Here is a 115,343-nt window from a genome sequence, read left to right on the forward strand (position 1 = left end):
CAAGCAGATGCGCATACAGATCAGCCGTTTTGTATCTTTCCGGTGGAAAAATATAATGGAGATCCGGTACTGTGTGACACCTCTTAATTTCTCCGGGGAACTCACTTTTGTTACCGGAATTGAGGGAAATGTGGAAAACCACACCAGAAAGACCAACCCCATTGTGGATTATGGTCCTTTTGGGCGCAGGCTGGAGCCGACGGCTGTGAAGGCGGACGGGGACAGCATTTACTATGAGGCAGTCACCAGGAACAGCCGTCTCACCGCAGCCTGCGGATGTATGCACCATCTGGAAGGGGCACCATATGAGGTCAGCGCCTGCAAAGAAGAGCTGGCTGTGTCCCTTACCTATACCGCTGCGGCAGAGCAGGGAGAGACGGTCTGTCTGGAAAAATATATATGCTACAGTTCCGACCTGGATATGGATAGAGAGGAGCTGGAGACGTATACCGGGAAAATGCTCCGGTGTGCCGCCGCTGCAGGATATGTGCAGGCGGAAAAAGAGCAGATCAGCTACATGAACCGATACTGGGAAAAGGCCGATGTGGTAGTGAAGGGGGATGAAGCCCTGCAGCAGGGAATCCGTTTTAACCTGTTCCACATCATGCAGTCAGCCGGGCGCGACGGAAGAACCGGAATGGGGGCCAAGGGACTCAGCGGTGAGGGATACGAGGGGCATTATTTCTGGGATACGGAAATGTATGTGTTCCCTGTATTTGTCTACACAGACCCTGAGATCGCTGCGCATCTGCTGGATTACCGCTACGGCACATTGGATAAGGCAAGGGCCAGAGCCAGGATACTGGGGCATGATAAAGGCGCTCTGTACCCATGGAGGACCATCAACGGGGAGGAGGCATCCACCTACTATCCCCTGGGAACGGCTCAGTATCATATAAACGGTGACATTTCCTATGCCCTATGCCTCTATCTGGATGTGACAAAGGACAAAGAATTTTTCCTTGAAAAGGGAGCGGAAATGCTCATAGAGATGGCCCGGGTATGGGCAGATGTGGGAAGCTTTGCGGAATGTAAAGGCGGAAAATACTGCATCTGTGATGTGACAGGCCCGGATGAATATAACGTGCTGGTAGATAACAATTTCTATACAAACCTGTTGGCAAGGGAGAGCCTGCGGGCTGCCCTGAAGGCTGTCAGGTACCTCAGGGAACAGGAACCGGAGAGATACGAAAGCCTTGCCGGGAAACTGGATTTTGCCTGGGAGGAGACAGATTTGTGGGATAAGATCATTGAGAATATGTATTTCCCATACGATGAGAAGCGTCAGGTCTATCCCCTTGATGACGGATTTATGATGCGCAAACCGTGGGATGAGTCTAAGATCCCGCCGGAAAAAAGGGCATGGCTGTATGAAAACTATCACCCGCTGTTCATTATGCGCCACAGGATGTCAAAACAGGCGGATGCCATTCTGGGCATGTATCTGTACAGCAATCTGTTCACTGAGGAAGAGCTTAAGAGAAATTATGATTTCTATCAGGAAGTAACACTGCACCACTCTTCCCTTTCCACCTGTATCTTCGGGATCGTAGCCTGTGAGATCGGTTATTACGATGAGGCGTATACCTACTTCTCCCAGTCTGCCAGAATGGACCTGGATGACTACCACAACAACTTCTACGCGGGTATCCACGCTGCTAATATGGCAGGAACCTGGCAGGCAGTGGTAAATGGGTTTGCAGGGCTGAGGACCAATGACGGCACACTGCGCTTTAAGCCGTATCTGCCGGAAAAATGGGAGGGATATCAGTTCTGTATCGGCTATCAGGGCAGCACCCTCAAGGTGGAGATTGGAAGAAACGGGGCTGACTTTACCCTGCTTGAAGGAAAGCCTGCAGTCTTCTATGTAAACGGGAGAGCGTGCAGTATCAAAGAGGAAGGAGGTACCTGGCATGAAGAAATATAAAGCAGTATTTTTTGACTGGGACGGTACTGCGGTCTTTTCCAGGACAGCGCCTGTGGATCAGGTTGTTGTTCCCATGAAAAAGCTGCTGGCAGAGGGCGTGAAGCTGGCTGTCATAAGCGGCACCACCATCAATAATATCGGAGGAGGAAAGCTCCATGAATATTTTACCCCGAAGGAGAGGCAGAATCTGTTCTACGGTCTGGGCAGGGGGGCTTATAACTATCATTTTACGGATGACGGACGGCCCGAAGTCTTCTGCAGTCTTATCCCGGATAAAGAACTGATGCTCAGGATACACAGGGCGTGTTACAGGATCCATGAGCGGCTGCTCCAGGAGTTCGATTTTAAGACAGACATCGTATTTTCCCGGCCAAATTACTGCAAGATAGATATTCTTGTGGAAAATGACAGGAACGGGCAGTTGTTTTTCCAGGAGCACGAGCTTGACAGCCTGAATCAGACCCTGAAAGAGCACGGGATCGGTGATCTGAGACAGCTTATCCGCATGGCGGAGGAGATTGGCAGGGAGGAGGGATTATCCCTGTCAGCAACCACGGATGCCAAATACCTGGAGGTGGGATTGTCCAGCAAAAGCGACAATGTAAATGCTATCCTGGAGCGGCTTGGCACTGCGTGGGGCATTCAGGCTGAGGACTGTTCTTTCTGGGGGGACGAGTATATCGGGCTCTCAGAGGGACTGTTCGGCAGTGACAGCTTCATGATCACAGAACGGACCATGGCAGGGGATTTCTTTGACGTGTCAGAGGCACGGGGAGAGCGCCCCGAAAATGTGCAGGTACTGGGAGGAGGTGTGGAACAGTTTATCGGCTTTTTGGAAGCCCAGAGTAATTTATAATTAAGACAGGTTAAGAGGATGAAAGTATGAGGAGATTAGGAAAAAGAATTCTGGCGGGCATCGCTGCCTGCTGTATGGTCTGCACCACTATGCCGGAGATTCCGGTGTGGGCGGACGCAGAGGGAACTACCTATTACGTGGACCAGGACGGGGGGAACGATGATGCGTCCGGTACCAGTGAAGCGGAGGCCTGGTCCTCCCTTGACAAGATCAACAGTGTTACATTTCAGCCCGGCGACCGTATTCTCTTTCAAAAAGGAGATGTGTGGACAGGGCAGTTAAGTCCCAAGGGGTCCGGTGAGGAGGGAAATCCCATTGTCATCGGCGCTTACGGTGAAGGGGATGAAAGGCCCAGGATCGACGGCAATAACTGGTGCGGGGAAGACGGGGATGACCTGGAAAACAGGATCTTTAACTCGGCTGTCTACTTCTACAACCAGGAATACTGGGAGATCACATCCCTGGAAGTGACCAACAGAATACCCGGGGACAACCCGGATGACCACATTAAGAAGTACGGGATCCTGATCATGGGAGAGGACGCGGGGACACTGCGCCATATGTACTGTCAGAATCTGTATGTGCATGATGTAGTCTCACACCCCATCGGTCAGCAGGCCGGCATCGGGCGCGGCGGTATCATTTACATTATCAGGGGCAATCAGGTACCTACCAATTGGGATGATATTGTAGTGGAGAACAACTATGTCGGGCCGAATATCAACCATTACGGCATCAACTTCCTGTCCACATGGGGAAGCAGTCAGTTCCAGCACGAGAGCGGCATTCCGGACAGCGAGTATGCAGGTCAGAGGGTCAACAGCACCAATCTTGTGATCCGCAACAACTACTGCAAGGATATCGGAAACGCGGCGATCTGTCCCTCCGCCTACAGCAATGCCCTTATAGAGCACAACACCTGTGACGGCTGCAACAGCGGACCTAACGGAAACGTGCCGGTATGGTGGGAGAACGGTGACTGTACCGTGGTGCAGTTCAATGAGGTCTTCGGTTCAGGTGCATCCAGCAGCAAGGAGGATTCCCAGGCATTTGACGCGGATGTGAACGCGAAACTGAATTATATTCAGTACAACTATACACATGACAACCCGTCAGGCGCATTTTTCGAGTGTGCCCTGGGGACAAAATACACTACATATATCCGTTACAACATCAGTGAGAATGACGGATGGGGGACCAACGTATACGGCGGCGGGGCTATTGTGACCCTGGGCGGATATTCCAGCGGAAGCGGAAATAAGATGTATGTGTATAACAATGACTTTTACCTCAGTGAAGGCCATGACAGCTATATCACCAACAACTGGGACCAGCAGCAGTTAAACGATGCGGACTTCCAGTTTAAGAACAATATCATTTACAGTGACGCCCAGTCCAAAGGCTGGAGTGAATGGTTTAAGGGCAGCGTGGACAACAATGCTTACGGCGGCACGGACCAGAATATCAGAAGAGCGGATGATGAAAATGCATTGGAAGTTAAAGCTTCTGATTTTGAAGATCTGGGAACAGCAGGCGCCGGAGTGGACGGGTTTAAGCTGAAAGAGACTTCCGGCTGTATAGGCACGGGAGCGCTGATACCGGATAACGGCGGACTTGACTATTTCGGCAACCCGGTATCCTCTGACGGATACCCCAATGTCGGCGCTGACAATAGTTTTGCTGAGATTGGCGCGCAGAATGCGGGAATCGACTTCGAGGACCGTCCTGAGGAGGAGACAGCACTTACAGGCTCCTACGCAGACTGTGATTTCCGGGAGGGATGGCTTACCGCACAGACAGGAAGCTCCAAAGAGCTGTACGGGGACGGACAGAGTACGGTATATAAGATCAGCCTTCCGGACAATAAGACCCTCAAATCCTTCCAGGCACACTGCTCAGGAAGCGCTCTGGTGAAGATCGGGGGCAATGGATATGAGAAGACATTCAACATTACAACACTGAAGAATACCTATGAACTCCAGATTCCATCTGCTATCAAGGAAATGACCGTCACTGTCAACTCCCCAAAAGGAAGCAGTGATGTAAAGTTTGACAACCTGGTTTTGGAGGATGCGGAGTATGCGAGATACAACCTGGCACTGAACCAACCCGCTTATTCAGATGGGAACGACCAGTACTCACCATCCTGCGGAAACGACGGGGATGAGGGAACCATGTGGGTACATGCAGGGGATGACCTGGACGGCTATTGGTTCGTGGATTTGGGACAGGATTATGATCTGTCGGATTTTGAGCTGGTGTTTGAACAGGATGAAGAGAATGCCTGGGGTTACACCATAGAGGCAGCACGTGATGGTGAGGAGTACTTTGAGGAACAGCCTATTTATGACGCGTCAGAAAATACAGATGGTTCCAGAGTGCAGACCGGAAGCTTTGAACCGGGTACTTCCTATCGGTTTATCCTGATCAGACTGACAAAATTCCCGGGGGATGACTACTGGCCCGGATTTGCGGAATTTAAGGTTTATGAGAGGGACAACAGTGAGCTTGACAAATCCGCTTTGACAGATCTGATCCTGAAAGTAAAATACATGCAGCAGGGAAATTATACAGATGAGTCCTGGCAGAATCTGATGAATGCACTGGAACAGGCAAAAGCAGATTTTAACGCGGCAGTTACACCGGAGCAGGTGGATGCAGCCATTTATGCACTTCAGGCAGCAGTGGACAGTCTGGATGAGCATACAGACGGCAATCTGGCACTGAATAAGCCGGTGACATCATCTGCGGAAGAGTATGCGCCTGCATCAAACGGCAATGACGGAAGCACAGATACTTTATGGATCGTAAACGGTGACGCTGTGGAAGAACTGCTACCTCAGTGGTGGCAGGTGGATCTGGGCAGTGAGTTTGTACTCAGCAATTACCAGCTTGATTTTGAAAAGGACGAGGCAGAGGGATTCTGGCAGTACAGAATCGAAGGCTCAAAAGACGGAGAGAATTTTGATGTCCTGGAAGATAAGACAGAGTCCGAGAGCGGTATCCGTACGGAAACAGGTGCACTGACATCTGCGGAGAGTTACCGTTATGTCAGAGTGGTTCTCACAGGATTCCCGGAATACGACGGTGCGGACTACTGGCCTGCATTTGCGGAATTCCAGGTATTCGGGCAGGAACCTGCAGAGCCGGAAGTGGATAAAGAGCTTCTGAAGGCGAAAGTGGAAGGTGCAAAGGCCTTGAACCCGGATAAATATACGGAGGAGAGCTACGGCGTCCTTCTGGATAAGATTACCGAGGCGGAAGCAGTGATCGAAGACGATGAGGCAGCGCAGGAACTGGTGGACCAGAAATGTGATGAACTGCAGGCTCTTATCGATGCCCTTGAAGTCAAAGTGATCGAACAGGTGAAGAAAGACAGGCTTGCTGCAATGGCAGCGGGATGCAGGGAGGCTGATCCTGAACTATATACGGAGGAGAGCTTCCGGAACCTTACCGATGTACTGGCTCAGGCATCCGAAGCACTGGAAGAGACCTGGTATACCCAGGAGATGGTAGATAATATTTCAGCTCTTCTGGAGGAGGCCGTAAATGGTCTGGTACCGGCAGAGGAGGTTTCAGCGGAGGACACGGCAAGGGACCTGGCGAAGATGAGACTGGCCCAGGCAGCAGCACTTGATACAACCCTCTATTCAGAGGAAAGTCTTGAGAAGATCGCGCTGCAGAGCAAAGCACTCAGCGATGCCCTGGAGAATCCGGAACTGACGGCTGAGGAGATCAACAGCCTGACAGCACAGCTTACAGCGGCTCTGTCTGAACTCACAGATAAGGAAGAGCCTGCGGAAGTTGACAGAGAGAAGCTGAATGCCAAGATCATTGAGGCAAAGGCTATCGAACAGGGTGATTTTACAGATGAAAGTTATGGAAATCTGCAGAATGCCATAATTGCAGCCGAGGGCGTATACGCGGATGAGAATGCCACACAGGAACAGATTGATGAGCAGGTAGAACTGCTGAAAAATGCCATATCCGCACTGGAGAAGAAACCGGCAGAAAAACCGGATGATCCGGATGATCCGAAAGACCCGGAAAAACCTAGTGACCCGGAAGATCCGCATAAACCAGGTACCACACCAACGACACCTACGACACCGGGGGATAACGGCAGTGACAAACCGAAACCGCCTGCAAAACCGTCCGGAAGCGGACAGGGAAATAAGAATACCGGCACCAACAACAATGGAAGCGGCGCAAAAGGTACTTCCGGCGGCAGTAGTGTGAAGTCACCCAAGACAAAGGACGAGGCAAGGACAGGAATGTTTGCAGGTCTCTTTGCAGTATCGGCGGCAGGTATCATTGTATTGGAAATGAAAAAGAAAAGAAGCAGAAGATAACAGAAGGAAACGGGAAACCGGGGCAGCCAAACCATAGAGGGGAGGCTGTCCCGGTCTTTCTTATTTCTTCTTTTTTTTGTTCCTGGCCTTCTTTTTCCGGTGTCTTTTGATCTTAATGATAAGCAGTACAATATAGAAGATAACGGCTGACAGCAGGAAAATGAGTGCCGGATACTTCCACGTGGGCATGTTCCGGAAGTTATATTTAAGTTCCTGGAAGAATTCACCCAGGGAACTGGAAGAGGTCTTGGGTGTTCTTTCGGCAGACGCGCTGTCCGCGGTGTTATTCTGTGCGGCTGCCCCGGCTGTATTTGCTGTATTGGCAGGAGAGTCTTTGACCGCATCCAGGAATTCCGGCAGGGTGAGGGTCGGACAGACCTCTGCATGGCTTGTTGAGAGGAGCTGCTCGCCCAGATAATACTCTGTGGTCTGTATCTTCTTTTCCACGGAAGTCTTACGGGTCAGTTTCTCCACTGGCAGGTCTGTCGGCAGGTCCGCTGTTGCGGTATCTGTAAAACGCGTCATCGTTTTAGCTTTGGTCAGGTTATAGAGATAATGCTCAATGGGCAGGGGCTTCAGACATTCAACCTCCCCCTTCTGGGCAAGAACTATCTTATGAAAATTGGAAAATCCGTAGTCTAAAAGTGCCGCGGTATCCGGATACTGATAGACGGCATTGTCGGCCAGGACCACAGAGATCAGGTACATGCCGTTTCTCTGGGCATATGTCACAAGCGAGTTTCCGGCATCGCTTGTGTATCCTGTTTTTCCGCCCAGACATCCATCGTAATGCATGTCACCGGATACCAGCATCTTGTGATGGTTGTTCAGCCAGCGTTCCTCGTCTGTGATGTTGGTCTTTGGCTCAATGTAGTATTCTGTTCCGATGATCTTGCGGAAGGTCTCGTTTTTAAAGGCTTCTCTGGCAATATTGGCGAGATCCCGGGCTGTGGTGTAATGTTCCGGGTCATGAAGGCCGTTGGCATTGACAAAGTGGGTGTTTTTGCATCCGAGCTTCTCCGCTCTGGCGTTCATCATATTTACAAAGTCAGGGATACTGCCGCCCACAAACTCAGCTACGCCGGATGAGACCTCATTGGCGGATGCCAGCAGGATAGCGTACAGGCTCTGTTCCATGGTAAGTATCTCGCCGGGCTTAATGCCGATGTGCGTGCTGCCGGGTTCTATGCCATTTACAGCCTCAGCCGAGAAGGTGACCTGGTCTGTCAGAGCGCTGTTCTCAATGGCGATCAGGGCTGTCATGATCTTAGTGGTGCTTGCCGGGTACCTCTTTTCGTCAATACCCTTGGCGTAGAGTATCTCCCCTGTCTCTGCATCCATAAGAATGGCGGTTTCCGCAGCTACCTGCGGGCCTGTGGGCCATCCCGGAAGCGTATCGGACTGGACTTCCCAGTTATAACTGTCCGGCGGCGCATTTGGATCCTTTGGTGCCTCGGCGGCATCTGCAGGTGAGTTTGGGTCAGCAGGTGCCTGCGCTGCGTTCTGGGCAGCTCCGTATACTGAGGCCTGCCCGCTGCCGAGAAGAAGGCAGGAGGCCAGGACTAGGGCATTTATCCATAGTTTGGTTTTTTTCACAATAAAATCCTCATTTCTTAAAGGCTTTATTTATTATAAGAGATTTTATTCGCGGTTACAACCCCTTTCCTGCAACAAAGGTGTTGACAAATAGGTTCATAAGTGCTATGGTTAATTACACAAGTAATGAACTATATAACTAAGGCGGTCATAGATATTTTCCAGAAAGGGAGTGAGATGCTTGCAGGAACTATTGAGTCAGGAGAAGTCCATATATTTGCAGATCAAGGAAATGATAGAAAACGATATTATCCGGGACATTCTGCTGGAGGAAGAGCGGGTGCCGAGTACAAATGAACTGGCGAAGCTCTACGCCATCAATCCGGCAACAGCGGCAAAGGGTGTAAATCTTCTGGTGGATGAAGGTATTTTGTATAAGAAAAGGGGGATTGGAATGTTTGTAGCATCAGGAGCAAAGCAGGTAATCGTGAGGAAGAGAAAAGAGAGATTTTTTGATGATTATATCAGAAGCCTTCTGACAGAAGCGGCAAGCCTGGGAATCACCAAAGAAGAATTGATCGATATGATAGCAGCAGGAAAAGGGGAGGATGCAAAATGAGCGTAATGACATTAAAATGTGAGAATCTGGTAAAACAGTATAAAGACAAAAGGGCACTGGACAATGTGAGCCTTACATTGGAGAAGGGAAAAATATACGGCCTGATCGGACGAAACGGCGCGGGCAAGACCACGCTTCTGTCAGTTTTGACCGCCCAGAATCCGGCCACACACGGAACTGTCACATTGAACGGACAGCCGGTCTGGGAAAATGAGGCGTCCCTGTCCCATCTCTGTTTTTCAAGGGAGATCAATGCCAATATGAATGCCGGAGGAATCGGCGCATTGAAAATAAAAGAGTATCTGAAAATGGCAGAGACATACATGCCTCACTGGGATAAGGAGATGGCAGAGCATCTGCTTGACATTTTCCATCTGGACCGGAAAAAAAGGATCTCCAAGCTGTCAAAAGGTATGACATCCATGGTCACCATAATCGTGGCACTTGCCAGCAAAGCGGATTTCACATTGCTGGATGAACCTGTTGCAGGGCTTGATGTAGTGGCAAGGGAACAGTTCTACAGGATACTGTTGGAGGAATATACGGAGACAGGGCGTACCTTTGTCATCTCCACACATATTATTGAGGAAGCAGCAGACCTTTTCGAGGAAGTTATCATTCTGCATGAAGGCAAAATGGTACTGAAGGAGAATACCCAGGAACTTCTGGAAAGCTGTGTACATGTAAGCGGCAGGGAAGAGGATGTGGATGCCGCGACAGCAGGACTTACGAAATACAGAGAGGAGACCATTGGAAGGAGCAAAAGCGTCACCGTAAAACTGGAGCCGGGCCAGAGAGTGGAAGCTGCAGACAGTGTCAGTGTACAGCCAATGAATCTTCAGAAAATATTCGTGGCGATGTGCGGCGGGGAGGTATAGAGATGAAGAAGTGGAGACTGTTCATGGAATGGGCACTGCAGGTTATAGGCATGTCTGTCGTAGTGGTTCTGGGTATGACAGTGCTGACCGGGGGGCAGATATGGCTGGGATTTTCAAAGGCATCCGGCGGGCGTATGGTATCTGATCTGCCTGTTAAGATGATGCTTGTCACGGTATTTGTATCGGCGGTGACGTCCTCCGGTGTGTATACCAGTTATATACCTGCGGGTATGTGCCTGAACTGCAGGCGGAAAGATGCTTTGATGGGAATGCAGATCATGAAGCTGGTAGTTGCGGTACTGATGTCTGCCATCACTTTATTGCTGGCGGCAGTCGGAGACTGGCAGTTTGTCAGAGGAAATACGGCTGAGGCACTGGAGATTCTGGCGGTCGCATTCTGTGCTTTGATCCTTGTGACATCCGTGGGAGAAGTCGTGGGGCTCGTCTATCTGCGGTTCCGGAAGATAGGAATGATAATCATGGTTTCCTTTTTCGCCATCGGCGGAGGCGCCCTGGGAGCAATTGTAGCCATGAATATTAAGGACATCCGTTTTGATTTTAAATTTACGAATGTGCTTATATATACAGCCGCAGCTACGGCAGTCGTATGGATTTTGGATATTATTATTTCAAGACGCCTGCTGGAGAGTCTTGAGGCGCAGTAGAGGAGGGATATCATGTGGAAATCAATAAAGGAGCAGATCAAAATAGAGGTCTGCGACATGAGAGTTTATCTGGCTCTGGAGGCAGGACTGTGTGCTCTGGGTATGGTTATTATGGCCTGTGTGCACATGTTCGGCAATGAGGAGAGTTATTTCCCTCTGGGCAGTATGATAGCGGCAATCGCTGTTCTGTGTCTGATCATATTCGGAAATATATTCAGCCTGTGCATGGGATTTGATATGGCGGTCAGCATGGGAAAAACAAGAAAGCAGTATTACCCGTCAGCTATTATCGTATATTTTCTCATGACACTGGTGCTCTTAGCAGGTCTGTTTCTGCTTCTGCGTGTGGAGACGGCCATATACGGTGTGCTGCTTCCGGGGAAAATAAAAGAAAATATACCGATCATGACAAAGTTTACAGTGCCCTGGATCTTTGGAGGGGCCGCGGCTTTAAACGGCTGTGCCGCTCTGGGAGCGGCCATTGTACGACAGTTCAAAAGAGGAAGGGTCGTCATTCTGGCCTTCTGGCTGCTTGGCTGCTGGACACTGCCCGGTGCTGCAGAGGGCAGGGACAGTAACGTCATGAACCGTATCGGAATTGCATGGGGACAGTGGTTCGGAGGATTTCAGACCTGGGCGCAGATCAGTATGATGGTGGGGGCCGGAGTTGCTTTGTGTGCGGCTGCGTATCTGATTTTCAGGAAACAGGCAGTGCAGTGGTAGGAGTTTACAGCAGGTGTATCGTTGGAGAAACGTACACCTGCTGTTTTTATTATTCATACCAAAATAGTTTAAAAAACCCAAAATAGAAGATTATAGAATCCAGGGGTATCTGAATGCCTATGAATCCGAGTTTGCAGAAATGTCGGACGTGGCAAAGCCAGAGGATTTCGCAGAATACAAGACAGGTGTAAACCAGATAGATGGGACCGGAGCGGGTATATAAAAAAGAAGGGTTTAAAAAGGCCCGAAAAGAGAAAAATTATCAGTTTATGGAGCAGTCCTGGAAAGAACAGCGGAGGTGTGCAGAGGCGTGTGAAAACCTGCTTGAGCAGTAACGGAAGATCCTGGAAAAGGACAGGGAGAAGAAGCGAAAGGAACGGTCTGTATGCCGGGATATTACATAGCAGAAACAGATTATTATGGACGGCGGACAGGAGAGTTGAAAATGGATTCTCTTACCTTTGTGAAGAAAAAATACGGGCTGCATATATTTAAAGTGAAAAAAGTATAGTCTATTCAGAGAAGGAGTGATAAGTTTTTTCAGGCAGGGTCTGCCAGAAAACAAAAATCACAGAAAATTCCACACATCCCATGACATTTTCTTTGCTAGCTATTTATAATCCTGTCTTTAACAATTTGAGATGAAAACAGCCTCGCCAAATGCCCATAGAATAAGCATTTGGCGAGGTTTTGCTTTCAGTGATGAACCGGTAGTCCGTTATGAAGCCACAAGTTTCGTGTAAACCATAAACCAGAAAATGGTCTGGAAGTTCTTTATGATAGTGGTACCCAGCCTAATGAAAACGTGATATAATGAAAATGATTTTGGAATGGAGGTACGAGCATGGCAGTAAACTATAATAAGTTGTGGAGGATTTTGACAGACAAGAACATGAAGAAGATTGAAATGCAGTACAAGACCGGAATCAGTGGAAATATTTTGGCCCGGATGGGTAAAAATGAATATGTTTCCATGCAGACAGTAGAAAAGATCTGCAGAGAATTGAACTGTACCCTTGATGAGATGATGGAGTTTACCGATGATAAAGCGTAAGGGTTGCGGATACACAGCACAGAGCTATTATACTAATTGTGCGATATATAAGATGTCGTAAAAGGAGGATGAGGGAATGGGCTTAGGGAGCTTTCTAAAAAATCAGTTTATTGATGTTATTGAGTTTGTTGATGATTCCCCCAACAAGCTGCTTGTGCATAAATTCACCAGACAAGGGGACGAAATTAAGCAGGGCGCGCAGCTGATCGTAAGGAACGGACAGGCCGCAGTTTTTGTACATCGGGGGCAGATCGCAGATGTATTTGAACCGGGTAATTATAAATTAGATACCAGAAATCTTCCGCTTTTGTCAGCACTTGCAGCATTACCGTATTTATTTAATTCACCAATAAAATCGGATTTGTATTTTATTAATACTACGCAGTTTATCAATAATCGATGGGGCACGAAAAACCCGATCATAAAGCGGGATGTTGATATGGGGATGGTGAGGATAACGTCTTTTGGAAGCTTTTCATTTAAGGTGACGGATCCCAAGACATTTATGACGGAACTTTACGGTGCACGTAATCTAAATATGACATATGATATCATTCAGTATCTGGTATCTTTTGTAGGAGAGTCTATTGCCCAGTGCCTGGGTGAGAGCCCTAATTCCGTCTTGGACCTTGCAACGCATTATGGGCAGCTTTCTGCTATGATCACTCCTTATGTAAATGAAAAGGCAAAGGTGTATGGCATTGAAGTAGTGCAGGCAGTCATTGAAAATATTGGGCTTCCAAAAGAAGTTGAAAAATTGATTGATGAACAATCCGGTATCGGTTTAGCAGCACGGGATATGGATACTTTCGTCCAATATCAATCAGCCCGGGCAATCAGAGATGCTGCTCAGCAAAAAGGCGGTTTGGCAGGAATCGGTGCAGGTATGGCGGTGGGAAGGACCGTGGCGAAAAATATTAACGAGAGCCTTGATAAGCCGTCAAAGAAGAGCGCAGTGGAACAAGATGGAGATGACAAGAAAATTTCAAAAATCCAGAATGCGGGAAGTGTTGCGGATAAACTTGTAAAATATAAAGAGCTTTTGGACAAGGGGATTTTGACGCAGGAAGAATTTGATGAAGTAAAAAGTATGCTGTTAAAGGAGATTTAAAGGGATGGGTGATATTGAAGAACTTGAGAAGTATAAAAAACTTTTCGATGACGGGGCTTTAAGTGAAGAAGAGTTCCGCATGCTGAAGCAAAAGCTGCTGGGTCTTAAAACAGATGAGGAAAAAGAACTTGAGAGACAGCAGGAACGTGAGAGGGCTCTTGAAGAGATAGAGCAGATGAAAGCACAACGGGCGGCTATACAGTCCGAGGAAGAGCAGGCTGTCCAAGAACAAAATACCGAAGAACAGGCTGATGGGCTGAACCATGAAGCGCAGGAGCGTGAAGCAGGATGTGCAGAGGAATCAGTGCAGGCAGGACAGAAACGAGAAAGCAAATATCAACAGACATATGAAGTTGAAAAAGCAAAAGAACAAGCACGTTTAGAGGCTATACGGGAGGCTGAACTAAAACTCCAGCAGGAGAAGAGGGAAAAGATTCAGAGCACAGCCAAGGGTGCCGCATCATTGGGCATAAAAATATCACTTTGGTTTATCACAGTATTTTTTGTATTGATGGCAATTAGTTGTTTTTCATTACAGTATTTTTTGACAGGTATCGTCTCGCTGCTTATAGGAATCATGGCTTGTCCGAAAATTTCTGTGAAATGTAAAGGGATTACACAGTTGCAGCCAGTATTAAAATATAAAAAGATTATTGTCATTGTACTTGTGATCCTATGGATGGTATTAATAAGTACAAAGGCTTAAGGGGGGACTTTTGTGAAATGCGAATCATGTGGAGCGCCTGTTGAAAATGGAAAATGTACATATTGTGGACGGGATTATTCAACTCCCCCTCCAAAACCTCAACAGTCAAATACTTCAAATAAATATGTAAAACCGGCGGGTCCCAAGGAAGGTTCTGCCCGGACAAGTGAAAAATATCAATATACATCTACCAGTACCCAGCCAAAGTCCAAGAAGAAATCCGGATGTGGGACAATCATTATCGTTCTTATTGTTTTGGGTATCATAGGTGCAATCTTTGGAGATTCAGATGATTCAGACTCGAAAGATACATCATCTGTGTGGGCTGCCGGGATAACACCTATAGATGATTTTAAATATTATCTGGATGGTGGCAAGGTGTATTTGCAGGATTATACAGGACACGGGCACAAGGTGAGGGTTGGAAATTCATATGAGATTGACGGAAAAGAGTATGCTGTTGCAGACACAATTGAAGATTTGTTTTGCCGGAACCGTGTAGACAGTATCATTCTTCCGGAAGGAATCGTTACTATGCCTAAGAATACATTCAGCAGCTGTGGAGCAGAATATCTATATCTTCCAAAATCGCTGAAAACTACAGATGAGAATAATGGTTTCTATACATATTTACGCGATGTTAAAAAAATTTATTATGGCGGCAGCGAAGAGGAATGGGCAGAGTTGACCAATAATGCAGAGCGAGTGGATATTGATGCAATAGAGATTATTTATAATGCTGATCCGGATGATTTGAAATAATATCCATTGGCAGAGGTAACGGAAAGACAAAATTGTTAGAAAATCCCCCATATCCCTTGACATTTTCTTCTATATCTATTTATGAGGATTTCAGACCTGGGCGCAGATCGGTATGATGGTGGGGGCCGGAGTTGCTTTGTGTGCGGCTGCGTATGTGATTTTCAGGAAACAGGCAGTGCAGTGGTAGGAGTTGCAGACTCTGTAATTAGGATGATTGTGGAAACATCTCCTTTTACAGGGTCTGTTTTTGCGTTATAATAATACATATCAGGAAAATTCTGCAATGACAGGACAGAGCTTCCTTTCTCTGTCTGTAACGCTGTATTGTGAATATTATATAAAAACAGCAATCTAAATACAGGAATAATAACGAAAAAAATATAAATACAGAAATCCTATTGACATTTATATGTTAATTTCGTAAAATGACAACGTAAGACAAATGGAGAATTAAAACAAGATGAAAAAAGCGACGATTATTGATGTAGCCAATGCCTGCGGCGTATCCATGAAAACAGTATCAAGGGTGATCAATAACAGCCCTAATGTCAGTGATGCGACCAAGAAAAAGGTCTTTGCTGCCATGAAAGAACAGGGATATCAGGTGAATATCCTGGCAAAGGGACTGAAGGGAAACCGTACGAATATTATCGTGGTTTTTGCTGACCGTCATCATGAGGAACATTTAAGCATCTGGCATAATATCATGCTGAAGCATCTGTTCTCTTATGCGAAAGACAGAAACATGAAGATAGTCCTTTCTCCGTCCAACAGTGAAAAGTTCGAGGAGGATGAGACCGACGGTTTCTATCTGATGGCAAGCGGTATAGCAGACGGCGCCATACTGCTGGAGAATATTCTCAATGACCCGCGGGTGGATTACTTTGAAAAGCATAACATACCGTATGTGGTATTTGGTGAGCCTGAGAATCCGGATGTTCCTTCCGTCAGCCTTGACAATTTTGATGTGGGCTATAATGGAGGCAGATATCTGATAGGCAGGGGATACAGCAAGATAGCACTGCTGATAGGCGAACAGAAATTCCTGTCCACCCAGCTCCGCATAGAAGGCTTTGAAAAAGCCATGTATGGAACTGGTGCCCAGTATCATATCTTTACAGGGATCGATACCGTGGAAAAGGCTTATCACAAGTCAAAGGAAGTCCTGGAGGAGTATGATATACAGGCATTCTTCGTATCCGGTGATGAGAGAGCACTTGGTGTCTACAGAGGGATATATGAGAAAGGCATGAGGATACCGGAAGATGTGGCTGTTCTTGGGATTGATAATATAACATTAGGCGAATTTTATTATCCTCCTATTTCCACTGTCGCTCAGGATTTCAAACAGCTTGCAAAATGCTGTATTGATTTTGTGGTAGGAGAGATAGAAGAAGGTAAAAAAGAGGATGCAAGAAAGATATTTAAATTTCCGACAGAGATTATTGAAAGAAAATCTACATAATACCATAAAAAAGGAAGGAGATACTTCCTTCCATAATGACAACGTTGTCAGAAAGGAGAAAAATATGAACCTGGAAACAAAGGCAAGACAGAGGCTGGCCGTCATCTATAAAGACGACGGAAAAATAAGCGAAGCCTGGGACAAAATTTCCCGTCAGCTGCAAAAGTATCAGCCGGCGGAAGAAAAAGGAAAGAAGTTAACCCAGAGAGATAGTATTTTGATCACATACGGAGATACTATCACCAAAAAGGGAGAACCGGGTCTTCAGGTACTTCATAAATTTTTGGAAGATTTTGTGGGGGATGCGGTGACGAATGTACATCTGCTCCCAATGTATCCCTATACATCAGATGATGGATTTTCTGTGGTGGATTACAGAAGCATCAATCCGGAACTGGGTGACTGGGAGGATATATCCGCACTATCTGAAAATTACGGGCTGATGTTTGACGCGGTGATCAACCATATATCCAAAAGCAGTGAATGGTTCAGCCGTTATCTGGAATGCGAGGCACCTTACAGAGATTATTTTATCACCTGTGATCCAAATGCGGATTACAGCACAGTGACCAGGCCAAGAGCACTTCCTCTTCTGACGGCCTTTCACACAAAGGAGGGGGAAAAGCATGTATGGACAACCTTCAGTGAAGACCAGATCGACCTGAATTTTGAATGTCCCGATGTGCTTGCGGAGGTTCTCGATATTCTGGTCATGTACGCAAAGGCAGGGGCAAAATTTATACGGCTGGATGCCATTGGGTTTATGTGGAAACAGCTTGGAACAACCTGTATGCATCTGCCGGAAACACATGAGCTTATCAAACTCATGAAGGATGTGCTGCAGGAATACGCACCGGGCACAAAACTGATCACAGAGACAAATGTTCCCCATGCGGATAATATCAGTTATTTCGGCAATGGGGAGGATGAAGCTGATCTGGTTTACCAGTTTCCGCTGCCGCCGCTCACCATGTATTCCCTCTTAAAGGGAGATGCATCCATTCTCAGTTCCTGGATGGCAGGCCTCAAACTTCCAGGCAGCAGGGTAACATATTTTAATTTTCTCAGTTCCCATGACGGAATCGGGGTGAGACCCACTGAGGGAATCCTGAGTGACGAAGACAGACAGTTTCTTGTGGAGGCGGCTCTTAAAAACGGAGGCAGGGTTTCTTATAAAGATAACGGAGACGGGACCAAAAGCCCTTACGAGCTGAATATCAATTATCAGGATGCCCTGGCAGGACCCGATGAGTCAGACGAGGAGCGGATTGGAAAATTCCTGGCAGCAGAGACTATTTTACTTTCCATGCAGGGTGTTCCCGGTATTTACATCCACAGCCTGCTGGGTTCCAGAAACGATTATTCCGGTATGACCACATCGGATATCCCCAGAAGGATCAACCGGGAGAAGATAGATTATGATTATCTGAAGCAGCAGTTAGACGGAAAGACAAACAGAAGCAGGATCTTTCATGAAATGCGCAGAAGACTCCGGATCAGAAACGGGGAGAGCGCATTTTCACCGGAGGCAGAACAGGAGGTCATGGACCTGGATCCGAGAGTTCTGGCACTGAAACGTGAGAACAGGGAAACAGGAGAGATCATTTACGCGCTGATAAATGTATCCTCCCATAATGTTGAACTGAATCTTCCGCACATCTGCGGAAAGGACCTGCTCTTTGATAAAGAGATACAGGAAAAAATCAGCATGGTACCATACGGTACAGTCTGGCTGAAGAAACAGTGATTGTTGCAGAAAGGCGGCGTCCGAATTGTTTTAAGACGGTCTTTTTGACACAAATAAATAATGAGAATTCAAAAAAAGGAGAAAAAATTATGAAGAAAAAAGCATTGTGTGTATTACTGGCAGCAGCCATGGTTTCCACCTTTACAGCAGGCTGCGGAAGCAGCGGAAGCGGCAAAGAAGAAGCGAAAGGTGACAGCAAAAGCGGTAAGGTAAAGATCCAGTTCATGCACCAGCAGGTAGAACAGGAACGGCAGGATGTGGTGCAGGCGATCATCGACGATTTTGAAAAGGAAAATGAAAATATTGAAGTGGAGTCCATCCCGGTAAATGAGGATGACTATGATTCCAAGATCGTAGCTCTCGGAGGAAGCGGCGAACTTCCGGCCATCATTGAATACAGCCAGGACCAGGCAAAAACAAGTGTGTCAAACCAGTTCACAAACCTGGACGCAGTGAAAGAAGTCATTGACCAGAAGGGAGAGGATTCCTTCTACGAAGGCGCGCTGGATGTGACAAAGACAGAGGACGGAAGCGGATATGTAGGTGTTCCGATCTGCAGCTGGGTACAGGGAATCTGGGTCAACACAGCGATGCTTCAGGAAAAAGGACTGGAGCTGCCGGAAAACTGGGATGATATCCTGGAAGTGGCTGCAGCATTCAATGACCAGGCCAACAAAAAATACGGCATTGCTCTTCCCACATCAGAGTCAGCCTTTACAGAGCAGGTATTTTCACAGTACGCTCTGTCCAATGACGCAAACGTATTTGACAAAGATAAAAATGTTACGGTAAATACACCGGAAATGAAAGAAGCAGTGGAATTCTACAAAGAGCTGGCATCTTACTCCATGCCGGGCTCCACAGAAGTTGCAGATGTAAAAGATGCTTTTGTCGGAAAGAACACACCGATGGCAATGTACTCCACCTATATTTTAAACGCAGTGAAGGAAGCCGGATTTGCTGAGAACCTGGCACTGGTTCTGCCGAACAAGAAAGAGCCTGTTTCTTACGGCTGTATCACAGTTCTGGGTATTGCTGACGGTATGGAGGACGCAGAAACAGATGCTGCCAAGAAATTTGTCTCCTTCCTTCTGGAAAAAGAGAATAATATCAATTGGCTGAACATGGCACCGGGCGGAATCCAGCCGGTATTAAAAGAAGTGAGTGATGATGCTGCCTACACCGATATGGAAGAGCGTAAGGCATTCGCAGGATTAAACGATGATATCGCAGCAGCGGTTGACAGCCTTCAGCTCTTTGGTACTGTTGACGGAAAGAATTTTACAGAGATGGGCGATGTGACAAACACAGGTGCTATCAGCAAAATGATCAACAATGTGGTTGTACAGAACGCTGACATTGATAAAGAACTTGAAACTGCACAGGAAGCAGTTGAAAAACTGATCAAATAAAGGAAAAGAGATGCTGTGCGGGCGGCGGACTGTCCGCCTGTACAGCAGCCTTTGATAAAAGCAGAAAGGGGAAAGGAATGAAGTCCAAAAAGAAAAAACTGGGCGGAAATGATACCAGATTTGCTTATGCCCTGCTGGCACCAAGTCTGATCCTGCTGGTATTGCTGATAGGTTATCCTATGATTTACAATATTGTGATCAGTTTCCAGGATGTGCCCATCAATCCCAGAATGGCGTCAGAGTTTGTGGGTCTTGATAATTTTAAGGCTGTATTTCAGGATAAAAGCTTCTACCAGTCCGTATTTGTCACCCTGATCTTCACCGTTCTGGTAACTGCAGTAAGTACCGCGTTCGGTCTGGCTATCGCAGTATTCATGAACCGGGAGTTTGTGGGTAAAAAGCTTGTAAATTCAATTATTATTCTGTCTTACGTGGTTCCGGCTGTGTGTCTTATTTTCGCATGGCGTTATATGTTCAACAATATTTATGGTATCATTAACTATATCATAGTGGATGTGCTCAAGCTGGCAGATGAGGTTCCGTTATGGTTTGACCAGCCGGCAAGTGCGTTTATCCTTGTCACTATATTTGCTATATGGAAATTCTATCCGTATGCATACATGTCCTTTGTGGCGATCCTGCAGTCTGTGGACAAGAGCCTGTATGAGGCTGCTGATATGGATGGAGCTACCTCATGGCAGAAGTTCCTGGCAGTTACATATCCTGCCATCAAACCAACACTGGTAACAGTAGTCAGCCTGAGGACAATCTGGGTATTCTACATTTATACGGAAGTATATCTCCTGACAAAACAGGTAAATGTACTGGGTGTATACCTGTACGATATGGCTTTTGCCACACATGATTTCGGCAAGGCAGCAGCCATTTCCATTGTATTGTTCGTGGTGATCTTCAGCCTTGTTATGCTGATCAGAAAGAAGGTGCTGAGAGTTGAAGAAGATTAAGAGAAAAACATTAAAAGAGATATTTTTCTATGTGAGAGTAGTATTGCTGGTTGTGATCCTGCTGTTCCCATTCCTCATCATGCTCAGCGTGTCCATAAAATCCACAGCGGAAACCATTGCGTATCCGCCTACGGTCATTCCGAAGACATGGACCTTCCAGCACTTTATTGATATTTTTGATCCGGGTATTTTCCCGTATCTGAAATACTTTGGAAACAGTCTGTATATTGCCCTGACGGTCTCCGTACTGGCTGTATTTCTGGGGATCCTGGGTGGGTATGCGCTTTCAAAGCTGAAATTCAAAGGAAAAAAGGGAATCAGCGAAATGTTTTTCCTGGTTTATATGTTTTCCGGGATTCTGCTTATCGTTCCCTTGTTCCGTATGCTCTCTGCCATCGGGTTAAAGAACAGCAGAGAGGCTGTAATTGTGTGTATGATCATCCAGACACTTCCCACAGCCATCTATATGACAAGAAGTTATTTTGACACTATACCGAAAGAACTGGAGGAGGCAGGAAGAGTGGATGGCCTCAGCAAGATGGGCATTATCTTCCGCATCATTGTTCCGCTTTCTATTTCAGGACTGATATCTGTATTCGTTTACGCATTTATGATCGCATGGAATGATGTGCTTTTTGCATCCATATTCATTGACTCCCCGGATATGATGACGATACCGATCGGACTCAACTCCCTGTTCAATACACCGGATTACGTATGGGGAAGAATGATGGCGGCATCTTTGGTTACTTCGCTCCCTGTAGTGATCATGTATGGATTCAGCCAGAGACTGATCAAGGGCGGCAGAACTGACGGCGGTGTAAAAGGTTAAGGAAAAGAGGAGAACTGACATGAAAAAATTAGTGGCTACAGCACCCAGAGTTGCTGAACTGAAAGACTATACAGACAGAGAGATAAACAGTAATGAAGTAAAGATAAAGGTGGAGTTCGCAGCTCCCAAACATGGCACTGAGCTGGCGGATTTCCGCGGCACCACTCCTTTTATTGATGGGAAATTCGATGAGGAGTGGAGGGTTTTCACAGAGCGGGGTGAAGATGAACCCAGAGGTATTGAATTTGGAGACCTGGCACTTGGAAATATGTTCGTTGGAACGATCGTAGAAAAGGGCGCAGATGTTACAGAGTATGAAGTGGGTGACCGCGTATGCTCCTACGGACCCATTAAAGAGACCCAGATCGTAAATGCAGTGAACAATTACAAGCTCAGAAAAATGAGTAAAGAGGCATCCGCGAAGAATGCGGTCTGCTATGACCCTGCACAGTTTGCGCTGAGCGGAATCCGGGATGCGGATGTTCGCCCGGGCGACCGTGTTGTGGTGATCGGGCTCGGCGCCATCGGACAGATTGCCCTGCAGTTTGCGGCAAAGATCGGTGCCACCACAGTGATCGGTATTGACCCCATTGCGAAGAGAAGAGAAATCGCAGAAAAACACGGCGCACATTACACCATTGATTCCATGAGCTGCGACGCCGGAATGGAGATTAAGAAGCTGACAGATAAAAAGGGTGCTGATGTTATTATCGAGACAAGCGGTAATGTACATGCCCTGCAGTCCGCGCTGAAAGGTCTGGCTTATAACGGAACCATCGCCTATGTGGCATTTGCAAAACCATTCCCTGCAGGCCTGTGGCTTGGGCAGGAGGCACACTTCAATTACGGCAAGATCATTTTCTCCCGTGCCTGCAGTGAGCCGAACCCGGAATATCCGCGCTGGGACAGACACAGAATCGAAGATGTGTGCTGGGAGCTTCTTATGAACGGTTATCTTGACTGTGATGACATTATTTATCCGGTAGTACCCTTTGACAAATGCGCGGAAGGATTCTGCTATTACGTTGACCAGCACCCGGAAGAGAGCATTAAACTGGGTGTAGACTTTACAGGGAGGGAATAATATGCTGTTAGGAACACAGGATAAGGATTTTTTTCCGGAAGACCTGATTGAAAAATTCAAATTCGTAAAAAATATGGGATTTGAATGTTTTGAGATAGACGGAAAAGTGCTGACAGACAATGTAGAAACAGTAAAACAGGCCATTAAAGAGTCAGGTCTTCCCGTGTCCAGCGCCTGCGGCGGCTACAGAGGCTGGATCGGGGACTTTATAGAGGAGCGCAGGGAGAATGGTGTGGAGGATTTAAAAGAGATCATCCGTGCCTTGAAGGAAGTAGGGGGAACCGGTGTTGTGGTACCTGCTGCCTGGGGTATGTTCACTTTCCGTCTTCCGCCGATGGTATCTCCCAGAAGTCATGAAGGGGATGTAAAGGCTATTTTGAAATCACTTTCAGAGCTGGAGCCTGTGGCAAAGGAGAATGGGATCTACATTTACCTGGAACCTTTGAACCGTTATCAGGACCATATGCTGAACACCCTGCAGGATGCCATGGATATTATACGCAGGGGCGGCTTTGAGATGGTCAAGATCACGGCTGACTTTTATCATATGGCCATCGAAGAGGATGATATCTCCCGCTCTCTTACAGAGTTCAGGGATGTGATCGGACATATCCACATTGCGGAGAACCACAGATATCAGCCTGGTACCGGGTCCATTGACTGGAACAGGCATATGCAGACTTTAAAGAATATAGGATATGAGGGCGCTGTTGTAAATGAAGGAAGGATCCGCGGGGATGATCCGCTGGAGGTATATCAGAAATCCGTTGATTTTATGAAGCAGTTTCTGTAAAAAACACCGCCGGCGTCTCAGGATGCCGACGGTGTTTTCTCTGCCCTCAAGAGGAGGATAAAGATGGATAAATTGAAAATGGCAATCATTGGTTCCGGCCAGATTGCCAGGGTGACACATATACCAAATTATCAAAGCATGGAAAATGTAGAGCTGGTGGGAATTTGTGATACCAACCCTGACGCTGCGAAGGCAGTGGCAGAGCAGTTTGGGATTACGCGGTATTTCGGAAATCATCTGGAAATGCTGTCTGAGCTTCGGCCGGATGCGGTGACAATCTGCGTGCCCAATAAATTCCACTGTCAGATCACACTGGACGCGCTGGAGGCAGGCTGTCATGTATTATGTGAAAAGCCACCTGCCATAACTGTTCAGGAGGCACAGGCCATGGAAAAAAAGGCGGAAGAAAAGAAGCTGCTTCTGTCTTACGGGTTTCATTTCCGGCACAGTGAGCAGACTGCATTTTTGAAAGAGAAGATTCTGGCGGGGGATTTTGGTACCATTTATAATACGAACGTGCAGTGGCACAGAAGAAGAGGAATTCCCGGCTGGGGTAATTTTACCAATAAAGCTATGCAGGGAGGCGGCCCGCTGATTGATATCGGGGCACATATGCTGGACTGTGCGCTCTATCTTCTGGGGTATCCGCAGATTTCTTACGTGTGTGCTTCTTCCAGTGACAGAATCGGAAAAAGAGGCGGCCAGGGCCTTATGGGAACATGGGACGGTGGACGCTTTACCGTGGAGGACGGACTCTTTGGGTTTATACATTTTGCTGATGGAACCAGTATGAGTCTGGAAACATCCTTTGCCATTAATATGAAAGAACGTGATCTGAGGAAAATACAGTTATACGGAGATAAGCTGGGCGCAAACGTATTTCCTCTTGAAATATACGGGGAAGAACAGGGACAGCTTACGGACAAAAGTTTTCCGTTCATGGAGATGAGGGACTGGCACAGAGACAGTGAGGAGAACTTTGTAAAAGCCTGTCTTGGCAGGGAGCCGCTGCTGGTCACAGCCGAGCAGGGGACATATGTTCAGCGTGTGATCGGGGCATTATACAAAGCAGCCGAAAGCGGCATGCCTTATATATGGCAGGAATAGCTGACGGACGGCTGACAGATGGGAGAGGAAGAGACAGAATGATTCACTATGCGATTGAAAAACAGGGCGGAGAGATCTGGCTCAGACAGAAGAAATACGAACCTCGTTTTGCTTTGAAGACAGAATCTGTGTTTGCACAGTGTAATGGATATATGGGTGTCCGGGCTTCCCTTGGCCTCCCCTCTCTGGATGGGAAGAAGGGGATGTTCATAGCCGGACTCTACAACAGGGCCTATGAGGAGGAAGTTACGGAACTTGTCAACTGCCCTGATGTGACAGGCTATGAGCTGGTGCTGGACGGGGTGCCGGTGCTGCCGGATAGCCGCTGTCTTACAGAGTTTGAGCGGAAATTTAATATCCACACAGGAGAGCTGGTGATCACATCTACCTATGAACTGGAATCAGGCGCAAGCTTCTGCCTGACAGACCGCCGGTTTGCCTCCATGGAAAATGAGCATCTGTTTGTACAGAGTATCGGAATCACCATGCAGAAGGGATGCATAAAGCACGGCGGAATCTGTACCGGAATCGACGGACAGCAGACCAACAGCGGTGTGTCCCACTTTAAGAAGGTGAACTGCCGGGTGTACGACAGAAAGTATCTGCATGTGGAGGGATATTTGGAGGAGGATACACTGAGTATTCTGGAAGGGGTAAGTTATACCGGAGAAGAGGAGGAGGCTGTGTTTACCCTGAAACGAAGAGGGATCACCGGCAGATATTTCTTCAGTATTCCGGATGGAGGAACCTGGGAATTTACCAAATATGTCTATATCCAAAATGAAAAAGACTCTCTTGGCCTGGACAGGCAGAAGAAGCTGCTGGAAAAATGCAGTGAGGCAGGGTATGCAGATGTCTTTTTAAAGCATAAGAAAATAATGCAGGATATCTGGAGACAGGCCCGGATTGAGATTGACGGGGCCAGTCCGGAGGAAGAGGCAGCAGTCAGTTTTGCCCAGTATCATCTGCTGGGAATGATGCCCTGGCACAGTACAGACTGCAGTATTGCGGCAAAAGGACTCACAGGTGAGGGGTACAAGGGACATGTGTTCTGGGATGCGGAGATTTTTATATTACCGTTTTTCCAGTATGTATTTCCGCAGGCAGCCAGAAATCTGCTGGAATTTCGGTATAAAGGTCTGGACGGAGCCAGGGAAAAGGCAGAGGCATATGGTTACAAGGGCGCCATGTATCCCTGGGAGGCAGCCGTAACAGGGCGGGAAGAGACACCGCTCTACGCAGCGCTTAACATACATACAGGCAAGGCCAACAAAGTGTGGTCCGGAATCAAAGAGCATCATGTGACAGCGGATATTGCCTATGCGGTATGGCAGTATTACAGTGTTACCGGGGACAGAGCATTTATGGAGCGGTTCGGTTATGAGATCATTTTTGAGACGGCTTCTTTCTGGGTATCCCGGGGGCAGTGGGATGAAAAAAGACAGGCTTATGTGATCTGTGACATTATCGGGCCTGATGAATATACGGAACACGTGGATAATGACGCATATACCAATTATATGGCGCGCTACTGCTGCAGACTGGCCTCTGTTCTGGCCGAAAAGCTCTGTGCGGAGAGTCCGGATCTGTACCGTGAGCTGGACCGCCGTCTGGGGATGGATAGGAACAGAAAGAGCTGGGAAGAGTTTGCGGACAGGCTGTACGTTCCTGTTCCCAATGAGGAGCTTGTCATCCCCCAGGATGACACATTTCTCTCTAAAAAACGCATCCCGGATATTGAAAAATATAAAAAGTCTCAGATCAAACAGGCAGTCCTCCTGGACTACTCCAGGGACGAGGTGGTTGATATGCAGGTGCTGAAGCAGGCGGATGTGGTTATGCTCCTGAACCTGTTTCCATACATGTTCTCTAAAGAAGTGGTAAAAAAGAATGTTCTCTTTTACGAGGAGAGGACTATACACGACTCTTCTCTGAGTTACTGTGCCCACGCACAGGCCTGCGCTGCCATCGGTGAGACGGAACTGTCCTGGGAGTTCTTTAAAAAGTGTATGGTCATTGACCTGGATGACAATCCAAATGATACAACGGATGGTATCCACGCTGCTTCCCTTGGGGGAATCTGGAGTTGTGTGATCTTTGGATTTGCAGGCATCAGTTTTTCTGACGGAAGGCTGAATGTTTCTCCGCGGCTGCCAAAACACTGGAAGGAGATGCGTTTCTCTGTGAAGGTATATGGGCATGAAATAGATGTGAAAATAAACCGCCGGGAAGTTCTGCTGGAAAGCCGTGAGAAATTTGTGCAGCCTCTGTCTGTGCTGGTGAATGATGAAATATATACTCTGACAGATACCCTGTCAGTGAAGTGCAAAGACAAAGAGGAGGACATATGCGCATGAGAGCAGTGATTTTTGATCTGGACGGTGTTGTAGTGGACACCGCAAAGTATCATTATCTGGCATGGAGAAAACTGGCCGCAGAGCTGGGCTTTGTATTTGACGAGGCAAATAATGAGCGTCTGAAGGGGGTCAGCAGAATGACATCCCTGGAGATCGTGCTGGAGACCGGAAAGATACAGAATCTGTCCATGGAGGAGAAAATAGCGCTGGCGGACAGGAAGAACGGGTACTATCTGGATATGGTGTCCACTATAGATGAATCTGAGATACTGCCGGGCATACCTGCGTTTCTGGAAAGACTGAGAGCGGAGGGTTATAAGATCGCCCTGGGCTCCGCCAGCAAAAGCGGCGGCATGATCCTGAAAAAGCTGGGTCTTATGCCATTCTTCGACGCAGTGGTGGACGGAAACCTGGTGGAACGTGCAAAACCGGACCCCCAGGTGTTTACAAAAGCGGCTGAAATGCTGGGCGTACCTTGTAAAGACTGTGTGGTGATAGAGGATTCGGCGGCAGGGATCGCTGCAGCGGCAGCAGGCGGAATGAAAAGTGTGGGAATCGGCAGCAGTGAAATTCTGGGAAATGCGGACATCGTAGTGCCGGATACGGCAGAACTTCCCGGATTAGACCTGCCGAAATAGCCAAAATCACAGAAAATCTCCCATATCCCTTGACATTTTCTTCTCTATCTATTTATAATGAAATTTGATAAAGACAAAGACGATGATGGAGACAGTATTCTGCAGGAGAAAACCACAGCGAGCCGGGGAAGGTGCAAGCCCGGTATGAGTATCAGCAGAAGAATATCACTCCGGAGCCGCTGCCTGAAATATAAGTAAGGGATGCCGGATTTCCCCCGTTAAAAGGAACGCGTATGATAGTATGTGTAAGAGGTGGTTAAACGATAGCTGAGGCTTTCGTCCTGTTGCAGGGCGGAGGCCTTTTTTATATCCCCCAGGCACAGAGAAAGGAGAATAAGACATGTATCAGAAAGTCCCCACAAACATGAATTTTGTGGAAAGAGAAAAAAACATCGAGAAATTCTGGGAAGACAATGAAATTTTCAAAAAGAGCATGGAACACAGAAAAGAAGGTGAGACCTACACTTTCTATGACGGCCCGCCCACAGCCAATGGCAAGCCTCACATCGGCCATGTTCTGACACGTGTTATCAAAGATATGATCCCGAGATACCGCACCATGAAAGGCTGCATGGTACCGAGAAAGGCAGGATGGGATACCCACGGCCTTCCGGTAGAGCTGGAAGTGGAGAAAATGCTGGGTCTGGACGGCAAGGAACAGATTGAAGAGTATGGTCTGGAACCATTTATCAACCACTGCAAGGAATCTGTGTGGAAATACAAGGGAATGTGGGAGGATTTTTCGGGAACTGTAGGCTTCTGGGCAGATATGGATAATCCCTATGTCACCTACCATGATGATTTCATCGAGTCCGAATGGTGGGCTTTAAAACAAATCTGGGACAAAGGCCTTTTGTATAAAGGATATAAAATCGTTCCCTACTGCCCGCGCTGCGGAACCCCGCTTTCCAGCCATGAGGTAGCCCAGGGATACAAGGACGTAAAAGAACGCTCCGCTATCGCCCGTTTCAAAGTAAAAGGCGAAGACGCATATATTCTGGCATGGACCACAACACCCTGGACCCTTCCGTCCAATGTGGCACTGTGTGTGAACCCAAATGAAACCTATGTAAAAGTGACATCCGGGGAATACACCTACTATATGGCAGAAGCCCTGCTTGACAAGGTTCTGGGAGAAGGAAATTATGAGATTCTGGAGCGCTATACAGGAAAAGAGCTGGAGTACAAAGAGTATGAGCCGCTCTTCCCATTCGTAGAACTGAAAAAGAAAGCATACTATGTTACATGCGATACTTATGTAACGCTGACAGATGGTACCGGCGTGGTTCATATTGCACCTGCTTTCGGTGAAGATGACAGCAAGGTGGGAAGGGCATACGACCTGCCGTTCTTACAGTTAGTAGATGAAAAAGGTGAGATGACCGCAGAGACTCCATGGGCAGGCACGTTCTGCAAAAAAGCAGACAAAGAAGTGCTGGTCGACCTGGAAAAACGCGGTCTGCTGTTTGACGCGCCTGTATTTGAGCACAGCTATCCCCACTGCTGGAGATGTGACACTCCGCTGATCTATTATGCAAGAGAGTCCTGGTTCATCAAGATGACAGCCGTGAAGGAAGACCTGATTCGCAACAACAATACGATCAACTGGATTCCGGAAAGCATCGGCAAGGGACGCTTCGGAGACTGGCTGGAAAATGTACAGGACTGGGGCATCAGCCGCAACCGCTACTGGGGAACCCCGCTGAATGTGTGGGAATGTGAATGCGGACATATGCACTCCATCGGAAGCAAAGAAGAGTTAAAGGCAATGTCCGACAACTGTCCGGATGACATTGAGCTGCACAGGCCATACATTGACAATGTCACCATCCGCTGCCCGAAATGCGGCAAAGAGATGCATCGTGTGCCTGAGGTGATTGACTGCTGGTTTGACTCCGGTTCCATGCCTTTTGCACAGCATCACTATCCATTTGAAAATAAAGACCTGTTTGAGCAGCAGTTCCCGGCAGATTTCATCTCCGAGGCTGTGGACCAGACAAGAGGATGGTTCTACTCTCTGCTGGCTATTTCAACCCTGATCTTCAACAAGGCTCCGTTTAAGAATGTAATCGTGCTGGGCCATGTGCAGGATGAAAACGGGCAGAAGATGAGCAAATCAAAGGGCAATGCCGTTGATCCGTTTGAGGCTCTGGATACCTACGGGGCTGATGCCATCCGCTGGTATTTCTATGTAAACAGTGCGCCCTGGCTGCCGAACCGTTTCCACGGCAAGGCTGTACAGGAGGGACAGCGTAAATTCATGGGTACCCTGTGGAATACTTACGCGTTCTTCGTGCTGTATGCGAATATCGACAACTTTGACGCTACAAAATACAAACTGGAATACGACAAGCTTCCTGTTATGGATAAATGGCTGCTGTCCAGGCTCAATACCCTGGTGAAAACCGTGGATGACAACCTGGCAAACTACCGCATCCCTGAGACAGCCCGCGCGCTGCAGGATTTTGTGGATGAGATGAGCAACTGGTATGTGAGAAGAAGCCGTGAGCGTTTCTGGGCAAAAGGTATGGAACAGGATAAGATCAATGCTTATATGACCCTGTACACAGCCCTTGTGACCGTTGCAAAAGCAGCAGCACCTATGATTCCGTTCATGACAGAGGATATTTACCAGAACCTTGTGAGAAGCATTGACAAGGACGCACCGGAAAGTATCCATCTGTGTGATTTCCCGGAATGCAATGAGGCGTGGATCGACGCTGAACTGGAAGAGAACATGGAAGACCTTCTGGAAATCGTGGTAATGGGCCGTGCATGCAGAAATGCGGCAAATATCAAGAACCGCCAGCCAATCGGCAAAATGTTCGTCAAGGCCCCATTCCAGCTTTCCGACTTCTATAAAGAGATTATTGAGGATGAACTGAATGTGAAGAAGATGAACTTTACAGATGATGTGAGAGATTTCACATCTTACAGCTTCAAGCCTCAGTTAAAGACCGTGGGACCAAAATACGGCAAGCACCTGAACAGCATAAGAGCAGCCCTTTCCTCCATCGACGGCAATGCAGCCATGGATGAGCTGAAGGCCGGCGGCGAGCTGAAACTTGACATTGACGGTCAGGAAATAGTATTATTAGAAAGTGACTTACTCATTGACACTGCGCAGATGGAAGGATATGTTTCCGAATCAGACAATGACATCACGGTTGTACTCGATACAAACCTGACTCCGGAATTAATTGAAGAGGGCTTTGTGAGAGAAATTATCAGCAAAGTCCAGACCATGCGTAAAGAGGCTGGTTTCGAGGTAATGGATAAAATCAGAATTTCCCTTACAGGAAACCAGGTGATTGAGGGCATCTTCCGCGCTCACGAGGCGGACATCAAGGCAGAGGTACTGGCAGAAGACGTCAACTACAATGAAGTAAGCGGCTATACAAAGGATTGGAAGATCAATTCTGAAAGCGTGACATTAGGTGTGGAGAAGATTTCATAAGGAATCTTCCCGGCCGGTCAGTTCCGGAGGAGGAGAAAATGTTAGATAATAATTTCAAAAAAGAAGAGTTTAAGAAAAGCGTCAGGGAAAATGTAAAGATGCTTTACAGAAAGACCATTGAGGAAGCAAGCCAGGAGCAGATTTTCCAGGCAGTTTCCCTTGCGGTCAAGGACGTTATTATTGACAACTGGTTATTGACACAGAAGCAGTATGAAAAAGATGACCCGAAGATTGTATACTACCTGTCCATGGAGTTCCTTATGGGCCGTGCGCTGGGCAACAACCTGATCAACCTGTGCGCATACAATGAAGTGAAAGAGGCACTGGAGGAACTGGGATTTGACTTAAATGTGATCGAAGACCAGGAGCCGGACCCGGCCCTTGGAAACGGTGGTCTGGGAAGACTGGCAGCATGTTTCCTGGATTCCCTGGCAACTCTGGGCTACTGCGCTTACGGCTGCGGTATTCGTTACCACTATGGTCTGTTCAAACAGAAGATCGAGAACGGATTCCAGGTGGAAGTACCGGATAACTGGCTGAAAGACGGATATCCATTCGAGCTTCGCCGTCCGGAATACGCCAAAGAAGTAAAATTCGGCGGATATGTAAAGGTAGTATATGACCCTGCCACAGGCAGAAACAATTTCGTACAGGAAGGTTACCAGTCTGTACTGGCTATTCCATACGACATGCCTATCGTGGGTTACAACAACAAGATCGTCAACACCCTGAGAATCTGGGATGCACAGGCCATCAGTGAATTCCAGCTTGATCTGTTTGACAAGGGTGACTACAGAAAAGCAGTTGAGCAGGAGAACCTTGCAAAGAATATCTGTGATGTCCTTTATCCCAATGACAATCACTATGCAGGTAAAGAGCTGCGTCTGAAACAGCAGTATTTCTTCATCTCCGCAAGTATCCAGGCTGCCATTGAGAAATTCAAAAAATCTCACAGCGACCTGCATGATCTGCCGAAGAAAGTTACCTTCCAGTTAAATGATACCCATCCGACCATGACTGTGGCGGAGCTTATGCGTATCCTTCTGGACGAGGAAGGCATGACCTGGGAGGAGGCATGGGAGATCACAACCCATACCTGCGCTTACACCAACCATACCATTATGGCAGAGGCACTGGAAAAATGGCCCATCGAGCTGTTCTCCAAACTGCTTCCCCGTATTTACCAGATCATTGAGGAGATCAACCGCAGATTCATCCAGGAGATCAACAATAAATATCCGGGCAATCAGGAGAAAGTCCGCAAAATGGCTATCATCTATGACGGCCAGGTCAAGATGGCACATCTGGCTATCGCAGGCGGTTACTCCGTAAACGGTGTTGCAAGGCTGCACACGGAAATCCTGAAGAAACAGGAGTTAAAGGATTTCTATGAGATGTATCCTGACAAATTCAACAACAAGACAAACGGTATCACACAGAGACGTTTCCTGCTCCACGGCAACCCGTTGCTGGCAGACTGGGTAACAGACCATATCGGAGACGGATGGGTGACTGACCTTTCACAGCTCTCCAAGCTGAAAGTATATGCAGATGACAAGAGAGCACAGCAGGAGTTCATGAATATCAAATATCAGAACAAGGTGCGTCTTGCAAAATATATTCTGGAGCATAACGGCATTGAGGTGGATCCGCGTTCTATCTTCGATGTACAGGTAAAGCGTCTGCATGAGTACAAACGCCAGCTTATGAATATTCTGCATGTGATGTATCTGTATAACCAGATCAAAGAGCATCCGGAAATGGATTTCTATCCGAGAACCTTCATTTTCGGCGCAAAAGCCGCAGCGGGATACGTGCGTGCAAAACTTACGATCAAGCTGATCAACGCAGTTGCAGATGTGGTGAACAATGATAAATCTATCAATGGAAAACTGAAAGTAGTATTTATTGAGAACTATCGTGTATCAAATGCGGAGATGATCTTCGCTGCAGCCGATGTGTCTGAGCAGATATCTACTGCAAGTAAAGAGGCGTCAGGAACCGGTAACATGAAGTTCATGCTGAATGGTGCGGTTACTATCGGTACTATGGATGGTGCCAATGTGGAGATCGTGGAAGAAGTGGGCGAGGAGAATGCGTTTATCTTCGGTCTGTCCTCCGACGAGGTTATCAACTATGAGAACCATGGCGGATATGATCCCATGCAGTATTTCAACAATGATCCGGATATCCGTAATGTGCTGATGCAGCTGATCAACGGAACGTATTCCAATGGTGACTTTGAGCTGTTCCGGGATATCTATGATTCACTGCTGAATACAAAGAGCAGTGACAGGGCAGATACTTACTTTATTCTGGCTGACTTTAAGGCTTATGCAGAAGCACAGAAGCGTGTGGAAGAGGCTTATAAGGATGAAGCGGGATGGGCTAAGAAGGCGCTGCTGAATACGGCATGCTCCGGTAAGTTCACGTCTGACAGGACGATACAGCAGTATGTGGATGAGATCTGGCATCTGGATAAGGTTACGATTGATAAATAGAGATAGTGTTATCCTGGTGAGTGCAGGGTGATGAGGTGAGGGGGCTGTCCTGATGAATTGAGAGGTTCATGAGGGGCGGCTCCTTTTTGTGTGGGGTAAAACCGGACGCCGGGTCTGGCCATAAGCTTCCCTGTACGGACGGGAGCAGAGAACTTCCGAGCTAACACGCAACCCGCACTAAGTTCATCGCCTTAGGGCTCTTCACTAAGTGCTTGCTAGCGTGTGGATCTCGTAAGATTCTCTAAGCGCTCCTAAACGCCCGTACAGGGAAGCTTATGGCCAGACCCGGCTGTGCGTTTAGGCGGGAGGTGTAAGCAGTTCGATGCGGGACACGATATAGAACGCTGTTTGTGTCAGACGTTTACTTGCCGTTATCGGTTTAAAATACGGGTAGAATACTGACAAAATAGAAAATATTAAAATGATTTCTGAATTTGATGATAAAATATATCTGACATGTAATAATTGGTGTATTTGTCAAAACTACGTGCCAATCATTTCTTTTGACATCCTTTTTGGTCTATGGTACACTGAAAATAATTATGGAGAAATATACCCTACCGTAATAATGTCTGAAGACTACTCGAAATTGAAGAATATACTAACAGAGGTGAAAACAGTGGACAAGAACGAATACCGTGCCAAGCTGGACGTGATCAACGATCTGGTTGACAGGCAGGACTATAAGGGGGCTCTGGAAATTGTCGATACGATTGACTGGCGCAGGGTGCGAAGTGCAAGAACACTCTGTATGGTCGGCGAGATTTATGAGGCGAATAAACGGTATGAAGACAGCCGCAGGCTGCTCATACTGGCACATCAGAGGGCACCTATAGGAAAAACAGTAATATACCGGCTGGTTGAGCTGGCAATCAAAATGGGGAATTTTGATGAGGCAGTGGAATATTACAACCAGTTTGTAGAAATCTCCCCGAATGATAACTCACGTTACATATTAAAGTACAAAATCTACAGAGGAAGACGTTCACCCATCCAGGAACAGATCGCAATTCTGGAAGAATACAAGGGACGTGAGTATACGGAGCGCTGGTCTTATGAGCTGGCAAGGCTGTATGCCAAGGCCGGTATGAAGGACAAATGTGTGGAAGAATGCGATGACCTGATTCTCTGGTTCAGTGAAGGCAAATACGTGATAAAAGCCATGGAGCTGAAAATGAAATATGCTCCGCTTTCTCCAAGCCAGGAGGAGAAGTACAGAAATCGTTATGTGGAACCGTCACCGGAGAGCGCCGCGGCAGCCGCAGCAGCTACAATAACCGCAGCCACACAGGCGGCTTCAAAGCTTGTCAGCCAGTCCGTGGGTACAGGAATTGCAGAACAGAATACAGATGAAATGCCCCATATCGAGTCAGTCCGCTCCAGGGCAACCGGAAAGGCACCGGAGGAAGTATCCGTATTTTCACCGATTCTGGAAACAACAGGGGTTTTACAGGATAAAATTGCAAAGGGTATCCGGGATGTATTCTCCGGCGGCCCGAAAGTAGAAGAGCCGGAGGCTGAGACAGATGCGCCGGCAGAATCTGCCGCAGATGATATACAGAGCTACGGCATGGAAGATGACACCAGGGATTACGTGGTAAAAGAACTGGAACCGGACAAACCTGCATCATCCAGCATCACACCTGCAGCCATGAAACAACCGGTATCAAGACCTGTCGAGGCGCCGAAAGAGCCTGTCCGGGAGGTTGATTTGGACGCTATTCTGGCTGAGACAGCAGGAGAACTGGCACAGGCAGTCGCAAAGGTATCCGAAGGGGTAACACCGGCAGTTGAAGCCGTGGCCGAAACAGCGGCAAATGCGGCAGAAAACACGGTGATGCCGTCTGAGATATCGGCAGAATCCAATGCGGCAGATGCAGAAAACGATAGAAGTGAACCACAGCCAATATACGAAGCAGATCAGGAGCAGCAGCCGGTTTCAGAAGCAGTGGAGGAGCCGGTAAGAGAATATACGATCGGCTCACAGCCAACGGTTCCGGATGGGGAAGCTGCCCAGTCTGAACAGACAGTTTATGAACCGGCTCAGCCACAGCAGACGGAAGCAGGATCATTCCAGGCTGAACAGGCAGCATATGAACCGGCTCAGCCGCAGCAGGCGGAAGCAGAATCATTCCAGGTTGAACAGACAGCATATGAATCAGCTCAGTCCCAGCAGGCGGAAGCGGAATCATTTCAGGCTGAGCAGACAGCATATGAACCGGCTCAGCCGCAGCAGGCGGAAGCGGAATCATTCCAGGCTGAGCAGACAGCACCGGAATCCCCCCAGTTTGACCAGGCAGTACCGGAGTCAGTTCAGCCCCAGCAGGCGGCCCCGGAACCCGTCCAGCCAGAGCTGGAGCAGCCGTCCATGGAATCCATCATGGCAGAGGCGGCCATCACCTCAGAACCGGACGATTTAGAAGGCAGAACCATCGAAATACCGGTAGATGAAGTGAAAGCAGGACTTGGCGGCATGACAATAGATCTGCAGAAAGCCCTGGAGTCAGCAGTTATGGAGCCGGAGACAACGGCACAGTCCAAGAGCGCCGCGCAGCCGGGAGATTTTGCACAGCCAGGAAAAGCTGACCGGTCTGAAAGTTTTGAACAGCCTGAATATCCGGAGGATGAATTGGTCCAGACAGTTGCTGAAGACAAGCGTATGCCTAAAGAGGCATCCATGTCTCCTGCAGGGACTGCCACAGAATCCATACTGAGACATCACCTTACCCCGGAAGAACAGAAACGTCTCTTCACTTACTTTGCCCCCATACCGGGCCTGACCCAGCAGATTACAGAAGCACTTGACATTGCACAGGAGTCTGCCTGTGAAAGGACATCAAAATCCGGAAATATAGTGATTACAGGACGCGAAGGTGCAGGCAAGACCCGCCTGTCAGAGGGCCTGATAAAAGCCATCTGCAAGGAGCGCCATATGGAAGGCGCCAAGATCGCGTATCTGGATGCGGAGAAGATGAATGAGAAGGACCCGGCCTATGTAGTTGACAAGCTGGCCGGCGGCTTTCTGGTAGTGGAAAACGCTTCATCATTAAAAGCGGATGTGATAGAGAAACTTTCCAAGGCCATGGAATTCAGGACAAACCGTCTGACTGTTATTTTGGAAGACTTGAAGCCGGGCATTCAGAGCCTGGAGAAGACGTATCCGGAGTTTATGGAGAAATTTGATTCCCGCGTAGTCATTCCGGTATTTACCAATGACGAGCTGGTATCCTTTGCAAAGACATATTCCAAAGAGATGGGATACAAAATTGATGACATGGCTGTTCTGGCCCTGTACACCTTGATTGGTGACAACCAGGACGAAGACGATCCCGTATCAGTGGGACAGGTAAAAGAGATGATGGACAACGCAATCAAACGTGCCTCCAGAGGCGGAAGACGCCCGGGCAAAAAAGTGGCAAAACGCCACCTGGATGAGAGCGGACGCATTATGCTTTACGAAAAAGACTTTGATGTATAAAATAATCCCCGGCAGCGAATTGGAGTGTGTAAACTCCGGCCTGCCGGGGAACATTAAATTATGACGGGAGATGAAAAGATGACAGCCCCATACCTGGGAAATCCGAAAAGGACCATAGAGGTCCTGCAGAAATATGATTTTGTTTTTCAGAAAAAATACGGGCAGAACTTTTTAATCGATACCCATGTACTCGACAAAATAATAGATGCCGCACATATTACAAAGGATGACTTTGTGCTGGAGATAGGCCCCGGTATCGGAACCATGACCCAGTATCTGGCACAGGCCGCCGGAAAGGTATATGCGGTAGAGATCGACAAGACGCTGATTCCTATTTTGGAAGATACGCTTCAGGAATTTCCGAATGTGACCATATTAAACGAAGACATTCTGAAAGTCGATATCAAAAAACTGGCAGAGGAGCACAACGCTGGAAAACCAATCAAAGTTGTGGCGAATCTGCCATATTATATTACGACGCCGATTATCATGGGATTATTTGAAAGCGATGTTCCTATTGCATCCATCACGGTTATGGTGCAGAAAGAGGTAGCAGACCGCATGCAGGTGGGACCGGGAACCAAAGACTACGGCGCCCTGTCTCTGGCAGTCCAGTATTACGCTGATCCGTACATTGTGGCAAATGTGCCTCCAAACTGCTTCATGCCGAGACCGAAAGTGGGAAGTGCGGTCATACGCCTGACACGCCACAGAGAACCGCCTGTGGACGTAAGGGATGAAAAGCTCATGTTCCGATTGATCAGAGCCTCCTTTAACCAGAGGCGGAAGACACTGGCTAACGGACTGAACAATTCTCCGGAGCTGTCATTTTCCAAAGAGGAAATACAGCGCACCATAGAATCCTGCGGTTTTCAGGCCGGTATCCGGGGAGAGACACTGACGCTGGCGGACTTTGCGAGACTGGCAAATGCCCTTGCAGACGGAAATACCGCAAAAGAATAACAACGGCGGTATCAGCAGATCTTATTGCCGTTTGCCATCAGCTTGAATTTCATGCCCAGCATTTCCGAGGCCCGTTTACACATGAGCATACGCTGCATGAAAATCTCAAAGTAATCCATAATGGAACAAATCTCTTCATCCAGTTCAATATTGAGCTGGATGATTTTTTTATCCATATGAATGGAGAGTGCGGAGGAGATGGCAGCATAATTGACTCTGTCGTGCTTATCGAAATTTTCCCGTATGGGGTTGCGCACTCGGTTGCGGCGCACATCTGTCTTGTCAGCCAGAATGACAGCCGCGGAGACCGGATCTACAGCGCTGCCGGTTCCCTCATCGTGCTGACCGATGGCGCTTATGATCACTGCAGTGTCCCTTGGCGAAAGTTTATATTTTTGAAGAATGTGCATAGCCATAAGCGCACCGCTGTGGGCGTGGTCGCTGCGGTTGATACAGTTTCCCACATCGTGAAGGAGTCCGGCCACTTTTGCAAGCTCCACTTCACGCTTTCCATATCCAAGTTTTTTCAGTATTTTTCCTGCTGTCTCAGCAACCTTGACGGCATGCCGGCAGGAGTGCTCCGTGAAGCCCAGGACACCCAGGCTGTGATTGCCCTGTTCCATGTATGCTTTCACTTCTTCGAATTTCTTCAGTTCCTTATAAATATTTTCATTCATATTTCTTTTCTTTTACCCTTCTGACGGCATCTGTAGCCGGGTCAGAATGTTCGCATTCATCTGCTGTGAGGGTGATCTGACAGCAGAGCGGATTTCCTTTCATATATTCTTATGCAGAGCTGAGGCCATTAGTCCTCTCATCCGGAAAAGGATGGTCAATCTGGTTCGGGTCTCCCGGCAGGATGACCTTCGCTCCTCAGCAGCATTAAATTCTTCAGCCGCCTGACGGATTCTCTTGCGCGAGCGCCTTTTTCCCTACTGCTTTCTGATCCATCCAGCTCCTTCAGTGCTTTTTTCATCATACATTCATATAGGAAACAGTTCTATCATCCCATTGTTAAATCCACAGACAGTTTTTGTAAAACAGGACGTCCCGGCCTGCTTTACAGGCATTTAACGAAGAGCTTACGAAAACAGGATGGATGAAAAGACGAAAATGCAGTTTAATAGGCATTGTCAGCAGCAGCGCTGTACATGAAAGGAAAGGAGAATACATTTCATGTTAGAACTTCAGAATGTAAAGAAATCCTATGACGGGGTCACCATTTTGCAGAATATCAATCTTTGTATCGAGGAGGGAGAAATCGTCTCTATACTGGGCCCGTCCGGATGCGGCAAGACAACACTTTTGAACCTGATACTGGGCATTACGGATTTAGATGAAGGAAAGATCATATTTAACGACAAAGATATCACAGACGTACCTATGGAGGAACGCGGATTTAATATTGTATTCCAGGATTATGCCCTGTTTCCCAATTTAAATGTATATGAAAACATTACATACGGCCTCAGAAACAAACCGGACATATCCAGCGAGAAGGAAGTACAGGAATTCATTCATCTTCTGGGGCTTGAGGAGCATCTGGAGAAGAAGATAGAACAGCTCTCCGGAGGCCAGAAGCAGCGTGTGGCGCTGGCCAGAACCATGGTGATGAAGCCTAAGATCCTTCTTCTGGACGAGCCTCTGAGTGCTCTGGACGGCGTTATCAAGGAATCCATCAAGGAGAAGATCAAAGAGATCGCCAGGGAATTCCATCTGACCACCATCATCGTCACCCACGATCCGGAGGAGGCGCTGACCCTGTCCGATAAAGTGCTGATTGTAAACAAAGGAACCATTTCCCAGTACGGATGTCCGGAGGAAATCATAACTGCTCCGCAGAACCTCTTTGTAAAAGAGTTCATCCTGAACCAGTTGGAAATCAAGAAAAACAATATTTTCATGCTGTTCCGCCAGGATAAGCAGGTGAGTCTGCAGGTGGTGTGACTGTATGATAAAAAGAAATGAAAAGGAAATAAAGGTGATTTATGTACTGGTGGTCCTCCTGTTTTTGATATTTCTTGCAGTTCCCATAGTAAGGCTGCTGGGAAAATCCTTTGAGGGGACAGATGGATTGTCCGCGGAAAACTACATTGCAGTGCTGACCGGAAAAGGATTCGGCAGGGCACTTTTGAACAGTCTGTGGATTTCCGTGTGCAGTGCGCTTCTGGCTACTCTGCTGGCATTTTTCCTGGCTTACACGATCCATTACACCAATCTGAAAAAGAGGACAAAGAAACTGATCCGTACTTTGGCGGTTCTTCCCATGCTGCTCCCCACAATTACCTATGGGTTTGCCATTATTTACTCCTTCGGCAAACAGGGACTTCTGACGAGGCTTTTCGGACGTCAGATCTTTGAGATTTACGGCTTTAACGGCCTGCTTCTGGGGTATGTGATCTATACACTTCCCGTTTCCTTCCTGCTTATTTTGAACACCATGAGCTACATAGATAAAAAATTCATGGTGGTCTCAAGAGTCATGGGAGATAAACCTTTTGCCACCTTTATGGGAACCGTGGTGCGCCCACTTCTGGGCACTCTCGCAGCCTCCATGATACAGTGCTTTTTTCTGTGTTTTACTGACTACGGGATTCCCGCGTCGGTGGGAGGTAAGTTTGAGGTTGTGGCAACCGTTCTTTACAACGAAATGCTTGGCAGTGTGCCAAATTTCCGGAATGGAGCGGTAGTGGCAATGATGATGCTGCTCCCCTCTGTGCTGAGCATTTCCCTGCTTCACTGGCTGGAACGCTACAATGTCCGGTACAACAAGATTTCCGCCATAGAGATAAGACAGAACAGGAGAAGAGATTTTTTCTGCGGCCTGACAAGCGGTGTAGTTCTGCTTGTGATCCTCTCCGTATTTGCCGTGATCTTTGTGGTTCCCTTTGTGGAGGAATGGCCCTACAGAACAAATTTTACCCTGTCTCATGTGACGGAAGTCTTCCGGGACAGCAGTCTGCTGGGGGTATTTAAGACTTCCCTGCTCATGGCAGTGCTGACTGCGCTGGCAGGACTTGTCACCACCTATGGAGCGGCCCTTGCCACGGCCAGAAGCCAGCTTGGAAGGAGGTGGAAGGGCATCATTGAGAGCATTGCCCTGGTCACCAACACGATTCCGGGCATGGTGATCGGTATAGCATTTCTGCTTATTTTTACAGGTACACCGCTGCAGAATACCTTAGCGCTTATCATCCTGTGCAATGTGGTACATTTTTTTTCCACCCCGTACCTGATGATGAAAAACTCCCTGGAAAAGCTCAACAGTTCCTGGGAGACAACAGCCCTCCTGATGGGGGATTCCTGGGCGAAAACCATTTTCAGGATCGTAACGCCAAACATGCGCTCCACCATTTTGGAGGTATTCAGCTACTATTTTGTCAATGCCATGGTGACAGTCAGCGCCGTCATCTTTATCGCCGGAGCCAGAACCATGGTCATCACCACCAAAATAAAAGAGCTGCAGTATTACACCAGATTCAATGAAATATTCGTCCTGTCCCTTTTGATCCTGGCAACGAATCTGGTGGTGAAAAGACTAGTGGGATACCTGTCCCAGAGAGAATTCCATCCTGGAAAGATCCTGGAATCATCCATATTAAAAAAGAAAAGAGGAGTACAGAAAGTATGAAAATGAAAAAAGTGACAGCATTTATGATGACAGCAGCCCTGGCGGCATCCGTTCTTGCAGGGTGCGGTTCGGGCAGTGAGAAACAGGTAGTAATCTATTCCAATGCAGATGACGAGGCTGTGGAGGCTATGAAAGAGACACTGGATGCAAACGGTTATGAGGGAAAGTACCTGTTCCAGACCTTCGGCACCTCAGAACTGGGCGGCAAACTGCTGGCAGAGGGGAAAGATATTGAGGCGGACATGGTAACCATGAGCTCTTTCTATCTGGACAGTGCACAGGAGCAGAACAATATGTTCCTGGATTTGACCTTTGACTATAAAACCCTCACTGAGTTTCCGGCATTTTATGCACCCATCACCTCCCAGGAGGGCGCCATTATCCTGAACACAGAGATGCTCAGCGAAAACAACCTGGACAGACCGGAGAGCCTGAAAGACTTGACAAAACCGGAATACAAAGACCTGCTATCCGTGACAGATATCAAAAGTTCATCCACAGCATGGCTTCTTATGCAGGCGCTTGTCAGTGAATACGGCGAGAACGGTGCCAAAGACGTCCTGAAAGGCATCTATGAAAATGCCGGCCCCCACATCGAGAGTTCAGGCTCTGCGCCGCTTAAGAAAATCCGTGCCGGTGAGGTGGCAGTGGGATTCGGCCTCCGCCACCAGGCAGTTGCTGACAAAAAAGACGGCCTTCCCGTGGACTACGTGGACCCAAAAGAGGGCAACTTCTCCCTCACAGAGTCCGTTGCAGTCATTGACAAAAAAGAGGCGAACCCTCTGGCCATGGAAATGGCTCAGTGCATTGTGGAAAAAGGAAGAAGCGAGCTGATCAGGACATATCCGAACCCTATCTACGAGGGCGAGGAGGCAGACCCTGAAAATATGTCCGCCTACCCAAAAGTATTTCCAGAGAAACTCACCGTTTCCTTACTGGAACGGCACCAGGAGCTTTCGGAAGAATGTAAATAAACGAAGGCTGTGAAAGATACCAATAAAATCACATACAGGAGAATAGAAACATGTTAAACTATAAATTATTAACCCCAGGTCCTCTGACCACGACAGACACCGTAAAAAAAGAGATGCTTTTTGACCACTGCACATGGGATGATGACTACAAAAAAATCACTCTTAGTATTCGCAGCCAGCTTCTGAAACTGGCTCATGTAACCGAACCGGAATACACAGTTGTCCTGATGCAGGGCAGCGGCACCTTCGGCGTGGAGTCCGTCCTCACCAGTGTGATCGGCAAGAGCGACAAACTTCTCATTGCCGCAAACGGTGCCTACGGCGAGAGAATGGCAGACATTGCTGCCCACGCAGGTATTCCCTATGTGCTGTACCGTGAGGAATACGACAAAGTCCCCTCAGCCAAGATCATCAAAAAGATCATAAAAGAAGACCCAGAGATCACCCATGTATCCATGGTCCACAGCGAAACAACCTCCGGTATCCTAAACGATATTGAATCTGTTGCAAAAGTGGTAAAAGACATGGGAAGGACCTTTATCGTGGATGCTATGTCCAGCTTCGGCGGTGTGGATATCCCGGCAGCAGACTGGGGCATTGATTTTCTTATCAGCAGTGCCAACAAATGCATCCAGGGTGTCCCCGGATTTTCCTTCATCATCTGCAGAAAAGACAAACTTATGGACAGCAGCGGAAAAGCCAGAAGCCTGTCCCTGGACCTGTACGACCAGTGGCTGACCATGAACAAAGACGGAAAATGGCGTTTCACATCCCCCACCCATGTAGTTCTGGCCTTCGCCAAGGCTCTTGAAGAACTGGAGGAGGAAGGCGGCATCCCGGCCCGTGCCAGACGCTATGAGGAAAACAACCGATATCTCATTGAAAAAATGGCAGAACTGGGCATACGTCCCTACATAGAAGGCAAATACCAGGGCCCCATCATCACAACCTTCTACTACCCGGAAGGCAGCCACTTCTCCTTTCAGGAGATGTACCGGTACATCAAAGAAAGAGGCTACGCCATCTATCCCGGCAAAGTCACAGATGCGGATACTTTCCGCATAGGAAACATAGGCGAGATTTACCATGAAGACATGGAAAACCTCTATAACATTATCAAAGAATTTCTGGAGGCAGACAAGAGATGAGCAGATTTGACGCAGTTATATTTGACTGGGCAGGAACCACAGTAGACTACGGAAGCTTCGCACCCGTACAGGCATTCATAAAAGCCTTTGAAGAATTCGGCATCACCCCCACCATAGAGGAGGTGCGTGCCCCCATGGGCATGCTGAAAATAGATCACATTCGCACTATGCTGTCCATGGAACGCATCCGTAATTTATGGTATCAGATCCACGGCGCTCCCTTCACAGAACAGGATGTAAAAGAGGTCTACGAGCACAGCGAGACAGCAATACTGGAAATCCTCCCCGACTTCGCTGCCCCCAAGCCCTACGTCCCGGAGACCATAGAAAAACTCCGAAGCCTGGGTCTTCAGATAGGCTCCACCACAGGATACACAGAACAAATGATGAAAATCGTAGCCCCCAAAGCCGCAGAGCAGGGATATGCCCCTGACTTTTGGTTCAGCCCCGACGACGTAGGCGGTATTGGCCGACCCTACCCCTACATGATCTTCCGCAACATGGAATCCATGCACCTGATGGATGTCCGCCGCGTTCTCAAAGTAGGTGACACCGTAGCTGACATCAAAGAAGGCAAAAACGCCGGAATGCCAACCGCAGGCATCCTGGAAGGCAGCTCCGTCCTCGCCCTCACGGAACAGCAATACCAATCCCTCACCCCCAAGGCCCGTACCCACTGCCTCCATGAGACCGAACAAACCTTCAAAACCGCCGGCGCCGATTACATCCTAAAAGACATCCGCGATATCCTGAACCTCCTGTAACCCCAGCAGATTCCACACCCCATATCCACACCCAGCTTCACAGCCGCAGCCAAATCACAGGGGGAGGAAAGGGTTCAATATTCTTTACAACAAAAGCCATCGCCCGGACATATCCAAACCGGGCGATGGCTTTTTCTATAAATATTAAAGGAAGGAGAGCCGGTCTTTCGACCGACATATGAAAAAGAAAATATAAAAATAATGTTTGTTTTGAATTATTTTTATGATATAAGTATATTCCCCAAATATGTGCAAATCATGTTTAAGTTGTGAAGAATTCATGAACGAAAACCGAATCTTTTATGAATGTAAAAAATTATCGTAAATTGTCACTAAACGGCACCCGTATTTTCAAATGTTTGATATCCAGAAAGTGCTCAGTCCCAAGCCGTATGCCGCCCATAAGTCCTGATGTATCCTGCAGTTTTGATGGAATGATGCGGCAGTCTCTGTTCTGGTGGCGGGCCAGATAGGCCACGATCCGCCGGTTGATGTCAGGGATATAGTTGGAGAAGGAGCTGTTCAGCACGATTAGGTCAATATTGAAGGTGTTGATGATATTATTAATGCCGATGGACATGTATTTTACAAACAGATCCATCATTTCCAGCGCCTCGGGTTTCTGTTCCTGATAAGCTCTCAGAAAGCTGTCAATGGTGACAGAATCCTGATGTGTGCGTGCGGCATATTCATTCAGTATGGCTCTCTCTGAGGCGTACAGCTCAAAACAGCCGTTATTGCCGCAGGGACATGGCTTTCCGTCGGGAAACAGGATGGTGTGGCCAAACTCTCCGGCGTAGCCGTCACGGCCCTTGTAGAGCTGTTCATCGATCAGGATACCCATGCCGACACCGTCGTGGATATTCAGATGTATCATGTTTTTATAATTATAGTGGAAAGCGGACTCGCCCAGCACGGACAGGTTGGATTCGTTCTCCACAGTGACCGGTATGCCAAACTCCTCAGCCAGTATTTTACCGAGATGAGGCTCCGGAAGGGGATAATAGGGAGTGAATATTATTTCATTATCCCGCACAACACCGTATATGCCGATGGAGATTCCCACGATTCCGTAAGGCGCATCCTGACACCGTGGAATCGTCTCCTTTATTATACGGCGGAGTAGTTCAAGCAGGCAGTCCTCCTCCCGGAAAGGGTATTCCCTTAAATGGCAGTCCTCACCTTTCAGATCAGAGGTCAGGGTGATGATCTGTCTGGGATGGACGTCAATGGAGAAGGCATAGCCGCATTTTTTCTGGAATTCCATCAGGATCGGCTTTCTGCCCAGGGCGGTCTGGGCGCTCCCTATCTCAGCCACCAGATTCTGGTCCATAAGCTCCTGTACGATATTGGATATGGTTGCCTTTGTCAGGTGCAGCTCCTTGGCCAGGGCAGCGCGGGAAATGGGCGGATTGTTTACGATATACTCCAGGACCAGACGCCGGTTGTTGTCTCTTATCATTTCTTGGTTTGCGATTGCCATAAAAATCCTCCGTGATGCAGCAGCTGATCATGCCGCATCTTTTTACTGTTACAGTAATCATACCACTTTTTTGGTGCCTGGGGCAAGCAGTTTGTTTACCCACTATACAAATATTGTGAACAGTAACAACAGTAACTTAATAGAAACTTTAGATGCAGGATTTGGCGATTTGTGCTATTCTTAATAGCAAGCAGGGACATCCTGTGAGCTGCAAGGGGATAAATGAAAGGAGTTATGATTATGATGAAACGAGGAATTGCGTTCCTGGCTGCGGGGATTATGCTGCTGGCATCACCAGTCAGTGTACTGGCAGACAGGGAGGACGCCAAACTGGAAAAACCATATGTATCATTAGGCGCGGATCTGAATGCGCAGGAGCGTGCAACCGTACTGGAGCTTCTGGGGGTTACAGAGGATGACCTGAAAAATTATACGGTAGCCACTATCACCAACCAGGATGAACACGACTATCTGGATGCTTATCTGGACAAGAGTGTGATTGGTTCCAGAGCGCTCTCATCCGTACTGGTAGAAGGCAAGACGGACGGGAACGGAATCAAGGTAACAACTCACAACATTTCCTATTGTACCACCGGTATGTACCAGAATGCCCTGGTGACAGCAGGCATCAAGGATGCGGATATTGTAGTTGCGGGACCATTTAAGATCTCAGGGACAGCAGCTCTTGTAGGCGCCATTAAGTCCTACGAGAACATGACCGGAGAGAAAGTGGAGCAGGAAAATGTGGACACAGCCACCAATGAGCTGGTCATCACAGGAAAGCTGGCTGAGAATGTGGGAGACAGCGAGAAGGCAGAGCAGCTTGTGGGCGCGGTCAAGGAAAAGGTCGTGGAGGCACAGAACATGTCAGAGGATGAGATAGGTGACGTGGTGGACCAGGCGGCAGATGAGATGGAAATCAATCTTTCCGCTGAGGACAGACAGGCTATTGTGAATCTGATGGAGAAGATCAAGGGGCTGGATTTGGACGTGGACAGCCTGAAGGAACAGGCAAAGGATTTGTATAACAAGATTGAGGACCTGGGACTGAAGCTGGATATCAACCAGGAAAAGGTACAGGGATTTTTTGATAAGATCATAGAGTTCTTTAAGAACCTCTTTAGCTGATAAATAAAAGGATGGCCCCGGGCATGCAGAATATCTGCAGCCAGGGGCCTCTCTTTCATACTTCTTAACAGCCGGCACTCTTTAAGGCCGGCCCGGACGTCTAATCATTATCATAACCGGTGCTGCACTTCTGAATTGCCTCGTTCAGGGACAGCATACGGCGGTCAAGCTGGGATGCTATTTTGGCACATTCCTGTAATTCACTGCTTATATAGGCCGGAGCATTTCCCTCAAATTTGTAATAAATCTTGTGCTCCAGGCTTGCCCAGAAGTCCTGGGCGATGGTGCGGATCTGTATTTCCACCTTGGTCTCCACTACTCCGTCTGACAGGAAGATGGGTACGGTTACAATCATATGGTAACTCTGATAACCGCTCTCCTTAGGATTCTTGATGTAATCCTTCAGGGAAAGTATCTTCAAATCAGTCTGTTTTGCAATCATGTCGGCTATGCGGTAAATATCTGAAGTGAAAGAACAGATGATTCGGATACCTGCAATATCGTTTACATACTTGACCATGTTCTCGATATTGGAATCATATCCGTTCTTCCTCAGTTTCTTTACAATACTCTCAGGAGTTTTAATCCTGGATTTTACATGTTCTATCGGATTATAACGGTGGATGTGCTGAAATTCTTCGTTCAGAATATCAATCTTGGTCCCCACTTCCTTCAATGCGGCATTGTACAGGAACATCAGAGTTTCCCAGCTGTTTACGTCCTCGTAATTGGTAATATGAAGGGCGCTGCTCATTCTTTTCACATCCTCTTTCGTGATTCGTGGCAGTTCAAGGACACTCTGTCAGGTGTATTTTACTGCCGGCAGGAAGATTTCCCACTTTTATCAAGTATATCACAAAAGCGTCAGATTGTCACATTTTTGACGATTGTTAATGAAAATTTTATAGGATTGACAATATTTTACACTTCCAGCTTCATATCACCATTCTTGATCCAGTTCAGCTTCCGCATACAGTTGCAGAAGAACAGGGACAGAAGTCCCGGCAGCAGAAAATGGATCACAATGATTTTCACCATTACGAGTACGCCCCCCTCTGCGGGAACCATAGTCTGCCATGTCATGATCTGGCCTACAAGCCCTGCGGTTCCCATTCCGGAACCGGTGGCGTTGTTGGTCATTTTAAATACCATGGTGCCGATGGGTCCCAGAATCGCACTGGACAGGATTACCGGCAGCCAGATGACCGGTTTTCTTACTATGTTGGGCACCTGGAGCATGGATGTACCGATACCCTGTGCCAGAAGACCGGAAACCCCGTTCTCCTTAAAACTTGCCACAGCAAAGCCTACCATGTTGCAGCAGCATCCTACGGTAGCTGCGCCGGCAGCCAGACCGGACAGATTCAGGATAACGCCCAGTGCGGCGGAGCTTATAGGCAGCGTAAGTATCATGCCCATAAGGACAGACACGATGATGCCCATAAGAAACGGCTGCTGTTCGGTTCCCCAGTTGATAAGGGAGCCTAACTGTGTCATCATGCGGCTGATGGGAGGGCCTACAAGTATGCCCACAGCAGAACCGGAGAGGATACCCACAAGGGGTGCCAGGATAATATCCAGGCGTGTTCTGCCTGCTACCAGCCTTGCCAGTTCAATAGCAACATAAGCGGCCACAAAGGCACCGAGAGGTTCCCCGGGGCCGGACAGGATGACAGAACCGTCCTCTGCAAATACGGCGCCCGCAGTGATCTTACCTGCGAAACCGCCCACCATGCCTGCGGTGGCGGCAGAGAGCACCACAAGAGGTGCCTCCTTAAATCTGCAGGCCACACCCACACCGATTCCGGCGCTTGTCATGGCTGCAGCCATCTTGCCGAACTGGTACAGCAGAGTCCCGATATTTCCGCCAATGAGATTTCCTATCTGCTGGATGATCGTGCCGATGATCAGCGTGGCAAAAAGCCCGGAGGCCATGCCGCTCAAACCATCCACGAAAATCCGGTTCAGTAATTTTTTCAATGTTCTGTACTCCTGTCTTAATCCAGTTTGATATTTTTAAACAGGGAGCCGAGAGTGGTGGTCAGCTCTTCGCTTTTCGGAATTTCGATATCTTCAAACTCATCCTTCTCTTCCGGCACTTCCTGGAGTGCTTTCATGCTGAGGCTGATCTTGCCGTCTTCATTCTTGATCACTTTAACAGTTACCTTATCGCCTACAGATAAAACTGCTTTCGGGGATTTGATCCTCTTCTGGCTGATCTGGGATACGTGTACCAGACCGGAGATACCGTCACCTAAGTCCACGAATGCGCCGTAGTTCTGCAGTGTCTCAACAGTGCCTTCCAGAACTGTGCCGACTTTGATGTCAGCGATTTTTTCACGTCTCTCAGCGTCTCTTTTCTCTCTTAAGACTTCTCTTGCTGAGAGGACCAGGTTGTTCTCCTCCTCGTTCACATCAAAGACACGGACAGTCAGAGTTTTTTTCAGGAACTCCTCCGGGTCTTCCACATACTGCAGGGACAGCTTGGATACGGGGATGAAAGCGCGGATGCCTTCCACGTAAGCGATAGCGCCGCCTTTTACGATGCCCTCAATGGTCACGTCAAATTCGGTCTTGTCCTCTTTCATCTTCTCCAGCTTCTCCCAGATGTCCATATCCGCATCTCTGAAACTTTCAAAAGAAGCATCGATCTCCTTTGCGAAGTCGTCCATAGTTTCCTGGTTTTTCATTTCTTCTGCCATGATTTTCCCTCCTGTGTCGGTTAGCAAATTCTTTTGCTTTCGATTATATCACAGAAAGGGGAAGGTCTGCAATGTCCGTGTGCAGTTCTTTCTGTTAGCATGTTCGGTTTTGGGGTATGGTCAGGAGTTATTGTATTTTTGTTCAAAGTCCTCAATTGTCTTGGCCCTGGCCGCATATCTAATCCATGGGTCCAGAACTTCGGTGTCGTTTTGCTCCATAATGTTTCTTTGCAGTTTTTCAGATACTTCGCCCAGATCCTTCAGCAGAGTTATAATACCCTCTGCCTTTCCCAGGGCCAGTCCTTCCGTCTCCAGTTCAATTTGGATTCCGGCATAAAAAGCAGGGTGTCACTGCATTGATATGGGGCTGCTGTTTCCGTTTTTCAATATAAAACATGTTTTATGAGTTTTCAATGAATTAAATTGATGCAGGAGGTTTCCTATCCTTCCGAAGACCCCTGCAAAAAATATGGTGAAAAGCACGAATTTTCCGAAAGGACAGACCAGACATAGGTCGGTCCGTTATTATGAAATGATTTAAGATATTTTGAATCCCAAGACAGATTCAAAATCAGAGAGATAATCCCGAAAATTTGCGTTTTCTTAGTTTTAGCACAGGCTTTTCCCGCCGGCAACAGGTATCTCTGATCTATAACTGAAGTTTGCTGTGGTTCAGCCAGGGAGATAACCTAAAATCTCTATTTATATATCATTCGAGAAGTACCAGAGTAATGTTTTTCGAGACAACCAACTAGAGCCAAGAGCCTGTTTCAGATTATATGTAATATGGGTAGTAGACATGGTCAGGTTCCTTAAGATTACCTGCCAATCTTAAAAGCGTCTATCAGATTATGTGTAAAACAAGCAGAAAAGAAGGTCAGAATCTTCTAGGATACCTACAAAAGCTCAAGGCGTCAGTCTGATTATATGTAAAATACGCAGAAAGGAAGGTCATAATCTTCTAGGATACCTACAAAAGCTCAAGGCGTCAGTCTGATTATATGTAAAATACGCAGAAAAGAAGGTCAGAATCTTCTAGGATACCTACGAAAGCTCAAGGTGTCAGTCTGATTATGTGTAAAATACGCAGAAAAGAAGGCAAAAGATTACGAAATTACCTACAAAAGCGCAAGAGGCTAGCCTGATTATGTGTAAAACAAGCAGAAAAGGAGGTCAAAGATTACGAAATTACCTACAAAAGCGCAAGAGGTCAGCCTGATTATGTGTAAAACAAGCAGAAAAGGAGGTCAAAGATTACGAAATTACCTATAAAAGTTCAAGGTGTCAGCCTAATTATGTGTAAAACAAGCAGAAAAAAGGTCAGAATATTCCAGGATACTTACAAAGGCACGGTGCGTCAGTCTGATTAAATGTAAAACAAGCAGAAAAGAAGTTCAAGACCATTCAGATTACCTAAACCCACCAAGTCACCTAACATATTATCTATAAAACAAGATGAGAGCAGCAGTCCCATTAAAATCATATATTTGATTCAGGTAACTCCTCCAGACAGTCAAAATCAGGAAAAACCAGGGTCATCCTTTGTGACTGCTTATTAAATAAAACAAATCCGCGGCGGCCACATATGCATGTCCAACCAGCTGCCATATATGGTCACACTGATCACCAGGCCAATTTTATCGCTGCATAAAATCTAACAAATGGTACTGAAGACACTGAGCAGTAAACAATAAATTTCCATAACTCTTTATAATGAAAAAAGGCAGGTAAATTGATATTCTCCCAAAAGTATGTTAGGATGTAACTATTCAACAGGCCAGTGCATTTACTGTGCTGACCATAGGAATTCCCCAACAGGGAAACACGTTAAGCCGTCAGGTAAAAATACAATGCATAGACTGGAAAATTCTACAGAAAATTATAATTATTATAGAAGCAAGGGAAAGGACGCAGAGAATGGCAAAACAAGGGAAAATCTATATTATGGGCCATAAAAACCCGGATACGGATTCCATCTGCTCAGCCATCGCCTATGCGGATATCAAGAACCGCTCCGGCGACGGAAGAAGATATTTGGCAAAGAGAGCAGGACAGATCAACAGTGAGACGGAGTATGTACTGAAGCGTTTCGGTATGGAGGCGCCGGGTTATCTGGCAGATGTGGGCACACAGGTGAAGGATATGGAGATCAGGGAGACACCAGGTGTTTCCAGCAGCATTTCCATCAAGGATGCCTGGGCCATTATGAAAGAGAGCAATGCCGTGACACTGCCCATCACAAAAGAGGACGGACAGCTTGAAGGACTCATCACTACAGGAGATATTGCGAAATCCTATATGGATGCCCACGACAATTATTTCCTGTCAAATGCCAGAACCCAGTACAGAAGCATTGCCAACACTGTGGATGGTACCGTGGTAACGGGAAATCCCCATGGATATTTTGTCAGGGGAAAAGTGGTTATCGGCGCGGCCCATCCGGATAAGCTGGGAGAATTTCTGGAGGAGGACGACCTGGTGATCCTGGGTGACAGACACGAGGACCATCTGTGTGCCATCCGCGAGAACGTGAGCTGCGTCATTGTCTGCAACAGTGCTGAGGTGGCGGATAATATCAAGGATGCAGCCGTGAAAAATGACTGTGTGATCATCCGCTCTCCCCTGGATACTTTTACAGTGGCAAGACTCATCAACCAGAGTATACCCGTAAAACACATTATGAAGAAGGACAATCTGATAACCTTTCAGACCGACGACTTTACGGACGATATCAAGGATGTGATGGTTAAGAACAGACACAGGGCTTTCCCTGTGGTGAACAAGCATGGAAAATACATCGGAACCGTGTCCAGACGAAACCTGCTGGGCATGAAGAAGAAAGAACTGATCCTGGTGGACCACAATGAGAAGACTCAGGCAGTGGATAATATTGATGCAGCCGATATCCTGGAGATCATTGACCACCACAGACTGGGATCACTGGAAACCATTTCGCCCATCATGTTCAGAAATCAGCCGGTGGGATGCACTGCCACCATTATGTATCAGATATATACGGAGAAAGCCATGGAAATACAGCCGAACATTGCAGGGCTTCTCTGCGCGGCCATCATTTCCGATACGCTTATGTTCCGTTCGCCCACCTGCACCCATATGGACAAGATGGCAGCAGGGGCGCTGGCCCTTATTGCCGGTGTAAATATAGAAGAATTTGCAAAAGAAATGTTCACAGCGGGAAGCAATCTGAAAGGAAAGACCACAGAAGGCATATTCTATCAGGATTTCAAACGCTTTACCGCAGATGACACCAACTTCGGCGTGGGTCAGATCAGCTCCATGAATGAGGAGGAGCTGAAGGATCTGAAGAAACGCCTGATTCCGTTTATGAAAAAGGAATGCGGCAAGAACGGGATCACTATGGTATTCATCATGCTTACCAACATACTGGACGAATCCTCAGAGATCATCTGTTACGGGGACGGAAGCGGGAAACTGGTGGAGGATGCCTTTGGTGTGAAAGAGGAGGAGGGCGGCTATATCCTTCAGGGAGTTGTTTCCAGGAAGAAGCAGCTTATCCCGGCCTTTATCGGTACGCTGCAGCAGAATAATAACTAGGACTCTGCGGGGTCTTATACGGGAGGAAGATATGGTATTTCCAATTTTAGAAAATGAATACTGGTACGGCGGATATGTATACGGCTCCTGTGCGCAGCCCTACGATGCCTCCAGTGAAGCAGAGATCGATCTGCGGAGAAATGACAGTACAAATCAGGCAGTACCCTTCTTTGTATCCACAAAGGGCCGCTACATCTGGTGTGAGGAGGGCTTTCTGCTGCATTTTGGCGGCGGAAACATTACAATTGACCGGAATGTGGAACTGAGAGAAGGTTATGTAAACCTAAAAGGCGCGTATCTGGCCGCCTGCAGAGAACATTTTCCTTTCCGGGAAAACACCCTGAGTGATGAATTTTTCAAAAATCCGGTCTACAATTCATGGATAGAGCTTACATTCTGGCAGAATGAAGAGGATATTCTTCGTTACGCGGATCAGATTCTGGAAAACGGCATGCCTGCAGGTGTGCTCATGATTGATGACGGCTGGTCTGACTACTATGGGAAATGGGTTTTCAGCCGGGAAAAATTTCCCCATGCGGAGGAAATGCTGAAGACACTTCACAGCAAAGGCTTTTTTGTCATGCTCTGGATCTGTCCCTACATTACTCCGGACACCCTGCAGTACCGTCAGGCAAAGGCTATGGATATTCTCATTAAAAATCCTGACGGAATGCCTCTCATCACAGAGTGGTGGAATGGCTGGTCCGCTGCCCTGGATCTGTCGAATCCGACGGCTGTAAACTGGCTGGATGAGCAGCTTCAGGCCCTGAGAGCCATTGGCGTGGATGGTTTTAAGTTCGATGGGGCGGACGTGCTCTATTATCCTGACGACATGGTCACTGCCGGCGGTGTCACGTCCAATGAGATGGCACGCCTCTGGTGCGCTTACGCGGAGAAATTCCCGTTCAACGAGCTGCGTATGGCCTTTAAGGCAGGGGGAATGTCCCTGATGCAGAGACTCTGTGACAAGCCCCACAACTGGGGCGAGGAGGGCATCCGGGCGCTGCTGCCCGACACCCTCATGCAGGAGATCACAGGACATCCCTTTGGCAGTCCGGATATGATCGGCGGCGGTGAATACGTGAATTTCCAGGAAAACAGCGGCAATCTGGACCAGGAACTGTTCAACCGGCACAGTGAGATTGCCTGTCTCCTGCCCGTTATGCAGTTCTCCGCAGCGCCCTGGAGAGTGCTTGGCAGGGAAAGCTATGACAGGATATTAAAGAGTGTGAAACTGAGGGAACGCTATGCTGCCAGGATTCTGGAGCTTGCCCACCATGCTGCGCGGACAGGGGAACCCATCGCGCGGTATATGGCATATGAGTTTCCTGAGGGCGGATACGAGAGGGTCAATGACCAGTTCATGCTGGGAGAAGATATTCTGGTGGCACCTATCTGTGAAAAAGGCAGAACATCCAGAAATGTGGCTGTGCCAAAGGGAAAATGGTGTTTTCGCGGCACCGTGATCCAGAGTGAAGGAACCCTCATGGAGCTTACTCCGGAGGACGGAGAGCCGATTGTGCTCGAAAAATGCGAATAAAAACCTTTGAAGAAAGGAAACAAAATGTCTAAAATAGAATGGAAGCCCGGAAACATGCTTTACCCGCTGCCAGCCGTGATGGTGACGGTGGCGGATGAAGAAGGGCATGACAATATCATTACCGTGGCATGGGCCGGGACGGTCTGCACCAATCCGCCCATGGTATCCATTTCCGTAAGGCCGGAGCGCTATTCCTATAAAATGCTCTGCAGTACCAGAGAGTTTGTCATAAATCTGACCACGGAAAAGCTGGCATATGCCACAGATTACTGCGGGGTAAAATCCGGCAGGGATGTGGACAAGTTTAAAATGGCCCATCTCACCAGAGAGGAGGCTTCCCATGTGGGTGCCCCGATGATAAAAGAGTCACCGGTCTCCATAGAGTGCCGTGTGAAGGAGATCACGGAGTACGGAAGCCACAGCATGTTCCTTGCGGATGTGCTGGCCGTACATGTGGACAAAGAATACATGAATGAGAAGGGGAAATTTGACCTGGCTCTTGCCAATCCCATTGTCTATTCCCACGGAGAGTATTACAGCCTCGGGAAAAAGCTGGGAACCTTCGGATACAGTGTTAAGAAGCGCAGAAAGAAGAAAAGCAGAAAATGAAAAGAAACATAGTATTGATCGGAATGCCCGGTGTGGGTAAAAGTACGGTTGGAGTCATTCTGGCAAAGGTACTGGGATACCAGTTCATAGATGCAGACCTGGTGATCCAGGAGAGGGAGAACCGGCTGTTAAGTGAGATCATTGCCCAGGACGGGCTGGAAGGATTCCTCAGAGCAGAGGAAGATGCCAATGTACAGGTTGCCAAAGATGCCAAAAAGGCTGTTATCGCCACAGGGGGGAGCGTGGTGTACTGCAGCCGGGCCATGGAACATCTATCAGAGACAGGACAGATCGTCTATCTGAAACTGGATTACGATACCCTGGACAAACGCCTCAGTAATTTGAAGGGACGCGGTGTTGTCCTGAAGGAGGGTCAGGACCTGAGAGGACTCTACGATGAGCGCATACCGCTGTACGAAAAGTATGCGGATATCACAGTTGATGAGAAAAATCTGGATGTGGAGGAAACTTTACAGAAAATTGTAGAAAGACTGAAACAGTGACAGAGAATAAAAAATGTCGGTTTATGAATAAAAAATGAAAATATTAATTTTTGTTTACAAATTGCTTTATCTGTTATAATATAATATTTAAGTCGTAGACTATCTTAGCAGGAAGACAAATCATGAACCTGCCGGAAAGTCTGTCTTTTATCCGATCAGATGAAAAAGAAAAGTAAATTTGTAGACGAGATTATGTTTTCTGGTACCGAGTATACCGGCGGGGAGCATAAATAAAATATAGAGGTGTGAATATGGAACAATATGTTATCAAAGGCGGTAACCCGTTAGTCGGCGAAGTGGAGATCGGCGGCGCGAAGAATGCGGCACTGGCCATCCTTGCGGCGGCAATCATGACGGATGAAATGGTTTACATCGAGAACTTACCGGACGTACGTGACATCAATGTTTTATTAGAGGCAATCAGGGAAATCGGCGCATCTGTTGAGAGAATCAGTCCCACAGAGGTGAAGATCACAGGTTCCACCATAGCCAACATCAGCGTGGAATACGAATATATCAAGAAAATCAGAGCGTCCTACTATCTTCTGGGCGCATTGCTTGGAAAATACAAGACAGCGGAAGTTCCTCTTCCCGGAGGCTGCAACATCGGAAGCAGGCCCATTGACCAGCATCTGAAAGGTTTCCGGGCTCTTGGTGCGTCCGTTGATATTCTGCACGGCGCAGTTGTCGCCAAAGCGGAGAGGCTGACAGGAAAGCATATCTTCCTGGACATGGTGTCTGTAGGTGCGACCATCAATATCATGATGGCAGCCGCCATGGCAGAGGGCAATACCACCATCGAGAATGCGGCCAGAGAGCCTCATGTGGTGGATGTAGCCAACTTCCTGAACAGTATGGGAGCCAACATCAAAGGCGCCGGTACGGATGTTATCCGTATCAAAGGCGTGGAGAAGCTTCACGGAACCAGTTATTCCATCATTCCGGATCAGATCGAGGCGGGTACTTTCATGTGCGCGGCGGCAGCTACCATGGGGGATGTCATGGTGAAGAACGTGATTCCGAAGCATCTTGAGGCGACCACAGCCAAATTAGAGGAGATCGGATGTGAGGTGGAGGAATTTGACGACGCGGTACGCGTAGTAGCCTCCAAACGCCTGAAACGCACCCATGTAAAAACCATGCCCTATCCGGGCTATCCCACAGACATGCAGCCCCAGTTTACTGTGGCACTGACACTGGCGGAGGGGACAAGCATTGTGACGGAGTCCATTTTCGAGAACCGTTTCAAATACGCGGACGAGCTCTCCCGTATGGGAGCCAGCATCAAGGTGGAGGGCAATACAGCCATTATTGACGGCGTACACAAACTGACCGGTGCCAGGGTAAGTGCGCCCGATTTGCGCGCGGGAGCGGCTCTTGTCATTGCAGGGCTTGCGGCAGAGGGAATCACCATTGTGGACGATATTGTTTATATCCAGAGAGGATATGAGCGTTTTGAAGAGAAATTAAGATGCCTGGGAGCAGAGATTGAGAAGGTTTCCAGTGAAAAGGATATACAGAAATTTCAGCTTCGTGTAGGATGAATCCATAGGCTGGCTTTTTTAGCCAGCCTTTTTCATGCGGGAAAATATAATTGACAGATATCGGATGCTGTGCTAAGGTAATCATGTGTATAAATTCCATATCAGCTTACCGAGTGCACCGGGATTCAGTTTTGCCCTCTTAAAAAATTCCGGTGAAAAGGGAATCAGGTGAAAAACCTGGACGATCCGGTCACTGTGAGCAGGGAGCGAAGCGCAATGAGCCATTGTATAAGAAATTATATGAGAAGGAGCGCTGAACGGAGATCTGCGAGTCAGGAAACCTGCTTGGATAAGTAAAAGGTTGAAACTTCCGAAGAAAGTTTCCTATCCATTATGATATTTGATATGGAATGCCTGCCTGGAACGTGAACGAAACAGGAACCTGTGTGAGGAATTTATGCATCCATAAAAGCAGGGGGTCACCGGGGACGATCGTGTATCTATACATTTCCTCCGCACCCCAAATGTATAGATTATTGGGTAATCTCAATAATCATGGATTGGTCTGACACGAATCGGCCTATGGGCCTCCTGCAGGAAAAAATAGTGTATACGGCTGCTGTGGGATTACTGCCTGACAGCAGCTTTTTTGCTTCAATGGGAAATGAACGCAGACAGCACTGCCCCGGTGCGGAAATACGGCTTAGGAAAATGACCACAGGCCAGGTTATATCGTTTGGCTGTTTTGGAGCAAAACCGGAATGAAGGGATCAGAAGGGAGAATCGGTAATATGCGGGAACAAGACTTGATTGCAGCAGCTGAGGAAGCGGGGTTTGCAAAAGCCGCCGTGATGAACACGGAAGATTTGGAATTTGAACATGAGTTCCGCAGGTTCTGCGAACAGAACGACTGTGGAAATTATGGCAATAACTATGGATGTCCACCCTACTGCGGAACCCCGGAGGAGATGCAGAACAGAGTCATGCGGTACCGCCAGGCGGTAGTTTTCCAGTCCAGAACCCCGGTTAACAACATCTTTGATGATGCGGAGACAAAACAGATCAAGAAGATACACACCCGGATGACACTGCGCACAGTAGAAGAACTCAAGAGAAAAGGACTGGATGAGGACGGTATGTTCATCATGTGCGGACCCTGCAACCTGTGCGACGTATGTAATATGCCGGAAGGAAAACCATGCGTGCAGGAGCAGAATCGCTTTTCCTGTCTGTCTGCGTACTGTATAGATGCGGCGAAAATGGCGAAACACTGCAATATGGATATGCAGTGGAATGGGGATGTGGTTTCGTTTTTTAGTATGTATCTCTTTGATAAAAAATAAAGAATAACGGATTACAGAGAAGATTAGATACGGAGCAGTCCGGGCTCATAATTACATGAATTTTAGATGGTACTTCGTAAATGGAGTACCATTTTTTGTAAGGTTTGTATCATATCTGCTGATCGAGACAGACCAATCTCAAAAGTTGGTAAATATTCACAAAATTTAATGACAAATTTCGCATATTATAGACAATTGCCAAAAGCGATTGTATAGATTATAATACAATTATCAAACGTGCACGGACACGGCGTAGGAGAAACCATGAAAGTTACAATCCGAGAAGTCGCAGAAGCAGCGAATGTATCAAGAGGGACAGTGGACCGGGCCTTAAATCACAGACCGGGTGTAAATCCGCAGGTAGCGGAAAGAATCATAAAAATAGCAGATGAGCTGGGGTATAAGCCCGATATGGCAGCCAGAACACTGGCAAATAAAAAGTATACCAAGACAATAGGAGTAATCCTTTGTTCGGAAGGCAATCCCTTTTTTAATGATGTTATCAATGGTGTCAACAACGCACTGGAGGAAATGGGGCACTTTGGAATACAGAATATTGTCAGAAAGATTAAAGGGTTTGACGCAGACCTTTTACTAAAAGAAATAGATGGACTTCTGGCAGAAAAAATATCTGGTCTTGTAATAACTCCGGTTAATTCCCAAAATGTGGCACATAAGATCCAGGAATTGGAAGACGCAAATATACCGGTAGTAACTATAAATACAGACATATCCAGTGTAAAACATCTTGCGTATGTGGGGTGCGATTATATAACCAGCGGATGTGTGGCAGGTGAACTGCTGGGTATGATGAGCAATGGATTCGAGGAACATGTCGCCCTGATCATCGGTTCCAGTATGGTCATGGCACAGGAGCAGCGTCTCAGGGGAATAAAGAAAACTCTGAAAAGGGATTACAGTAATATAACAGTGGAAGCAGTTATTGAGAATGACGACGATGACCAGAAATCATATGAACAGGTGAAAGCGCTGCTGAAAGAGAAGCCTGAACTGACTACGATCTGTTTTGCATCAGCAGGTGTGGAGGGTGGTATAAAGGCCGTCCGTGAGTCGGACTGCGGAAGAAAGCTCCGTATAGTAACGTATGACCTTACGGATATTGTGCGGGAAAATTTGAAATCCGGTGTTGTCTCAGCCACCATTTGTCAGGAGCCCTTCAGGCAGGGATTTCTGGGAGTTGAAATTTTAGGGCGTTATCTTTTATATGGCACAAAACCAAAGGAATCTACAATAAAGACGCATATATTTATAGCAACAAAATATAACTTATGAAAAATTCTCTTTATCCGATCAAGGGTAAAGAGAAAAAATTTAACCTTTATCGTGCACGGACACGAAAGAAAAGATTAGTTTTAAGCGTATGCTTTTACTAATAAATTTCAAAGGGTTTTATGAAACTCGAGATAGTAAAATTCTTTGATGAACTACATTGGAGGAGGAAGAAAAATGGCAACCAGCAGAGAAAGGCTGAATCAGACACTGAATCATATTGAGCCGGAAGAAGTGGTCGTAGATATGGGGGCGACACCAATTACCGGAATCAATGCAAATGCTCTTGACCGGTTAAGGAGGGCACTGGGCCTGGAGGAAAAAAGAGTAAAGATCAACGAACCTCTTCAGTTATTGGGGGAAGTGGAAGAGGATGTTCGTCAGAAACTGCATCTTGACTGTGTGGAAGTATCCACAGGCATGAATATGTTCGGATTTTCCAATTCGGGCCGTAAGCCCTGGGTATTGCAGTCCGGTCTTGCAGTTGATGTTCCCTTGAATTTTAATACCACAGTAGATGAGACAGGTCGTACATATCTGTATCCCCAGGGGGATTTAAGCGTACCGCCATCCGGTATGATGCCAAAAGGAGGATTTTTCTTTGACAACATTACCAGAGGAAATATCGAGTTTGATGAAGACACAGACAGTGCGCGGGTGGATTTTAAGGATGACTTTGCTGTCATTACAGATGAACAGCTGGATGAACTGAAACGGCAGTGTGACTACTACTATAACAATACAGATTACGGAATTGTTTACAGCGGTGCCATAGCCTCAATAGGTGATTTTGCAACGGTTCCCGGACCGAATGTGAAATATCCGAAAGGAATCAGGAACCTGTCAGATTTTATGATGGCACATCATGTATGTCCGGACTATATCCATGAGATTTTTGAGATGCAGGTGGAGACGGGACTAAAAAATGCAGAATTGATCCGCCAGGCCTGCGGCGACAAAATCCAGGTGATTTACATATCAGGGACAGACTTTGGAACTCAGAACGGGCCGTTTATGTCATTGGATTCGTTTAGAGAATTTTACAAACCGTATTATAAAAGAATCAATGACTGGGTGCACAAAAATACAAATTGGAAAACATTTTATCATACATGCGGCGCAGTCATGACATTTTTACAGGACTTTTACGAAGCAGGAATGGATATTCTGAATCCTGTTCAGCTCTCAGCCAAGGGAATGGATGGTAAGATCCTGAAGGAAGAGTGGGGTGATAAGTTTGTTTTCTGGGGTGGAGGTATTGATACACAGCATACTCTGCCTTTCGGTACACCGGATGAAGTATATCAGGAGGTAAGAGAACGCCTGGAACTATTTTCAAAGGGCGGCGGATTTATATTTAATACAACACACAATATACAAAGTCCTACAAGTGCAGAGAATATGCTGGCAATGTTTCAGGCAGTTGAAGATTTCAAGAATACGAAATAGGTCTCGTTTTGGAGAGGAAAGTGGGGAAAAACTATGAAAAAAATGGCGATGTTTTTGGGAACGGCAATGCTGATGACTACAATTTTAACCGGATGCGGCGGCACAAGCGAAGAGACAGATAATGGGGGGAAGGAAAATCAGGCGGATACAGGTACAGGGGGAGATACAGAGACAGTAACAGATACGAACTCAGATGATATTGTCATATGGGCATTTGCAGAACCACATGCGGAATATTTCAGATGGGTGACAGAGGAATATAAGAAGGAACATCCGGATGTTAATTTTACCATTGAGATCATGACAACAGATGCACTTTCTGAACGTTTGGCAGTGATCAATGCATCCGGGGGAGAAGGAGCCCCCGATTTGGTAGATCAGGAACAGGGGTTTTTCTCACGCTTTATGTCCGAGGAGCAGATGTGCTATTATCCTCTTGACGAATTTATGGAGCGGGACGATGTAACGGATAAGATGGTCAAGAACCGCTTGGACCTGTATGCTTATGATGGACATTATTACGGCCTGGAGCATGCTCTGTGTCCGGTGACTATGGCATACAGAAAAGATTTATTTGAGGAATATAATATTGAAATTCCAACCACATGGGAGGAATATAAAGCTGCAGCAGAGGAATTTGCAAAACATGATATTTATATTTCGGCAACAAAGGATATGTCAATGGGCGGCGAACTTGACGAGATTGTTTTACTTCTGCGCGCTGCCGGTCTGGACTATGTGGACGAAAACGGCAAACTGAATATTACAGATGAATTTAAAAACATTGTCATGGATTATGTCCAAATGCAGCAAAACGGAATGATGTATGCCTGGGAGACACAGGACGAGGCATGGCCGGTGGTAGCGGAAGATAAAGTGGCAACCTATTTTACCGCTGACTGGGCAGCAGGGTGGCTCAGGGATAATGTTCCGGAACAGAGTGGAAAATGGCAGATGGCACCATTGCCGAAGCTTACAGATACAGCTTCTGTGGTATCCGTCAGGGGAGGTACAGGCCTTTGTATGACAAAGTATACGGACAAAGATAAAGAGGAGCTTTGGGACTTCATGAAGTTTGCACAGCTGGATAAAGATAACTGTGTAAAGAAATACGAAATGATCGCATTATATCCACCGGTTTACGATGCCATGCCTGAATGTAACAGTCCGGTAGAGTATTATGACAATCAAAATCTTGGAGAACTCTATGAAAGCCTTGCAGACGAGATACCTGTACAGTATCAGGCAGACTGGAGAAATGCCTTTACAGAATCCTTTAATTCCAATGCCTACGATCTGGTAGAGGGAAATATAAGTATTGATGAGCTGACAGATATATTGACAGAGGCGGTGAATGATTATAACGAATCAAAATAACATACAGGAGGACATGTAAATATGAAGAGAAATAAACGAAAAATTATGCCGTATCTTTTCATATCACCGTTTTTTATCCTGTATGCGATCTTTGGATTATATCCTGCAGTTTCAGGTCTGATATTGTCTTTGCAGACAAAAGCCGGACAGTTTACATTTTCCAATTATCAGACAGTGTTTATGGACTCCAGGTTCTGGAAGTCTGTAACGAATGCTGCCATTTATATGCTGGGGAGTATATTTATTATACTTCCCGTTGCATTAATTGCCGCGCTGATGCTGAACAGTAAATTTATGGGTAAGAAAAGCGGCTTTGTTTCAACCGCATTTTTCATTCCAAATGTAACATCTGTTATTGTAGTAGGCATTGTATTTAAATTAATCCTTAGAACTAATAACGGGTTGATCAATACAGCTTTACAGGATATGGGTATCATAGAAAGGGCGGTTAAATTTTTAAGTGATCCGGTGTGGGCGATTCCTTCCGTGCTTTTGATCGGATGTTGGAGATATTTTGGTATTAACAGTCTGTATTTTCTGAGCGGTTTACAGGGGATACCCACGGAACTTGGGGAGGCGGCCAGAATCGATGGTGCGGGCAAGTGGAAAGAGTTCTGGTATATTACACTGCCTTTGCTGAAGCCTATTATGACATATATCGTATTTATTGCGATTACGGGTTCTTTTGCCATGTTTGGCGAAGTCATCACTCTGGTTCAAAACGGTTCATCTGTGGGTTCAAGGGATTCCATGCTGTATCCCGTTATATACCTGTACAATATGATGTTTAAAAATAATCAGGTAAACCGCGCGGCTACGATGGGATATATGATAGCAGTTATCCTTCTGGTAATCACAACTATACAGAGATATCTGTTTCGTGAGAAAGACTGAGGTATGCGGATGAAGAAAAAAAGAGTGATTGCAAGTATCCTTTTCCATATAGTATTGTTGGTGGCTGTGCTGTTCATCCTGTATCCCTTCGTATTTATGATATCAGGAGCACTTAAGACGGATCTGGAGATGAACAGGCATATATTACGGCTGATTCCGAGGGAGATAACCCTTGATAATTTTAAAACCCTATTTGAGACTATCCCGTTCTGGAAGCAGTTTATGAACAGCTTTTGTGTGGCTGCGGCTGCTGCGGTTCTTGCTATGCTGGTTGACGGGCTGGTGGCATATGGATTCACAAGATTTGAATTTAGAGGAAAAGGTATTCTTATGAGCCTGATACTGGCAACGATGCTGATACCCCCGCAGGTGCTGATGGTTCCCCAGTTTCAGATGTATAAAACCATGGGGCTGTTCGGATCGTATGTACCCCTGATCATACCGGCACTGATAAACGCATTTGGAATATTTCTGCTGTGTCAGATCATGGGACAGATTCCAAAAGATTTATATGAGAGCGCAATGATTGATGGGTATGGTGAGTTTAAGATATTCATGAAGATAGCAATACCCCTAAGTAAGGCAGGAATTGGCATACAGGGTGTTCTTACATTTATGAATACATGGAATGATTTTATGACGCCTTTGATCTATCTGAATGCGGAGGAAAAGTATACACTGCCTATTGGCCTCATGCGTCTTCAGAGTTTTTATAAGATATCTTACGGGGCACCTCTTGCAGGGGCGTTACTGTCATGTATTCCGGTCATCATTATACTGGCTGTAGTGGGGCAAAAATATTTTGTGAAGGGACTGATGGCAGGGGCCGTCAAGGGTTAAGTAAGCAGAAGGGATAAGTGTGTAGGTAGATATGAAAAGCTATATAGTGATAGAAAAGGGAATGGACCTGCTGACAGGTCTGGCAGCAAAGGAATTAAGGCGTTATCTTTATGTGTTGGGTTTGGAGCTGCCGCTGATAGTGAATAAAATGCCGGATAGCGGGAATGCGATAATTGCCGCATGTAAAGGAAGCCGCTTATTAGAATCATATGGACATGTTCTGGACTATACAGATCTTGGTGAAGAAGGATATATCTTGTATGGTTCAGGTACCGGAAAGGATCCGGTCATACTTACCGGAAATACGGAGATTTCTGTACTTTACGCAGCGTATCATTTTTTGGAGCTGCTGGGAATCAGATTTTATCTTCATGGGGATACCATACCGGAAGAGGATTGTGCTGTTGACATATGGAATAGGAAGATAAATATCAGAGAAATACCAATTTTTAAGGAGAGAGGAATCCATCCGTTTCATGACTTTCCGGAGGGACCGGATTGGTGGAATAAGGATGATTATTATGCGATTCTGACACAACTGCCGAAGATGCGGGCTAATTTTTTTACACTCCATACCTATCCTGAAAACAGGGAAGCACCAAAGGCAATGACCGCAGAACCACTGGTCTGGATTGGAAAGAAAGAAGACTGTAATGAAGATGGCACGGTAAAGTACAGTTATCCGGTCCAGCATTTTAAGACCAATGGAAACAGCTGGGGATATCATCCTATGAAGACAAAGGATTACCCTTGCGGGATGGGGAATATATTTGAGAAAGACTGTTATGGCCCAGATTATATGCAGGGGTATGAAGACGAAATATACAGTCATGAAATACACGAAGCAGATGTTCCGGCCGAGAAGTATAATCGGATGTTTAACGCTTATGGTAAAGTTTTGGCAGAGACCTTTTCTTATGCTAAAAAGATGGCCGTTAAGACATGTATAGGAACAGAAGCTCCCCTGACAATACCGGAAGCAGTAAGAAAACGTCTGGGTATTACAGGAGAGCCGGATAAAGAAATGATTCAAAGCCTTTATGAAGGTATTTTTGAAAGAATCAAAAGGACCCATTCCCTTGATTATTATTGGATGTGGACACCGGAAGACTGGACATGGCTTGGAAATACAAAGGAAGATACAGAAAAAACCATAAGGGACTTTTCCTGTGCCTTGGAGGCAAAAGAGAAGGTGGATGCCCCCTTTGAGCTGGCTGTCTGTGGCTGGACATTGGGTCCACAGGAGGACCGCGCGGCATTTGACAAGTATCTGCCGGAAAATATGCCTTTTTCATGTATTAACAGAAATGTAGGCTTTGATCCGATTGAGCCTAAGTTTCAGGATTTGAAAAAAGACAGGCCATCCTGGGCAATACCCTGGCTGGAGGATGACCCTGCCATGATTTCTCCCCAGTTGTGGGTGGGCAGGATGCGCAGGGATGCCTTCGACGCCAAACGATACGGTTGTGACGGACTTCTTGGGATTCACTGGAGAACATGCAGTATTGCGCCAAATATTAAAGCACTGATGGAAGCCGCCTGGGAGCAGCCCTGGGATGAATCAGTGTCTGAAAAAATATGTCTGGAAGGATATGTGGGAGCGGATTCTTATACAGAGGAATACCCTGAGTGCAAGGGCGTTTTGAACACAGCCAGAAAGGGGTGTTCAGGGTATGTTTTAAAACTTCCGCCGGGAAATTATACAGTATGTATGGTATTCCAGAAGTGTGATGCAAAACTGGATATTAAGATCAAAAACCTGATTTTACGTGATAGAATGATCAGTGAGGAAAATAATGAAATTTGTGTCCCTGATATAGAGGTGGAACAGGATACGGTCCTTTCCATTGATTTTATGGTAAAAGAAGGATGCCCGGCAATTTCCGCTGTCACAATTGAGGGAGCGACCAAAAATAACCAGCTTGCGGGCAATGATTTCTCCAGGAAAATAAACTGCGGAGGCACAAGTTGGCAGGACTATGAAGCCGATTTGGAACTGTATAAAAAAAATGGACGCTGTGCTCCGACCGGTGACTTTTACCGAAATTTTTCTGTAGCTGAATTTGGTAAAGGAGCGGGGGAAAAAGCAGCAGATATTTTTGCAGAACAGGATGGAAATATGCCCAGGCCAAGCAGATGGGAAGATGGACCGGGGAATATATACTGCAATGAGATTCCCTGGGACGATATGAAGAAGCAGTATGACTTTGTGGATGAATTCGAGAAGCTGGGAACTTTGATACACAGTGCAGGTGAAAAATCACGTTATGATTATTGGAACCATACATTTCAGGCAATGAAGCGGACTGCTGAGATCGGATGTCTGTGGGGAAGCTTTGAAATACACTGTAAAGCAGACAACCATGAAAGTGCATTGGCAGATTATAAAGAACTGCTCAGAGCGGTGGAAGAGCTGGAATATCATCTGCTGATGGCTGTAGAATCCAATGGAGACATGGGGGTTATAACGAATATACAGCAGAGAGCGGTTACGCCTATACTGAGACAATGCAAAGATAAACTGACAAAGTGGTATTCTGATCTGCCGGAGTTGAAGGGGAATGTGGTAGACAAGGCATTAAGACTTGTTGTTCCTACGGCCAGAACTTCCCTGCAGAGAGGAGAGGATTTAAGGCTGAAGGTAATTGTCATAGGCGGCAGTGAAATATCACCGGTTTTGGATATAAGATATATAGGATGTTCGGAATACAGGAGGTATAAGTTTGCAAAGTGTGAAAGGTGGGTGTACTCCCTGACAGTCCCGGCGGCAGAACTGGCGGAAGATTTTGAGTATCATATTTCACTGGAGGAAAATGGCAGGCGGCTGGTATACCCCTGCAGTTCTAAACATCAGGACCAGACAGTAGTTATAGCAGATTGATTTGTTTATTTCAGCGATTATCTATATTAAGAATAAAACAGGATGTTTTCTGCAGAAAACATCCTGTTTATGGTCTCGTGAATAGTGGGAGATACAATCGTTCCCACGTATTGCTCCTATTTCGGACAAATATACCGCGGCAGCCCCTTACTATGCCCCCCATACTCAATCGCCTCTTTCGGACAACGACAGATACATGCCATACAATGCGTACAATCTTTTCCCCACACCGGTTTCCCGTTATCCATATGGATATTCCCCAGCGGACATATATCCGCACATTTTCCGCAGGAGATACAGGAGTCCGCTGCGTAAAACTTCTTTGCATGAACAAACACCGGATAAAAGATATCGTTGACAATGCTGCTGTTTATTTTATCTTTTACGGTAAGGTGACTCTGCGGGAACTTTTTTCCGCCCTTTATCAGGCGTGCGGCATTGTCTATATGGTCTTCCGCAAGGCGGATGGTTTCCAGCGCGTCTTCTCTGCCGGGAGTGGAGAACATGGCTATATAATTTTCCGGCATGAGAAGGGGAAAGCATCCTGAAAAATTCATGTTTTTAGAACTGCATAGTTTCTTTAGATACTTTTCCGCATTTCCGATACTGCCGCCGCAGGTCATGAGAAAATAAATCTCCCTGCTGCCGGACAGCGTAGTCTTTTCCAGCCATGCATGCAGAATGCGGGGGATTCTCCATGCATAGGTGGGTGAGACGATAACCCACGGCCTGTCAGAGCGCATGGCTGAAAAGTCATGGTTTCTGATCCTTTCAAACAGATTCGTAACTTCATCTCCGATTTCTTTACCAATCCGCTTTGCAGCATATTCACTGTTGCCTGTTCCTGAAAAATATAAGATCATGGGACTGTCCTCCAAAATATAAAAAATTGTTATGACCGTGAGCTGATGTGCCGGATACTTCCATAGATAAGGTTAACTAAATCAGCGATTTCCTTCCACTGCGTCTCCTCTGCACTCAAATAATAATAGTTTTTTGTTCCTTCTTTCCGCATTGCAACGATGCCGGATTCTTTGAGAATCTGAAGGTGATGGGATACGGACGGCCTCGTAAGATGCGTCTTTTGCGCGATTTCCCCTACCCGGATACCTGACAGGTCGCTTTCCAGCAGAACAAGCAGGATGAGCTGCCTTGTATCATCTCCAATGGCAGAAAAGGCATTTCTGTTCTTTTGGAATCCGTCTACTATTTTTTTCAGTCTTTCTTCACATTCCATTATCGCACTCCATTTTCTATAGATATCTTACATCTAAAGGTTCACGCTGCGCCGGGCGGAGATATTTTACATCCGGATATCCTAATACCAAAGTCATGGCAGCATGCTTTCCACGGGGTATTTTCAAAGCTTTTTTGATTTTGAAAGAATGGTTGGCTGCGGTTGTAAAAAAGCCGCTGTACAAGACTCCAAGTCCGTTTGCTTCTGCAGCAAATTCCATATTCTGGGCGGCCAGGATACCGTTTGTTTTATTTTTCGCCAGAATGACAATAACGGCGGGGGCACGGAAAAAGAAAAAGTGTTTATCAATCTTATTACGCCTTGCCATGGGGCTGAATAGGTCAGCAGCAGGTTTTATTTTTTGAAAGAGGCTGACTGCCATCTGTTCTATGTTGTCTTTTTCTTTATCGAGGACAACAAAGGATACGTCCTGCATATTCTTTGCTGTATGGGTGAGTCTTCCGGCTTCCAGAATCTGATCCATGATCTCTTTTGGTATCTTTTTGTCCCGGAATTGCCGGATACTTCTTCGGAAACGGATCGTATCCAGAACTGCCGGGGGGTCTAAACGCACTTCTGGGTTCCTGTATGTGTCCTCATGTTCATAACCGCTTATGGAAGCGGCCTCTTTGGGACAGACAGCGGTGCACTGTCCGCACATAAGGCAGTCATCCAGTATGATTTTGGCCTTCTTATTCTTCAGCTCTATGTTATGTGCCGGGCATGCTTTCACACATATCCCACAGCCAACGCATTTGTCTGTATCTATTCTTACCTGATGTTTTTTCACGGCTGAAATCCTTTCGTTTAAGTATGTTAACCATTATACAGAACAAAAATGCCGGATACAACATTGGTAAAGAAATCGGTTACCATAAAAATGATCCCCGGCCGCTGTTCATTTCGTGCCCGGCAGCACGCTTTGTAATGCACAGCAACGGGGTATTTCTGCGCATATTTACAGAAATACCCCGTTGTTTATAAAACAATGCAAAGATTCAATTTATATTTTCCCGTCAGTCCACTTTCCAAAGACCCAAAGCAGGCGTCTTCACAAAATAAATCTCTTCCCCGTTCTCCAGTGTGTTCCACCCGTCGTGCAAAGTCTCCGGATCGTACAGGGATGCGGCTTTTTCATAATCCATCCACTGATAGCCCACACTCTCAATCTCTTCTTTTGAAAGATTTTCCGGTCTGGTACAGTATGTGATCCGGAATCTTCCGTCAGAGGAGCCCTGGATCAGATGGGCGGCAGCCATGATCCTGTTCTCAAAAGCACCTTCATTGAACAGTTTCAGCACATAGTCCCGGCCCTTGTATCCGTATGTCCTGGTCATATGATCCATCTCTTCGTTTTCGCCGAAGGCCTTGACGCCGGGAGCCAGAATGATCAGGTCCCCTCCGTCGGCAACTGCCATTCTTGTGCGGTAGATGCCTTTGTTTCCCACCCATGTGGTTTTCAGCTCATAGGGGTCCAGATAGGTGACAAGTTTTTTTGCCCTGCGCTCCACATGACAGATGTTCAGCTTTTCGGAGAGCTGGACCGCAAGCTCAAATGGTTTTCTGGAAGGCCCTGTGTAAAGTCCGTTCAGGCAGATTTCCTCATCCTTTAAGGTGGTGACAGTCTGGATATACACCAGGGGGAGTTTTCCGTCTAGGAAATGCTGCTGGGCATAGTCGAAGACTTTCCTTGCGGGGGAGTCCGCAACACCCAGGGCCTTCTCCATACCGCAAATGGCGCTGAGCATGTGGGATTTGTTGATCATCTGGCGTCCGCCCACACCTACGAAGATGTTCTTGCTGTAATTGGCCATGCCCACAACCTCGTGGGGAACCACCTGTCCGATGGAGAGGATCAGGTCATATCCTCCGTGGATGAGCTTTTCATTGACCTCAACTTCAATGTCCGTGGAATACAGCCCTCCGGAAATTTCCTCGATGACTTCCTTAGGCACTTTTCCGATGGAAACGGTGTCTGTCTGCCAGTGGTGTACTAAAAATGCTTCCTCAGGCACGACATGGCCGAACATCTTTTCCTTCTCCTCTGCGTCCATTGCCATGTGGGTGCCCAGGGCGGGCATCACATGTACGGTGGCGGTGGGGGACAGCTTCTTATAGAGAATCTGTGTCAGTTCCCCGGCATAGGAGTAGCAGCGGGTGAAATCCGGCGGTATGATAAGCACCTTTTTTAAGTCCGGGTACTGGGCCAGCAGTTCATCCATGCATTTCTCCACTTCAGCGGGAGTGATACCGGAAGTTTCATTTGTCAGGTATATCTCGTTCATAGATTCCTCCTGTTTCTGTCAATGGATTGATTTAGTCTTCAAACTTCAGGACAAGCTTCAGTACATCCTGGGGATGTTCCGTAATCATGGTCAGAGCTTCCATTATATCTTTGTAATTGTAGGATTTTGTCATGAGCTGTTCCGGATGGAGGGTGCCGTCCTCAAAACCGGCGATCACTTCGTCGAAACAGTTGTTGTTCAGACGTGAGCCTGCAATGGTCAGTTCCTTTTTGGTGATGTCAGCCATGGTGATCTGAGAGGGAACATTCTTCAGTCCGAGAACTACAATACGTCCGGCCGGGCAGGCAAGCTGTACACTCTGCTCAAAGGAGGAGGGGATGCATACAGTGTCTACGATCACCGGGATTCCTTCTCCGTCTGTGAATTTCAGGAGACGTTCCTCCAGGTTCTCCTCAGATACCAGAACCACTTCGTCTGCACCCATGGAAAGGGCCTTGTCAAGGCGTTCTTTTACCAGGTCTGTCATGATGACTTCAGCGCCGTTTCTTTTAGCAACCTGCATAGCAGCAATACCGATAGGGCCGGAACCCATGATCAGCACCTTGTCGCCCTTTGTGATCTGGCCTCTTCTGTTGATCTCCACGCCGATGGTGAAAGGCTCGACCAGTCCCAGGAAGGATTCATCAAAATCCTTGTGGAATTTGTGGATGTTGGCTTCCGGAGCGCATACGAACTCAGCAAAGCCGCCGTCCCTGTGAACGCCCATGACTTCCAGGGTAGAGCATACATTATGACGTCCAATCCTGCAGGCATAGCAGTGGCCGCAGCTTATAACCGGGTCAACGGCAACCTTGTCGCCTGCCTTTACGGATGTTACATTTTTACCTGTCTCTGTTACGATTCCACCGAACTCATGGCCGATCAGACGCGGATAAGTTGCCAGTGAATTGGTTCCGTTATATATACCGATGTCAGACCCGCAGATACCACCGGAGGTGATGCGTACGATCACATCATCATCATTTTTGATCTCCGGCTTGGGGACGTCGACGATTTCAACTTTGAATGGTTCGATTACTTTAATGGCTTTCATGTGATTAGAACACTCCTTTTTATTTGAAAAATAAACGTTGATATAGAACACGTTCTGTATATTGCAGCGCAACTGATATATTAATTCGCGGCTTTTATTCTCAAGAATATGAAGAAAACAAGCCGAAATGGAATGGATGGATGAAATAAATTGATATATCAGTTATCCTGAAACTACTATAACAAATGCAGAAGCAAAGTACAATATGAAAAAGTGCCAACATATAAATGAGATTTATGTATAGAATTCACAAAACGTATGACGTCTCTTGTCTTATGATGCTGCTTGAGTTGACGCGGTGTCCAGGGTATGTTACGCTTCAGTAAAAGAGAGAATATACAGGACAGAGGACAGATTATGACCATTAAAATATCAGAGAAGAGAGAAAAGGAAAATAACCGGGAATATGCCTACAGGCTGCTGAGAAGCAACATCATGACGCTGCAGCTCATGCCGGGAGCTACATTAAATGAAGGGGAGCTGACTGAGCTGCTGGGCATCAGCAGGACGCCCATACATGAGGCGATCATTATGCTGAAGGAGGAATCCCTTGTGGATGTTTTTCCGCAGAGCGGTTCCAGGGTTTCCATGATTCATATAGATATATTGAAGGAAGGGTATTTTGTCAGATCCGTGATCGAACCGGAGATCATTCGCCAGATTGCAGGCAATATAAAGGAAGAGGGAATGAAAATCCTGAAGGACAACCTGGACAGGCAGAAGGCAGCGCTGGAAGATGAGGAGAAGATAGACCCCTTCTTCAAGCTTGACGATGAATTTCATCATCTGATCTATACCATGGCGGGAAAGCAGAAGACCTGGTATGCCATGAAAAAGGTCAGTTCTCATTACGACAGGGTCAGGTATCTGGATGCGATCATGAACAAGACTGACCTTACAGCCATTCATCAGGAGCACAGGGATATCTATCATATGCTGCTTCTGGGACTCTCCGTGGACTTTGATCTGAAGATTTTTTATGACAGGCACTTGGGTACCTACCGGAGACATTTCCAGGAAATACTTGAAAAATACCCAGAGTATTTCTGCTAGCAGCGCGTTAAAGTGGAATGCGATATAAAAAGTGCACAAAAAGTTTATGGAAAATTTATAATAAACTTACATAATTTATATTTACCCTTGACGTGTGACGTCTGATTTGTTATAGTCGAACTATGGAATGGATGAGAGGTCATACGTGTTATTACTTGCTGAAGAAGTGACAGGGATAACAGGAAAAGGGAAAAGGAGGAAAACGTATATGTTTTCAGGAGAAATGGTAACAGGGCCGTTGCTGATAGGTATTTTTATTCTTGCAATCGTCGTATTATTGTTGTTGATCATTAAATTTAAGCTGAACGCTTTTGTTGCGCTGTTGATCACCGCATTTGGCACAGGTGTGCTGGTGAATATGCCGCTGGCTGATGTGGCGCAGACCGTTACAGACGGATTCGGCGGTACTCTGGGCGGTATCGGTATGGTAACAGGTCTTGGTGTAATGCTGGGTAAGTTCATGTTCGAGTCCGGCGGTATTGAGTCAATTTCCAATAAGATATTAGGTGCATTCGGTGAGAAAAAATCACCTATCGCCGTAGCACTTTCAGGATTTATCACAGGTATTCCGGTATTCGGCGATGTTGTTTACATCATGTTTGCCCCAATGCTTCGTGTGCTTTCCAAAAAAACAAAGATCTCCATGGTAACATTTGCCTGTGCGATCTCTGTTGCAACAACATGTACTTTCGCATTAGTGCTTCCTACAGCGCCGCCGCTGGCTGTTGCTGAGGAGCTGAATATTGAAATCGGTATTTTCTTCTTCTATGCATTGATCTCCGCATTTGTGGGAATGATCGTTGGCGGTATCTTCTATGGTTCTATCCTGAACAAGCAGGACCACAAGAACAACCACTTCTATACATTTGAGGATCTGGATGAAGAAGAAGCAGAAATGTCCAAGAGCGGAAAAGGAAAAGAGCGCGCGAAAATGGGCGCAGGCAAGGCACTGTCCATCCTTCTTGTTCCCATCGTACTGATTCTGCTGGGAAGTTTTATCCCTCTTGCAGTGGGAAAAGATTCCGCGATCGTTCCGTTTGTGACATTTATCGGAAATAAAAACTTTGCCATGATGGCAGGTGTTATCTACGCTGCAGTCATCTCAAGAAAATACATCACTAAGACAGCCACAGACATTATGACAGAGGCTGCCGACCAGGTTGGTCTGATTCTGTTGATCACAGGTGCAGGCGGAGCTTTCGGTAAGGTTCTGCAGGCTACAGGTATCGCTGATTATGTTGCAGGTTCCCTGTCACAGTTCAGCATTCCGATTCTGGTACTGTGTTTCCTGATCGCACAGATCATCCGCTGCGCACAGGGCTCCACAACTGTAGCGCTTATGACAACAGCAGCGATCATGTCCAGCACAATTGCATCCGGCGGTGTATCCCCGATTCTGTGTGCAATTGCTATCTGTGCAGGCGGTATCGGCCTTTCACTGCCGAACGACTCCGGATTCTGGGCAATCAGCCGGTTCTTTAAGATTTCTGTTACGGATACTATCCGTGGATGGAGTATCGGCGGTTTTGTTGCCGGCGTGGCAATTCTCATATTTGTATCCATACTTTCTCTGTTCCAGGGCTTCCTGCCGGGACTTATGATGTAAGTGTGAGAGCATAAGGTTAAAGCTGCCGTCCGGGGGATGCGTTTCTCCGGACGGCATTTTTTATGCTGTGCCTGGTAGACTTTCTTTAAACGAACATGCTATAATATGTAAACAAATGCTGAAAAATGCAGAAAACCTTCGACAAAAAGTACCCCTGACAGGGTTCCGTCTGTGATACACGTACAGCAAAACAGTGGTTATGAGGGTGCAGGATCATTATAAACAGGTAAAGAGGTAATTATATATGTTAGAATCGTTGAATGAAAGTAAAAAATTACTGCCTGAGAGAGTGGCAGAGCAGATTATCAGCCTGATAGCGGACAGGGCGCTGAAGGCGGGGGATAAGCTGCCGAATGAATTTGATATGGCACAGCAGTTATCCGTGGGAAGAGGTACCATAAGGGAGGCAGTGAAGATCCTTGTCTCCAGAAACATCCTGGAGATCCGCCGCGGCTGCGGGACTTTTGTCTGTGAAAATCCCGGAGTGGTGGATGACCCACTGGGATTTGCCTTTGTGGATGATAAGAAAAGGCTTGGCCTTGATCTTTGTGAAGTCCGCATGATCATTGAGCCGGAAATCGCAGCGCTTGCCGCAGAGCGGGCCATGCCGGAGGAAATAGAAGAGCTGCAGCGGATCGAGGATGAGGTGAAAGAACTCTGCGACAAAGAGGAGCCTCATATGCACAAGGACATTGAGTTCCACGAAATGCTGGCAAAGATGAGCAAGAATATGATCATGCCGAATATCATTCCTGTCATCCAGTCAGGTATTTCCCTTTTTATAAATATCACGGACTATTCCCTGACAAAGGAAACCGTGCGCACCCACCAGATGATCGTGGATGCCATCAGAGAACGCAATCCCAAGGCTGCTAAGGATGCCATGATAGAGCATCTGGCAAGCAATCAGGATAAGATAGAGAGACTTTCCGGGCTGTAACAGGCCCGGATTTTTTATTGCCCACGGTGCAGAAGGAAAAAGCCCCGGGTGCCGTGCATGTAAGCGGCCTCTTGTTTTGTGAAATATGCATAAATTTCGGAGGGTAAAAATAAGCAAAAGGGATAAAATAAGTGAGCCTCTTGACCCCGGGGAAAAGAAGTGTTACTATACAAACAGATACGACGTATGATGTCTGCAAAAAACCAATCCATTCCAAATCAAGCAGCGATTCATCAGATTCACTTAGTCAAAGGAGAACGATTATGAAGTTAAGAAGCCAGGAATTAAGAAAAATTGCACCGGAATTAGACCCACTCCGTCTGGGAACAGGATGGAAGCTGGAGGATTTGTCAAAACCCCAGATTATGATTGAGAGTACCTTTGGTGACAGCCATCCGGGCAGCGGACACCTGCTGGAGCTTGTGGAGGAGGCCAGGGCAGGAATCGCTGAGGCGGGCGGACACGGCGCCAGATATTTTACCACGGACATCTGTGACGGCGAGGCCCAGGGCCACGATGGAATCAACTATTCCCTGGCATCCAGAGATATGATCGCCAATATGATCGAGATCCATGCCAACGCCACACCTTTTGACGGCGGCGTGTTCGTTGCAAGCTGTGACAAGGGAATGCCGGCGCACCTGATGGGCGTGGGAAGAGTGAACATTCCTTCCATTATTGTGACAGGCGGTGTTATGGACGCAGGTCCTGACCTTTTGACACTGGAACAGATTGGTAAGTATAATGCCATGTGCGAGCGCGGGGAGATCACGCAGGAGAAGCTGACCTTCTACAAGCAGAACGCATGTCCCTCCTGCGGTGCCTGCTCCTTCATGGGAACCGCATCCACCATGCAGATCATGGCAGAGGCACTTGGCCTGATGCTGCCGGGAAGTGCGCTTATGCCCGCTACCAGCAAGGACCTGCGTGTAGTGGCAAGGGAAGCGGGAAAACAGTCAGTATGGCTGGCAGAGCATGATCTGACACCGGACAAGATCGTGACCATGAAGTCCTTTGAGAATGCCATCATGGTGCACGCTGCAATCTCCGGCTCCACAAACTCCCTGCTCCACCTTCCGGCTATTGCAAGGGAATTCGGCATTGAGATCGACGGCGATACCTTTGACAGACTCCACAGAGGCGCACATTATCTGCTGAACATCCGTCCGGCGGGAGAGTGGCCGGCACAGTTCTTCTACTATGCAGGCGGCGTTCCGACCATTATGGAAGAAATCAAGGATATGCTGCATCTGGATGTGATGACAGTCACCGGTAAGACATTGGGCGAGAACCTGGAGGAACTGAAAAAGAACGGCTTCTATGATAAATGCGACAGTTACCTGGAAAAAGTGGGTCTGAAAAGGGAAGATGTGATTCGTCCTTTTGACAAACCTTTTGGAACAGACGGCAGTATTGCCATTCTCTACGGCAACCTGGCTCCGGAAGGGGCTGTGGTAAAGCATACCGTAGTTCCGAAAGAAATGTTCGAGGCTACCCTGAAAGCACGTCCTTTTGACTGTGAGGAGGATGCCATCCACGCGGTGCTGACTCATGAGATCAAACCCGGTGACGCGGTGATCATCCGTTACGAGGGACCGAAAGGAAGCGGTATGCCGGAGATGTTCTATACCACAGAGGCCATTGCGTCTGACGCGGAGCTGGGCGCTTCCATTGCCCTTCTCACAGACGGAAGATTTTCAGGAGCATCCAAGGGTCCTGCAATCGGACATATCTCTCCGGAAGCGGCAGAGGGCGGTCCCATCGCTCTGGTTGAGGAGGGCGATCTGATCGAGGTGAATATTCCGGGCCGCGTGCTCCGCATAGTGGGAATCGCAGGTGAGAAGAAGACACAGGAAGAGATTGAGACTGTTTTAAAGGAACGCAGAAGCAAATGGCAGCCAAAACCCGTAAAATATGAAAAGGGTGTCTTGAAAATCTTCTCAGAAAGGGCCGTCTCTCCTATGAAGGGCGGATACATGGAGTAAAGCAGATGCACGCACAGGATTTATTTGATATCAGCGGAAAAAAAGCCATTGTGACCGGCGGGACAAGAGGACTGGGTTACGGAATGGCGGAAGGCTATATGGAAGCAGGCTGTGAGGTAGCGATCGTGGGTACCTCTGACAGTGTGTTCCGGGTGGCTGAGGAATTTAAGAGCCGTGGATTTAAATGCCACGGAGTCAAGGGAAATCTGGGGGACAGGGAGGATATATACCGTGTTTTCCGGGAGTGCCTGGACAGTCTGGGCGGTGATGTGGATATTCTTCTCACTGCCCACGGAATCCAGAGACGCCACAGTGCGGAAGAGTTTCCGTTGGAGGAGTGGGATGAGGTCATCCGCGTGAACCTGACCAGCATTTTTATCCTCTGCCAGGAGGCAGCCAGGGTGATGCTGAAAAAGGGTTACGGCAAGATCATCAACATTGCCTCTATGAATTCCTTTTTCGGCGGCCAGACCATACCCGCATACGCGGCATCTAAGGGTGGTGTGGCACAGCTTACCAAGGAACTCACCAATGACTGGCTGGCAAGAGGAATCAATGTGAATGCCATTGCGCCGGGGTATATGGCGACGGAGATGAACAAGGCGCTTATGGATCCGGAAAATCCAAGATTTGCGTCTATTTCGGAGAGAATCCCGGCACACCGCTGGGGAACCGGGGATGATATGAAGGGCGCGGCTATTTTCCTGGCCTCCCATGCAAGTGATTACGTGAGCGGTGCGGTGATCCCGGTCGACGGCGGGTATCTGGTGAAATAAATCCATTACCCATTGACAAACCATAGAAAAAGCGTTATCGTATATAAGACAAGTGAATAGGTTATAATTTCTCTTATTCAGAGTGATGGAGATACATAGGATCTGTGAAGTCACGGCAACCCCTTGCAAAAGGAAGGTGCCAACCTGAGCGAAATAGTCGAACAATAAGAGGATTCATTTATGTAAGATATGGGTCCGCTTAAGCGGACCCTTTTTATTGCATACGGCGAGCAAGAGGAACATAACCGCAGGCGGCCGCGCTTCGGCGCAGGAATCAGCCGCAGGATAAATCAATCTTAAAAAAGGAGAACAACATGGAAAAAAGATTATTTACATCCGAATCAGTAACTGAAGGCCATCCGGATAAAATGTGCGATGCCATTTCTGACGCCATTCTGGATGCATTGATGGAAAAAGACCCCATGAGCCGTGTGGCCTGCGAGACCTGCACCACAACGGGTGTGGTTATGGTAATGGGCGAAATCACAACGAATGCCTATGTAGATATTCCGAAGATCGTAAGGGAGACCGTACGTGAGATTGGCTATACGAGAGCCAAATACGGCTTTGACGCGGATACCTGCGGTGTGATCACCACGATTGATGAGCAGTCAAAGGATATCGCCATGGGTGTGGACAAGGCTCTGGAGGCAAAGGAAAACAGCATGTCTGAGGAAGAGATCGACGCCATCGGCGCCGGTGATCAGGGTATGATGTACGGCTATGCCACAGATGAGACAGAGGAGTTCATGCCTTATCCCATCTCCCTGGCACATAAATTATCACGCCAGCTGACAAAGGTCAGAAAAGACGGCACACTGACTTATTTGAGACCGGACGGCAAGACACAGGTGACGGTTGAGTACGATGAGAATGACCGCCCGATCCGCCTGGATGCAGTGGTACTCTCCACACAGCATGACCCGGATGTCACACAGGAGCAGATTCACGAGGATATTAAGAAATACGTGTTTGACCCCATCCTTCCGGCAGACATGGTGGACGCAGAGACAAAATTTTTCATCAACCCCACAGGACGTTTTGTTATCGGCGGACCTCACGGGGACAGCGGCCTGACAGGACGTAAGATCATTGTGGATACTTACGGCGGATACGCCCGTCACGGCGGCGGTGCTTTTTCCGGTAAAGACTGTACAAAGGTGGATCGCTCCGCAGCATATGCAGCTCGTTATGTGGCAAAGAATATGGTGGCAGCAGGTCTTGCAAGAAAATGTGAGATTCAGCTTTCCTATGCCATCGGCGTTGCGCATCCCACATCCATCCAGGTGGAAACATTCGGTACAGGTAAACTCTCTGACCAGAAGCTGACGGAGATCGTACGTGAAAACTTTGACTTAAGGCCGGCCGGAATCATTAAAATGCTGGATTTGAGACGTCCGATCTACAAACAGACCGCAGCTTACGGACATTTCGGAAGAAATGATCTGGATCTGCCCTGGGAGAGACTGGACAAGGCTGAAGACTTAAAGAAATATTTATAAGAAATTAAAAGGTTCCGCATTCTCTGCTTGAAGGAATGCGGAACCTTTTCTGCTATTGCTGCTGCTCACGGAAATTGAACAGGTCTCTGGGCTGTATGTCCAGTGCATCTGCAATATCAAACAGACTTTCCAGGGAAAGGGATGTTTTGATCCTGGGCGCTTCGATATTACTGATGTGTGTACGGCTCAGACCAACGGCATTTGCAAGCTGTAATTGTGTGAGCCCTTTCAGTTTTCGGTAATACGATATAGTCAGTCCCAGTTCCCGAAACTGGCGTTCTCTTTTCTCGTCCATTTCTGCCGTGTCTCCTTTTTTCTTTTAGTATATCCAAAAGGAAACTTGATAAAAACTAACTGAGAATTGACATTTATATCGTAAAAATTGTCATGTGCATCTATTTTACCAATTTTAGCAGATATCTGGTGTGCAGACAACGGCATCTGCCCGTGTACACATCTGTTCCAGTGTAAAGACTTTCACAGTGTCCCCGAAGATGGTTTCCATGCCGGAGACAAAGTCGGATTTGGCAAACAGGCAGTACCAGATTGTACTGTGCGGGAACAGGCCGGCATGTTTTTGAAGACCCTGCAGGCCCTCCAGATCGATCCACTGGTCTGTCCAGAAACAGTCTCCCAGAAGCATGTTGCTGTCATCCGAGGCAGCGATGGGGACGTACTCGGTGCGTTTTCTGGTGGGATGCTGTCCCCACCAGCTTCCCGCGTGGTCATAGGGGAAAGGAGCCTCTCCCAGACAGGCGAGAAGATCCAGATACTGCCTGCAGATATCCTCAAAGGTCTCTTTGGAGTAGCTGTCCAGGGCAGGGAGTATTTCCTTTTCAAATACATCTCTTCCGCACCCGAGTTCAATGGCGCTGCGGTGAGGCGCGGCAAAGGTATACCAGAAGCGGAATACGCCGTCAGCAATCCGGTAGAGCGTCCTGCGGCTTCCCGCGTCTTCCGTGACGGGAATGATCTTATCCACCAGACCAAGCAGGTCCAGGGTATTCATAAGGCTCCCCGCGGCGCTTGGGGTCAGTTCTGTCCGCTCGCAGATCTCGTGGAGCTTGCGCCTTTTTGCGCCGAGACACAGAAGGGCAGAGTGGGCCAGTTCCGGCTCGGACAGATGTACTTTTAAAAACTTGGTGGGACGTCGGTAAAAGGCACCTTCCTCCGTGAAAAATAACTGATACAGATTCTCCTGAAATGGCCTGCCATTGACAAAGTAGGCCAGATAGCCGGGCACGCCTCCCGTAATGCCGAATATACAGATCTGCTGTTCTATGGGCAGATGGCGGAAGAGCTGCCGCGTCTCAAAGAAAGTAAAGGGCTTTAAGAGCAGTGGATTGGCAGCCTGGGTGCTTTCTTTTTCGTACAGGGAAGCTGGTTTACATAAAATCACAAAAAGTTTGGAAGTTTTCCACTCTTTTGTCATATAAGACTGGATCAATGTGGATAGTCTGCGGTTTTTATTGATGAGATGTGGAAAATCGTCAATAATAAAGAGCAGAGGTTCCTCTTTGGCGGATCTTCCTATGGTGCGGAACAGTTCCGCGAATCTTTTGGCAGCTTTCAGTTTTTCCAGAGCACCAAGCACACGGATAGCTTCTTCCTTCAGGGCCAGGAAGTTTTCACGGTCCGTAGTCTCCAGGGGTTTGAAATACAGGGTGCGTTTTCCGGCTGAAAATTGTCTGAGAAGAGTGGTCTTTCCCATACCGGCGTCACAGTAGAGGGAGGCGGACTGAAAGCAGTTCTGCCTATACAGTTCATTTAATTTTGCGAGATGGTTATCTTTATCTAAAAACATAGTTTCTCCTCGGTGGGTCCTGCGGTCTGGCCGCTTTTCCTGTTGATTATATTTTAGAAGGTGTTTCAGGTAAAGTCAAAGGATTTTGCAGGGTTTTTTATAGAAAGTTTAGATTTGATTCACTTTTGTTTAGAAGAAAATGCAGCAAATTATGCTATAATATTTACCAGAAGACATTATGCCCGTTTTAGAGCGTGTTTGAAAATTGCTTTCGGCAAGCTGTGCGCCACAGTTTGTCGGAATGAATTTTCAAACACGCTCTAGGGCAGAGGACAGAAAGGTGCCGGAACATGAAATTAAAGACAAGGATTATCGTTTCTTTTTTCATCATCATACTGGAGCCTCTGCTGTTTACCGGTGTGGCGTTCTGGGGTTTCAGCCAGTATCAGCTCAAGGCCATAGAAAAGCAGTATGGAATTGAGAATGCCACATATGAAAGCCTGACCAACACGGCAGAGGTGATCAACAGCATGACGAGCGGCGCTATCGGCCGGTTGTCGGAGGCAGCCAAGGAATCTCCCAAAGATTTGGAAAATATCGAATATCTGGATTCCATTAACAAGGAATTGGAGCAGGTACACTCCTATCTTATTGTGCGGGAAGATGATAAAATAAGATATATAGGATGTGATCCCTACCCGTCGGAGCTTATCAGCAGGCTGCCGGATTACAAGGATGACAGCGGTGACAGCAGCGATGGTTTTTATCTGGGAGGCAAGATAAAGGCGCTGGTTAAGCAAATTGACTTTGAGACCAGCGAGCACGGAAAAGGCAGTCTTTTTGTGGTTTCCAGTGTGTTTAAAACGCTGCCGCAGATAGAGGAGCTGATTCGGAATATGCTGGCAGCCGTGGTGATCATCCTCACGGTTACGGCCCTGGGGCTTACCTGGTGGATTTACAGGGGCGTTATCTCACCCCTTGATAAGCTGCGGACAGCGACCCAGAAGATCAAGGAAGGGAACCTGGACTTCTCTATTGCCAGCGAGGGTGTGAATGAGATATCTGATCTGTGCCAGGATTTTGAGGCCATGAGGCAGAGACTGAAGGAGAACGCTGAGGAGAAGCTGGAGTTTGACAAGGATAATAAGGAACTGATTAGCAATATTTCCCATGATTTGAAGACACCGATCACTGCCATCAAGGGATATGTGGAAGGAATCATGGATGGCGTGGCAAATACACCGGAAAAGATGGACAGATATATCCATACAATCTATAATAAAGCTAATGACATGGACAGACTGATCAATGAGCTGACGTTCTACTCCAAAATGGATACCAACAGGATACCCTACACCTTCAATAAGATTTCTGTGACGGAATTTTTTGATGATTGTGCAGAGGAGCTGGATTCTGAGCTGGAATCCAAGTCAGTACAGTTCCAGTATTCCAATTATGTGGGACCTGAGGTGCTTGTCATTGCCGATGCGGAGCAGATTAAAAGGGTTATAAACAATATTGTGAGCAACTCCCTCAAATACATGGGCAGCAGCAGAGAGCGGAGGATCAACCTGCGGGTGAAGGACGTAGGGGATTTTGTCCAGGTGGAAATTGAGGACAACGGAAAAGGAATCGCAGCGAAAGACCTGCCCAATATTTTTGACAGGTTTTACCGTACGGATGCTTCCAGAAATTCTTCTAAGGGAGGAAGCGGCATTGGCCTCTCAATAGTCAAGAAGATCATGGAGGATCACGGAGGCAAGGTCTGGGCAACGAGCAAGGAGAATATCGGAACGGTTATGTACTTCGTTCTTAGAAAATACCAGGAGGTACCGATGAATGAGTAAGATATTAATTATTGAAGACGAGGAGGCAATTGCCGACCTTGAAAAGGATTACCTGGAGCTGAGCGGCTTTGAGGTGGAGATTGAGCACCGAGGTGACGTGGGGCTTAAGAAGGCGCTGGAGGGAAATTATGATCTGTTCATTCTGGACCTGATGCTTCCGGAAGTGGACGGATTTGAGATCTGCCGTGAGATCAGGAATGTAAAGAACAATCCGGTGATCATGGTCTCTGCCAAAAAGGACGATATTGATAAGATCCGCGGTCTGGGTCTGGGAGCGGATGACTATATGACAAAACCGTTCAGTCCCAGTGAGCTGGTTGCCAGGGTGAAAGCACATCTGGCCAGATATGAGAGACTAATCGGTACAGGCGTGCAGGAGAATGACATTATTGAGATCCGCGGCCTGAAGATTGACAAGACGGCAAGGCGTGTGTGGATCAACGGTGAGGAGAAGAATTTTACAACCAAGGAGTTTGATCTGCTTACCTTCCTGGCACAGAATCCCAACCGGGTATTTACAAAGGATGAGCTGTTCAAGGAAATCTGGGCTATGGAGTCCATCGGTGATATTGCCACAGTGACAGTGCATATTAAGAAGATTCGTGAAAAGATTGAATTTAATACGGCGAAACCGCAGTATATTGAGACCATATGGGGTGTTGGATACCGGTTTAAGGTGTGAGAGGATTTGAGGATAGCAGTTGTGAGTTTTATGCACTGCTATCCTTTTTTACTGCCTGTTGAAAGGAACCTTTCTCTGTGATATACTGAATACACTTATGATTTATCAGTTCATAAGTTCTGCTTTTCGGCCGAGAGGCTGTCAAATGGGGAGTTCCCCCGAATTTACCAAATCAAAATAAAATAAGGGCCGTTTTTCAGGGGAAGGTCTTGAATAATCTATAGGTTTTTTCTATACTATAAAATATAGAAGCAAGTCTTCCTTAGGTCATATGGCCTGTAAAAGGAGGGCATTTATGGCAGCAAAAGAGAACCAGAAGTACAAAAACAGTGTATTTGTGGATTTGTTTTTCGAGGATGAATCTGCGGAGAAAAATGAGATTTCACTTTACAATGCACTGCATGACGAACTCCTTCCGGAGGGGACGAAAGTCCGGAAGATCAGAGTGGATGATGTGCTTTATATGAATTTCTGCAATGACGTATCCTTTGGTATTGAGGATAAGGTAATGGTGTTTGGCGAACACCAGTCAACGATCAATGAGAACATGCCGCTGCGGGAACTGCTGTATATAGGAAGGGCCTTAGAACAGATCGTTCCGGTGCGTGACCGGTACAGAAAAAAGACGGTAAAGATTCCGACCCCTGAGTTTTATACCTTTTATAATGGGAAGGACCCCTGGGCAAAGGAGAAGATGCTGTACCTCTCAGATGCATATGCGCAGAAGGAGGATACCCATTCCCCCATGCTGGAACTCTGTGTGAAGGTCATCAATATCAATCCGGAGCAGGGCCATGAGATCCTTGACAGGTGCAGCATACTGAGGGAGTATAGCGAATTTGTAGAGATTCTAAGAAAACACCAGCAGACAGGCAGCTCTGATGCATACAAAAATGCCGTAGAGGAATGTATGAAGGCAGGAATACTGACCGAATATCTGAAAAAGAAGGGCAGTGAGGTGGTAAATATGCTGATAGCAGAGTACGATTATGATTTGGATGTGGAAGTACAGCGTGAAGAAGCCTATGCGGCTGGGAGACAGGAAGGGCAGCAGGAAGGACAGCAGGAGAAGCTGAAGGAATTAGTAAAGAGAAAGCTGGAAAAAGGAAAATCCATAGATGTAATTGCGGAAGAACTGGAGGAAACCACGGAGGAAATCGCCAGGATCATCAAGAGTATGCAGGAGGCATGAGATATGGCCCCCGAGACATTTCTATAAAAGAAACCATTTCTTCCCCTGCGTGATCACTGCAGGGGAAACACCTGTCATATGATCAGTTCTGATATTATAAATCAATAAATTTCCCAAAAATCATAAAAATCCCCCATATTTTTGATCCCCATAATGATCGGTTTTCCGTTTTAACGGCCCCTCTTTTTTTATATACGAATTTTCTCCGGAAAATCATAATTCTCTCCATTGAGACACCCCCTTTCGGACAATATAATAGAACCATCAACAAGAGATACGAATCCGGAGCGTATAAAATAAGAGAGGAGGAATGAAAGTGGGAAAATTTAGGGCTGGAAAGATAAAACCAAAGTACAGGCTTTTTTTCATGGCCCTGCCCTTCATAATCTTTGTATTTGCATTTGCTTATGTACCTATATTTGGCTGGATGTATGGCTTCTTTGATTATAAGCCGGGACTGGCGCTTAGTGATATGGAGTTTGTGGGACTTAAGAACTTTATGAAAATCTTTACTGATTGGAGAGATCTGTCGAGAGTCCTGCGCAATACGCTGGTTATGAGCGGTCTGGGACTGCTTGCGGCACCGATACCCATGTTTTTTGCAATATTTTTAAATGAGATACGGAGGCCGTTTTTTAAAAAATTTGTACAGACGACAACCACACTGCCTTACTTCATCAGCTGGATCATAGTATTTGCGCTGAGCTTTGCCGTGTTCTCCAATGAGGGTCTGATTGCCAATATCCTGAAGATGATGGGGTCAACAAAGGCTTTCACTAATATTCTGGGAGAAAACGACGCGGTATGGTGTATGCAGTGGGTACTGGGAATCTGGAAATCCGTTGGATGGAATGGAATCATCTACATAGCAGCCATCGCCGGTATCGACGCGGAACTCTATGAGGCTGCCAGAGTGGACGGTGCAAGCAGGTTCCAGCTTATCAGGAATATTACGATTCCAAGTCTGTATCCTACATTTTTTGTACTGCTGCTGCTGAGTATCAGTAATCTGCTGAATAACGGATTTGACCAGTATTTTGTATTCTTCAACCCACTGGTTGCGGACAGGATCGAGGTTCTCGATTATTATGTGTATAAAGTAGGTATCCTGATCAATGATTATTCTTATTCAACCGTACTGGGTATGCTGAAGACACTGTTCAGTGTGGCTATGTTGTTTGGGGCAAATCAGCTTTCAAAAAAAGTCAGGGGCGAGTCGATCGTATAGGAGGAAGAAATGAAACAGAAATTTACAGTATTTGACGCAATCAACTACCTGTTGTTTATCCTGATCACGATTGTCTGTATCTACCCGTTCTACTATGTGGTCATATATTCCATAAGCAATCCGGAACTGGCATCAAAGGTAGTTCTGCTGCCGAAGGGATTTTCCCTCCAGACGTATAAGACGCTTTTTTCTCTGAATAATATTGTGGGAGCTTTTGGAATCTCTGTGGCGAGAACGTTTTTAGGGACTGCGCTTACCGTGGTGTGTACATCATTTCTGGCGTACCTGGTGACAAAGCAGGAGATGTTTGCAAGAAAATTTGTTTACCGCTTTTTTGTTATCACAATGTATATCAATGCCGGACTGATTCCCTGGTATCTGACCATGAGAGCATACGGGCTGAAGGATAACTTCCTGCTTTACATTCTGCCCACAGCAGTTTCTGCATATTATATGATTCTGATAAAAACGTATATGGAGTCTCTGCCGATTTCCATGGAGGAATCAGCAAGGATTGACGGGGCCGGTTATTTCAGGATATTCCGCTCCATTATCTTTCCGCTGTGCAAGCCAATCGTGGCAACCATTGCCATCTATGCTGCGGTAGCGCAGTGGAATAACTGGACAGACAATTACTTTCTGGTAAATGATGAAAATTTACAGACAATGCAGATGATACTTTACAACTATATCAACCAGGCCCAGAATGTGGCAAATGTATCTTCACAGACTATGGCCGACACTGCAAACGCTGTAAAGATAACGCCGATGGCGATTAAAATGTGTATTACGGTGATCGCAACCGTACCAATTATGTGTGTATATCCATTTCTGCAGAAACACTTTGTAAAGGGAATCATGATGGGGGCAGTGAAGGGATGAGTACAGCAGGAAAAATACAGGTTTAAGGAGAATGAGTATGAAAAAAAGAATGAAGAGACTTACCGCATTATTTTTGAGCACAGCCATGGCAGTGTCCATGCTTGCAGGATGCGGCAGCAAAGACGAAGCGAAGAAAGACGCAGGGGAAAAAACAGAGAAACAGGAGGAGGGAAAGGACAGCAGCAGCGGCGGTGAGGTGGAGATCACCTTCTGGGATAAAGATGCTCTGGAGACAGGACCTCAGAATACCACCATCGCAGACGCTATAGCTGAGAAGACAGGGGTGCGCCTGAATGTCATCAACGGTGACGCCCAGAAGTTCAAAGTGCTTCTGGCCGGCGGCGACCTTCCGGGCATAGTGAACAGCAATTACGGGGATCTGGGTGTGGATGCCCAGGCGCTCTTACAGAGCGGACAGCTCCTTGCGCTGGATGATCTGATCGAGGAACATGCACCGAACATCAAAGAGAAATTCGCGGACGCCATTGAATACTCCAAAGAATTTCTGAGCAATGACGGGAAACTGTACTATCTTCCTGTCCAGATCAACAAGGCCACGGACACGAAAGTGGTGGACCGCTCAGGTGCCAATCTTGCCCTCTATACAAGATATGATCTGTACAAAGAGATCGGTTCCCCGGAGATCAAGAGCACAGATGACTATCTGGAAGCTTTAAAGGCTATGCAGGATGCAGAACCGGAGACAGAAAACGGCAATAAGACCTATGCCATCTCAGGATGGAGTGACTGGGGCCTCTGGATGTGGACCATTCCTTATCAGGCTATGTCAGGCGTTACAAACTGGTCCTACGGCATGTGCTATGACATGGTAAATAAAGAGCCGCTGGCAACCTACTATTCCGAGCCGTTCTGGAACTGCATGGAATTCTACAACAAAGCATACAACATGGGAATCCTGGACCCGGAAATCTTCACACAGAAATACGATAACTATATGGACAAGCTGAAAAACGGACAGACCTTTGTGACCTATGCAAACTGGCTGTACAATACGGCGAATGACGCTTACGCGGCAGCCGGAACCCCGGAAAAGGGCTTTGAGATCGTGCCCACCGGCCTGGATTATATGTACGGTGCCTATGAGGGCGACAAACCTTTCGGATGGGCACAGGATTATCCGCTGGCACTGACAAAGAACTGTGAAGACCCGGTAAAAGCCATTGAGATGATTGATTATCTGTTCAGCGAAGAAGGCGCAAGGCTTTTAAACAGCGGTGTTGAGGGGGTTCACTGGGAAGTAGTGGACGGTGTTCCGCAGATGACAAAAGAGTACCGCGACGGCGTGGCTGCAAATGCCACTTATGCACAGAGTGAAGGCTTTGCCTATACAAAACTTTCTGGCCTCAGCTCCAGCCAGATCTTATCTGACGGATATCCGGCCAGTCTGTTAAAAGCTGCCGAGGAAGTTAAAAAATCCACCACCAAGATTGACGAGATCTTCATTGCAGACAGCGGTGTTGCCGATGCCCAGTATCCGGGACAGGTGATCGAATCCAAGATCGCATCCGGTGAATATAAGCTGAGTACAGAAGTGGACCTGACACCAAACCTGATCAAGGAACCTTCTGATGAGACAAAGAATCTGTCCGCCCAGGTGGATGAGTATGTGAAGGTTGGAGTGGCTGATGTGATCATGTCAGACCCCAAAGACTTTGACGCCAAGAAAGATGCGTTTATCCAGTCTGTGGAGGATAAAGGATATGCGGATGTGGTGAAAGAGATGGAAGATATCTGGTCCGAAGCACAGAAGACAGCAAAAGAATTTGCAGATAAATAAAGGACGCTTCCGAAGATAAACACGTACTCGTACGGAGAAGGCGCTGCCCGGGAGTGTGCTTTGACACACTCCGGTACGGGCGGCGCCTTTTTATACCCTTTCGGTAACATTTACAAGAGTCAGTGTGACAGAAGTCCCGCGTCCCGGAGCAGATGCAACGGTAAGCCCGCAGGCATTGCCGTACTGGAGTTTGATGCGGCGGTTGGTGTTCAGGATACCGATACCGATGCCCTGGGGCAGGGAGGCCCGGTCCAGGGGTTTGGTGCAGTCCTCATTGGAGGCCAGAAGTTCCTGAAGAACCTGCAGTCTGTCCGGATCGATGCCGAGGCCGTTGTCGGTGAGGACAAGGAAGATTGTGTTGTCCTCCCTGTGCCCGGTAAGGGTGATGGTGTTCTTTACCTCCGGGGATGGATTCTGATGGGATATGGCGTTCTCCAGCAGTGGCTGCAGGATGAATTTCGGCATCAGGCAGGGCAGGATGGAGGGATCGATTTCCGACGTAAAATCAATAGGTGTTCCTGTCCGGTAATTCATGATGCGCAGGTAGTTTTTCAGATAGTTCAGTTCATCGCTGAGGGGCCAGGTGGTCTTGGTGTTTCGGAACAGAGGCTGCAGCAGATTGCCCAGAGCGGTCACACAGTCAGCCACATTTGTGGCCTTGCTGACGATAGCCATCCATTTGATCGTGTTCAGAGTATTGTAGAGAAAATGGGGGCTGAGTTGGTTCTGCAGGTTCTGTACTGCCAGTTCGTGGCGTTCCTCCTGTATGATCTCATTTTCATCTATCAGATGCTGGATGTTCCGGGACATCTGGTTGAACTGGTCTGTCAGGAATTTAAAGTCCGAGGATTTGGCAGCCTCCATTCTGACCCCGATCTGCCCGCTTCCCATGGTCTTCATGGCAGCGATCAGGCTGTTGAGCGGTTTGGTGATGGCGTATATCCAGAACATGCTGATGATCAGAGCCAGGACCAGGAACACGGCCAGCAGAGTGATGATCATGACCTTTAACTGATGGATATTCTCGAACAGGATCTCAAAGGGCATCTCATAGACAATGGAAAGCCCGTAATGCTCATAGGGATAATAGATGATCTGATTGTTCTTGTTCAGAAGATTGTTGTCCCCCAGAGACAGGGTAAGATGCACGGTATTGTCCGTATCCAGCGGACTGGTCACGGCTTTTGTGCCGATCAGTTCCTTGTTCTCAGCGGAGATGACAAGGTCGTGGGCATCCAGCAGCAGGCTTTCTCCTGATACGTTTTTCTTGTCATCGTGATACAGGGAACGGAGGTAGGACTCGCGGATATTGATGACTACATAGCCGGAGGTCTGTCCCGCAGTCTGAAGCCTTCTGCCCAGAGTGATGTAGCGGGTGTCCATTTTAGAGGAATACGTTCCTCCGAAGAAATCGCTGTATCGCAGGCCGCCGCATACGATCGGCCCGCCTTTCTCCTCCAGGTCCTTTTTCAGTTGGGTCTCATAGAAAGAACCGGTCAGGCTGCTGTCAAAATTAAAATAATTTTTATTATCGCTGGAACCGATGATGAGGCCGTTGTCACCGTAATAGACAATGGAATGTATGTAGTCGTAGCTTGTCATCATCTCGGAAAAGTAGTCGTACACATCGTTGATGAACTGGACATCGTCCGGGGAGCTGATCTGGTCCAGCTTCATTTCCTCTGAGAAGTAGGAGGATACCAGGATGTTCCTGCTCACAGTATTGACCGTATTCAGCACAGTGGTCAGATTGACCTCAAGCTGGGACAGAGAACTGAGTGTGGCTTTTTCCGACTGCTGCAGAAGCGTGGTGGATGTATAGCGGTAAAAAAACAGGGCAAACAGCAGAAGGATAAAAACACTGGTGAGCATAAAGGACAGGATCAGTTTTGATTTCAGCTTCAGGCTGATGGCTTTGTCTTTCAGCAGTCGGAACATGGACAGGTACTCCTTTACTCATTGGATGTGGTGAAAACACAGGACTTTTTGTATTCATTGGGTGTCTTGCCGGTGAACTTCTTGAAGGTCTTTCCATAATATCCCTCATCGGAAAAGCCGCATGCGTAGGCGATCTCATAGGATTTCATGGAAGTATTCTGCAGAAGCTTCATGGATTTTTCTATGCGGTAACGGTTCAGATACTCTAAAAAGGAAGTCCCCAGTTCTTTTTTGAAGATGCTGCTGAAGTAATTGGGGCTCAGTCCCACAAGGCCGGAGACTTCGTTCAGGGTGATCTGACGGTGGTAATTATTCTGAAGGAACTGCAGTGCCTGGAGGATTTCCCGGCTGCAGGACATACGTTCCCGGGACAGTTTTTCCAGCTTCTGCGCGTGTGCCACAAACTGTTCCAGCATCTCGTAATAATTCTTGCAGGCAGAGAGCGCCTGCAGAAAATCGCGCACCCACAGATAGGAGTCGCCGTCACCGGGACCCTGGTTGTGCAGGTAGACGATATAGCTGTCGTAGAAGATGTTCAGCACAGCTTTGGATGAGAATTCTTTCTTTAACTGCTCCTCCAGGGGCTGTAAAAGGAAACCGGAGGTGAACCCCGGGTCCATAAAGGCGTTCAGTGTATGTCTGGTCCGTGTCAGCAGTGTCTGGCACAGGGAAGTCTTCCAGGAACTGTCATAGTGGTTCACTGAGCCGGGAAAGAGAAAGAATTCCTGTTCATCCAGCAGAAGGCACTGCTGATACAGCACCCGCAGCCGGGAAAGGTCCTGTGTCATCTCGCTGATACAAAAATGCGGCGTCACATTAAAATAGTTTTTCAAAACTGTCATGATCTCACTCAGCACCCCTGAGATCAGATGGAAGGAACGCGTCTCTTTCTCGTTGTGGAAGAGAAGCAGATAGCGGGAACCTGAGACATGGACCACAAGTCCGGAACCGCTTTTTGCCAGGATCTCGTTGATGATATTCAAAAGAGAGAACTGTATAAGCTGTCCGTGGCTGTCCTGGTATAAGTCCTGGAGCTGTTCGTACTGGTCAACCACCATCAGTGCGGTTACCAGGTCATGGGGATGGATGGTGACAGAATATTCCCTCAGGGTGGACAGGCACTCGGACAGGGAAGGGACATTGTATGTAAGATGGCTCAGCAGACTGTGTTCCAGGACATCATAGAGATTGACGGGAGCCACGGAACTGCCTTTGGTTTTTGTGACTTTATCAAGAGTCTGACAGGCGTTTTCCAGAACCTCCTCCATTTCCTCTGTGGTCATGGTGAGTTTCAGGATATAGCCGCTGACACCAAGCCGAATCGCCTCCCTTGCCAGGGAAAAGTCGTCCAGACAGGACAGAATAATGATCTCCGTGGGGCTCCCGGTGTCACGGATTTTGCGGATAAGTTCAATGCCGTCCATAAAGGGCATTTTAATGTCAGTGAGCACCAGATCGGGCTGATGCTTCCGGTAAAGCTCCCAGGCAGTCTGCCCGTCGGCTGCCTCATCCACTACATACATATTGAATTTTTCCCAGTCGATGGATGCGCGTATGCCGGTCCGCACCAGCATCTCATCCTCAGCGATCAGTACCTTATACATGTGTAAATTCCCCCGTATTTCTTTTCTCAGAAATGATATGGCAGCCATGCGGGGATAGACCTGCATGGCTGCGTGATATCTTTAGTATATCAAGAATCGGGAAAATAACAAGCGTTAAAACAAAGGAAATAAATAGGAAGACAGGAGTAAATACAATGAAAAACGGAAAAGTCAGTTTAGGTTTGATAGGCGCAGGCAGGGCAGGAATGATCCATGCCAGAAATTTCAGGGCCGCTGTGCCGAATGCAGCGCTGACCGCAGTGGCGGACCCCTGCAGGGAAAATGTGCAGGCAGCGCTTCAGGAACTGGAGATAGAGAAAGGATATGAGGACTACAGGGAACTGCTGAAGGACGAGGAGATTGACGCGGTGATCATCGTCACTCCCACCAAATACCACTGTGAGATTGCCGTGGAGGCAGCCAGGGCGGGAAAACATATCCTCTGTGAGAAACCCATGGCGATGACGGTGGAGGAGTGTGAGATTATGGAGGAGGCCGCTGCCAGATACCATGTGAAGCTCCAGGTGGCCTTTATGAGGCGGTTCGACAGTGCCTTTATGGAGGCCAGAAGCGTTGTGGACGCAGGGGATATCGGCGATGTTGTCATGGTCCGGTCCAATACCAGAGGTCCCAGCATACCGAAGCCCTGGATGTATGACATCAGCAAGAGCAACGGCCCTCTGGCGGAGGTGAACAGCCATGATATTGACACCCTGCGCTGGTTTACGGGAAGTGAGTTCAAGACGGTCTATGCCATGGGCGGCAATTACCGCTGCCCGGACGCGAGAGCGGAATTCCCGGATTTCTACGACAATGTCATCCTGTCCGCAGGGTTTGAAAACGGTATGCAGGGTATGATAGACGGAGCACAGGGCGTTTTGTACGGCTATGATGCCAGGGTGGAGATCCTGGGGACCAGGGGATGCATTTTCCTGGGAAAGACACAGGAAAGGCCCATTACGGTGTGCCGCAGTGATATGCACAGATACGAATCTTTTACCAACAGCTGGAAGTTCCTGTTCAAGGATGCCTATCTGGAGGAGGATATGGATTTTGTGGACTGTATCCTCACAGACAGGGAGCCTAAGGTGACAGGGCATGACGGCAAGATGGCAGTGAAGGTAGTGAACGCGGGAAATCTTTCGATCACCTCCGGCAAGATCATCACATTATAACAGGGAGGATGCAGGTATGAACAAGATAGGAATTTATTTTGCCTTCTGGGAGAAGGAATGGGAGGCAGATTACTGCAGATATATTGAGAAGGCCAAAAAGCTGGGCTTTGATGTGCTGGAGCTGGCAGCGGGATGCCTGCCGGACATGACAGCAGCGCAGAGAAGGGAGATTGCATCCAGGGCAGAGGATGCGGGGATCGACCTCACCTACTGTATCGGCCTTCCCCCTCAGTATGACCTGGCCTGTGAGGACGCATCTGTCAGAGCATCGGGAATCCGGTATGTGGGAGAACTGTTAAAATGTATTCGCCAGATGGGCGGTGATACGCTGGGCGGTATCATTTACTCCTGCTGGCCGGGCGGTACGGTCACATATGACTATAAGCAGAAGGCCAGAGAGAGAAGCCTGGACTCCCTGCGGGAACTGTCCCGTATGGCAGAGGAATATGATATCAATTACTGCCTGGAGATCGTGAACCGTTATGAGCAGTATCTGCTCAATACAGCCGCCGAGGGTGCGAACTTTGTCCGTGAGCTGGACAGTCCAAAGGTAAAGCTGCTCCTTGACTGCTTCCATATGAACATTGAGGAGGATTCCTTCTCCGAGGCGATAAAGACGGCAGGAGAGCTTCTGGGACATTTCCATATAGGGGAATGCAATCGCAAGGTTCCCGGCAGGGGACATATGGACTGGGACGATTTGATCCGGGGGTTAAGAGACATAGATTACCGGGGGAAAATCGTCATGGAACCCTTTGTGCGCCCGGGCGGACAGGTGGGAAAGGATATCAAAATATACCGTGACCAGAGCGGAAATGCTTCCGAGGTACAGATGGATGAGATGGCAGAAGAGGCATTGACATTTATCAGAGAAAAATTAAGATCAGGAGGAGATCAGGATGGAAAAAATTAAAGTAGGTCTTTTGACCATGTCAGACGGCAGGGAATATCTGCATGAGGAATACGCACAGTTAAATATGGATTACCAGAGAGAGATCAAGGAGGCTCTGGAATCCACGGGCCTTTTCGAGGTGACAGCAGGGGATGTGCCTGTGCACAGCAATGAGGAGGCAAAAAGGGAGGCCAAGAAGCTGCAGAGGGCAGGTGTGGAGGCGACGATCTTCAATTATACAATCTGGTGTTATCCGCAGTTTACCGCAGTGGCTCTGAATTTTGCCCCGGGCCCTTATCTGCTGTTCTGCAACCTCCATCCCTCTGAGTGCGGTATGGTGGGAATGATGGCGGCAGCGGGAACTCTGGAACAGTTAAATGTAAAATTCCAGAAGCTGTGGGGTTCTATTAATGAGCCGGAGGTTCTGGGAAAAATGGTGGATTTCCTGAAGGCAGCAGCTGCTGTCAAAAGACTGAAGGGAATGACGTTCGGCAACTTCGGCGGACGTCCCCTGGGCATGTACACAGCCGTGGCGAATCTGGAGCAGTGGCAGAAAGAATTCGGGATCGATGTGGAGAATGTGGAGCAGGATGACATCATCCGGGCAGGAGAGACCGTGGCGGAGGAAAAGGTGGAGCATGCCTTTGCGTGGCTGGAATCCAATGTGGGAAGCATTGCGTATGACGGCATCGGCCTGACACCTGAGAAGCTGAAGCTGCAGATCCGCTCCTACTACGGACTGCGGAAGATCATTGCGGACAGAGGCCTGGATTTTGTGGGCATCAAAGCGCACGGGGACCTGACAGACCGCTATATCACCATGGATATCGCGGAGGCATTCTTAAATGACCCGTATGATTTTGACGGGCCAAAGGAGCCTATCGTGGCTGCCACGGAGTCGGATATGGACGGCGCTCTGACCATGCAGCTATTCAAACTGCTCACAGGGAAACCGGTTCTTTTCGCGGATGTGCGCCACTATGACAAGGAGAATGACGTGTGGTTCTTCTCCAACTCAGGCACCCATGCCACATACTTTGCAGGTGCATCCATGGATCCGGCGGAGAACTTAAAGCACGTGACCTTCTGCCCGGAGACGCATTATTATCCCGCAGGCGGCGCCAGCGTACATCATTTTGCACATGCAGGCAGGGTGACGCTTGCAAGGCTTGCCAGGAAGAACGGAAAATACGTGATGACTATTGTACCTGCCGAGATCGTGGAATTTGACAAGGAAAAGATGACTGCTATGGGAAACACCACCACCCCGGCCTGGCCGGTAGCCTTCACAAGGCTTCAGGTGACCGCGGATGAATTCCTGGAGAAGTTCCCCTGCAACCATATCCACGGTGTGTACGGGGACTGTGCGGAGGCCCTGAAGCTGACAGCCAGGCTGCTTAACATGGATGTACAGATATTACAATAGGAGGTGGCACCGTGTATTTAGAGCACAGACCTGAGAAGATGCGGGAGGAGGATTTCAGGAATCCTCCGGCCCGGTTCAGGGGGACGCCGTTCTGGGCGTGGAACTGTACCCTGAAAAAGGAAAATCTGAGGAAACAGATTGGATATTTTAAAGAAATGGGAATGGGTGGTTTTCACATGCACTGCCGTACAGGTATGAATACGGAATATCTGGGCGACGAGTTCATGGACATGGTGTCAGACTGCAATGAGACGGCAAAGCAGAAGGATATGCTCTGCTGGCTCTATGATGAGGACAGGTACGCATCGGGATTCGGCGGCGGCTATGTGACAAAGGATATCCAGTACAGAGAGCGGTATCTTCTGTTTACGCCATGCAGGCAGGACGGATACGAGAAGGACAGGGAGACATTCCAGAGAAAGTGCCGTCAGGGGGAGGAACCTAAAGGATACTTTGTCATGGCATACAGGGTGCGGCTCACCATGGGATATCTGGAGGGATATGTGGCAGAGCAGGAGGAGAGTATCCGGTGCGGGGACGGGGAAACTATATGGTACGCCTACCTGACAGTTGATGAGAAATCTTCCTGGTGGAACAACCAGTCCTATGTCAATACCCTGGATAAGCCTGCTCTTGACCGTTTTATCCACATCACCCATGAGCGGTATTATGAGAAAGTGGGGGCTGACTTTGGAAAGAGTATCCCTGCCATATTTACAGATGAGCCGCAGTTTGCGGAGATGGAGAACCTGAATTTCGCGGAGGAGAAAAAGCCTGTCCGTCTGCCCTTCACCGATGATTTTGATGAGAGCTTTCAGACTGCATACGGGGCTTCGCTCCTTGAACATCTGCCCGAGGTTATATGGGAAAAGGGAAAAGACACGGCGGCCACCTTCCGATATCAGTATATCAACCATCTGACAGACCGTTTTGTGGAAGCGTACGCGGCAAATGTGGGAAGCTGGTGCGAAAATCACAACCTGGCACTGACAGGACACATGAAGGGGGAGGAGACACTCCGCTCCCAGACCGTGTTCACAGGGGAGACTATGAGGTCCTTGCGGCATTTTCATCTGCCGGGCCACGATGTGCTGTCAGACCAGCGGGATTATCCCACCGCAAAAATGGCCCAGAGTGTTTCACGGCAGTTCGGGCGTTTCGGTGCTCTGAGTGAGACATACGGGGTGACAAACTGGGATTTTGATTTCCGGGGACACAAAATGTCGGGAGACTGGCAGGCAGCCCTGGGCATTGCCGTGAGAGTGCACCATGTGAGCTGGCTCTCCATGGAGGGGGAGGCCAAGAGGGATTATCCGGCATCCATAAACTATCAGTCACCCTGGTATAAGGAATACCCCCTGATCGAAAATTATTTCGGACGTGTCAATGCGGCTCTGACAAGCGGGAGGCCGCAGGTAAAAGTCGGTGTCATACATCCCGTGGAATCCTTCTGGATGACTTTCGGACCTTATGACCAGACCTACGAAAAGCAGGAAGCCTTGGAAAACCAGTACAGAGATTTGTGCGGATGGCTCACCTTCGGTCAGATGGATTTTGATTATATCAGTGAAGCGCTTCTGGCGGAAGAGACGAACGGCGCGTTTGACAGCCGGGGCTTTTGTATGGGGGAAATGCGTTATCAGGTAATCCTGGTTCCGGGCTGTATCACGCTGCGGGAGAGCACGGTGGACCGCCTTCTGGCTTTTGCCGGCAGCGGAGGCAAAGTGGTGATCCTGGGGGAAGCGCCCGTCTGCATGGACGGTGTATTCTCCGAAAAGGTAAGGGAGCTTGCCGGAAAGTGTGAGGTGCTGACCTTTGAAAAAGGGGCAGTCCTCAAATGTCTGGAACCATGGCGCGATGTGGATGTGCTTCTGGACAGCGGCGGAAGAGCGGACAATCTGGTATATCAGATGAGGCAGGATGAGGACGGCAGATGGCTGTTCCTGGCACATGGATATGAGAAAGTGCGGGATACCTTTTGGAGCATGGTGGACTGTGAGGATTACCCTTATGTGGAGAACATACACCTGCGGATACAGGGGGAATATGACCTGACGGTTTATGATGCCATGACAGGAGAGACAGAAAAACTGAAGTGTACACACCGAAACGGACAGACCAGAGCAGAATGGAGACTGGGCGTGCATGACAGCCTGCTGATCCGGCTGACTCCGGCTGCAGAGCAACAGCAGTGCAGCGGGAACGCGGTGGAGATAAGGGAACCGTCCAGCAGGATCCGGCTGACTCAGCCTTTCGAGGTGATAAGAGAGGAGCCGAATGTGCTGCTTCTTGACAAAGCGGAATACAGGATCGACCGGGAACCATGGCAGCCGGAGGAGGATATTCTGAAACTTGACAATATCTGCCGCAGACGTTTTGGCTATCCGCCAAAAGAGGAGGCAGGGGCGCAGCCCTGGACCGTGAAGGATGAAAAGGGATTCCCCAATGTACTCTCTCTCCGGTTTGCCGTAGATTCCCTTACCGATACATGGGCAAGCCTTGCCCTTGAGAGCCGGGACAAAACAGAGATCTATGTGAACGGCAGCCTGGTGAAAGAAGAATCTTCCGGATGGTTTACCGATGAAGCCATAGAGGTGGTGAAGATACCACCGCTTCGCCGGGGAACCAACACCATAGAGCTGAGGATGCCCTACGGGGAAAAGGCCAATGTGGAAAATTGCTATCTGCTGGGGGATTTCGGGGTGGAAGTATTCGGAAAAGAAAAACGAATCATCCCGGTGCCCGAAAAGGTGGTATTCGGTGATCTGACCCGCCAGGGCATGCCCTTTTACGGAGGGAACCTTACATACCGATGTAAGTTTACAGCTCCTGGAGGCCATATGCGCCTGAGAGCCCAGTATTTCAGCGGACCGCTTCTGGTTGCTGCAGTCGATGGAAAACGTACGGGAAGTATTGCCTTTGCCCCCTATGAGGTGGATTTGGGTAATCTGGAGGCAGGGGAGCATCTGCTGGAGATCACAGCATTCGGAAACCGTTACCACACCTTTGGGCAGCTCCACAACTGCGACAGGAACTATTCCTGGTTCGCCTCCTGTTCCTGGAGGACGAAAAATGACCGCTGGAGCGATGAGTATATGCTGAAGGAGCTGGGAATCCTTGTGACCCCTGAACTAATATATTGAAGGAACCAAAATGCGGGAAAGGATGACATATGAAGTTACAGTATGCGGTTGGTATAGACATCGGAACACAGGGAACAAAGGCTGCCCTTTTTTCCCTGGACGGAAAGAAAATGTCGGAGGCCTTTGAGAAGTCAAATCTTATATACGGCGGACCCGGGGAGGTCTGCCAGAACGCTGAGGATATCTATGGTTCCGTTCTGCGGACTGTAAACGCGCTGATGAAAAAGAGCGGTGTCCCGCCAAAACAGGTGGCTGCCATGGGAATCGACGCGCAGATGGCGGGCATCATGGCAGTGGATGCTGACTTTGAAGCGGTTGGCCCTTATGATTCCTGGCTGGATACCCGGTGTGAACCGTATATCCATACAATGATAAACCGGGCCGGGGATGAGGTCATCCGCCGGACCGGGGGTCCGGTCACTTACACACACGGTCCGAAGATATTATGGAGAAAAGCAGAAAGGCCGGCAGAGTATGAGAAAGCTGCCAAGTTCGTCCTGCCCGGGGTCTTTGTGTCCGGAAAGCTGTGCGGACTGAAGGCGGAGCAGGCGTGGATCGATTATACCCATCTGCATTTCTCCGGATTTGCGGATAACAGGAGGAAAGTCTGGGATGAGGGGCTGCTCTCGGAGTTCGGCATAGAGAAGGATAAGATGCCCCGGATCGTAAGCCCCTGGACCGAGGTGGGCAGGCTGACCGAGCAGGCGGCAAAGGCCTGCGGTCTCACAAGCTGGACAAGGGTGGTGGCCGGATGCGGGGATTCTGCGGCTTCCGCTCTAGGTGCGGGGATCGTGGAAAAGGACATGATTTATGATGTGGCCGGGACTGCTTCCATTTTTTCCTGCAGCACGGACCGCTTTACGCCGGATCTGGAGACGAAGACCATACTGTTTTCCAGGTCGGTGATAGACGGGCTTTACACGCCCCTGGCATATATCGGAGGCGGAGGACTCTGCCTGCGGTGGTTTCTGGAACAGAACGGCAGGGATTATGAATATTGGAACAAACAGGCCGAAAGGCTGGAGGCAGGCAGCGGCGGGTTATATTTCGTACCGCATTTTTCTGGCCGTACCTGTCCAAATGATCCCGGGGTGAGAGGCGCATACTGGGGGCTTTCTTTTCATCACACCGGAGCTCATATGTACCGGAGTATTATGGAGAGTATCGCATATGAATACGCGTACTATTATTCCATTTTGAAGAGGCAGAATCCACAGATCTCACCCAAGTATATTTACGGAGCCGGGGGAGGCGCCAGAAGTGCAGTCTTCAGCCAGATAAAGGCAGACGCACTGGGGATACCTTACCGGCCCCTGCAGGAAGCGGATACGGCAGTGTACGCCAGTGCCATGCTGGCGGCTTACGGTACAGGACTGCTTGGGGATTTAAAAGCCGTCATGAAGGCGCCTCTGAGAGAAGAGGTATATCTTCCGGATAAAGAGAGATATGAGATATATCAGAAAAACAAAGAAATTTATGTAAACCTACTGGAGGCCCTGGGGGCTTTCGGAGAGAAGGAAAGAGGAGAATGACATGAAAAATAATCTTACACCACAGAAACTTGCAAAAATGATTGACCAGACACTGTTAAAAGCATATGTGAGCGACGAGGATTTCCAGGCGTTTTGCAAGGAGAGCGCAGCGTATGATTTTAAGATGGTGGCGATCAATTCAGCGCCGGTAAAAAAATGCAGGGAGTTCCTTAAAGACAGCGATGTGCATGTGGGCGCAGCCATAAGTTTTCCTCTGGGCCAGACAACCATCGAAACGAAAGTATTTGAGACGGAGACAGCTATCCGGGAAGGCGCGGATGAGATCGACTATGTTGTCAATCTTGTGGAGCTGAAGAACAGGAATCTGGACTATATCCGCAGGGAGATGGAGAGCATTGTGGAAATCTGCCGGAAAGCGGGCGTGTTATCCAAAGTGATTTTTGAAAATTGTTATCTGACCCAAGAGGAGAAGGAGATTCTCTGTAAGATCGCCCTGGAGGTAAAACCCGACTTTATCAAGACATCTACCGGATTCGGTACAGGGGGAGCCACAGCGGAGGATGTGCGTCTGATGAAATCCCTGGTCGGTGATGAGATAAAAGTAAAGGCAGCCGGAGGAATCAGGGATCTGGATACTGCCCTTACCATGATCGAGGCCGGAGCGGAACGAATCGGGACCAGTGCAGGTGTGAAGATCGTGGAGGAGCTGAGAGAACGGATTGCGGCAGAAAACTGAGAGGAGGAGAAGCGATGACTCAAAGGCTGGGAATCAGAAAATCCCTGGACGAGCTGGAGAAAGAAGCCTGGGCGCCGAAGCCGTCCATGCTGGAGACACCGGCTGTTATGACAGGGCTGGATGCGGACAGAAAAATTGTGATAAAGGATACAGAGAACCGTGTATCCCTAAACGGCATCTGGCAGATGGTCTGGGACGGGGACGAGAGGGAGAGACTGGATCTATCGATACCTTGGAAGGACAGTATTCCGGCCAATGTGCCGTGCAGTGTACATACGGCCCTCTATGAAGCCGGCATCATTCCGGACCCTACGGTGGGGCTGAATGATAAAACTGCCAGGGAGTACAGCTATAAGACCTGGTGGCTGAAAAAGGAATTTTCCCGGGAAGATGGCTGCAGAGCGAATCAGTTGTACTTTGAAGGAATCTGCCATTATGCAAAAATCTGGCTGAACGGTCATTACCTGGGGGAGCACAAGGGAATGTTCGGACGCCCTGTGTTTGACGCCGCGCCTTATCTGCAGAGGGAGAACACCCTGATCGTGAAAATAGAAAACTCGCCGGCCCGGCCCCAGCCCATGTCCGAATATATGGATAACGACGAGGGGTGGCATGACGGTGTTGTCATCAACTGCGTGTATGGGTGGCATTATGCCTGCATTCCCAGCAGGGGTATATGGGCGCCCGTCGGGCTGGAGGAAAAGAAACCCTCCTGCTGCAGTGAGAAGCCCATGGTATCCTGTGGGGATACAGATGAGGGGATTGTGGATATCTGCATGAAATTTTACGGAACAGGTGGAAAAGTGACCATCACCGGCGAGATAGAAGGAAAGAACCACAAGGGAAAAGGCGGCAGTTTTGTCTTTGGGACGGAGATTCACACGGATGGACAGGTCGTCCATCTGCAGACCAGAATCGAGGATCCAAGGCTCTGGTGGCCGGTCAATATGGGAGAACAGAATCTGTACACACTTCGTCTGTCGGTGGTGACAGAACAGGGGGAGACACAGTATTTTGATACCACTTTCGGTATGCGCACCATCGAGATGGGCCCGCTTCCGGGAGGACCATATGAGGACAAGCATAACTGGACATTTATAGTAAATGGACGCCCTGTTTTCATCAAGGGTACGAACTGGTGCACGCTGGATGTGCTTCTGCGGTTTGACAGGAATCTGTACCACAGGTTTTTAAGCCTTGCCAGGGACCAGAATATCCAGCTGCTCCGTGCATGGGGCGGTGGAATGCCGGAGTCGGATCTGTTTTATGACTTGTGTGACGAATTGGGGATCATGGTCATGCAGGAGTGGCCCACCTGCTGGGACAGCCAGAAAGACCAGCCCTTTGACGAACTGGAGGAGACGGTGCTGGTGCATATGCCGCGGCTGAGAAACCATCCGTCTCTGATCATGTGGTGCGGCGGAAATGAGTCGGCCAGGGCTGACGGCAGGGCCATGGATATGATGGCACGCTGTGCTTATGAGCTTGACGGCAGCAGGGGATTCCACAGGACTTCGCCGTGGGGTGGCGCCCTGCACAATTATTCCACGTACTGGGATATGCAGGATATTGATGTGAGCCTTAACCTGAGGTCTCACTTTATGGGGGAATTCGGCATGGCTTCCGCGCCGAATCACAGAAGTGTGATGCGGTATCTGCCAAAAGAGGAGGCAGAACAGTGGCCGCCCAGCCGCTTTGGTTCCTTCGGGCACCACACCCCCAGATTCAACCAGCTTGAACCTGATGATATGGCGCATCTGAGTAAACGGGTGCCGGAATTCTGTGCCGGGGATACCATGGAGAGCTTTATCTGGGGAACACAGATGGCCCAGGCAACGGCGGTCCGCCATACATTGGAAGCCTACCGGTGCAGGTGGCCTGAATCCACGGGAATCTGTTACTACAAGCTGACAGATGTGTACCCGGCATGCTCCTGGTCCACAATTGATTACTACGGCGTGCCGAAGCTTTCCTATTATGCAATCAAGGACAGTTATGAGCCGCTCCACGCCTGCATTTTATTTTCATCCATGCGGATGGAGGAAGATGTGAAGCTTCCTGTATACCTGCTGGATGACGCAGACCGTCTGGATGGGAGTGCATGGAGTGTGCAGGTGAGGGCTTACGATGAAAACCTGCATGTGATCAGCGAGGCGGTGTACAGCGGAAGAGACAGCGCAAATGTAACCTATCTCGGGAACTTGCCTGTGGACAGAGCAGATGCGGGCAGCGGACCGGTCCTGCTGACTACAGAGGTATATGTGGAAGGGGAAAAAGCGGACGATACTTTTTACTGGTTCAATTATCAGCAGAAACAGGGCTGTCTGCTGGCACTTCCCGGAACAACGCTCACCTGTAACGTAAAAGAGGGCCATGCCGTCATTTCCAATACCGGGGATGTCCCGGCAGTCGGAGTCACCGTGGAATGCCCTGACAGAGATACGGAATTTGTAACCGAAAGCAGTTTGTTCTGGCTGAATCCGGGGGAGGTAAAACGCATTGCCGTTTCCCATACGGACAGCCTGGTGGTCCGGGCCTGGAATGCACCGGAAGCCACGGAGAGATGAGAGGGATAGAGAATGAAAGCAATACAATTTTATGGAAAAAATGATTATGCGCTGACCGATGTGGCCAAACCGGAGATCGGGGACGGTGAGCTTCTTCTGAAAGTAAAAGCGGCAGCCATCTGCGGCAGTGACCTGCGGATGATCCAGAACGGATACCAGGGAGTGACAAAGGAGACACCACGTATCTACGGGCATGAGATATCCGGGATCATTGAACAGGCCGGGAAAGCGGTGATCGGCTATGAGCCGGGAATGACTGTGGCGATCGCTCCGAATATGGGATGCGGCACCTGTGATGCCTGTGTATCAGGCAATACCCATCTGTGCCGGGAATACCGTGCCTTTGGGATCAACATGGACGGGGGATTTGCGGAATATGTGGTGATCCCCGAGGCAGCGGTCCGCCAGGGCAATGTAGTGAAGATAGAGATCGACGGGGACATGACTTTTGAGAAGGCGGCGGTCCTGGAACCGTTATCCTGTGTATACAATGGCTTTGAGCAGGTAGGGATAAAGCCCTGTGACACAGTGCTGATCATCGGCGCCGGCCCTATCGGCATCATGCACGGTATGCTGGCAAAGATGGCCGGTGCGGCAAAGGTCATGATCACGGATCTGAATGAAAACAGGGTGGCTATATGCAGGGAGTTTGACCCGTTCTTCACCACATACGCAGGCGGAGATCTGAAGGAATTCGTCATGGAGCAGACACAGGGCCAGGGTGTTTCTGTCTGCATCACTGCGTGCCCGTCTCCCCAGGCGCAGGCACAGGCGCTGGAACTGCTGGCGGTGAACGGCAGGGTGAACTTCTTCGGCGGACTTCCCGCTGACAGGTGTGAGGTGACGATCAATACCAATCAGGTACATTATAAACAGCTTGTCCTCACAGGGAGCTGCCGTGCCAGTCTGACCCAGTACAGAAAATGCATGAAGCTGGTGCAGGCAGGTGTCCTGAATATAGATAAAATTGTTTCTGCCACATATGCTCTTGAGGAGTACGAGGAGGCTTTTGCCGCGGCAAGGGAAGGCAGGAACCTGAAAAACATATTTGTATTGTAACTATTTGGCGCGGGAAAACGCGGACCTGAATCGGGAGGACAGAGATGGGATACATAGAAGACAGGAAGAGAGAGCTGGAAAAATATCTGCCGCCCCTGACCCGGAAACCGGATTTTGATCTATTCTGGGAGCAGTCTCTGGAAGAGAGCCGGAGGCTGCCGCTTGGACTGGAAGTGAAAAGGCTGGAGGATTATCCGGCGGAAAAGGTCCATGTGTATGACATCAGTTATCAGGGGATGGAGAATACCAGGATTCACGGCTGGTATCTGGCTCCGCGGACGGCGGGCGGGGGAAGACTTCCCTGTGTGATCCAGTATCATGGATTTTCCGGCAGCAGAGGGATGCCCTCAGACCATCTTTTCTGGACAGCGCTGGGGATGGCGGTTCTGGCTGTGGACTGCCGAGGACAGGGCGGGATCACAGCAGACCATGCCTGTTATCAGGAAGCTTATTTTGACGGGCCTGCATGCAGAGGGATCTTAGATCCCCATGAGTATTATTACCGGCATGTTTATCTGGACAGCGTCCGTGCCGTGGACGCGGCCTGCGCCATGGAGGAGACGGACAGGGACAGGATTGTGCTCCACGGAATCAGCCAGGGCGGAGCCCTTGTCATGGCAGCCGCGGCATTGGACAGCCGGCCTGCCGCAGCACTGGCGGATGTACCGGGCAACAGTGATCTGGCAGTGAGGGTGGAGGGGGAGTACGGCAGCTTTGGTGCCGCTGCCGCGTACCTCCGCAGATTTCCTAAGCATACGGATACGGCTTTCGGCACATTGAGCTACTTTGACACAATGAATCTGGCGTCCCGCATTACCTGTCCTGTCCTGTGTTCTGTATCCTTAAAGGATAAGACCTGCCCCGCAGAATGCTTTTTTGCTACTTATAACAGGATTGAATCGGATAAACAGATAGAGATCTATCCGTTCTGCGGACATGAGAATGCTTACAGCATACAGATGGAGAAAAAGCTGGTGTTTCTGCGGCACTGTAATATCATAGGTAGCTGTTAAGCACCCTCAGTTCCGGGAGGTGTTTCGCTGAGCGCAACCCGAGTCAGCCGGCGCCGGACTGCTGCAGGGATACACGGTTAAGAAACATGGCATCCGGAAGGATGGAGACAAGACTGGAGGATAAACGAAATATGAGGAGACAGGAGATTACACAGGGGTGGACTCTTCAGGTTCAGGGAGAAAAGGAGAGGATTCCCGCCCAGGTGCCGGGGTCTGTTTACTATGATCTGCTTCGCACGGGCAGGATGGAAGATCCCTTCTGGAGGGACAACGAGGATGAAGCCCTGAAATGGATGGAGAAGGATTTTGTCTATGAAACCCGGTTCACACCGGAGAGCGGACTTTTTGATACAGATGAGATCAGACTTTGTTTTGACGGTCTGGATACCATTGCAGACATTTATCTGAATGGATGCCTGCTGGGCCGGGCTGACAATATGCACCGCGCATGGGCATACTCCGTGACCGGGATGCTCATGCGGGGAGAAAACAGTCTGAAGGTTTCTTTTCACAGTCCTGTCAAATATATACGGGAGCGCTATGCGGAATGTGTGACTATGGGATCTGAACACTGTATGGACGGATTTCCCCAGATCAGAAAAGCACACTGCATGTTTGGCTGGGACTGGGGCCCAAGGCTTCCGGATGCGGGAATATGGAAGAATGTTTTCCTGCAGGGAGTGGAGAAGGGAAGGCTGGAATCCGTATATGTGACGCAGGAGCATGAGGAGCAGAAGGTCACACTTTATATCCGCACAGAGATCGCTTCCGCAGGAGAAACACAGGAGGACAGGGCAAAAGCACAGGGGCTTTCCTACAGGGTCACAGTCACAGACCCACAGGGAAATGTGAGGACAGAGGAGGATTCACCGGAGTGTCTGGTAATCACACAGCCGCTTCTGTGGTGGCCGAACGGATACGGGGAACAGAATCTGTATGGAATCTGTGTGCAGCTTATGGACGGCAGCCGTGAAGTTGACCGATGGGAGAAGCGGATAGGCCTTAGGACCATGACCGTGCACCGGGAGAAGGATGTATACGGCGAGAGCTTTGCCCATGAGGTAAACGGCGTGCAGATTTTTGCCATGGGCGCGGATTATATACCGGAAGACAACATTTTCGGCAGGATCACCGGGGAGAGGACCAGGAAACTGCTGGAACAGTGCCGGGCGGCTAATTTTAACTGTATCCGGGTATGGGGAGGCGGATTCTATCCCCATGACGATTTTTATGATGCCTGCGATGAGCTGGGACTGGTGGTCTGGCAGGATCTGATGTTTGCCTGCGCTGTCTATGAACTGACAGAGGATTTTGATAAAAATATCAGGGCGGAGATCAGGGACAATGTGCGCCGCCTCCGCCATCATGCCAGTCTTGGACTCTGGTGCGGGAATAATGAGATGGAAATGTTCGTGGATGAGGGCCAGTGGGTGAATACGCTGAAGCAGAAGGCGGATTATGTCAAGATGTACGAGTATATCATCCCGCAGGTGCTGAAGGAGGAAGACCCGCAGACCTTTTACTGGCCGGCAAGTCCGTCTTCGGGCGGAAGCTTCGACGCGCCCAATGACCCCGACCGGGGGGATGTGCATTACTGGGAGGTATGGCACGGGGATAAGCCATTTTCCGAATACCGTAAGTATTATTTCCGGTATGCCAGTGAGTTTGGATTCCAGTCTTTTCCGTGTCTGAAGACAGTGGAGGCGTTTACGCTGCCGGAGGACAGGAATATTTTTTCCTATGTGATGGATAAGCATCAGAGGAATGACGCGGCAAATGGGAAGATCATGAAGTATCTGTACCAGACCTTCCTGTATCCCACGGATTTTGATACGCTGCTGTATGCGTCCCAGCTCCTGCAGGGAGAAGCTATAAAATACGGAGTGGAGCATTTCCGAAGAAACAGGGGCAGGTGTATGGGAGCAGTGTACTGGCAGCTCAATGACTGCTGGCCGGTGGCTTCCTGGTCCTCCATTGATTATTACGGAAGGTGGAAGGCACTGCATTATTATGCCAAAAGGTTTTTTGCTCCAATCCTGCTGTCCTGCAGGGAGGAGGGGATGATGACGCAGAACACCAATGTGAATGCGCAGCCCTTTCAGATGGAGAAGAGTGTGACGTTTAATGTGTCTAATGAGACGCCGGAGGATAAAGTGGTCCAGGTCGTATGGGCTGTACGGGACCGGTTCGGCGGTATTCTGCAGAAGGAGGAGACAGAGCTTTCGGTGCCGGCACTCTCCAGTGTGTGGATGGAAAAAAGGGAGCTTCCGGACATGAAAATCCGGGAAGAGTACATCAGCTATGATCTTTTTGAGGATGACCGGTGGGTATCCGGTTCCACAGTGATACTCACACTGCCGAGATTTTTCCGGTATGAAGATCCGCAGCTTACGGTGGAGTCCGGAGACGGTGAGGTCATCGTCAGGGCAAAGGCGTATGCGAAGAGTGTTGAGATTCGGAACAGGAATGAGGATCTGGTGTTGGAGGACAACTATTTTGATATGAATGCAGGGGAGAGAAGAGTGAAAGTGGTTTGCGGTGAGATGGAGGATCTGACGGTACGGAGTGTGTTTGATATTCGGTAGTGAAGGCGGCCGGCGCGATATAGAGCAGAATGTTCCATATCTGTGCATTGCGAAGCGTGTTGCTGGGCGCGCAGTGAAGGGTAACTGCTTTGGTATATTCAGAATAGAAAATGCAAATGGGTACTTGAAAAATTCAAGTACCCAGTGTATAATTGATTTAAAAGTAATCAATAGATAATTGTTATCCATTGATTGCGCTTCGGAAAACCATAGTAATTTATAGTTGCCAGCTATCCTCTACGGCCTATAGAGGATAGCTATTTTCTTTTCTGATGATTGTCTAATATATCATTTAATCTTAAAATCAATGATACCCTTACCTTTTATCGCTAAAAATCTAATAATATGGAGGCGAAACATGAAAAAACTGAAAGTACACCATGAGAAACAGTATCTTATGTGGGAGGACGGGACTCCTTTTTTCTACTTGGGAGATACAGCCTGGGAATTGTTTCACAGACTGAACAGAGAGGAAGCGGATGAGTATCTGAGCCTGCGGGCAGCACAGGGATTTCATGTGATCCAGGCGGCAGCGCTGGCGGAGCTGGATGGAATCTATACAGGAAATGCGTATGGGGATAAGCCGCTGCCGCTTTGCAGCGGGAAGGTTTACCTGCCGGGGACGCAGGGAGAGGTATTTCCGGAAATGGAGGACTGCGAAGCGTATTGGAGGCATGTGGACTGGATCGTACATAGAGCAGCAGAACTGGGGATGTTTATCGGGATGCTGCCCTGCTGGGGAGATAAGTGGAATAAGAAATGGGGATGCGGGCCGGAAATCTTTAAAGATCCCGGAAGTGCTTATGACTATGGTGCCTGGATAGGGGAACGGTATAGCAGAGAATGGAATATCATATGGATCCTGGGCGGAGACAGACCTGTGGAAAACGAGGAGCAGGAGAGCGTGACAGACGCAATGGCAGCCGGAATCAGGAGCAGGGATACAGAACATCTGATGACCTTCCATCCCTGCGGAGCGTCCTGTTCCACCGATTTCTTGCGGGATAAGTCATATATTGATTTTAACTGCTGCCAGTCCGGGCATGGACTGGAGGGTTATGAGAGCTGGAAATTCATAAGGAAGATGCAGGAGGAGGAAGAGAAACCCTGTCTTGATCTGGAACCGAGATACGAGAGTCATCCGGCCTGTTTTCAGCCCGAGTATGGTGTGTTCTGGGGAGAGCGGGAAGTGAGGCAGAATGGGTATTGGAATCTGCTTCAGGGAGCCTGCGGCTGTGTTTACGGGAACCATGCAGTGTGGTGTTTCTGCAGGGAAAAGGACCAAGGCCATCTGAAGACCTGGCGTGAAGGGCTTTTGGAGAAAGGTGCGGGACAGATGCGGTATATGGAAAAACTTCGGCTTGACAGACCGTTTTTTGAACTGCGCCCGGCACCGGAACTTGTGGAGCAGGAGGAGTGGTGCGGACAGTATATCTCTGCCGCCAGAGGAGATACATATGCTTTTTTGTATACCCCCTATGGGCAGGAGATAAAATCCCATCTGGAAAAAATGGGAGACGGGCCGGTGCTGTGCAGCTGGTTTGACCCTGAGGATGGAACAGTTAAGAAAAAGGAAATATGGCCGCCCTGTCCAGTGGTCTTAAGACCGCCGGATGGAGGGCGGGACTGGATTGCCGTGCTGGATCAGATGCGGGCAAAGATCTGATAGCCGTATTCATTCCAGGTCACATGGTCAGGAGATAACGGGCTGCCGCAGGGCTGAGGTTCTATGGTGATAGTGATGTCCGATTTTCCGGCAAGATATCTGCGGGGAATGATGAACTCGTCTTCCAGCCATCTCTTATATGGATTATGATCCGGAAAATACCAGGGGTATTCTTCCACCGCTTCCTTATCTACAGAAACGAAAGCTTTTTGGCGTCCGTACTTTTGGTCGCTGACCCGGCGGAGTATAACTGCCTGGGCGTCCGGTGGAACAGGGACAGTGAAGGAGCGTTTTTTTCTGCTGTAATGCCCGTAAAAAGTAACAGGAATATGGTCATCGTCCCCCTCAAAAAAGGAAGTCAGCGAAACGGGCACAGGGCTGTCCTCGCAGATATAATGAAAAGCTTCCAAAGTGCCGGGGTCCTGAAATTGAATCTCCCCTATTTTCTTAAGCTTTATCTCGTCTCTGCCGTAATAAAATACCATGCCGGAGTGTTCCATATACAGGTCATTGCACCCGCCGGATTCGATTCCGAAACGAAAACAGGAAGAAAAAGGATACCAGTCCCCCGGAAGGGAGCGATGCATGGACCAGTCTTTGTGTTCATGCCCGTCATAGCCGCTGGCAGGATTACACTCTTTGGGAGTCTCGAATCCCCAGCCGTAGCAGGAATAGCTTTCAGAACCGTCACTCTCAATCTGCGGTGTGCGCAGTCCGTCAAAATGGATGCGGACATCACCTTCACAGTCAGCCCTGGATTCGGGGGTCTCGCCATATGCGGTGATGATGGAGGAGATGATATGACCGTTTCCGGAAACCTGTGCGATCAGGCTGTCAGCACCTTCCGTATGTTTTCGGCTGTAGTAGGGAGCCCCTCTGAAATATAGGAATCCGTTTTCCTGATAGTATGGATTCCATTCACGGGTCCAGAGAATCTCGGCAAAGGGGATTTGTACCGCCAGGTCCCCGGTATTTTTCAAGACCAGATCAGCACTGTGGGCAAAAGGCATGGGGTAAAAGTTATAATAATACCCGTCTGTATTCATGCCTGACAGCAGATACTGTACACTGTGATACCCCAGTTCATTGGAAAAAAGGCAGCCGAATGAAGCATCGAAGTCAGGGGAGGAATGTCCGTCCCAGCGTGCGCTGAGAGACAGAGTGTGTAGCTGGGAGGCGGTATACTCCCCTGTGAGAATGCGGATACCGGCTATACAGCCGCTTTCCTCACAGGTAAAAAGCGGGAACTCTTCCCCAGGCTTCAGAACCAGGTTTGTCAGTTGGCGGCGCAGGGGGGACTGCAGGCTGTGTATACAGCTTCCGGTCTGTTTCCAGAGAGCGGTCAGCCTCTGCTGTGCCGGGTCTTCTGCAGGGCAAAAGGTTTCCACGCCGTCTCCGTTTTCATAAGAGTGATAGACAACATGGCCCCAGCCGCCCTGGTTTTTACTGCGGTCACAGCCTTCCAGCCGGATACTGCTGGTGATTTTACAGCTTTTTTTATAGGGCATGGGCACAAAGCTGCGCACCACGCGGATAGGACCTCTGCCGTTGTCATAGGGGCCGATATAGCGGGAGGCAAGAGGTTCTGTAAACGGGTATTTTTCACCGAATTCCGAGTGCCGGATGGTAAAGCGGGGGGTCTCTTCCCCGTCAAAGTAAAAACGGAAAACCGGCTCCTCACAGGACGGATAGCGGTGCTGGACAAAATTATAGATACATCCGGGGCCAAGGTGTTCAAAAAGAACCCATTCACCGCCTGCATCCTGGTAGAGCGCCCAGTCCCAGTCAGCATTTCCGCCTTTTTTATCAATACTTCCCTCATAGTGGGCCCTGCAGCCTGCCTTGGGGACCGGGAGGGACTTTAAGTCTGCCATGGTTTCGTAAATATTCATATGGATATCTCCTGTCTTTTAGTGTTTTAGGATATTATAAAAAAAGAGGGGATTATCTCAATGGATAATATTAAGATTTTTCGGAAAAAAGAAAGAAATGCACTGTAAAACAAATGGAGCGGCAAGGGTGGACGGAAGAGGTTAATATCAGGAACATTTATGTCAATATAAGCTCTTGTTCCCCAGAGGATGGGGAGATAAGATAGAAAAAAGATTACAAGGAATCCCGTCTGTAAAAGCGGGGGAAAAACAGGAGGATTTTTAATTATGAAGAGATGGGCACGTGCGCTGTATCAGCCATGCCTGCCTTTAGGCAGGAACGGACAGAGAGTGACAGGATGTGAAGAACATATTCTTTTATCCAGAAAAGCAGCAGCCGAGGGAATGGTGCTGTTAAAAAATGAAAAGAGTATCCTGCCCTTTGAGAAGGGGACCAGACTGGCATTATTCGGAAAAGGCAGTGTGGATTATGTAAAAGGAGGCGGAGGCAGCGATGATGTGACTACCGCTTATGTGCGCAGTCTCCAGGATGGTCTTGAGATAAAGGAAGAAGAGGGAAAGGTACAGGTACTGGCGTCTCTCGGCAAATTCTACAGGGAAAATGTAAGTGCACAGTATGCCGGCGGGATTCAGCCGGGTATGACTGCAGAGCCGGAGATCCCCTGTGATCTGCTTGAGAAAGCCAAAGCATGGGCGGATGCGGCTGTAATATCCATCTGCCGGTTTTCCGGCGAGGGATGGGACCGGAAAGGGATTCCGGGAGATGGAGATTTTTATCTTACCCGGGAAGAGCAGAACATGGTGGATACAGTGACTGCCAATTTTGAAAAGGTTGTTGTTGTGCTGAACGTGGGCGGTATGGTGGATACCTCCTGGTTCTGTAATTCTGAAAAGATACAGGGAGTTCTCCTTGCATGGCAGGGAGGCATGGAGGGCGGACTGGCAGCGGCGGATCTGCTGTGCGGGGACGTAAACCCATCCGGAAAGCTGACAGATACCTTTGCCCGTACATTTGATGACTACCCATCTTCTGCAGGTTTCAACGAATCCGAGGATTATGTGGATTACACAGAGGACATCTATGTGGGATACCGGTATTTTGAAACGATTCCGGGCGCTGCCGAGAAGGTAAATTATCCCTTTGGATTCGGACTCTCCTACACGGAGTTTGCCATTGAGCCGCTTCGGGCAGGGGAAGAAGATGGGACCATTTGTGTGGATGTGAGAGTCACCAATATGGGAAGCAGAGCCGGAAAAGAAGTCGTACAGCTTTATTACCGGGCACCTCAGGGCGTTCTGGGAAAACCGCTTGAAGTGCTGGGGGCATTTGCCAAGACAGAGCTTTTGGGAGCCGGGCAGTCCCAGGTGCTCAGACTGAAAATGCCGGTCAAGGCCATGGCTTCGTATGATGATCTGGGAAAGATCCAGGCATCTGCTTATGTGCTGGAGGCCGGGAATTACAGCTTCAGAATCGGAAACTCTGTGAGAAATACAGTAAAACTGGACTATGAATACCAGGCAGCGCAGACGGTTGTGATAGAGCAGCTCGAAAGAAAATGCGCGCCGGCTGCCCTTAAATCACGTCTGTTGGCAGACGGGTCCTACGAGGAACTACCGCAGGGCGGAGACGTATATGAGAAGAACCGTCTGATTCCTCAGGATATTGATACGCTGGAAGGGGTGGAACCCGATGTACAGGGAATCACGTATCAGGAGAAAAAAGAATGGCGAAATGCGGACAGGATCACCCTTGAAGATGTAGCGGAAGGGAAGGCAGATTTACGCCGGCTTCTGGCACAGCTCAGCGACAGGGAATTAGCCGGGCTGCTGGGCGGTCAGGTAAATACAGGTACTGCCAATACATATGGAATGGGCAATCTTCCGGCATATGGAATTCCCAATATTATGACTGCGGACGGCCCGGCAGGACTGAGGATCAGGGAGGAGTGCGGTGTCTATACGACGGCATGGCCCTGCGCCACACTGCTGGCCTGTACCTGGAATCCGGAGATGGTATTTGAGGCAGGGGCAGCAGGAGCGGCTGAAGTGAAGGAGAATAATATCGGTGTCTGGCTTACCCCGGCTATGAATATACACAGAAGTCCCCTGTGCGGAAGAAACTTTGAATATTATTCCGAGGACCCGCTGGTATCAGGAAAAATGGGAGCAGCTATGATCAGGGGCATCCAGTCTCAGCATATCGGGGCGTCCATGAAACATTTCTGCTGCAATAATAAGGAGACTAACAGGAAGGACAGCGATTCCAGGGTGTCGGAGAGGGCACTCAGGGAAATCTATCTGAAAGGATTCGAGATTGCGGTAAAGGAAGCCCAGCCCTGGACAGTGATGACATCCTATAATCTGATGAATGGATATCCCACTTCCTGTAACCCGGAACTGCTTAACGGAATCCTCAGAGAAGAGTGGGGCTTCGAGGGAATGGTGACTACGGACTGGTGGAATCACGCGGAGCATTATCTGGAAGTAAAGGCCGGGGGAGATATCAAGATGGGATGTGGTTATCCTGACAGGATTCTGGAGGCTAAGGAGAAGGGATTCGTGAGCAGGGAAGAGATGGAGAAGTGCGCGGAGAGGATATTGGGGATGATATTGAAAGTGGATTAAATATTCTGGACGGGACTGTGTACTTGCTGATTTGGAATTTTGATGCCATCGGCCTGAATATACCCTGCGGGACAGGAACGTGTAAATGGTAATCACAGGCGGCTTTTAGCAGCG

General features: G+C 48.2%; 82 protein-coding genes, 2 pseudogenes and 2 riboswitches (1 of these 86 cut by a window edge). Of the genes and pseudogenes, 66 read left to right on the plus strand and 18 right to left on the minus strand.

The window, feature by feature from the left end; genetic code table 11:
* The 3 genes in view from V8Q34_RS04760 to V8Q34_RS04770 are tightly spaced (at most 26 nt apart) and all read left to right on the plus strand, a layout consistent with a single transcriptional unit that may run on beyond the window.
* A protein-coding gene (locus V8Q34_RS04760) for a glycoside hydrolase family 65 protein (RefSeq protein ID WP_335834946.1) crosses the window boundary here: on the plus strand, positions 1-1,927 show its 3' portion. It extends 413 nt beyond the left edge of the window; 1,927 of the gene's 2,340 nt are visible here — the last part of the coding sequence; its start codon lies beyond the left edge, outside the window; its stop codon occupies positions 1,925-1,927.
* Positions 1,914-2,783 (plus strand): hypothetical protein, encoded by an 870-nt coding sequence (locus V8Q34_RS04765; protein ID WP_018595301.1) that lies wholly within the window; start codon positions 1,914-1,916, stop codon positions 2,781-2,783. Before V8Q34_RS04760 ends, V8Q34_RS04765 begins: the two co-directional genes overlap by 14 nt.
* Before the next feature lie 26 nt (positions 2,784-2,809).
* Positions 2,810-7,135, plus strand: a complete 4,326-nt coding sequence (locus tag V8Q34_RS04770; protein ID WP_256129787.1) for a discoidin domain-containing protein — start codon at positions 2,810-2,812, stop codon at positions 7,133-7,135.
* Between the two features lie 60 nt (positions 7,136-7,195).
* On the opposite strand, the gene V8Q34_RS04775 is transcribed toward V8Q34_RS04770, so the two are convergent.
* Positions 7,196-8,731: a D-alanyl-D-alanine carboxypeptidase family protein gene (locus V8Q34_RS04775; RefSeq protein WP_335834947.1), complete on the minus strand. Its 1,536-nt coding sequence runs from the start codon at positions 8,729-8,731 to the stop codon at positions 7,196-7,198.
* A gap of 181 nt (positions 8,732-8,912) precedes the next feature.
* On the opposite strand from V8Q34_RS04775, the gene V8Q34_RS04780 reads away from it, so the two are divergent.
* The 22 genes from V8Q34_RS04780 (at position 8,913) to rsmA (ending at position 37,988) form a co-directional block, all read left to right on the plus strand.
* Complete coding sequence (locus V8Q34_RS04780) at positions 8,913-9,290, plus strand: GntR family transcriptional regulator (RefSeq protein WP_026255477.1); 378 nt, start codon at positions 8,913-8,915, stop codon at positions 9,288-9,290.
* Positions 9,287-10,168, plus strand: coding sequence for an ABC transporter ATP-binding protein (locus V8Q34_RS04785; protein ID WP_033140655.1), 882 nt, complete (start codon positions 9,287-9,289; stop codon positions 10,166-10,168). Before V8Q34_RS04780 ends, V8Q34_RS04785 begins: the two co-directional genes overlap by 4 nt.
* A gap of 2 nt (positions 10,169-10,170) precedes the next feature.
* A complete protein-coding gene (locus V8Q34_RS04790) occupies positions 10,171-10,833 on the plus strand; it encodes a hypothetical protein (RefSeq protein ID WP_227245163.1) in 663 nt (220 codons plus the stop codon).
* Between the two features lie 12 nt (positions 10,834-10,845).
* Positions 10,846-11,556 carry a hypothetical protein gene (locus V8Q34_RS04795; RefSeq protein ID WP_256129792.1) on the plus strand — a complete coding sequence of 237 codons (711 nt, stop codon included), beginning with the start codon at positions 10,846-10,848 and terminating at the stop codon, positions 11,554-11,556.
* 844 nt (positions 11,557-12,400) lie between these two features.
* A complete protein-coding gene (locus V8Q34_RS04800; RefSeq protein WP_227245160.1) occupies positions 12,401-12,610 on the plus strand; it encodes a helix-turn-helix domain-containing protein in 210 nt (69 codons plus the stop codon).
* Between the two features lie 76 nt (positions 12,611-12,686).
* Positions 12,687-13,721 carry an SPFH domain-containing protein gene (locus V8Q34_RS04805; RefSeq protein ID WP_227245158.1) on the plus strand — a complete coding sequence of 345 codons (1,035 nt, stop codon included), beginning with the start codon at positions 12,687-12,689 and terminating at the stop codon, positions 13,719-13,721.
* 4 nt (positions 13,722-13,725) lie between these two features.
* A complete protein-coding gene (locus V8Q34_RS04810) occupies positions 13,726-14,427 on the plus strand; it encodes an SHOCT domain-containing protein (RefSeq protein ID WP_227245155.1) in 702 nt (233 codons plus the stop codon).
* Positions 14,428-14,439: 12 nt separating this feature from the next.
* Positions 14,440-15,189: a leucine-rich repeat domain-containing protein gene (locus V8Q34_RS04815; RefSeq protein WP_227245153.1), complete on the plus strand. Its 750-nt coding sequence runs from the start codon at positions 14,440-14,442 to the stop codon at positions 15,187-15,189.
* Between the two features lie 460 nt (positions 15,190-15,649).
* Entirely contained in the window at positions 15,650-16,654 is a 1,005-nt protein-coding gene (locus V8Q34_RS04820) for a LacI family DNA-binding transcriptional regulator (protein ID WP_033140652.1), read from the plus strand.
* A gap of 64 nt (positions 16,655-16,718) precedes the next feature.
* A complete protein-coding gene (locus V8Q34_RS04825; protein ID WP_103731356.1) occupies positions 16,719-18,401 on the plus strand; it encodes a sugar phosphorylase in 1,683 nt (560 codons plus the stop codon).
* Positions 18,402-18,490: 89 nt separating this feature from the next.
* A complete protein-coding gene (locus tag V8Q34_RS04830; RefSeq protein ID WP_335834948.1) occupies positions 18,491-19,813 on the plus strand; it encodes an ABC transporter substrate-binding protein in 1,323 nt (440 codons plus the stop codon).
* 77 nt (positions 19,814-19,890) lie between these two features.
* The gene (locus V8Q34_RS04835; protein WP_018595312.1) at positions 19,891-20,778 is read left to right on the plus strand and encodes a carbohydrate ABC transporter permease; all 888 of its coding nucleotides are present in this window, start codon (positions 19,891-19,893) and stop codon (positions 20,776-20,778) included.
* Positions 20,765-21,610 carry a carbohydrate ABC transporter permease gene (locus V8Q34_RS04840; RefSeq protein ID WP_018595313.1) on the plus strand — a complete coding sequence of 282 codons (846 nt, stop codon included), beginning with the start codon at positions 20,765-20,767 and terminating at the stop codon, positions 21,608-21,610. The genes V8Q34_RS04835 and V8Q34_RS04840 overlap by 14 nt, the downstream gene beginning before the upstream one ends.
* A 19-nt stretch (positions 21,611-21,629) precedes the next feature.
* Positions 21,630-22,694 carry a zinc-dependent alcohol dehydrogenase gene (locus V8Q34_RS04845; RefSeq protein WP_335834949.1) on the plus strand — a complete coding sequence of 355 codons (1,065 nt, stop codon included), beginning with the start codon at positions 21,630-21,632 and terminating at the stop codon, positions 22,692-22,694.
* A gap of 1 nt (position 22,695) precedes the next feature.
* A complete protein-coding gene (locus tag V8Q34_RS04850; RefSeq protein WP_018595315.1) occupies positions 22,696-23,487 on the plus strand; it encodes a sugar phosphate isomerase/epimerase family protein in 792 nt (263 codons plus the stop codon).
* A gap of 63 nt (positions 23,488-23,550) precedes the next feature.
* Positions 23,551-24,594, plus strand: coding sequence for a Gfo/Idh/MocA family protein (locus V8Q34_RS04855; protein WP_335834950.1), 1,044 nt, complete (start codon positions 23,551-23,553; stop codon positions 24,592-24,594).
* Positions 24,582-26,951 (plus strand): glycoside hydrolase family 65 protein, encoded by a 2,370-nt coding sequence (locus V8Q34_RS04860; protein WP_186971022.1) that lies wholly within the window; start codon positions 24,582-24,584, stop codon positions 26,949-26,951. The genes V8Q34_RS04855 and V8Q34_RS04860 overlap by 13 nt, the downstream gene beginning before the upstream one ends.
* On the plus strand, positions 26,948-27,589 hold the full coding sequence (pgmB, locus tag V8Q34_RS04865) for a beta-phosphoglucomutase (RefSeq protein WP_018595318.1): 642 nt from the start codon (positions 26,948-26,950) through the stop codon (positions 27,587-27,589). The genes V8Q34_RS04860 and pgmB overlap by 4 nt, the downstream gene beginning before the upstream one ends.
* 340 nt (positions 27,590-27,929) lie before the next feature.
* Positions 27,930-31,046, plus strand: coding sequence for an isoleucine--tRNA ligase (gene ileS / locus V8Q34_RS04870; RefSeq protein ID WP_227245146.1), 3,117 nt, complete (start codon positions 27,930-27,932; stop codon positions 31,044-31,046).
* 38 nt (positions 31,047-31,084) lie between these two features.
* Positions 31,085-33,547 (plus strand): glycogen/starch/alpha-glucan phosphorylase, encoded by a 2,463-nt coding sequence (locus V8Q34_RS04875; RefSeq protein WP_033140647.1) that lies wholly within the window; start codon positions 31,085-31,087, stop codon positions 33,545-33,547.
* 619 nt (positions 33,548-34,166) lie between these two features.
* Positions 34,167-37,025, plus strand: a complete 2,859-nt coding sequence (locus V8Q34_RS04880) for a hypothetical protein (protein ID WP_335834951.1) — start codon at positions 34,167-34,169, stop codon at positions 37,023-37,025.
* Between the two features lie 78 nt (positions 37,026-37,103).
* Complete coding sequence (gene rsmA / locus V8Q34_RS04885; protein ID WP_103732240.1) at positions 37,104-37,988, plus strand: 16S rRNA (adenine(1518)-N(6)/adenine(1519)-N(6))-dimethyltransferase RsmA; 885 nt, start codon at positions 37,104-37,106, stop codon at positions 37,986-37,988.
* 11 nt (positions 37,989-37,999) lie between these two features.
* Here rsmA and V8Q34_RS04890 read toward each other — a convergent pair whose 3' ends face one another.
* Both V8Q34_RS04890 and V8Q34_RS04895 read right to left on the minus strand, forming a co-directional pair.
* Positions 38,000-38,665 carry an HD domain-containing protein gene (locus tag V8Q34_RS04890; protein WP_335834952.1) on the minus strand — a complete coding sequence of 222 codons (666 nt, stop codon included), beginning with the start codon at positions 38,663-38,665 and terminating at the stop codon, positions 38,000-38,002.
* A pseudogene (locus V8Q34_RS04895) lies at positions 38,658-38,861 on the minus strand (PhoH family protein); the annotation flags it as partial. The pseudogene V8Q34_RS04895 and the gene V8Q34_RS04890, both read right to left, overlap by 8 nt.
* Positions 38,862-39,164: 303 nt before the next feature.
* Between V8Q34_RS04895 and V8Q34_RS04900 the strand changes: the two are divergent.
* The 4 genes and pseudogenes from V8Q34_RS04900 to phnX all read left to right on the plus strand — a co-directional run bounded on the left by V8Q34_RS04900 (position 39,165) and on the right by phnX (position 44,505).
* Positions 39,165-39,935 carry an ABC transporter ATP-binding protein gene (locus V8Q34_RS04900; RefSeq protein ID WP_033140642.1) on the plus strand — a complete coding sequence of 257 codons (771 nt, stop codon included), beginning with the start codon at positions 39,165-39,167 and terminating at the stop codon, positions 39,933-39,935.
* 4 nt (positions 39,936-39,939) lie between these two features.
* Positions 39,940-42,593 (plus strand): annotated as a pseudogene (locus V8Q34_RS27505) (extracellular solute-binding protein).
* 50 nt (positions 42,594-42,643) lie between these two features.
* Positions 42,644-43,741, plus strand: a complete 1,098-nt coding sequence (phnW, locus tag V8Q34_RS04915) for a 2-aminoethylphosphonate--pyruvate transaminase (RefSeq protein ID WP_103732235.1) — start codon at positions 42,644-42,646, stop codon at positions 43,739-43,741.
* On the plus strand, positions 43,738-44,505 hold the full coding sequence (gene phnX, locus V8Q34_RS04920; RefSeq protein ID WP_335834955.1) for a phosphonoacetaldehyde hydrolase: 768 nt from the start codon (positions 43,738-43,740) through the stop codon (positions 44,503-44,505). Before phnW ends, phnX begins: the two co-directional genes overlap by 4 nt.
* A gap of 316 nt (positions 44,506-44,821) precedes the next feature.
* On the opposite strand, the gene V8Q34_RS04925 is transcribed toward phnX, so the two are convergent.
* Positions 44,822-45,988 carry an ROK family transcriptional regulator gene (locus V8Q34_RS04925; RefSeq protein WP_103732851.1) on the minus strand — a complete coding sequence of 389 codons (1,167 nt, stop codon included), beginning with the start codon at positions 45,986-45,988 and terminating at the stop codon, positions 44,822-44,824.
* Positions 45,989-46,228: 240 nt separating this feature from the next.
* Here V8Q34_RS04925 and V8Q34_RS04930 point away from each other — a divergent pair, with 240 nt between their 5' ends.
* Positions 46,229-47,116 (plus strand): DUF1002 domain-containing protein, encoded by an 888-nt coding sequence (locus tag V8Q34_RS04930; protein ID WP_054352998.1) that lies wholly within the window; start codon positions 46,229-46,231, stop codon positions 47,114-47,116.
* A gap of 100 nt (positions 47,117-47,216) precedes the next feature.
* On the opposite strand, the gene V8Q34_RS04935 is transcribed toward V8Q34_RS04930, so the two are convergent.
* The 3 genes from V8Q34_RS04935 to V8Q34_RS04945 form a co-directional block, all read right to left on the minus strand.
* Positions 47,217-47,870, minus strand: coding sequence for a GTP pyrophosphokinase (locus V8Q34_RS04935; protein WP_181014537.1), 654 nt, complete (start codon positions 47,868-47,870; stop codon positions 47,217-47,219).
* Positions 47,871-48,037: 167 nt separating this feature from the next.
* A complete protein-coding gene (locus V8Q34_RS04940; RefSeq protein ID WP_335834956.1) occupies positions 48,038-49,096 on the minus strand; it encodes a PTS transporter subunit IIC in 1,059 nt (352 codons plus the stop codon).
* A gap of 17 nt (positions 49,097-49,113) precedes the next feature.
* Positions 49,114-49,818 (minus strand): S1 RNA-binding domain-containing protein, encoded by a 705-nt coding sequence (locus V8Q34_RS04945; RefSeq protein ID WP_118743499.1) that lies wholly within the window; start codon positions 49,816-49,818, stop codon positions 49,114-49,116.
* A 1,917-nt stretch (positions 49,819-51,735) separates the two neighbouring features.
* On the opposite strand from V8Q34_RS04945, the gene V8Q34_RS04950 reads away from it, so the two are divergent.
* The 12 genes from V8Q34_RS04950 to V8Q34_RS05005 all read left to right on the plus strand — a co-directional run bounded on the left by V8Q34_RS04950 (position 51,736) and on the right by V8Q34_RS05005 (position 67,604).
* Entirely contained in the window at positions 51,736-53,394 is a 1,659-nt protein-coding gene (locus V8Q34_RS04950) for a putative manganese-dependent inorganic diphosphatase (protein WP_033142606.1), read from the plus strand.
* 31 nt (positions 53,395-53,425) lie between these two features.
* Positions 53,426-54,934: a glycoside hydrolase family 31 protein gene (locus V8Q34_RS04955; protein ID WP_335834957.1), complete on the plus strand. Its 1,509-nt coding sequence runs from the start codon at positions 53,426-53,428 to the stop codon at positions 54,932-54,934.
* 24 nt (positions 54,935-54,958) lie between these two features.
* Positions 54,959-55,543 carry a flavin reductase family protein gene (locus tag V8Q34_RS04960; RefSeq protein ID WP_033142608.1) on the plus strand — a complete coding sequence of 195 codons (585 nt, stop codon included), beginning with the start codon at positions 54,959-54,961 and terminating at the stop codon, positions 55,541-55,543.
* Positions 55,540-56,046 (plus strand): shikimate kinase, encoded by a 507-nt coding sequence (locus tag V8Q34_RS04965; protein ID WP_118743497.1) that lies wholly within the window; start codon positions 55,540-55,542, stop codon positions 56,044-56,046. Before V8Q34_RS04960 ends, V8Q34_RS04965 begins: the two co-directional genes overlap by 4 nt.
* A gap of 251 nt (positions 56,047-56,297) precedes the next feature.
* The gene (locus V8Q34_RS04970; RefSeq protein WP_033142610.1) at positions 56,298-57,590 is read left to right on the plus strand and encodes a UDP-N-acetylglucosamine 1-carboxyvinyltransferase; all 1,293 of its coding nucleotides are present in this window, start codon (positions 56,298-56,300) and stop codon (positions 57,588-57,590) included.
* A gap of 99 nt (positions 57,591-57,689) precedes the next feature.
* Positions 57,690-57,893: riboswitch (cobalamin riboswitch) on the plus strand.
* 398 nt (positions 57,894-58,291) lie between these two features.
* A complete protein-coding gene (locus V8Q34_RS04975) occupies positions 58,292-58,873 on the plus strand; it encodes a DUF2284 domain-containing protein (protein ID WP_335834958.1) in 582 nt (193 codons plus the stop codon).
* Between the two features lie 264 nt (positions 58,874-59,137).
* Positions 59,138-60,166 carry a LacI family DNA-binding transcriptional regulator gene (locus V8Q34_RS04980; RefSeq protein WP_335834959.1) on the plus strand — a complete coding sequence of 343 codons (1,029 nt, stop codon included), beginning with the start codon at positions 59,138-59,140 and terminating at the stop codon, positions 60,164-60,166.
* Between the two features lie 174 nt (positions 60,167-60,340).
* The gene (locus V8Q34_RS04985) at positions 60,341-61,612 is read left to right on the plus strand and encodes a uroporphyrinogen decarboxylase family protein (RefSeq protein ID WP_118743494.1); all 1,272 of its coding nucleotides are present in this window, start codon (positions 60,341-60,343) and stop codon (positions 61,610-61,612) included.
* A gap of 33 nt (positions 61,613-61,645) precedes the next feature.
* Positions 61,646-62,989 (plus strand): ABC transporter substrate-binding protein, encoded by a 1,344-nt coding sequence (locus tag V8Q34_RS04990; protein ID WP_335834960.1) that lies wholly within the window; start codon positions 61,646-61,648, stop codon positions 62,987-62,989.
* Between the two features lie 21 nt (positions 62,990-63,010).
* On the plus strand, positions 63,011-63,883 hold the full coding sequence (locus V8Q34_RS04995) for a carbohydrate ABC transporter permease (RefSeq protein ID WP_054352961.1): 873 nt from the start codon (positions 63,011-63,013) through the stop codon (positions 63,881-63,883).
* Between the two features lie 9 nt (positions 63,884-63,892).
* Positions 63,893-64,723: a carbohydrate ABC transporter permease gene (locus V8Q34_RS05000; protein WP_158587241.1), complete on the plus strand. Its 831-nt coding sequence runs from the start codon at positions 63,893-63,895 to the stop codon at positions 64,721-64,723.
* 31 nt (positions 64,724-64,754) lie between these two features.
* On the plus strand, positions 64,755-67,604 hold the full coding sequence (locus V8Q34_RS05005; RefSeq protein WP_335834961.1) for a hypothetical protein: 2,850 nt from the start codon (positions 64,755-64,757) through the stop codon (positions 67,602-67,604).
* 116 nt (positions 67,605-67,720) lie between these two features.
* Here the strand turns inward: V8Q34_RS05005 and V8Q34_RS05010 are convergent, their stop codons facing one another.
* The 5 genes from V8Q34_RS05010 to V8Q34_RS05030 all read right to left on the minus strand — a co-directional run bounded on the left by V8Q34_RS05010 (position 67,721) and on the right by V8Q34_RS05030 (position 72,180).
* The gene (locus V8Q34_RS05010) at positions 67,721-68,467 is read right to left on the minus strand and encodes an EFR1 family ferrodoxin (RefSeq protein ID WP_335834962.1); all 747 of its coding nucleotides are present in this window, start codon (positions 68,465-68,467) and stop codon (positions 67,721-67,723) included.
* 29 nt (positions 68,468-68,496) lie between these two features.
* Entirely contained in the window at positions 68,497-68,841 is a 345-nt protein-coding gene (locus V8Q34_RS05015; RefSeq protein WP_103731387.1) for an ArsR/SmtB family transcription factor, read from the minus strand.
* 16 nt (positions 68,842-68,857) lie between these two features.
* The gene (locus V8Q34_RS05020) at positions 68,858-69,631 is read right to left on the minus strand and encodes a nitroreductase family protein (RefSeq protein ID WP_335834963.1); all 774 of its coding nucleotides are present in this window, start codon (positions 69,629-69,631) and stop codon (positions 68,858-68,860) included.
* 226 nt (positions 69,632-69,857) lie between these two features.
* The gene (locus V8Q34_RS05025; protein ID WP_103731385.1) at positions 69,858-71,126 is read right to left on the minus strand and encodes a lactate racemase domain-containing protein; all 1,269 of its coding nucleotides are present in this window, start codon (positions 71,124-71,126) and stop codon (positions 69,858-69,860) included.
* Between the two features lie 31 nt (positions 71,127-71,157).
* Positions 71,158-72,180, minus strand: a complete 1,023-nt coding sequence (locus V8Q34_RS05030) for a zinc-binding alcohol dehydrogenase family protein (RefSeq protein ID WP_033142621.1) — start codon at positions 72,178-72,180, stop codon at positions 71,158-71,160.
* A 357-nt stretch (positions 72,181-72,537) separates the two neighbouring features.
* Here V8Q34_RS05030 and V8Q34_RS05035 point away from each other — a divergent pair, with 357 nt between their 5' ends.
* The 6 genes from V8Q34_RS05035 to metK all read left to right on the plus strand — a co-directional run bounded on the left by V8Q34_RS05035 (position 72,538) and on the right by metK (position 80,042).
* The gene (locus V8Q34_RS05035) at positions 72,538-73,233 is read left to right on the plus strand and encodes a GntR family transcriptional regulator (RefSeq protein ID WP_033142622.1); all 696 of its coding nucleotides are present in this window, start codon (positions 72,538-72,540) and stop codon (positions 73,231-73,233) included.
* A 208-nt stretch (positions 73,234-73,441) separates the two neighbouring features.
* The gene (locus V8Q34_RS05040; RefSeq protein WP_103730931.1) at positions 73,442-74,839 is read left to right on the plus strand and encodes a GntP family permease; all 1,398 of its coding nucleotides are present in this window, start codon (positions 73,442-73,444) and stop codon (positions 74,837-74,839) included.
* 244 nt (positions 74,840-75,083) lie between these two features.
* Positions 75,084-75,779 carry a FadR/GntR family transcriptional regulator gene (locus V8Q34_RS05045; RefSeq protein ID WP_033142623.1) on the plus strand — a complete coding sequence of 232 codons (696 nt, stop codon included), beginning with the start codon at positions 75,084-75,086 and terminating at the stop codon, positions 75,777-75,779.
* Positions 75,780-76,042: 263 nt separating this feature from the next.
* Positions 76,043-77,764, plus strand: a complete 1,722-nt coding sequence (gene ilvD / locus V8Q34_RS05050; RefSeq protein ID WP_033142624.1) for a dihydroxy-acid dehydratase — start codon at positions 76,043-76,045, stop codon at positions 77,762-77,764.
* Positions 77,765-77,769: 5 nt separating this feature from the next.
* A complete protein-coding gene (locus tag V8Q34_RS05055) occupies positions 77,770-78,540 on the plus strand; it encodes an SDR family NAD(P)-dependent oxidoreductase (protein WP_033142625.1) in 771 nt (256 codons plus the stop codon).
* Positions 78,541-78,610: 70 nt separating this feature from the next.
* Positions 78,611-78,711: riboswitch (SAM riboswitch) on the plus strand.
* A gap of 143 nt (positions 78,712-78,854) precedes the next feature.
* Positions 78,855-80,042, plus strand: a complete 1,188-nt coding sequence (metK, locus tag V8Q34_RS05060) for a methionine adenosyltransferase (RefSeq protein WP_033142626.1) — start codon at positions 78,855-78,857, stop codon at positions 80,040-80,042.
* A gap of 52 nt (positions 80,043-80,094) precedes the next feature.
* Here the strand turns inward: metK and V8Q34_RS05065 are convergent, their stop codons facing one another.
* From V8Q34_RS05065 to V8Q34_RS27510, 3 genes are all read right to left on the minus strand, one after another.
* Entirely contained in the window at positions 80,095-80,337 is a 243-nt protein-coding gene (locus V8Q34_RS05065) for a helix-turn-helix transcriptional regulator (RefSeq protein ID WP_033142627.1), read from the minus strand.
* Between the two features lie 114 nt (positions 80,338-80,451).
* On the minus strand, positions 80,452-81,846 hold the full coding sequence (locus V8Q34_RS05070) for an ATP-binding protein (protein WP_335834964.1): 1,395 nt from the start codon (positions 81,844-81,846) through the stop codon (positions 80,452-80,454).
* Between the two features lie 129 nt (positions 81,847-81,975).
* Positions 81,976-82,089: a DUF6783 domain-containing protein gene (locus V8Q34_RS27510; RefSeq protein WP_353963995.1), complete on the minus strand. Its 114-nt coding sequence runs from the start codon at positions 82,087-82,089 to the stop codon at positions 81,976-81,978.
* Between the two features lie 47 nt (positions 82,090-82,136).
* Here V8Q34_RS27510 and V8Q34_RS05075 point away from each other — a divergent pair, with 47 nt between their 5' ends.
* The 6 genes from V8Q34_RS05075 (at position 82,137) to V8Q34_RS05100 (ending at position 89,415) form a co-directional block, all read left to right on the plus strand.
* On the plus strand, positions 82,137-83,633 hold the full coding sequence (locus V8Q34_RS05075; protein WP_033142628.1) for a sensor histidine kinase: 1,497 nt from the start codon (positions 82,137-82,139) through the stop codon (positions 83,631-83,633).
* The gene (locus V8Q34_RS05080; protein ID WP_033142629.1) at positions 83,626-84,315 is read left to right on the plus strand and encodes a response regulator transcription factor; all 690 of its coding nucleotides are present in this window, start codon (positions 83,626-83,628) and stop codon (positions 84,313-84,315) included. The genes V8Q34_RS05075 and V8Q34_RS05080 overlap by 8 nt, the downstream gene beginning before the upstream one ends.
* 295 nt (positions 84,316-84,610) lie before the next feature.
* On the plus strand, positions 84,611-85,507 hold the full coding sequence (locus tag V8Q34_RS05085) for a hypothetical protein (protein ID WP_335834965.1): 897 nt from the start codon (positions 84,611-84,613) through the stop codon (positions 85,505-85,507).
* A 310-nt stretch (positions 85,508-85,817) separates the two neighbouring features.
* Positions 85,818-86,735: an ABC transporter permease subunit gene (locus V8Q34_RS05090; protein WP_033141246.1), complete on the plus strand. Its 918-nt coding sequence runs from the start codon at positions 85,818-85,820 to the stop codon at positions 86,733-86,735.
* 9 nt (positions 86,736-86,744) lie between these two features.
* The gene (locus V8Q34_RS05095; protein WP_033141245.1) at positions 86,745-87,617 is read left to right on the plus strand and encodes a carbohydrate ABC transporter permease; all 873 of its coding nucleotides are present in this window, start codon (positions 86,745-86,747) and stop codon (positions 87,615-87,617) included.
* Positions 87,618-87,654: 37 nt separating this feature from the next.
* Complete coding sequence (locus V8Q34_RS05100; protein WP_335834966.1) at positions 87,655-89,415, plus strand: hypothetical protein; 1,761 nt, start codon at positions 87,655-87,657, stop codon at positions 89,413-89,415.
* A 90-nt stretch (positions 89,416-89,505) separates the two neighbouring features.
* Here V8Q34_RS05100 and V8Q34_RS05105 read toward each other — a convergent pair whose 3' ends face one another.
* Both V8Q34_RS05105 and V8Q34_RS05110 read right to left on the minus strand, forming a co-directional pair.
* Positions 89,506-91,353 (minus strand): cache domain-containing sensor histidine kinase, encoded by a 1,848-nt coding sequence (locus tag V8Q34_RS05105; protein ID WP_335834967.1) that lies wholly within the window; start codon positions 91,351-91,353, stop codon positions 89,506-89,508.
* 14 nt (positions 91,354-91,367) lie between these two features.
* A complete protein-coding gene (locus tag V8Q34_RS05110) occupies positions 91,368-92,957 on the minus strand; it encodes a response regulator transcription factor (RefSeq protein WP_158587242.1) in 1,590 nt (529 codons plus the stop codon).
* A gap of 155 nt (positions 92,958-93,112) precedes the next feature.
* Here V8Q34_RS05110 and V8Q34_RS05115 point away from each other — a divergent pair, with 155 nt between their 5' ends.
* From V8Q34_RS05115 to V8Q34_RS05165, 11 genes are all read left to right on the plus strand, one after another.
* Positions 93,113-94,132, plus strand: coding sequence for a Gfo/Idh/MocA family oxidoreductase (locus V8Q34_RS05115; protein WP_335834968.1), 1,020 nt, complete (start codon positions 93,113-93,115; stop codon positions 94,130-94,132).
* A gap of 16 nt (positions 94,133-94,148) precedes the next feature.
* On the plus strand, positions 94,149-95,045 hold the full coding sequence (locus tag V8Q34_RS05120) for a D-psicose 3-epimerase (protein ID WP_335834969.1): 897 nt from the start codon (positions 94,149-94,151) through the stop codon (positions 95,043-95,045).
* Positions 95,032-96,450, plus strand: a complete 1,419-nt coding sequence (locus V8Q34_RS05125; protein ID WP_335834970.1) for an L-fucose/L-arabinose isomerase family protein — start codon at positions 95,032-95,034, stop codon at positions 96,448-96,450. The genes V8Q34_RS05120 and V8Q34_RS05125 overlap by 14 nt, the downstream gene beginning before the upstream one ends.
* 11 nt (positions 96,451-96,461) lie before the next feature.
* Positions 96,462-99,593, plus strand: a complete 3,132-nt coding sequence (locus V8Q34_RS05130) for a hypothetical protein (RefSeq protein ID WP_335834971.1) — start codon at positions 96,462-96,464, stop codon at positions 99,591-99,593.
* Positions 99,594-99,622: 29 nt separating this feature from the next.
* Positions 99,623-101,125 (plus strand): xylulokinase, encoded by a 1,503-nt coding sequence (locus V8Q34_RS05135; RefSeq protein WP_335834972.1) that lies wholly within the window; start codon positions 99,623-99,625, stop codon positions 101,123-101,125.
* 1 nt (position 101,126) lies between these two features.
* The gene (deoC, locus tag V8Q34_RS05140) at positions 101,127-101,822 is read left to right on the plus strand and encodes a deoxyribose-phosphate aldolase (RefSeq protein ID WP_256139497.1); all 696 of its coding nucleotides are present in this window, start codon (positions 101,127-101,129) and stop codon (positions 101,820-101,822) included.
* A gap of 14 nt (positions 101,823-101,836) precedes the next feature.
* Complete coding sequence (locus V8Q34_RS05145) at positions 101,837-104,389, plus strand: glycoside hydrolase family 2 protein (RefSeq protein WP_335834973.1); 2,553 nt, start codon at positions 101,837-101,839, stop codon at positions 104,387-104,389.
* A gap of 12 nt (positions 104,390-104,401) precedes the next feature.
* The gene (locus V8Q34_RS05150; RefSeq protein ID WP_103730941.1) at positions 104,402-105,448 is read left to right on the plus strand and encodes an alcohol dehydrogenase catalytic domain-containing protein; all 1,047 of its coding nucleotides are present in this window, start codon (positions 104,402-104,404) and stop codon (positions 105,446-105,448) included.
* A 44-nt stretch (positions 105,449-105,492) separates the two neighbouring features.
* Complete coding sequence (locus V8Q34_RS05155; protein WP_033141233.1) at positions 105,493-106,461, plus strand: acetylxylan esterase; 969 nt, start codon at positions 105,493-105,495, stop codon at positions 106,459-106,461.
* 131 nt (positions 106,462-106,592) lie between these two features.
* A complete protein-coding gene (locus tag V8Q34_RS05160; RefSeq protein ID WP_335834974.1) occupies positions 106,593-109,046 on the plus strand; it encodes a beta-mannosidase in 2,454 nt (817 codons plus the stop codon).
* 358 nt (positions 109,047-109,404) lie between these two features.
* On the plus strand, positions 109,405-110,712 hold the full coding sequence (locus V8Q34_RS05165; RefSeq protein ID WP_335834975.1) for an apiosidase-like domain-containing protein: 1,308 nt from the start codon (positions 109,405-109,407) through the stop codon (positions 110,710-110,712).
* Here the strand turns inward: V8Q34_RS05165 and V8Q34_RS05170 are convergent.
* Positions 110,691-112,604 (minus strand): DUF2961 domain-containing protein, encoded by a 1,914-nt coding sequence (locus tag V8Q34_RS05170; RefSeq protein ID WP_335834976.1) that lies wholly within the window; start codon positions 112,602-112,604, stop codon positions 110,691-110,693. The two genes, V8Q34_RS05165 and V8Q34_RS05170, sit on opposite strands and share 22 nt — an antisense overlap.
* Before the next feature lie 267 nt (positions 112,605-112,871).
* On the opposite strand from V8Q34_RS05170, the gene V8Q34_RS05175 reads away from it, so the two are divergent.
* Complete coding sequence (locus V8Q34_RS05175; RefSeq protein ID WP_335834977.1) at positions 112,872-115,229, plus strand: glycoside hydrolase family 3 protein; 2,358 nt, start codon at positions 112,872-112,874, stop codon at positions 115,227-115,229.
* Positions 115,230-115,343 lie beyond the last annotated feature (114 nt).

This window comes from Blautia sp. JLR.GB0024 (genome assembly GCF_037000545.1).
Classification (GTDB): Bacteria; Bacillota; Clostridia; order Lachnospirales; family Lachnospiraceae; genus Blautia; species Blautia celeris.

Excerpts from the sequence above, each read along its gene's own strand:
- V8Q34_RS04765 (WP_018595301.1), top strand. The coding sequence starts at position 1,914 with ATGAAGAAATATAAAGCAGTATTTTTTGACTGGGACGGTACTGCGGTC.
- V8Q34_RS04770 (WP_256129787.1), top strand. The coding sequence starts at position 2,810 with ATGAGGAGATTAGGAAAAAGAATTCTGGCGGGCATCGCTGCCTGCTGT.
- V8Q34_RS04785 (WP_033140655.1), top strand. The coding sequence starts at position 9,287 with ATGAGCGTAATGACATTAAAATGTGAGAATCTGGTAAAACAGTATAAA.
- V8Q34_RS04790 (WP_227245163.1), top strand. The coding sequence starts at position 10,171 with ATGAAGAAGTGGAGACTGTTCATGGAATGGGCACTGCAGGTTATAGGC.
- V8Q34_RS04795 (WP_256129792.1), top strand. The coding sequence starts at position 10,846 with ATGTGGAAATCAATAAAGGAGCAGATCAAAATAGAGGTCTGCGACATG.
- V8Q34_RS04800 (WP_227245160.1), top strand. The coding sequence starts at position 12,401 with ATGGCAGTAAACTATAATAAGTTGTGGAGGATTTTGACAGACAAGAAC.
- V8Q34_RS04805 (WP_227245158.1), top strand. The coding sequence starts at position 12,687 with ATGGGCTTAGGGAGCTTTCTAAAAAATCAGTTTATTGATGTTATTGAG.
- V8Q34_RS04810 (WP_227245155.1), top strand. The coding sequence starts at position 13,726 with ATGGGTGATATTGAAGAACTTGAGAAGTATAAAAAACTTTTCGATGAC.
- V8Q34_RS04820 (WP_033140652.1), top strand. The coding sequence starts at position 15,650 with ATGAAAAAAGCGACGATTATTGATGTAGCCAATGCCTGCGGCGTATCC.
- V8Q34_RS04825 (WP_103731356.1), top strand. The coding sequence starts at position 16,719 with ATGAACCTGGAAACAAAGGCAAGACAGAGGCTGGCCGTCATCTATAAA.
- V8Q34_RS04830 (WP_335834948.1), top strand. The coding sequence starts at position 18,491 with ATGAAGAAAAAAGCATTGTGTGTATTACTGGCAGCAGCCATGGTTTCC.
- V8Q34_RS04835 (WP_018595312.1), top strand. The coding sequence starts at position 19,891 with ATGAAGTCCAAAAAGAAAAAACTGGGCGGAAATGATACCAGATTTGCT.
- V8Q34_RS04845 (WP_335834949.1), top strand. The coding sequence starts at position 21,630 with ATGAAAAAATTAGTGGCTACAGCACCCAGAGTTGCTGAACTGAAAGAC.
- V8Q34_RS04850 (WP_018595315.1), top strand. The coding sequence starts at position 22,696 with ATGCTGTTAGGAACACAGGATAAGGATTTTTTTCCGGAAGACCTGATT.
- V8Q34_RS04855 (WP_335834950.1), top strand. The coding sequence starts at position 23,551 with ATGGATAAATTGAAAATGGCAATCATTGGTTCCGGCCAGATTGCCAGG.
- V8Q34_RS04860 (WP_186971022.1), top strand. The coding sequence starts at position 24,582 with ATGGCAGGAATAGCTGACGGACGGCTGACAGATGGGAGAGGAAGAGAC.
- pgmB (WP_018595318.1), top strand. The coding sequence starts at position 26,948 with ATGAGAGCAGTGATTTTTGATCTGGACGGTGTTGTAGTGGACACCGCA.
- ileS (WP_227245146.1), top strand. The coding sequence starts at position 27,930 with ATGTATCAGAAAGTCCCCACAAACATGAATTTTGTGGAAAGAGAAAAA.
- V8Q34_RS04875 (WP_033140647.1), top strand. The coding sequence starts at position 31,085 with ATGTTAGATAATAATTTCAAAAAAGAAGAGTTTAAGAAAAGCGTCAGG.
- rsmA (WP_103732240.1), top strand. The coding sequence starts at position 37,104 with ATGACAGCCCCATACCTGGGAAATCCGAAAAGGACCATAGAGGTCCTG.
- V8Q34_RS04890 (WP_335834952.1), bottom strand. The coding sequence starts at position 38,665 with ATGAATGAAAATATTTATAAGGAACTGAAGAAATTCGAAGAAGTGAAA.
- V8Q34_RS04900 (WP_033140642.1), top strand. The coding sequence starts at position 39,165 with ATGTTAGAACTTCAGAATGTAAAGAAATCCTATGACGGGGTCACCATT.
- phnW (WP_103732235.1), top strand. The coding sequence starts at position 42,644 with ATGTTAAACTATAAATTATTAACCCCAGGTCCTCTGACCACGACAGAC.
- phnX (WP_335834955.1), top strand. The coding sequence starts at position 43,738 with ATGAGCAGATTTGACGCAGTTATATTTGACTGGGCAGGAACCACAGTA.
- V8Q34_RS04925 (WP_103732851.1), bottom strand. The coding sequence starts at position 45,988 with ATGGCAATCGCAAACCAAGAAATGATAAGAGACAACAACCGGCGTCTG.
- V8Q34_RS04930 (WP_054352998.1), top strand. The coding sequence starts at position 46,229 with ATGATGAAACGAGGAATTGCGTTCCTGGCTGCGGGGATTATGCTGCTG.
- V8Q34_RS04935 (WP_181014537.1), bottom strand. The coding sequence starts at position 47,870 with ATGAGCAGCGCCCTTCATATTACCAATTACGAGGACGTAAACAGCTGG.
- V8Q34_RS04945 (WP_118743499.1), bottom strand. The coding sequence starts at position 49,818 with ATGGCAGAAGAAATGAAAAACCAGGAAACTATGGACGACTTCGCAAAG.
- V8Q34_RS04950 (WP_033142606.1), top strand. The coding sequence starts at position 51,736 with ATGGCAAAACAAGGGAAAATCTATATTATGGGCCATAAAAACCCGGAT.
- V8Q34_RS04955 (WP_335834957.1), top strand. The coding sequence starts at position 53,426 with ATGGTATTTCCAATTTTAGAAAATGAATACTGGTACGGCGGATATGTA.
- V8Q34_RS04960 (WP_033142608.1), top strand. The coding sequence starts at position 54,959 with ATGTCTAAAATAGAATGGAAGCCCGGAAACATGCTTTACCCGCTGCCA.
- V8Q34_RS04965 (WP_118743497.1), top strand. The coding sequence starts at position 55,540 with ATGAAAAGAAACATAGTATTGATCGGAATGCCCGGTGTGGGTAAAAGT.
- V8Q34_RS04970 (WP_033142610.1), top strand. The coding sequence starts at position 56,298 with ATGGAACAATATGTTATCAAAGGCGGTAACCCGTTAGTCGGCGAAGTG.
- V8Q34_RS04975 (WP_335834958.1), top strand. The coding sequence starts at position 58,292 with ATGAAGGGATCAGAAGGGAGAATCGGTAATATGCGGGAACAAGACTTG.
- V8Q34_RS04980 (WP_335834959.1), top strand. The coding sequence starts at position 59,138 with ATGAAAGTTACAATCCGAGAAGTCGCAGAAGCAGCGAATGTATCAAGA.
- V8Q34_RS04985 (WP_118743494.1), top strand. The coding sequence starts at position 60,341 with ATGGCAACCAGCAGAGAAAGGCTGAATCAGACACTGAATCATATTGAG.
- V8Q34_RS04990 (WP_335834960.1), top strand. The coding sequence starts at position 61,646 with ATGAAAAAAATGGCGATGTTTTTGGGAACGGCAATGCTGATGACTACA.
- V8Q34_RS04995 (WP_054352961.1), top strand. The coding sequence starts at position 63,011 with ATGAAGAGAAATAAACGAAAAATTATGCCGTATCTTTTCATATCACCG.
- V8Q34_RS05000 (WP_158587241.1), top strand. The coding sequence starts at position 63,893 with ATGAAGAAAAAAAGAGTGATTGCAAGTATCCTTTTCCATATAGTATTG.
- V8Q34_RS05005 (WP_335834961.1), top strand. The coding sequence starts at position 64,755 with ATGAAAAGCTATATAGTGATAGAAAAGGGAATGGACCTGCTGACAGGT.
- V8Q34_RS05010 (WP_335834962.1), bottom strand. The coding sequence starts at position 68,467 with ATGATCTTATATTTTTCAGGAACAGGCAACAGTGAATATGCTGCAAAG.
- V8Q34_RS05015 (WP_103731387.1), bottom strand. The coding sequence starts at position 68,841 with ATGGAATGTGAAGAAAGACTGAAAAAAATAGTAGACGGATTCCAAAAG.
- V8Q34_RS05025 (WP_103731385.1), bottom strand. The coding sequence starts at position 71,126 with ATGAACGAGATATACCTGACAAATGAAACTTCCGGTATCACTCCCGCT.
- V8Q34_RS05030 (WP_033142621.1), bottom strand. The coding sequence starts at position 72,180 with ATGAAAGCCATTAAAGTAATCGAACCATTCAAAGTTGAAATCGTCGAC.
- V8Q34_RS05035 (WP_033142622.1), top strand. The coding sequence starts at position 72,538 with ATGACCATTAAAATATCAGAGAAGAGAGAAAAGGAAAATAACCGGGAA.
- V8Q34_RS05040 (WP_103730931.1), top strand. The coding sequence starts at position 73,442 with ATGTTTTCAGGAGAAATGGTAACAGGGCCGTTGCTGATAGGTATTTTT.
- V8Q34_RS05045 (WP_033142623.1), top strand. The coding sequence starts at position 75,084 with ATGTTAGAATCGTTGAATGAAAGTAAAAAATTACTGCCTGAGAGAGTG.
- ilvD (WP_033142624.1), top strand. The coding sequence starts at position 76,043 with ATGAAGTTAAGAAGCCAGGAATTAAGAAAAATTGCACCGGAATTAGAC.
- V8Q34_RS05055 (WP_033142625.1), top strand. The coding sequence starts at position 77,770 with ATGCACGCACAGGATTTATTTGATATCAGCGGAAAAAAAGCCATTGTG.
- metK (WP_033142626.1), top strand. The coding sequence starts at position 78,855 with ATGGAAAAAAGATTATTTACATCCGAATCAGTAACTGAAGGCCATCCG.
- V8Q34_RS05065 (WP_033142627.1), bottom strand. The coding sequence starts at position 80,337 with ATGGACGAGAAAAGAGAACGCCAGTTTCGGGAACTGGGACTGACTATA.
- V8Q34_RS05070 (WP_335834964.1), bottom strand. The coding sequence starts at position 81,846 with ATGTTTTTAGATAAAGATAACCATCTCGCAAAATTAAATGAACTGTAT.
- V8Q34_RS05075 (WP_033142628.1), top strand. The coding sequence starts at position 82,137 with ATGAAATTAAAGACAAGGATTATCGTTTCTTTTTTCATCATCATACTG.
- V8Q34_RS05080 (WP_033142629.1), top strand. The coding sequence starts at position 83,626 with ATGAGTAAGATATTAATTATTGAAGACGAGGAGGCAATTGCCGACCTT.
- V8Q34_RS05085 (WP_335834965.1), top strand. The coding sequence starts at position 84,611 with ATGGCAGCAAAAGAGAACCAGAAGTACAAAAACAGTGTATTTGTGGAT.
- V8Q34_RS05090 (WP_033141246.1), top strand. The coding sequence starts at position 85,818 with ATGAAAGTGGGAAAATTTAGGGCTGGAAAGATAAAACCAAAGTACAGG.
- V8Q34_RS05095 (WP_033141245.1), top strand. The coding sequence starts at position 86,745 with ATGAAACAGAAATTTACAGTATTTGACGCAATCAACTACCTGTTGTTT.
- V8Q34_RS05100 (WP_335834966.1), top strand. The coding sequence starts at position 87,655 with ATGAAAAAAAGAATGAAGAGACTTACCGCATTATTTTTGAGCACAGCC.
- V8Q34_RS05105 (WP_335834967.1), bottom strand. The coding sequence starts at position 91,353 with ATGTTCCGACTGCTGAAAGACAAAGCCATCAGCCTGAAGCTGAAATCA.
- V8Q34_RS05110 (WP_158587242.1), bottom strand. The coding sequence starts at position 92,957 with ATGTATAAGGTACTGATCGCTGAGGATGAGATGCTGGTGCGGACCGGC.
- V8Q34_RS05115 (WP_335834968.1), top strand. The coding sequence starts at position 93,113 with ATGAAAAACGGAAAAGTCAGTTTAGGTTTGATAGGCGCAGGCAGGGCA.
- V8Q34_RS05120 (WP_335834969.1), top strand. The coding sequence starts at position 94,149 with ATGAACAAGATAGGAATTTATTTTGCCTTCTGGGAGAAGGAATGGGAG.
- V8Q34_RS05125 (WP_335834970.1), top strand. The coding sequence starts at position 95,032 with ATGGAAAAAATTAAAGTAGGTCTTTTGACCATGTCAGACGGCAGGGAA.
- V8Q34_RS05135 (WP_335834972.1), top strand. The coding sequence starts at position 99,623 with ATGAAGTTACAGTATGCGGTTGGTATAGACATCGGAACACAGGGAACA.
- deoC (WP_256139497.1), top strand. The coding sequence starts at position 101,127 with ATGAAAAATAATCTTACACCACAGAAACTTGCAAAAATGATTGACCAG.
- V8Q34_RS05145 (WP_335834973.1), top strand. The coding sequence starts at position 101,837 with ATGACTCAAAGGCTGGGAATCAGAAAATCCCTGGACGAGCTGGAGAAA.
- V8Q34_RS05150 (WP_103730941.1), top strand. The coding sequence starts at position 104,402 with ATGAAAGCAATACAATTTTATGGAAAAAATGATTATGCGCTGACCGAT.
- V8Q34_RS05155 (WP_033141233.1), top strand. The coding sequence starts at position 105,493 with ATGGGATACATAGAAGACAGGAAGAGAGAGCTGGAAAAATATCTGCCG.
- V8Q34_RS05160 (WP_335834974.1), top strand. The coding sequence starts at position 106,593 with ATGAGGAGACAGGAGATTACACAGGGGTGGACTCTTCAGGTTCAGGGA.
- V8Q34_RS05165 (WP_335834975.1), top strand. The coding sequence starts at position 109,405 with ATGAAAAAACTGAAAGTACACCATGAGAAACAGTATCTTATGTGGGAG.
- V8Q34_RS05170 (WP_335834976.1), bottom strand. The coding sequence starts at position 112,604 with ATGAATATTTACGAAACCATGGCAGACTTAAAGTCCCTCCCGGTCCCC.
- V8Q34_RS05175 (WP_335834977.1), top strand. The coding sequence starts at position 112,872 with ATGAAGAGATGGGCACGTGCGCTGTATCAGCCATGCCTGCCTTTAGGC.